Origin of the sequence: Kosakonia sp. S42 (assembly GCF_016624785.1) — a bacterium.
Taxonomy (GTDB): Bacteria; Pseudomonadota; Gammaproteobacteria; order Enterobacterales; family Enterobacteriaceae; genus Kosakonia; species Kosakonia cowanii.
Genome location: NZ_JACVTW010000009.1, coordinates 1 through 115343, shown reverse-complemented (window position 1 = coordinate 115343; position 115343 = coordinate 1). Strand labels below are relative to the sequence as shown.

Annotated in this window: 103 protein-coding genes and 3 pseudogenes (1 of these 106 running past the window's edge); 42 read left to right on the top strand and 64 right to left on the bottom strand. The window is 56.3% G+C overall.

Annotation, left to right across the window (positions count from 1 at the left end; genetic code table 11):
* Both IAE50_RS13125 and IAE50_RS13120 read right to left on the bottom strand, forming a co-directional pair.
* Positions 1 to 1127: the start of a multidrug efflux RND transporter permease subunit gene (locus tag IAE50_RS13125; RefSeq protein ID WP_200580441.1), read on the bottom strand. Its footprint begins 1972 nt before the window's first position; 1127 of the gene's 3099 nt are visible here — the first part of the coding sequence; its start codon is at positions 1125 to 1127; its stop codon lies beyond the left edge, outside the window.
* Between the two features lie 149 nt (positions 1128 to 1276).
* Positions 1277 to 1666, bottom strand: a complete 390-nt coding sequence (locus tag IAE50_RS13120; RefSeq protein WP_232045295.1) for a transporter — start codon at positions 1664 to 1666, stop codon at positions 1277 to 1279.
* 321 nt (positions 1667 to 1987) lie between these two features.
* Here IAE50_RS13120 and IAE50_RS13115 point away from each other — a divergent pair, with 321 nt between their 5' ends.
* Both IAE50_RS13115 and IAE50_RS13110 read left to right on the top strand, forming a co-directional pair.
* A complete protein-coding gene (locus tag IAE50_RS13115; protein ID WP_200134677.1) occupies positions 1988 to 2692 on the top strand; it encodes a response regulator in 705 nt (234 codons plus the stop codon).
* On the top strand, positions 2689 to 3762 hold the full coding sequence (locus IAE50_RS13110; RefSeq protein WP_200580440.1) for an ATP-binding protein: 1074 nt from the start codon (positions 2689 to 2691) through the stop codon (positions 3760 to 3762). The genes IAE50_RS13115 and IAE50_RS13110 overlap by 4 nt, the downstream gene beginning before the upstream one ends.
* On the opposite strand, the gene IAE50_RS13105 is transcribed toward IAE50_RS13110, so the two are convergent.
* Positions 3759 to 4658 carry an ATP-grasp fold amidoligase family protein gene (locus IAE50_RS13105; RefSeq protein ID WP_200134679.1) on the bottom strand — a complete coding sequence of 300 codons (900 nt, stop codon included), beginning with the start codon at positions 4656 to 4658 and terminating at the stop codon, positions 3759 to 3761. The genes IAE50_RS13110 and IAE50_RS13105 overlap by 4 nt on opposite strands.
* A gap of 80 nt (positions 4659 to 4738) precedes the next feature.
* Entirely contained in the window at positions 4739 to 4927 is a 189-nt protein-coding gene (locus IAE50_RS13100) for a hypothetical protein (RefSeq protein ID WP_094421517.1), read from the bottom strand.
* A 33-nt stretch (positions 4928 to 4960) separates the two neighbouring features.
* Here IAE50_RS13100 and IAE50_RS13095 point away from each other — a divergent pair, with 33 nt between their 5' ends.
* The 3 genes and pseudogenes from IAE50_RS13095 to IAE50_RS13085 all read left to right on the top strand — a co-directional run bounded on the left by IAE50_RS13095 (position 4961) and on the right by IAE50_RS13085 (position 6413).
* Entirely contained in the window at positions 4961 to 5392 is a 432-nt protein-coding gene (locus IAE50_RS13095; RefSeq protein WP_094421519.1) for a GNAT family N-acetyltransferase, read from the top strand.
* Positions 5379 to 5801 (top strand): annotated as a pseudogene (locus tag IAE50_RS13090) (GNAT family N-acetyltransferase); the annotation flags it as partial. The gene IAE50_RS13095 and the pseudogene IAE50_RS13090, both read left to right, overlap by 14 nt.
* Before the next feature lie 63 nt (positions 5802 to 5864).
* Entirely contained in the window at positions 5865 to 6413 is a 549-nt protein-coding gene (locus IAE50_RS13085; RefSeq protein WP_200134727.1) for a GNAT family N-acetyltransferase, read from the top strand.
* A gap of 32 nt (positions 6414 to 6445) precedes the next feature.
* Here IAE50_RS13085 and IAE50_RS13080 read toward each other — a convergent pair whose 3' ends face one another.
* The gene (locus IAE50_RS13080) at positions 6446 to 7048 is read right to left on the bottom strand and encodes a hypothetical protein (protein ID WP_094421521.1); all 603 of its coding nucleotides are present in this window, start codon (positions 7046 to 7048) and stop codon (positions 6446 to 6448) included.
* Between the two features lie 373 nt (positions 7049 to 7421).
* Here IAE50_RS13080 and IAE50_RS13075 point away from each other — a divergent pair, with 373 nt between their 5' ends.
* Both IAE50_RS13075 and IAE50_RS13070 read left to right on the top strand, forming a co-directional pair.
* Positions 7422 to 8705 carry an MFS transporter gene (locus IAE50_RS13075; protein ID WP_200134680.1) on the top strand — a complete coding sequence of 428 codons (1284 nt, stop codon included), beginning with the start codon at positions 7422 to 7424 and terminating at the stop codon, positions 8703 to 8705.
* 12 nt (positions 8706 to 8717) lie between these two features.
* On the top strand, positions 8718 to 9512 hold the full coding sequence (locus IAE50_RS13070; protein ID WP_200134681.1) for an extracellular solute-binding protein: 795 nt from the start codon (positions 8718 to 8720) through the stop codon (positions 9510 to 9512).
* Here IAE50_RS13070 and IAE50_RS13065 read toward each other — a convergent pair.
* The 3 genes from IAE50_RS13065 to IAE50_RS13055 form a co-directional block, all read right to left on the bottom strand.
* On the bottom strand, positions 9463 to 10386 hold the full coding sequence (locus IAE50_RS13065) for a LysR family transcriptional regulator (protein WP_023481259.1): 924 nt from the start codon (positions 10384 to 10386) through the stop codon (positions 9463 to 9465). The genes IAE50_RS13070 and IAE50_RS13065 overlap by 50 nt on opposite strands.
* A gap of 83 nt (positions 10387 to 10469) precedes the next feature.
* Entirely contained in the window at positions 10470 to 10835 is a 366-nt protein-coding gene (locus IAE50_RS13060; protein ID WP_094421527.1) for a DUF1304 domain-containing protein, read from the bottom strand.
* A 150-nt stretch (positions 10836 to 10985) separates the two neighbouring features.
* On the bottom strand, positions 10986 to 12065 hold the full coding sequence (locus tag IAE50_RS13055; RefSeq protein ID WP_094421529.1) for a mechanosensitive ion channel family protein: 1080 nt from the start codon (positions 12063 to 12065) through the stop codon (positions 10986 to 10988).
* A gap of 346 nt (positions 12066 to 12411) precedes the next feature.
* Between IAE50_RS13055 and IAE50_RS13050 the strand changes: the two genes are divergently transcribed.
* The 5 genes from IAE50_RS13050 to iraP all read left to right on the top strand — a co-directional run bounded on the left by IAE50_RS13050 (position 12412) and on the right by iraP (position 19049).
* Positions 12412 to 12978 (top strand): DUF4142 domain-containing protein, encoded by a 567-nt coding sequence (locus IAE50_RS13050; protein WP_200134682.1) that lies wholly within the window; start codon positions 12412 to 12414, stop codon positions 12976 to 12978.
* 240 nt (positions 12979 to 13218) lie between these two features.
* A complete protein-coding gene (locus tag IAE50_RS13045; protein ID WP_370569025.1) occupies positions 13219 to 14523 on the top strand; it encodes a methyl-accepting chemotaxis protein in 1305 nt (434 codons plus the stop codon).
* Between the two features lie 380 nt (positions 14524 to 14903).
* Entirely contained in the window at positions 14904 to 16268 is a 1365-nt protein-coding gene (locus IAE50_RS13040; protein ID WP_200134684.1) for a methyl-accepting chemotaxis protein, read from the top strand.
* 467 nt (positions 16269 to 16735) lie between these two features.
* Entirely contained in the window at positions 16736 to 18511 is a 1776-nt protein-coding gene (locus tag IAE50_RS13035; RefSeq protein ID WP_200580439.1) for a GGDEF domain-containing phosphodiesterase, read from the top strand.
* Positions 18512 to 18707: 196 nt separating this feature from the next.
* Positions 18708 to 19049 carry an anti-adapter protein IraP gene (iraP, locus tag IAE50_RS13030; RefSeq protein WP_200580438.1) on the top strand — a complete coding sequence of 114 codons (342 nt, stop codon included), beginning with the start codon at positions 18708 to 18710 and terminating at the stop codon, positions 19047 to 19049.
* Positions 19050 to 19060: 11 nt separating this feature from the next.
* Here the strand turns inward: iraP and IAE50_RS13025 are convergent, their stop codons facing one another.
* Together IAE50_RS13025 and IAE50_RS13020 are read right to left on the bottom strand one after the other, a co-directional pair.
* Positions 19061 to 19456, bottom strand: coding sequence for a VOC family protein (locus IAE50_RS13025; RefSeq protein ID WP_200580437.1), 396 nt, complete (start codon positions 19454 to 19456; stop codon positions 19061 to 19063).
* Positions 19457 to 19597: 141 nt separating this feature from the next.
* A complete protein-coding gene (locus IAE50_RS13020) occupies positions 19598 to 21217 on the bottom strand; it encodes a hypothetical protein (protein ID WP_200580436.1) in 1620 nt (539 codons plus the stop codon).
* Positions 21218 to 21397: 180 nt separating this feature from the next.
* Between IAE50_RS13020 and IAE50_RS13015 the strand changes: the two genes are divergently transcribed.
* Positions 21398 to 21967, top strand: coding sequence for a hypothetical protein (locus IAE50_RS13015; protein ID WP_200134689.1), 570 nt, complete (start codon positions 21398 to 21400; stop codon positions 21965 to 21967).
* A gap of 16 nt (positions 21968 to 21983) precedes the next feature.
* Positions 21984 to 22598, top strand: coding sequence for an SMI1/KNR4 family protein (locus tag IAE50_RS13010; RefSeq protein ID WP_200580435.1), 615 nt, complete (start codon positions 21984 to 21986; stop codon positions 22596 to 22598).
* Between the two features lie 51 nt (positions 22599 to 22649).
* On the opposite strand, the gene IAE50_RS13005 is transcribed toward IAE50_RS13010, so the two are convergent.
* Positions 22650 to 22898: a helix-turn-helix transcriptional regulator gene (locus IAE50_RS13005; protein ID WP_200580434.1), complete on the bottom strand. Its 249-nt coding sequence runs from the start codon at positions 22896 to 22898 to the stop codon at positions 22650 to 22652.
* Positions 22899 to 23003: 105 nt separating this feature from the next.
* On the opposite strand from IAE50_RS13005, the gene IAE50_RS13000 reads away from it, so the two are divergent.
* Both IAE50_RS13000 and IAE50_RS12995 read left to right on the top strand, forming a co-directional pair.
* The gene (locus IAE50_RS13000) at positions 23004 to 23234 is read left to right on the top strand and encodes a helix-turn-helix domain-containing protein (RefSeq protein WP_200580433.1); all 231 of its coding nucleotides are present in this window, start codon (positions 23004 to 23006) and stop codon (positions 23232 to 23234) included.
* A gap of 92 nt (positions 23235 to 23326) precedes the next feature.
* The gene (locus IAE50_RS12995; RefSeq protein ID WP_200580432.1) at positions 23327 to 23545 is read left to right on the top strand and encodes a helix-turn-helix domain-containing protein; all 219 of its coding nucleotides are present in this window, start codon (positions 23327 to 23329) and stop codon (positions 23543 to 23545) included.
* Between the two features lie 149 nt (positions 23546 to 23694).
* Here the strand turns inward: IAE50_RS12995 and IAE50_RS12990 are convergent, their stop codons facing one another.
* Both IAE50_RS12990 and IAE50_RS12985 read right to left on the bottom strand, forming a co-directional pair.
* Entirely contained in the window at positions 23695 to 24147 is a 453-nt protein-coding gene (locus IAE50_RS12990; RefSeq protein WP_200580431.1) for a hypothetical protein, read from the bottom strand.
* Positions 24148 to 24168: 21 nt separating this feature from the next.
* On the bottom strand, positions 24169 to 27351 hold the full coding sequence (locus tag IAE50_RS12985) for an RNA-directed DNA polymerase (protein ID WP_200580430.1): 3183 nt from the start codon (positions 27349 to 27351) through the stop codon (positions 24169 to 24171).
* A 404-nt stretch (positions 27352 to 27755) separates the two neighbouring features.
* Between IAE50_RS12985 and IAE50_RS12980 the strand changes: the two genes are divergently transcribed.
* From IAE50_RS12980 to IAE50_RS12970, 3 genes are all read left to right on the top strand, one after another.
* A protein-coding gene (locus IAE50_RS12980; RefSeq protein ID WP_200580429.1) for an IS3 family transposase occupies positions 27756 to 28906 on the top strand; the annotation gives its coding sequence in 2 pieces (ribosomal slippage) (positions 27756 to 27993 and positions 27993 to 28906; 1152 coding nt in all).
* Positions 28907 to 29038: 132 nt separating this feature from the next.
* Positions 29039 to 29227 carry a hypothetical protein gene (locus IAE50_RS12975; protein ID WP_023481154.1) on the top strand — a complete coding sequence of 63 codons (189 nt, stop codon included), beginning with the start codon at positions 29039 to 29041 and terminating at the stop codon, positions 29225 to 29227.
* 1 nt (position 29228) lies between these two features.
* A complete protein-coding gene (locus IAE50_RS12970; protein ID WP_232045292.1) occupies positions 29229 to 29564 on the top strand; it encodes a hypothetical protein in 336 nt (111 codons plus the stop codon).
* Positions 29565 to 29718: 154 nt separating this feature from the next.
* Here the strand turns inward: IAE50_RS12970 and guaA are convergent, their stop codons facing one another.
* Positions 29719 to 31296 carry a glutamine-hydrolyzing GMP synthase gene (gene guaA, locus IAE50_RS12965; RefSeq protein WP_042716372.1) on the bottom strand — a complete coding sequence of 526 codons (1578 nt, stop codon included), beginning with the start codon at positions 31294 to 31296 and terminating at the stop codon, positions 29719 to 29721.
* Between the two features lie 70 nt (positions 31297 to 31366).
* Complete coding sequence (guaB, locus tag IAE50_RS12960; RefSeq protein ID WP_023481215.1) at positions 31367 to 32833, bottom strand: IMP dehydrogenase; 1467 nt, start codon at positions 32831 to 32833, stop codon at positions 31367 to 31369.
* A gap of 158 nt (positions 32834 to 32991) precedes the next feature.
* On the opposite strand from guaB, the gene xseA reads away from it, so the two are divergent.
* The 3 genes from xseA (at position 32992) to IAE50_RS12945 (ending at position 35801) form a co-directional block, all read left to right on the top strand.
* Complete coding sequence (xseA, locus tag IAE50_RS12955; protein ID WP_200580428.1) at positions 32992 to 34365, top strand: exodeoxyribonuclease VII large subunit; 1374 nt, start codon at positions 32992 to 32994, stop codon at positions 34363 to 34365.
* 69 nt (positions 34366 to 34434) lie between these two features.
* The gene (locus IAE50_RS12950) at positions 34435 to 35460 is read left to right on the top strand and encodes a M4 family metallopeptidase (protein WP_200580427.1); all 1026 of its coding nucleotides are present in this window, start codon (positions 34435 to 34437) and stop codon (positions 35458 to 35460) included.
* On the top strand, positions 35460 to 35801 hold the full coding sequence (locus IAE50_RS12945; RefSeq protein ID WP_042713916.1) for a protealysin inhibitor emfourin: 342 nt from the start codon (positions 35460 to 35462) through the stop codon (positions 35799 to 35801). The genes IAE50_RS12950 and IAE50_RS12945 overlap by 1 nt, the downstream gene beginning before the upstream one ends.
* Here the strand turns inward: IAE50_RS12945 and IAE50_RS12940 are convergent.
* From IAE50_RS12940 to IAE50_RS12890, 11 genes are all read right to left on the bottom strand, one after another.
* The gene (locus IAE50_RS12940) at positions 35798 to 36013 is read right to left on the bottom strand and encodes a zinc ribbon domain-containing protein (protein WP_124967593.1); all 216 of its coding nucleotides are present in this window, start codon (positions 36011 to 36013) and stop codon (positions 35798 to 35800) included. The genes IAE50_RS12945 and IAE50_RS12940 overlap by 4 nt on opposite strands.
* An 86-nt stretch (positions 36014 to 36099) precedes the next feature.
* On the bottom strand, positions 36100 to 37575 hold the full coding sequence (der, locus tag IAE50_RS12935) for a ribosome biogenesis GTPase Der (protein WP_023481267.1): 1476 nt from the start codon (positions 37573 to 37575) through the stop codon (positions 36100 to 36102).
* 121 nt (positions 37576 to 37696) lie between these two features.
* Complete coding sequence (bamB, locus tag IAE50_RS12930) at positions 37697 to 38875, bottom strand: outer membrane protein assembly factor BamB (protein ID WP_042713913.1); 1179 nt, start codon at positions 38873 to 38875, stop codon at positions 37697 to 37699.
* A gap of 10 nt (positions 38876 to 38885) precedes the next feature.
* On the bottom strand, positions 38886 to 39506 hold the full coding sequence (locus IAE50_RS12925) for a YfgM family protein (RefSeq protein ID WP_023481162.1): 621 nt from the start codon (positions 39504 to 39506) through the stop codon (positions 38886 to 38888).
* Between the two features lie 36 nt (positions 39507 to 39542).
* A complete protein-coding gene (gene hisS / locus IAE50_RS12920) occupies positions 39543 to 40817 on the bottom strand; it encodes a histidine--tRNA ligase (RefSeq protein WP_023481178.1) in 1275 nt (424 codons plus the stop codon).
* Between the two features lie 105 nt (positions 40818 to 40922).
* Positions 40923 to 42041 carry a flavodoxin-dependent (E)-4-hydroxy-3-methylbut-2-enyl-diphosphate synthase gene (gene ispG, locus IAE50_RS12915; protein WP_023481201.1) on the bottom strand — a complete coding sequence of 373 codons (1119 nt, stop codon included), beginning with the start codon at positions 42039 to 42041 and terminating at the stop codon, positions 40923 to 40925.
* A 26-nt stretch (positions 42042 to 42067) separates the two neighbouring features.
* Entirely contained in the window at positions 42068 to 43060 is a 993-nt protein-coding gene (gene rodZ, locus IAE50_RS12910) for a cytoskeleton protein RodZ (protein WP_200580426.1), read from the bottom strand.
* A gap of 291 nt (positions 43061 to 43351) precedes the next feature.
* Entirely contained in the window at positions 43352 to 44518 is a 1167-nt protein-coding gene (locus IAE50_RS12905; RefSeq protein ID WP_094421564.1) for a bifunctional tRNA (adenosine(37)-C2)-methyltransferase TrmG/ribosomal RNA large subunit methyltransferase RlmN, read from the bottom strand.
* A 180-nt stretch (positions 44519 to 44698) separates the two neighbouring features.
* A complete protein-coding gene (gene ndk / locus IAE50_RS12900) occupies positions 44699 to 45130 on the bottom strand; it encodes a nucleoside-diphosphate kinase (protein WP_023481239.1) in 432 nt (143 codons plus the stop codon).
* Between the two features lie 150 nt (positions 45131 to 45280).
* The gene (pbpC, locus tag IAE50_RS12895; RefSeq protein WP_200580425.1) at positions 45281 to 47605 is read right to left on the bottom strand and encodes a peptidoglycan glycosyltransferase PbpC; all 2325 of its coding nucleotides are present in this window, start codon (positions 47603 to 47605) and stop codon (positions 45281 to 45283) included.
* Position 47606: 1 nt separating this feature from the next.
* Positions 47607 to 52571, bottom strand: a complete 4965-nt coding sequence (locus IAE50_RS12890; RefSeq protein WP_200580424.1) for an alpha-2-macroglobulin — start codon at positions 52569 to 52571, stop codon at positions 47607 to 47609.
* A 282-nt stretch (positions 52572 to 52853) separates the two neighbouring features.
* Here IAE50_RS12890 and IAE50_RS12885 point away from each other — a divergent pair, with 282 nt between their 5' ends.
* The 5 genes and pseudogenes from IAE50_RS12885 to IAE50_RS26735 form a co-directional block, all read left to right on the top strand.
* Positions 52854 to 54398: a PTS transporter subunit EIIC gene (locus IAE50_RS12885; RefSeq protein WP_200580423.1), complete on the top strand. Its 1545-nt coding sequence runs from the start codon at positions 52854 to 52856 to the stop codon at positions 54396 to 54398.
* Between the two features lie 12 nt (positions 54399 to 54410).
* Positions 54411 to 55772: a 6-phospho-alpha-glucosidase gene (locus IAE50_RS12880; RefSeq protein ID WP_200580422.1), complete on the top strand. Its 1362-nt coding sequence runs from the start codon at positions 54411 to 54413 to the stop codon at positions 55770 to 55772.
* A gap of 95 nt (positions 55773 to 55867) precedes the next feature.
* Positions 55868 to 56710, top strand: coding sequence for a 3-mercaptopyruvate sulfurtransferase (gene sseA, locus IAE50_RS12875; protein WP_200580421.1), 843 nt, complete (start codon positions 55868 to 55870; stop codon positions 56708 to 56710).
* The gene (locus IAE50_RS12870; RefSeq protein ID WP_023481216.1) at positions 56711 to 57490 is read left to right on the top strand and encodes a MurR/RpiR family transcriptional regulator; all 780 of its coding nucleotides are present in this window, start codon (positions 56711 to 56713) and stop codon (positions 57488 to 57490) included.
* A gap of 12 nt (positions 57491 to 57502) precedes the next feature.
* Positions 57503 to 57613, top strand: a pseudogene (locus tag IAE50_RS26735) (hypothetical protein); the annotation flags it as partial.
* Between the two features lie 236 nt (positions 57614 to 57849).
* Here IAE50_RS26735 and IAE50_RS12865 read toward each other — a convergent pair.
* The 12 genes from IAE50_RS12865 to trmJ form a co-directional block, all read right to left on the bottom strand.
* The gene (locus IAE50_RS12865; protein WP_200580420.1) at positions 57850 to 59847 is read right to left on the bottom strand and encodes a M48 family metallopeptidase; all 1998 of its coding nucleotides are present in this window, start codon (positions 59845 to 59847) and stop codon (positions 57850 to 57852) included.
* 109 nt (positions 59848 to 59956) lie between these two features.
* Positions 59957 to 60733, bottom strand: coding sequence for an enhanced serine sensitivity protein SseB (gene sseB / locus IAE50_RS12860; protein WP_200580419.1), 777 nt, complete (start codon positions 60731 to 60733; stop codon positions 59957 to 59959).
* A 337-nt stretch (positions 60734 to 61070) separates the two neighbouring features.
* The gene (pepB, locus tag IAE50_RS12855; RefSeq protein WP_200580418.1) at positions 61071 to 62357 is read right to left on the bottom strand and encodes an aminopeptidase PepB; all 1287 of its coding nucleotides are present in this window, start codon (positions 62355 to 62357) and stop codon (positions 61071 to 61073) included.
* A gap of 99 nt (positions 62358 to 62456) precedes the next feature.
* The gene (iscX, locus tag IAE50_RS12850; RefSeq protein WP_023481246.1) at positions 62457 to 62657 is read right to left on the bottom strand and encodes a Fe-S cluster assembly protein IscX; all 201 of its coding nucleotides are present in this window, start codon (positions 62655 to 62657) and stop codon (positions 62457 to 62459) included.
* Position 62658: 1 nt separating this feature from the next.
* Entirely contained in the window at positions 62659 to 62994 is a 336-nt protein-coding gene (fdx, locus tag IAE50_RS12845) for an ISC system 2Fe-2S type ferredoxin (RefSeq protein WP_200580417.1), read from the bottom strand.
* A gap of 1 nt (position 62995) precedes the next feature.
* A complete protein-coding gene (gene hscA, locus IAE50_RS12840; RefSeq protein ID WP_054803487.1) occupies positions 62996 to 64846 on the bottom strand; it encodes a Fe-S protein assembly chaperone HscA in 1851 nt (616 codons plus the stop codon).
* Between the two features lie 17 nt (positions 64847 to 64863).
* Positions 64864 to 65379 carry a co-chaperone HscB gene (gene hscB / locus IAE50_RS12835; RefSeq protein ID WP_124967581.1) on the bottom strand — a complete coding sequence of 172 codons (516 nt, stop codon included), beginning with the start codon at positions 65377 to 65379 and terminating at the stop codon, positions 64864 to 64866.
* A 72-nt stretch (positions 65380 to 65451) separates the two neighbouring features.
* Positions 65452 to 65775, bottom strand: coding sequence for an iron-sulfur cluster assembly protein IscA (iscA, locus tag IAE50_RS12830; protein ID WP_200580416.1), 324 nt, complete (start codon positions 65773 to 65775; stop codon positions 65452 to 65454).
* 17 nt (positions 65776 to 65792) lie between these two features.
* On the bottom strand, positions 65793 to 66179 hold the full coding sequence (gene iscU, locus IAE50_RS12825) for a Fe-S cluster assembly scaffold IscU (protein ID WP_023481244.1): 387 nt from the start codon (positions 66177 to 66179) through the stop codon (positions 65793 to 65795).
* Positions 66180 to 66209: 30 nt separating this feature from the next.
* On the bottom strand, positions 66210 to 67424 hold the full coding sequence (gene iscS, locus IAE50_RS12820) for a cysteine desulfurase (RefSeq protein WP_023481252.1): 1215 nt from the start codon (positions 67422 to 67424) through the stop codon (positions 66210 to 66212).
* Between the two features lie 119 nt (positions 67425 to 67543).
* Positions 67544 to 68035 (bottom strand): Fe-S cluster assembly transcriptional regulator IscR, encoded by a 492-nt coding sequence (gene iscR / locus IAE50_RS12815; protein ID WP_023481145.1) that lies wholly within the window; start codon positions 68033 to 68035, stop codon positions 67544 to 67546.
* 176 nt (positions 68036 to 68211) lie between these two features.
* Complete coding sequence (gene trmJ / locus IAE50_RS12810) at positions 68212 to 68943, bottom strand: tRNA (cytosine(32)/uridine(32)-2'-O)-methyltransferase TrmJ (protein WP_042711559.1); 732 nt, start codon at positions 68941 to 68943, stop codon at positions 68212 to 68214.
* 117 nt (positions 68944 to 69060) lie between these two features.
* Between trmJ and suhB the strand changes: the two genes are divergently transcribed.
* Complete coding sequence (gene suhB / locus IAE50_RS12805; protein WP_023481152.1) at positions 69061 to 69864, top strand: inositol-1-monophosphatase; 804 nt, start codon at positions 69061 to 69063, stop codon at positions 69862 to 69864.
* Positions 69865 to 70059: 195 nt separating this feature from the next.
* Here suhB and IAE50_RS12800 read toward each other — a convergent pair whose 3' ends face one another.
* Together IAE50_RS12800 and IAE50_RS12795 are read right to left on the bottom strand one after the other, a co-directional pair.
* Entirely contained in the window at positions 70060 to 71040 is a 981-nt protein-coding gene (locus tag IAE50_RS12800) for a nickel/cobalt transporter (protein ID WP_094421589.1), read from the bottom strand.
* The gene (locus IAE50_RS12795) at positions 71031 to 71669 is read right to left on the bottom strand and encodes a DUF1007 family protein (protein ID WP_094421591.1); all 639 of its coding nucleotides are present in this window, start codon (positions 71667 to 71669) and stop codon (positions 71031 to 71033) included. The genes IAE50_RS12800 and IAE50_RS12795 overlap by 10 nt, the downstream gene beginning before the upstream one ends.
* A gap of 138 nt (positions 71670 to 71807) precedes the next feature.
* On the opposite strand from IAE50_RS12795, the pseudogene csiE reads away from it, so the two are divergent.
* Positions 71808 to 73079: pseudogene (gene csiE / locus IAE50_RS12790) on the top strand (stationary phase inducible protein CsiE); the annotation flags it as partial.
* Here csiE and IAE50_RS12785 read toward each other — a convergent pair.
* Positions 73069 to 74223, bottom strand: coding sequence for a 3-phenylpropionate MFS transporter (locus IAE50_RS12785; protein WP_200580414.1), 1155 nt, complete (start codon positions 74221 to 74223; stop codon positions 73069 to 73071). The pseudogene csiE and the gene IAE50_RS12785 sit on opposite strands and share 11 nt — an antisense overlap.
* Positions 74224 to 74409: 186 nt before the next feature.
* The gene (gene glyA / locus IAE50_RS12780) at positions 74410 to 75663 is read right to left on the bottom strand and encodes a serine hydroxymethyltransferase (protein ID WP_200580413.1); all 1254 of its coding nucleotides are present in this window, start codon (positions 75661 to 75663) and stop codon (positions 74410 to 74412) included.
* 316 nt (positions 75664 to 75979) lie between these two features.
* Between glyA and hmpA the strand changes: the two genes are divergently transcribed.
* Positions 75980 to 77170: an NO-inducible flavohemoprotein gene (gene hmpA / locus IAE50_RS12775; protein WP_200580412.1), complete on the top strand. Its 1191-nt coding sequence runs from the start codon at positions 75980 to 75982 to the stop codon at positions 77168 to 77170.
* A gap of 37 nt (positions 77171 to 77207) precedes the next feature.
* Here hmpA and glnB read toward each other — a convergent pair whose 3' ends face one another.
* From glnB to purL, 5 genes are all read right to left on the bottom strand, one after another.
* Positions 77208 to 77546, bottom strand: coding sequence for a nitrogen regulatory protein P-II (glnB, locus tag IAE50_RS12770; protein WP_023481188.1), 339 nt, complete (start codon positions 77544 to 77546; stop codon positions 77208 to 77210).
* A 74-nt stretch (positions 77547 to 77620) separates the two neighbouring features.
* Entirely contained in the window at positions 77621 to 78958 is a 1338-nt protein-coding gene (gene glrR, locus IAE50_RS12765; RefSeq protein WP_023481176.1) for a two-component system response regulator GlrR, read from the bottom strand.
* Positions 78955 to 79689 carry a two-component system QseEF-associated lipoprotein QseG gene (gene qseG, locus IAE50_RS12760; protein ID WP_200134713.1) on the bottom strand — a complete coding sequence of 245 codons (735 nt, stop codon included), beginning with the start codon at positions 79687 to 79689 and terminating at the stop codon, positions 78955 to 78957. Before qseG ends, glrR begins: the two co-directional genes overlap by 4 nt.
* Positions 79686 to 81122, bottom strand: coding sequence for a two component system sensor histidine kinase QseE/GlrK (gene qseE / locus IAE50_RS12755; RefSeq protein WP_200580411.1), 1437 nt, complete (start codon positions 81120 to 81122; stop codon positions 79686 to 79688). The genes qseG and qseE overlap by 4 nt, the downstream gene beginning before the upstream one ends.
* A gap of 543 nt (positions 81123 to 81665) precedes the next feature.
* Positions 81666 to 85496 (bottom strand): phosphoribosylformylglycinamidine synthase, encoded by a 3831-nt coding sequence (purL, locus tag IAE50_RS12750; protein ID WP_375287176.1) that lies wholly within the window; start codon positions 85494 to 85496, stop codon positions 81666 to 81668.
* Between the two features lie 329 nt (positions 85497 to 85825).
* Between purL and mltF the strand changes: the two genes are divergently transcribed.
* Positions 85826 to 87376 (top strand): membrane-bound lytic murein transglycosylase MltF, encoded by a 1551-nt coding sequence (gene mltF / locus IAE50_RS12745; protein WP_232045290.1) that lies wholly within the window; start codon positions 85826 to 85828, stop codon positions 87374 to 87376.
* Between the two features lie 308 nt (positions 87377 to 87684).
* On the opposite strand, the gene tadA is transcribed toward mltF, so the two are convergent.
* Both tadA and yfhb read right to left on the bottom strand, forming a co-directional pair.
* Positions 87685 to 88179 (bottom strand): tRNA adenosine(34) deaminase TadA, encoded by a 495-nt coding sequence (tadA, locus tag IAE50_RS12740; RefSeq protein WP_042711617.1) that lies wholly within the window; start codon positions 88177 to 88179, stop codon positions 87685 to 87687.
* Between the two features lie 60 nt (positions 88180 to 88239).
* A complete protein-coding gene (gene yfhb / locus IAE50_RS12735; protein WP_034813854.1) occupies positions 88240 to 88875 on the bottom strand; it encodes a phosphatidylglycerophosphatase C in 636 nt (211 codons plus the stop codon).
* A gap of 166 nt (positions 88876 to 89041) precedes the next feature.
* On the opposite strand from yfhb, the gene IAE50_RS12730 reads away from it, so the two are divergent.
* The 3 genes from IAE50_RS12730 (at position 89042) to IAE50_RS12720 (ending at position 91599) form a co-directional block, all read left to right on the top strand.
* A complete protein-coding gene (locus tag IAE50_RS12730; RefSeq protein WP_200580408.1) occupies positions 89042 to 90298 on the top strand; it encodes an MFS transporter in 1257 nt (418 codons plus the stop codon).
* 135 nt (positions 90299 to 90433) lie between these two features.
* Complete coding sequence (locus tag IAE50_RS12725; RefSeq protein ID WP_023481181.1) at positions 90434 to 91282, top strand: MurR/RpiR family transcriptional regulator; 849 nt, start codon at positions 90434 to 90436, stop codon at positions 91280 to 91282.
* Between the two features lie 56 nt (positions 91283 to 91338).
* Positions 91339 to 91599, top strand: coding sequence for a YfhL family 4Fe-4S dicluster ferredoxin (locus IAE50_RS12720; RefSeq protein WP_042711614.1), 261 nt, complete (start codon positions 91339 to 91341; stop codon positions 91597 to 91599).
* Here IAE50_RS12720 and acpS read toward each other — a convergent pair.
* The 11 genes from acpS to rpoE all read right to left on the bottom strand — a co-directional run bounded on the left by acpS (position 91596) and on the right by rpoE (position 100908).
* The gene (gene acpS / locus IAE50_RS12715; protein WP_200580407.1) at positions 91596 to 91976 is read right to left on the bottom strand and encodes a holo-ACP synthase; all 381 of its coding nucleotides are present in this window, start codon (positions 91974 to 91976) and stop codon (positions 91596 to 91598) included. The genes IAE50_RS12720 and acpS overlap by 4 nt on opposite strands.
* Positions 91976 to 92707 carry a pyridoxine 5'-phosphate synthase gene (gene pdxJ / locus IAE50_RS12710; RefSeq protein ID WP_200580406.1) on the bottom strand — a complete coding sequence of 244 codons (732 nt, stop codon included), beginning with the start codon at positions 92705 to 92707 and terminating at the stop codon, positions 91976 to 91978. Before pdxJ ends, acpS begins: the two co-directional genes overlap by 1 nt.
* A gap of 65 nt (positions 92708 to 92772) precedes the next feature.
* Entirely contained in the window at positions 92773 to 93480 is a 708-nt protein-coding gene (gene recO, locus IAE50_RS12705) for a DNA repair protein RecO (RefSeq protein ID WP_023481189.1), read from the bottom strand.
* Positions 93481 to 93490: 10 nt separating this feature from the next.
* Positions 93491 to 94402 (bottom strand): GTPase Era, encoded by a 912-nt coding sequence (gene era, locus IAE50_RS12700; RefSeq protein ID WP_200580405.1) that lies wholly within the window; start codon positions 94400 to 94402, stop codon positions 93491 to 93493.
* Positions 94399 to 95079, bottom strand: coding sequence for a ribonuclease III (gene rnc / locus IAE50_RS12695; RefSeq protein WP_076768826.1), 681 nt, complete (start codon positions 95077 to 95079; stop codon positions 94399 to 94401). Before rnc ends, era begins: the two co-directional genes overlap by 4 nt.
* Positions 95080 to 95287: 208 nt before the next feature.
* A complete protein-coding gene (lepB, locus tag IAE50_RS12690) occupies positions 95288 to 96262 on the bottom strand; it encodes a signal peptidase I (RefSeq protein ID WP_023481224.1) in 975 nt (324 codons plus the stop codon).
* Positions 96263 to 96277: 15 nt separating this feature from the next.
* Complete coding sequence (lepA, locus tag IAE50_RS12685) at positions 96278 to 98077, bottom strand: translation elongation factor 4 (protein WP_023481268.1); 1800 nt, start codon at positions 98075 to 98077, stop codon at positions 96278 to 96280.
* Positions 98078 to 98221: 144 nt separating this feature from the next.
* Positions 98222 to 98701 carry a SoxR-reducing system protein RseC gene (rseC, locus tag IAE50_RS12680; protein WP_023481219.1) on the bottom strand — a complete coding sequence of 160 codons (480 nt, stop codon included), beginning with the start codon at positions 98699 to 98701 and terminating at the stop codon, positions 98222 to 98224.
* Positions 98698 to 99651, bottom strand: a complete 954-nt coding sequence (gene rseB, locus IAE50_RS12675; protein WP_124967567.1) for a sigma-E factor regulatory protein RseB — start codon at positions 99649 to 99651, stop codon at positions 98698 to 98700. Before rseB ends, rseC begins: the two co-directional genes overlap by 4 nt.
* Complete coding sequence (gene rseA, locus IAE50_RS12670) at positions 99651 to 100301, bottom strand: anti-sigma-E factor RseA (RefSeq protein WP_023481278.1); 651 nt, start codon at positions 100299 to 100301, stop codon at positions 99651 to 99653. The genes rseB and rseA overlap by 1 nt, the downstream gene beginning before the upstream one ends.
* A 31-nt stretch (positions 100302 to 100332) precedes the next feature.
* Complete coding sequence (gene rpoE / locus IAE50_RS12665) at positions 100333 to 100908, bottom strand: RNA polymerase sigma factor RpoE (protein ID WP_042716751.1); 576 nt, start codon at positions 100906 to 100908, stop codon at positions 100333 to 100335.
* Positions 100909 to 101324: 416 nt separating this feature from the next.
* Here rpoE and nadB point away from each other — a divergent pair, with 416 nt between their 5' ends.
* Complete coding sequence (gene nadB / locus IAE50_RS12660; RefSeq protein WP_200580404.1) at positions 101325 to 102944, top strand: L-aspartate oxidase; 1620 nt, start codon at positions 101325 to 101327, stop codon at positions 102942 to 102944.
* Here the strand turns inward: nadB and IAE50_RS12655 are convergent.
* Entirely contained in the window at positions 102929 to 103666 is a 738-nt protein-coding gene (locus tag IAE50_RS12655) for a tRNA1(Val) (adenine(37)-N6)-methyltransferase (RefSeq protein WP_042716757.1), read from the bottom strand. The genes nadB and IAE50_RS12655 overlap by 16 nt on opposite strands.
* 130 nt (positions 103667 to 103796) lie before the next feature.
* On the opposite strand from IAE50_RS12655, the gene srmB reads away from it, so the two are divergent.
* Positions 103797 to 105131: an ATP-dependent RNA helicase SrmB gene (srmB, locus tag IAE50_RS12650; RefSeq protein ID WP_042716759.1), complete on the top strand. Its 1335-nt coding sequence runs from the start codon at positions 103797 to 103799 to the stop codon at positions 105129 to 105131.
* Between the two features lie 42 nt (positions 105132 to 105173).
* Here the strand turns inward: srmB and grcA are convergent, their stop codons facing one another.
* A complete protein-coding gene (gene grcA, locus IAE50_RS12645) occupies positions 105174 to 105557 on the bottom strand; it encodes an autonomous glycyl radical cofactor GrcA (RefSeq protein WP_023481164.1) in 384 nt (127 codons plus the stop codon).
* Between the two features lie 314 nt (positions 105558 to 105871).
* On the opposite strand from grcA, the gene ung reads away from it, so the two are divergent.
* A complete protein-coding gene (gene ung / locus IAE50_RS12640; RefSeq protein WP_200580403.1) occupies positions 105872 to 106561 on the top strand; it encodes a uracil-DNA glycosylase in 690 nt (229 codons plus the stop codon).
* A gap of 175 nt (positions 106562 to 106736) precedes the next feature.
* On the opposite strand, the gene IAE50_RS12635 is transcribed toward ung, so the two are convergent.
* A complete protein-coding gene (locus tag IAE50_RS12635; protein ID WP_042714816.1) occupies positions 106737 to 107831 on the bottom strand; it encodes a tRNA/rRNA methyltransferase in 1095 nt (364 codons plus the stop codon).
* 204 nt (positions 107832 to 108035) lie between these two features.
* On the opposite strand from IAE50_RS12635, the gene trxC reads away from it, so the two are divergent.
* From trxC to IAE50_RS12610, 5 genes are all read left to right on the top strand, one after another.
* Complete coding sequence (trxC, locus tag IAE50_RS12630; RefSeq protein WP_200580402.1) at positions 108036 to 108455, top strand: thioredoxin TrxC; 420 nt, start codon at positions 108036 to 108038, stop codon at positions 108453 to 108455.
* 69 nt (positions 108456 to 108524) lie between these two features.
* Complete coding sequence (locus IAE50_RS12625) at positions 108525 to 109223, top strand: tRNA-uridine aminocarboxypropyltransferase (RefSeq protein ID WP_200580401.1); 699 nt, start codon at positions 108525 to 108527, stop codon at positions 109221 to 109223.
* Positions 109224 to 109255: 32 nt separating this feature from the next.
* Positions 109256 to 111916 carry a protein lysine acetyltransferase gene (gene pat / locus IAE50_RS12620; protein ID WP_200580400.1) on the top strand — a complete coding sequence of 887 codons (2661 nt, stop codon included), beginning with the start codon at positions 109256 to 109258 and terminating at the stop codon, positions 111914 to 111916.
* A gap of 113 nt (positions 111917 to 112029) precedes the next feature.
* Positions 112030 to 113385 carry a CDP-diacylglycerol--serine O-phosphatidyltransferase gene (gene pssA / locus IAE50_RS12615; protein WP_042714812.1) on the top strand — a complete coding sequence of 452 codons (1356 nt, stop codon included), beginning with the start codon at positions 112030 to 112032 and terminating at the stop codon, positions 113383 to 113385.
* A gap of 47 nt (positions 113386 to 113432) precedes the next feature.
* A complete protein-coding gene (locus tag IAE50_RS12610; RefSeq protein WP_200580399.1) occupies positions 113433 to 113756 on the top strand; it encodes a YfiM family lipoprotein in 324 nt (107 codons plus the stop codon).
* On the opposite strand, the gene IAE50_RS12605 is transcribed toward IAE50_RS12610, so the two are convergent.
* Entirely contained in the window at positions 113753 to 115051 is a 1299-nt protein-coding gene (locus IAE50_RS12605) for an MFS transporter (protein WP_200580398.1), read from the bottom strand. The genes IAE50_RS12610 and IAE50_RS12605 overlap by 4 nt on opposite strands.
* Positions 115052 to 115343 lie beyond the last annotated feature (292 nt).

Here is a 115343-nt window from a genome sequence, read left to right as displayed (position 1 = left end):
AGCGCAATAGGCGCGACAATCGCCGGGATCAGCGTACAGCGCACTTTATGCAGGAAGAGCAGCATCACCAGGAACACCAGCACCATCGCTTCGATAAAGGTCTGCACCACTTTGTAGATGGAGAGTTTAACGAAGGGCGCGGTATCAAAAGGCACCGTGAAGACCACTCCTTCCGGCAGCACACTTTTCAGCTCTGCCAGACGCTGATGCACCGCCGCTGCGGTATTAATGGCATTCGCCCCGGTGGAGAGCTGGATCGCCGCAGCCGTTGCCGGCACGCCATTCTCGCGAATACCAAAGGCGTAGCTCTGTAAACCGCTCTCAACGCGTGCGATATCCGCCAGCCGCAAACGCGCGCCGGTGGTGTTCGACTTCAGCGTGATATTGCGAAACTCCTCAATGGAGGAGAGCTGGCCTTTGACGGTCAGCGGATAGGTCACGCGCTGCCCCGCCAGCGCAGGCTCATCCCCCACACGTCCCGGTGAGACCAGCACGTTTTGCTGCGCAATCGCCGTGGTGACATCGCTGACCGAGAGCTGATAGCTGTGCATCTTGAGCGGATCGAGCCAGATACGCATCGCCTTCTCGCCGCCAAAGAGCTGCACCTTGCCGACGCCGGGAAGACGGCGCAGCTCATCGGTCACATTGCGGGCAAAGTAGTCGCTGAGATCCGCCTCCTGGTACTTACCGTTCGTCGATTTCAGCCCGACCATCATCAAAAAACCAGTCTCTGCCGCATCGACGCTGATCCCGTTTTGCCGCACCACCTGCGGCAGCCGTGGCTCGACAATTTTGATCTGGTTTTGCAGATCGATCTGCGCAAGCTTTACATCGGTACCCGGTTTGAAGGTGACGGTAATCGACGCCGTGCCGCTGGTATCGCTGGTGGCCTCAAAATAGAGGATGTTATCTACGCCGGAGATCTCGCGCTCAATCAGCGAAATAACCGAAGTGTTCATCATCTCCGGCGTCGCACCGGGAAAGGTGACGGAAATAATCACCCCCGGCGGAGCCACCGCCGGATATTGTGATACGGGCAGCTTTGGAATGGCGAGCAGCCCGCCGAGGATAATAAATAACGCAATAACCCAGGCAAAAACGGGGCGTGCAATAAAAAAGTGCGGCATGGTTTTATTTTGTCATGTTGTCCAGAGGATCAGGCGCGGGCATGATTATGACTCGCCATTTTTTGCGCCTGGTTAATCAATAATCGTAAGGTTTATCTGTTTAGCCTTAATGCATGGTTGATGGAGCCTGTGTGGAGAGCGGGATAAGATCAGAATCGCCGGACGAGTAAAAACAGCGGCGTCACACCAAAAAAGGCGGTCAGAAAGCACTCATAGTAGAAAGTGAGATCGTAAATCGTCGGTACGCGATAGCGTAAAACGTTAAAAATAACGATCAGGCTAATAAAGAGTGAGGCAATAATCAGAAAGATAAGCGTTAATTCCTGTAATACGCCACTTTTCTGCTGCACTACCAATAAAAACGTACAGGCGCAGAGGTTGATATAGAGCAACGGCGAGGCGAGCAGCGTTAGCGCGACTTTCTCACCAATATGGTGTATTAACAGCAGCCATATATAGAGCAGGCCCCAGCAGACCAGCAGAAAAACAGCCAGCGAGGGAAAATTCTCAGCCCTGGGTTTTATATCCAGTTTCATCATTGCTTCATTCCTGATGAATAAACACGGCCCGGCAGCCGTGATATTTACTCTGCACGTAAGGCAGCACACACCGGCTGTTTGCACCGATGGCAAAACAGTGAGCGACTATTGTTATTCCGCTGCGTGTACATTTTTTAACGTGAATGTGGAGTCTGTGTGGAAGCCGTAATGAGGGGTTAAGAAAGAGCGCATTACGGCATGCAACTTTTGCCGTCGGGTCTGGTCTGACTGTGGCAAATTGCTGGCAGGACACCACCGTGTTTCATTCAGAAAGAACTAAATTAATACGCACTGACATCGTCAACGGTAGCGGGAGAGAAGATGGACAATAAGCACCTTATTCTGGTTGCTGAAGATGATGATGAAATCGCCGATATTCTGCAAAGCTATATCCATCGCGCCGGTATGCGTACGCTGCGCGCGGCCGACGGCGAGCAGGCGATTAGCCTTTGTTATCTGCATAAACCCGATTTGGTTTTACTTGATATTCAGCTGCCCATCCATGATGGCTGGAGCGTTCTGAGCGCGGTGCGCAAAGAGAGCACGGTGCCGGTCATCATGGTCACCGCACTGGATCAGGACATCGATAAACTGATGGGGCTGCGGCTTGGCGCGGATGATTACGTGGTGAAGCCCTTCAACCCGTCGGAAGTGGTGGCGCGCATCGAAGCCGTGCTGCGCCGTACCAAAGCGGGCGGCGTGCCGCCTTGCGATAAACCGATTCGCACCCAGCATGTGACGGTCTATCCCGAGGAGTTTTATGTCGAGGTGCATGTTGATGGTCAAACGGTCACCCCGCTGCTGACCACCACCGAATTTAAGCTGCTGGCGCACCTGGCGAAAAACCCGCGCAAAGTCTGCTCCCGCGAAGAGCTGCTCAATGCCTGCCTGCCGGAGGGCGATACGCTGGATCGCACGGTCGACAGCCATATGAGTAAGCTGCGCAAAAAGCTGGAGCAGTGCGGCCTGAAGGGGATGCCGGAGAGCATTCGCGGCATGGGCTACCGTCTGGGGCAGATGAAATGAGCCGCCAGCAGACATTAGATCGGCAGATCCTGTGGTTTATGATCTCCCTGACGCTGATCGTGATTGCCATCGCTATCATTGGCTCTTATCTCTTTTATGCCTTTCTGATCGACTACATCCCTGGCGGTGCGGAGATCGGCAATGAGGAGCAGATGACGATTGTCGACTGGGCGTGGATCCTGATGGTCACCCTAGTGTCGCTCGCCATCTCGCTCTTTTTCGCCGTCAGGCTGTCATCAAAAATCCTGCGCCCGTTAACCTCTGTCGCCACCAGCCTGCGGCGGATTGCCGAGGGCGATCTCGGTGCGCGCGCCGCCTGTTCCAGTTCGCACCTTGGCGAGGTCAATAACCTCGTTAATGACTTCAATACCATGGCGGAAAAACTGCAAACCCTCGAGGCGCAGCGGAAATCGTGGAATGCGGCGATTGCCCACGAGTTGCGCACGCCGGTGACGATCCTGCGCGGCAGGCTGCAAGGGCTGGTCGATGGCGTATTCGACGCCGATCCAGCGCTTTTTGCCAACCTGCTTAAGCAGACCGAAGGGTTAACCAACCTGATTGAGGATATGCGGGTAGTAAGTTCTTCCGGCGCGGCGCAATTTTCATTAACCCTTGAGGAGGTCGATTTACAGTCGACGTTGCAGAGCGCGATTGACGCCTTCTCGCTGGAGTTCGCGCGCCATCACGTCAACGTGATCGCGGAGCTGCGCCCGCAGGCCTGCGTATGCGATCCGCTTCGCATTATTCAGTGCCTGACGGTGCTGTTCGATAACGCCATCAAATATGCCACCTCGAAAACCCTGGTGATCAAAAATGGCGTTACCGATAAAGAGGTGTACGTGCTGGTGCAGGATCATGGCCCCGGCATTCCTGAAGGGCTGCATAAATTCCTGTTTCAGCCTTTTCAGCGCGGAGCCGACGCGCGCGAGGCGCACCCGGAGGGCTGCGGGCTGGGCTTATCCGTGGTGAAAGCGATCATGCTTGCCCACGGCGGCGATGTAACCTACACCCTGACGGCCAACCGCCATTCGCTGTTCAGGCTGAGCTGGCCGTTATGCCCAACGCGCTAAGTTAAGTTGAGGTGCCACATCTCACCCAGCCGGGCATCCCACTCGGCCGGGACGATCTTCAGTTTTCCCCGGCGCGGGCTGAGGGTGATTTCACTAAAATAGATCACCTCCTCCGCCGGCATCAGATCGATGCGGCAGTAATCGATCCCTTTGGCTAACCGTTCCGACGCGCCGATCGCTCGCGGCAATAAGTCAGGTTCGGGGATCGCACCAGGCGTATTGGGATACTCCATCTGGTAGGGCTGCAACTGCCATGCGCGGTTATAGACGTTGATATAACCATTCCCCTCTTCATCGGTAAAATCTGCCTCAATCACCTCGGCGACACCGTGGAAACAGTGGAGGCGCAGCATCTCTGGCGTCTGGTTTTGATTGCCGCGGGTAAAGACGTCGATATATTTCTCGCACAGAATAACGGGCGCAATATCTTTGTACTGCCACTCGCGGGTCGAGTAATACATATTCTTTTTCAGGGCCAGCGACAGCTTATTAATGGCTGCACCAACGTTAAGCTTATCCTTATCAAGACAGACCACCGCGCTGCCGCTGTCGTGATTACACTTCAGCACAAAGCGCTCTGGCAGGCTGTTGAAGTCAATATCCTCGACTCGTCGGTAAACGCCTAATAGCGGCACGACGTGTAATTGATCTGTGCGGGCATGAACGTAGTCACGCACCGCCAGCTTATCCGCCAGCAGGGTGTAGAGCGGGTTTCGGTCATACAGCATGCGGTGGCAGATCTTTTCGCTGAGCGTCACCGGGTGGCGCAAATCATGTTCGCGTCCGGAAATTCTTTTTAGCCTGCTGGCATGAAAATGGCTGTCCGCCACGGCGCAGGCAGTCATTTTTTTCGCTAAATAAGAGATGTATCTACGGAAATAGTCGAGTTTGTTCATTGCCCCCTCCTGAGAACAATGAAGATTGTGAACAGCTTTTATTGCGCGATATTGCGCGAATTATGGAGAGAAAATGGAGGTCAATAAACGACCTGTCTTGCCGTTTTAAATAATTCAGCCCTTCTCTTTTTTCCGGTAATAAACTCTCTATCGCTAAACGCACAAAGCGGGCTACCAGAATTGGCGGCGCGGGGTGTTTGAAGGGAGAGGGAAAGTTCTTTACTCTCGAAGAGCAGACACATATCCATCCCATTGATGATAAAAATCATCTCCAGATAACTAAAAAATGATAAGGGAAAACCATGACCATTGAGATCGCCACCCAGGTGACGGAGCAGGACAAAGAGGAGCTGCTGAGCGGCTTACGGCGCTATAACCAGCAGTTTATTGATGCTTCAGGTTGGGGTCAGGTCGGTGTCTACAGCCGAAACGACGCGGGGGTAATGACCGGCGGATTAATCGGTACGCAAAAAGGGTTATGGCTGTGCATCGATTTTTTATGGGTCAGCGAAGAAGCGCGAGGTGCCAGGCTTGGCAGCACGCTTATCCGCACGGCAGAAGAGCAAGCTCAGCGTATGGGCTGCCAACACGCGCAGGTGGATACCGTCAGTTTTCAGGCGCTGCCCTTTTACCTTAAACAGGGTTACGAACTGAAATTCAGCCTGCCGGACTATCCCGAAGAGGGGATGCAGCGCCACTACCTGATCAAGTTAAACCTGAATGATCCGCGCTGAGGCCAAAATGGATATTGCCTTGCAGGAACTGGATGAGTCGCATATCGCGCCCTGCGCGCAACTTTACTGTCGCACCTACCAGCAAGCGCCGTGGAATGAGAGCTGGCCGTCACCGCAGCCGATTGTCGAGTTTATTCAGGCGCATTTGGGCAATAACTATTTCCGCGGCTATATCGCCAAATACGGCGATGAGGTAATCGCGGTGAGCATCGGCTTTAAAAAACCGTGGCCCGGCGGCATGGAGTATTACATTGATGAGTTCTTTATCGATCCGGAGTATCAAAGAAAGGGAATCGGAACCCAGCTGATGAGTTTTATCGAGGCGCGCTGCCTTGATGAAGGGCTGAATGCGATAATCCTCAACACGCAAAAAGGGTATGCTTCAGATGATTTCTACATGCGTAATGGCTTTAAAGAGCATCAGGGCTTAATTGTTCTCTCTAAATCGTTAGCCAATCACCAGGAGGCTGCCTTGCCCCTTTATACCTCACGCTTACTCCTGCGCCCCGTTGCGCAGGACGATCTCGGCGATCTGTTCGCGATTTATGGCGATCCGGCGACCAACACCTTCAACCCGGCGGGGCCCTATCCCGATATTGCATACACGAAAACAGTGCTGGATCGCTGGCTGGCGCACTGGGAAGAGCACGGGTTTGGCAGTTGGGCGATTGCGCTGCGCGATGCGCCTGAAAAGATCATCGGTTTTGGTGGCCTGAGCCTGCGCAGCTTTGCCGATATCCCGATGAATAATTTGGGTTACCGCTTTGCCACCAGCGCCTGGGGCAAGGGGCTGGCGAGTGAGTTATCGCAGCTCGCGGTGAAATATGGCTTTGAGACGCTGAACATGGGGGAGATTTGTGGCGTGGTGCGTGCTAACCATCTGGCGTCGCGAAAGGTACTGGAAAAAGCGGGACTGAAGTTTGTCCGCGAAATTGCGGATATTGAGAATGCGCCGCCGAGCCTGCTCTACGCCCTGAGCAGGGATGAGTGGCAGAAAGGCGCCTCCCATCCCTTAGCCTGAAACGCGAGGTGGATCTGCCACCTCGCCCCTCATCAGAAGCCCGGCGTGCGGGTCTGTTTGCTGTCCATAAATTTGATACGCGCCTCTCTCCAGACAGGATCGTCCAGTTCAAGAGAGGTGTTAGAGAGTTTCAGCACGGCTTGTTGCGTAGTGGAAGAGCACGCCATCCCGGCCTGTTTGCCAGGCTCTTTGCACCATACCATCGGCGTCGAATAAGGAGCATTTGATGCCGGGCCATACTTCTCGACCGCCGCTTTTTCCATCGCCTCTTTGTTGGCAGTCGACCACGGCAGCTCGTAAGTGATCATTGACGCCGCCAGCGGATGTTTCGCATCCACCGGAACGCGGCCTTCGAAATAGACCTGCAGTTTCACACCCTCTTTTTCATACCCGACAAATTTCGGCTGCTTATTACCGGTGACCGGGTTGTCTTGCGGGTATTTATCCACCTCCAGCGCAGAGGCGGGCACGTTAAAGTGGGTGGTAATAGCCTTGACGACCTCATCGTAATCCATGCCGGTTTTCACCCCGGCAACGTCAAATTTTGTCACATCAACGGCACGCAGCTCTTCCGCCTGAACCACAGAGGCACCCATCAACGATACGAAAACAATCGCGCTTAAACGCTTAAACATCCTGAACTCCTGTTCCTGAAAAAGTAAGCCATTGAGCGCTTTACATTACGTCCAATGTCGATGGGCATTAAGATAGCAGCGCGTGATGAGATGGCAACCGCACCGCCCTACCAGGGTTGATAGGTTTTTCTGCAATAGTGCGTTTATGCGCCTCGTCACAGATTAGAGAGGTCATTTTTTGCCCTGGCAAACAGAGCAACTGAAGCCTGGAATCATGTTAATAGCATGTTGCAATTGATTTAGGGTAAATGTTAACGCCGATTAATGCGCGTCACGCATCAGACGATGAGTTTAATGCGCTTATTCAGCTACTTTTCCTGATCCACTCTTCAGAGAGGCGCGTTACAAGCGTCCCTGTATAACTGGAGATGACATGCAAACATTGACCCCTATGGCACGAACCAGCGCGATACTGCGCGTTACCTCAGGCAACTTTCTCGAGCAGTTTGACTTCTTTCTCTTCGGCTTTTATGCCACCTATATTGCGCATAACTTCTTCCCGGCCAGCAGCGAGTTCGCCTCGCTGATGATGACCTTCGCGGTCTTTGGCGCGGGCTTTTTAATGCGCCCTATTGGTGCCATTGTGCTTGGGGCCTACATCGATAAAGTGGGCCGCCGCAAAGGGCTTATCGTCACGCTGTCGATCATGGCGGCAGGCACCTTTCTGATCGTGCTGATCCCCTCTTACCAGACCATCGGTATCTGGGCGCCGCTGCTGGTGCTGAGCGGGCGCTTACTGCAAGGTTTCTCCGCCGGGGCCGAGCTGGGCGGGGTCTCCGTTTACCTGGCTGAGATCGCCACGCCGGGCCGCAAAGGGTTTTACACCAGCTGGCAGTCCGGTAGCCAGCAGGTCGCCATTATGGTCGCCGCCGCGATGGGCTTCGCCCTTAACGCAGTGCTGGAAGAGTCGGCAATCCGTGAATGGGGCTGGCGGTTGCCGTTCCTGTTTGGCTGCCTGATTGTGCCGTTCATCTTTATCCTGCGCCGCAAGCTGGAAGAGACCCAGGAGTTTAACGCTCGCCATAAAAAGCTGGCGATGCGCGAGGTCTTTACCACCCTGCTGGCGAACTGGCCGGTGGTGATCGCCGGTATGTTAATGGTGGCGATGACTACAACCGCCTTTTACCTCATCACCGTTTACGCGCCGACCTTCGGCAAAAAAGTGCTGATGCTCAGCGCTTCAGATAGCCTGCTGGTGACGCTGCTGGTTGCGATCTCTAACTTTATCTGGCTGCCGATTGGCGGGGCGTTATCCGATCGCTTTGGCCGCAAAGCGGTGCTGGTGACCATGACACTGCTGGCGCTGTTCACCTCCTACCCGGCCCTCAGCCTGCTGGCGCAGAACCCCACTTTTACCATGATGCTGACGGTGCTGCTGTGGCTGTCGTTTATCTATGGCCTCTATAACGGCGCGATGATCCCGGCACTCACAGAGATTATGCCCACCGAAGTGCGTGTCGCCGGTTTCTCGCTGGCCTACAGCCTGGCAACCGCGGTATTTGGCGGCTTTACGCCGGTGATCTCCACCGCGCTGATTGAGTACTCTGGCGATAAAGCCTCCCCCGGCTACTGGATGAGTTTTGCAGCCATCTGTGCCCTGCTCGCCACGCTCTATATGTACCGCCGCAGCAGTTTAACCCTGCAAACCGCACGTTAAGGAGTGACGATAATGAAGACTATGTTGCGTTCCCTGTTCGCCACGCTGCTGCTCTGCACGCTGAGCCTGGGCGCCACGGCGAAAGAGATCACGGTAATGATTTCCGGCGGCTTTAAACCGGCGTTGCAGAAGCTGATCCCACAATTTGAAGCGAAAACCGGCGATACCATTGTGGTGGTCGCCGGGCCGTCGATGGGCAAAACGCCGCAGGCGATCCCCGCGCGGCTGGCGCGTGGCGAAGCGGCGGATGTGGTGATTATGGTCGGCGACGCGCTGACAACACTCTCAAAAGAGGGATGGATTGCGCCCGGCTCCCGCGTCGAGCTGGCGGACTCACCGATTGGGATGGTGGTGAAAGAGGGTGACGCGGTTCCCGCGATCAAAACGAACGAGGAGCTGCGCGCGACGTTGCTGAAAGCCAAATCGATTGCCTATTCGGACAGCGCCAGCGGCGTCTACGTCAGCAGCCAGTTATTCAAAAAACTCGGTATCGACGAGGCGGTGGCGCAGAAGGCGCACAAAGTGGAGCGCATTCCGGTCGCTGGCGAGGTGGCAAAAGGCCATTACGCCGTCGGCTTCCAGCAGGTGAGCGAACTGCTGCCAGAGCATGGCGTGACATTTGTGGGCGAACTGCCGGCCGATCTTCAGTACATCACCCGTTTTGCCGGGGCGGTGACGGCGAAAGCGCAACATGCGCAGGAGGGCAAAGCGCTGCTGGCGTTCCTCTCCGCCCCCGAGGCGCAATCGACCATCCACCTTACCGGGATGCACTCCGTTGCGGCGGCACCGCGTGATACTGCTCGGTGATCAGCTTCTCCAGTTCGGCGGCGATATAGGACTGCACGCGCCCGCTGCGGCGGATCAGCCCCAGCGTGCGTTTGACTACCGGGTCGGTCAGCGGCAGATGCGTCAGCACCGAATGGGCTGACGCGGGCATCGACATCGCCGGTATCGCCGCAATGCCCACCCCCGCTTCCACCATGCCAATCATGGTGGTGACATGGCGGGTTTCACAGATGCTCGGGCGCTCAGGCGTGATGTGCCCCAGCATCTGGTCAATCAAATTGCGGTTGCCAGAGGTTTTATCCAGCCCGATATAGTCATACTGATAAAACTCGCGCCAGGTGAGGCTCTTCTTGCTGGCAATCGGGTGATCGTGGCGGCAGGCCGCGACATAGGTGTCCACCACCAGCGGGCGAAACTCGATATCTGCCAGCAGGCTACCGGCAAAGCAGATGCCGAAGTCGGCCTGGCCGCTGGCAACGGTGTCGATCACGTTGCCCGCGCTGCTATCAATCAACTTCACGCGCACCCGGGGAAAGCGCGCTTTGAAAGTGCGGATCACATCAGGCATGAAGTAGCACGCGGCAGAAGGCACGGCGGCGACCGTCACCACACCGACGCGATCCTGGCTCACTTTATCGATATCCGCTAACACTGCTTCCACATTCATCAACAGCTGTTCAGAACGCTCGGCGAAGGTCTGCCCGTAGAGGGTCAGCGCAACCCGGCGCGTGGTTCTGTCGAACAGCTTAATGCCCAGCGCGTTCTCAAGCTTCTCTATGCGGCGGCTCAATGCTGACTGCGACAGGCAGATTGACTCGGCGGCAAGGCGAAAATTGCCATATTCCACCAGGGCGCGGAAAGCATAGAGATCGTTGAGATCGAAATTCACGGGCATGATGAGAGGCGATCCTTCTCGGGCGGTTAACAGAGGGATAAGAGCATAACCGCCCGACAGACAAGATCAAATATTTAACAACGTTACAACACCGGGCTGCGCGTTATCAACAACACCATTAGCGCAATCAGCGCCGGAAGCGCCTGAACATAGAGGATTTTCCGGCTGGCGGTGATCGCGCCAAAAATCCCCGCTATCAGCACGCAGACGAGGAAGAAAACCTTAACCTGAAAGCCGCTATCGCCAAGCCATAACCCCCACAGCAAACCGGCGGCTAAAAAGCCGTTATAGAGCCCCTGGTTGGCGGCCATCACACGGCTGTCGCGGGCAAAGTCGGGGCTGAGGTTAAACGCCTTGCGACCTGTCTCTGTATTCCAGAGAAACATTTCGAGCACAAGAATGTAGAGGTGAATAACGGCGACAAGCGCAATCAGGATATTTGCTGGCATAGCAAGCCTCAAAAATTAATGTGCGGGTTAAGAAACAGCTTAACCCATTTTTTGTTAATTTTGCGGCTGGCACAAGAGAGGCAGGTATTAATAAAGCGAAGCGCGGACGTGCAGCCAGATTATTGCCACTGCACGTTGCGCCCGGTAAGACTATAACTCGTTTTCGGCAGCCGCAGGCGCGGTCAGCGTTGCCCTTACCTGCGGCAGGCCGTGTGGATAGTTTTGCTGAATGAACTCAATCATTTTTTCACGCACGTAACAGCGTAAATCAAAGGCCGTTGGCGAGTTCTGTGCCGTCATCAACATCCTGATGGTCATGGTTTTTTCCGTGGTATCGGTCACCTGCAGCACCTGCGTTTCCTGATCCCAGAGCTTGGTTTCACTGAGCACTTTTTCAAAATGCTGGCGCAGCGGCTCTAAAGGCATCGAGTAATCAACGTAGAGAAAAACCGAGCCTAAAATTTGCGCATTATTACGCGTCCAGTTCTGGAACGGATTTTCGGTGAAGTAGGTGATCGGCAGCACCAGCCGACGCAGATCCCACAGACGCACCACCACATAGGTCAGGTTGATCTCCTCAATCCAGCCCCACTCTTTTTCCACCACCACCGCATCATCAATTTTAATAGGCTGCGTAAAGGCAATCTGAATACCGGCAAAGAGATTGACCAGCGATTTTTGCAAAGCAAAACCGATGATAATACCGGCAACCCCGGCACCGGCAAGAATCGTGGTACCGAATTTTCGCACGCCCGGAAAGCTGAGCAAAATCAGTGAAAGGCAGAGCGTCACGAGGATAACGATAGCGACTTTCTTCACGTACATTATCTGCGTGCGAATTTTGCGCGCACGAAGATTGTTCGAAATATTAATGTCATAGCGGATGAAAAGCATATCCTGAGCAACGTTAATTAAGCGGATCAGGACCGAGCAGAATGACAAAATAATAAATATATTAATTGTTGTGGTAATAAACCCCATCGATTCTGGCTGGATGTGGACATAATTCACACCGACGCGGATTAACAGCAGCGGAATGAAAAGAAACATCGAACCGCGCAGGTGTTTCTCAAGTGATTTAAAAAGCTTTCTGTCGCGACTCTGCCAGTAACGGATAAATTGCAGCAGGATAAATCTCGCGAGAAAACCGATCGCGAGTGAGAGCGTGACGAGCAATACCGCAGGCACCCATGCCGGAGCGCCAGATAACTCACCAAATAAAAAAGGCATGCTTTCCCCTTATTTTCTGCCAACAACCCTGCGTTGCCAGTACGGTTAAACGGATCGGTAACCCTTCCCTTGCAGATAACCCGCAGATTGCCTGATTCCCGCGCCTTATTATATGAAAAATATGAAAACAGCCTTATCCGTTGATAACAATATCAGGCAATTCTGATAACGATTTTCAGGGATGAAGCGCCCTCAAGTTAGCCCGATATATTAAGAACTCTAACGTATTAAGCTTGTAAAAAATGCGTATCCACTATACTGACCACTGCAGTTGTCATTTACCTACGAGGCTGCTGACGATTACAGAATTCATAAAACCTGTACCCATGACCATCAGGAGAACAACATGCAAAAGAGTAAAACTTTAAAAGGACTGCTGGCCGTATCGGCCGCCGTCGCGATGTTCACCACGGTTGGCGTGCAAGCCCAGACTCCGGCGAGCGCCGCGCAGAGTAGCGCGACCGCAACCAGCACCAAACTCAGCTCCGGCGATGAAAAAGCGTTAAAAGATATGGCGCAGGCCAATATCAATGAGGTCGCCGCCGCGAAAATCGCGCTGGAAAAAGCCAAAAGCAGCGAAGTGAAAGCCTATGCGCAGAAGATGGTCGATGACCATGGCGCAGCGTTGACCAAAGTTCAGGACGTCGCTAAGCAAAAAGGCGTTGAACTGCCGACCGAGCCGGATGCTAAGCACAAAACGATGGCTGCCAAGCTCGAAAAGGAGAGCGGCGACAAGTTTGACAAGCTCTATATGGAAAATGCCGGCACCAAAGATCACAAAATGGTGCTCGATAAACTGCAGAGCGACGCTAAAGAGATCAAAGATCCAGACGTTAAAACGCTGGCCGATGCCCATACCCCGGTGGTTGAGCAGCACCTGAAGTCTGCCGAGCAGATGTCTGCAAGTAAGTAACAAAGCGTAAAAAAGTACACGAGCCTGCAAGCAGAATGACGCAGACTTAACGTGTTACAGACCGGGGCCGCGCCGCTGCCAGACGCCGTGGCGCGGCCCTTCAGGTCATCTATCCCGCTTCGCTCACGGTTAACCATTGATTAAATAATATCCTGCAACTATCGCACTGATACATAATGCTGCTGGTGAGTTTGCCGATAACCAGATCAATTCTTACTCGATCCGGTAAATCTGATGCGTATGCCTTTCCTTAAACACCTTTTTTCCCTGAGCCGCCTGCGTTCATCCGCGTCTTATAACGCACTTTGCCAGAATAAACCTGTCATTGAATTCAGTCCGGAAGGGATCATCCATAGCGCCAGCCCGCAGTTTCTCTCCGCGATGGGGTATCGCGCGGATGAGATCATCGGCCAGCACCACCGCATTTTCTGCCCGCCGTCGCTGGTGAACTCAGCGGAGTACGCGCAGTTCTGGCAACGCCTTTCGCGCGGCGAAAGCTTTAGCGGCAAATATCTGCGCCTCGCTAAGGGCAATCGCCCTGTCTGGCTTGAGGCCAGCTATATCCCCGTCACCAACCGTCACGGCGCGGTGACCCGAGTGATAAAAATTGCGGCCGATATTTCTGAGCGCATCCATGTTGCGCTTGAGAAGGAGGCGATCGTTAACGCCATCGGTCGCTCAATGGCCATCATCGCCTTCAGCCCGGAAGGGATCGTGCTGGAAGCGAATGACAACTTCCTGAGCACCACCGGTTATAAACGAGAAGAGGTTATCGGTAAGCACCATCGTCTCTTCTGCTCGGAGACGCTGCATAAAAGCGACGAATACCGCCAGTTCTGGGAGAGGCTGAATCAGGGCGAGTTCTTTTCCGGTCAGTTTCCACGCCTGAACCGCCGGGGCGAGCCTTTATGGCTGCGGGCAACCTATAACCCTGTGTTTAACAGCGACGGGCAGCTCTATAAGATTGTGAAATTCGCCACCGATGTCACGGCAGATGTGCTGCGCAACCAGCGGGAGCAGGAGGCGGCTGTCCACGCATGGGATATGGCGGTGCAAACTCGTGGCAGCGCGCAGAATGGCGCGACGGTTATCGAAAACAGCATCCGCATGATTGACACCATTGCCCAGAGAATGAGCACGGTCTCCAGCGATGTCTCGCGGCTCAACGATCAATCTGACAGCATCGACGGGATGGTTGAGACCATTCGCAGCTTTGCCATGCAGACAAGATTGATTGCACTGAACGCCGCGATTGAAGCTGCGCGAGCGGGCGCGTCCGGGCGAAGTTTTGCCGTGGTTGCCGCAGAAGTGCGGACGCTTGCAGCGAGCGTCAGTAGCGCGACGGAAGAGATTGAGCGGGTTGTGGCCAGCAATAATCAGCTGGCTAAAGAGGTGCTGAGCGGCATTGAGAACAACCTGATGAGCACCCGCGAAGGTGTGACGCTGATGCGTGAAGCGGGCGAGGTAATTGCCAGCATCCAGAAAAATGCAGCCGGGGTTGAGGCCGCGGTGAAAGATGTCGCCCTTTCCGTCAAAGCTGACTGACTTCAACAAACAGAAATGCGCCACGCCGTAACCTAAATTTCCCGTCCAGACCAGGAGAGGGCAGAGCACCCAGCGCGCTGCCCTCTCCCCTCTTTCCCGGCTTTTAACCACCGTACGCACCTATTAGTATGCAAGGAACAATCAATTAAAGCCGGCGGTTAATAGCGATTATGCCTATTAAACAAGCCGTTACGCCTGAGCTTAGCCGCCCCGCTTCACGTCGACTGTTTCATCACGAAATTATTTACCTCTCTCCCCCTATCTTTCCGTAAAAATCCTGCCACAATTCACTCAATAAAATCGCGCGTAATTAGTTAATGCGCTACTTATATAACGTAACGACAACACACTTTGCCACCGCTACCAAACAGGACGCGACTATGAACACATTGAAAAACTACACTATCCGCCGCGTCGTGTTATGGATCCTCCTGACAGCGCTGGCGCTGATTACCGCCACCGGCGGTTATGCGGCCTTTGCCGTACGCGATATGAACAAGCAGGCGGATCAGAGCACAGCCCTGACTCAGCAGGCGATCTTCCTCTCCCACGCCACGCAGGTGTTGCAACAGGGAAGCGCAGCCGAAAAAGCGGCCTTGATTAATGAAATCCCGCCGGGCGCGGAGTGGGCCACAGAGGCGTTATCCGGCTCCGCCAGCGCGTGGAGAATGCAGGCCAGCGAGCATCTGGCGGCGTTAACCCGTAAGTCTCATGACAATAGCGCGCAGATTGCCGCCGATCGCACTCAACTTGATATCGTACTGATTGTTGCGCTGCTGGCGGCCGCCGGGCTGGTGCTGTTTTGCGACTGCTACCTGGTTATCCATCTGGTGAGGCCGGTTGGCGATATCCGCGCCCATTTCCGCCTGATTGCGCAGGGTGATTTAACCTACCAGGCGCAGGATATTGGCCGTAACTGTGTAGGCCAGATGATCCCGCTGGTGCGTGAGATGCAGAACAGCCTGCTGACCACCGTAAGCGCGATCAGCGAGAACAGCGATGCGCTTCACCGTGAAGCACGTGAGATTGCCGCCGGTAACAGCGATCTGGCAAACCGTACAACCCAGCAGGCGGCAGCCCTTGAACAGGCGGCATCCAGCATGGAAGAGTTGACCTCAACGGTCAGCCACAACGCCGACAATGCGCGTCAGGTTCGCGATCTGTCGGTAATGACCGCCCACACCACCGAGAAAGCCAGCAACCTGGTGGAAACCCTCGCCAGCACCATGAACCGCATTGCCGATGGTTCCGAACAGATCCGCCAGTTCACCTCCACCATCAACAGTATTGCTTTCCAGACCAATATCCTCGCGCTAAATGCCGCTGTGGAAGCAGCGCGTGCTGGCGAGCAGGGCCGCGGTTTCGCCGTGGTGGCAACAGAAGTACGCTCTCTCGCCCAGCGCAGTGCGGCGGCGGCGCGTGAAATTGAGTCGCTGATCAAATCCGCTATTACCTCGGTTCATGAGGGCAAAGATGTGGCGGAAGATGCCGGTGAGGCGATGAGCGAAGTGAAAGGTAATGTCGCCAGCGTCAATGCGCTGATCGGTGAAATCGCGCTCGCCTCCGATGAGCAGAGTAAAGGCATCTCGCTGGTGACTCACGCAGTTGCCGAGCTGGATCGCGTGACTCAGCAGAACGCCGCGCTGGTACATCAGATTACGGCTTCAGCCAGCAACCTTAATGGCAGAACGGAAACCCTGCGCGGCGTGGTGCAGCACTTTACGCTGCCGCACGCGGTGAGCTGAGCTTCCTGAAGCAACGTGTTATACGGGACGAGGCTACGCACCGGAGAAGTCGCCGGGCGTAGTAATAAAAAAGCATACGTCTTTTATCCTCTTCGTCTTATTTATAACGGGCAGTGCCGGTGTCGCGGCTGCCCGTTTTTTTTATCTCTTTTTGGCGCCCTGAAATATTCTTCTTATTTATTAATGGTGTTGTTATGAGATTTTTGCATCCCCTTCCACCTGATGCTCTTTTTCCCCTGCTGGCGGGCGCTGATGGCGTAAATCAAATTGTGAAATAAATGTGAGACCGCACCTTTTACAGGCATCAGTTGCGCTCCGTTACTGCTACTATCAATACAAATCATATTTGCATTGGGCTGACGTTGCCTGCCGGTATGCTTCCATCCCGCTGTAACAACTAAAAAGCGTTTTCAGCACCCTTTATCTCTTATTTTTACCCACCGTCCACAGCCGGTTGGGAGGCAACAATGTTACTCAATATCGGCGACGACAAAGAGCGCCATTTTCTGGCGTTACAGGCCCTGCTGAACCCGGATGACAGTCGCGATGATGTGCTGCGTAAAATTACCCAGCTCGCCGCCAGAATGTTAAAAATACCCGGCAGCTTTATTTCCGTACTCGATGATGAGAATCAGTATGTGCGGGCCGCGATTAACTTCCAGCTGGAGACCTCGTCGCGGGTTAACTCTTTCTGCCGTTATGCCGTCGACAGCGGTAATCCGTTTATTGTGCCGGACACTCTACAAGACGCCCGTTTTGTCACGCATCCGCTGACCGTTGCCAGCCCCTTTATCCGCTTCTATGCGGGGGTGCCGCTGACCACCCGCGATGGCATTACGCTCGGCACGCTCTGCGTGGTGGATACCAATCCCCATACGGTGACCAAAGAGCAGATCGATACGCTGCGGCTGCTGGGCGAACTGGCGATGTCGTTTCTGGAAGCCTGGCACTATGCTGGCCTGACGGATGCCATTACCGGGCTGCCGAACAAGCTGCATCTGCTGCGCGATATCCAGTTGCTGAACGCGGCGAATGATACCGCCGAGCGTAACCTGATTCTGATTGACTGTATCGACATGCCCCGTGCTTTCGAACTGGCGCGTACCCGCGGCATGGCTCCGGTAGAGAACCTGCTGCGCGATATGGCGATTATGCTCCCTCTGCGCCTGCGCCCGCTGAAGTGCGGCAAACTCTATATGGTGGCGACGGGCCGCTTTGCCCTGCTGACGCGTGCGTCGGACAACATTACGGCCTGCGCCATCGCCAGCCGGTTGCAGGGCGTCAGCGCCGAGCTGGAGCCAGGCATTACCGTCGAGTTCCGCGTTCACACCGCAGGCAAAAACTTTACCCCCGGCGATGTATCTGCCAGAGAGGTGCTCAATAAAGCCGTGCATGCCCTGCATGAGCGCATCCGCCAGAACACCTTCCAGTTGCCGGAAACCATTATTGATGAGGATGCAGCGGCCATGCCGGTGCTGATGAAGGAGCTGTCGCAGGCCATTGACGGCAAACTGTCAGGGCTCTACCTCGTCTACCAGCCGAAAATGTGTCTGCAAACCGATGCGCCAGTTGGCATTGAAGCGCTGATCCGCTGGCGACATCCGCAAAAAGGCGAACTCTCGCCGGGGATGTTTATTCCCTTTGCTGAGCAGGCCGGTCTGCTACAGGATCTGACAGGCTGGGTTATCGCCAATGTAATTACCCAACTGGCAGCCTGGCATGCGCTCGGGCTTGCGCTGCCGGTCTCCGTTAACGTGAGTATTCAGGATATCTCCGCGCCCGGCTTTGCCGACAGCCTCGAAGCACGCATGATCCGCGCCCGCCTGCCCACCAGCCTGCTCGGCATTGAGTGTCTGGAAACCGAGCGCATTATTGAGAGCGCGGCGGCATTGAAAGGGCTGGAGATGCTGAAACTGCGCGGCTTCCCCATTTCGCTCGATGATTTCGGCACTGGCTATAGCAACATCAGCTACCTGCGCCGTATGCCGATCGACATTATCAAACTGGATCAGAGCCTGATCTCTAAACTGTCGGAAGATACCGCTTCGCGCATTATCGCCCGCAGTATTATCGGCATGCTGAAAGAGCTCGATTACGTTGTGCTGGCGGAAGGGGTGGAAAACGCCCAGACCGGCGAAACGTTGCAGAAGTATGGCTGCGACCAGGCGCAGGGGTATCTCTATGCCCGCCCGCTTCCAGCCCAGGAGATGAGTAGTTGGCTGGAGTGGAAGATCCGTACCTAATATAGCAACGCGTTGACAGGTTACCGTCAGGCGAGGGATCGCCTCAGAAGCGATAATTTTCAACGGGTTACCGCAAACTTGTCATACATATATACATTTAATGTATACAAGATCGCGTATTCACAAATAGTGTCATTGAATTCATTGCATCCCGGAGTAATATTCGTCTGAAATAATATCTTCAGATGGGTAGGCCATGAAAAACGTCATACTGAGTATGCTAATTAAAATGTCCAGGATGGATGCGCAGATGAAAGAGCTGACCGCCCAGATTGAGGCGCAGTCGCTTATCGTTGCCGCCCTGACGCTGACCGTCGGCAAAGGCGGCGGGCTGGATGAAATGGTGGCGAGCATTAATAAGTCGATCAACTCTGTGCTGGAGACGCCCGACGCCGCGCTGCAATCCGACGCCGAGCTGCTGCTGGTGAAGTTTCATGAGCAGGTCGAATTAACGCGCGCCGTCAGCAAAGAGTCGGACGAGACGCCCGCTGTGGCCACAGGTGATGACCTGACAGCCGATCGGCCAGAGCAGAGCTAATCTGCCGCTTTTTACTCAGCGTTAACCCACGCCTGATTCTGTATCACCACCCGGTAGCCGTCGGCATCGGCAAAGGTGCGCCCGTTACGATCCCAGTAGGGGTTAAACGACGCCACCGGAATAAAACCGGCATCCAGCATCGTTGCGCAGGCCGCCTCCCACTCCGCTTTGTCGGGGTAGTAGAGCACCAGCAAATCCTCGTCCGTCTGTGAAGGCTGCACCGGATGATGGTGGCAGAGGGTTAATTCCATATGCCAGCCCAATCCTTCCCGGCCTAACATCACGCCGCTGAAACCATCATGATCGCTGAAGTCCGCAATACGCTTCAGCCCTAATCCTTTGCTGTACTGCTGATAAGCCTGCTCCAGGTTGGTCACCGGCCTGGCAATTCGCATATGAGAAAACATTCCGCGCTCCTGTCATCGCGTTGATTAATTGCCTTTAGCCTATACAGAATTTGCGGGTGGATTTGTCGGTATGAGCCTGCCGATGGCAGCCAAATAAAAAAGCCCGCCATATGGCGAGCTTCGGCATCCGTTCAACTCAAATTACTCTTCTGCCAGCATCTTCTCTAACCGCGCACGCACGTTATCATCCGGCTCCGCGTGGAAGGCGGTTTCCAGCATGCCATGCAGCTCTGCCGGAAGCTGCTCTTCCGGCCAGCCCTCCAGCGCGTTGAGCGCCATCAGGCGGTTACGCACCACCGGGCTGCGCAGGCCGGTTTTAATCAGCGACCAGCCCATACCGGGAAAACGGTTGAGATCCTGGAGGATAAAATCGAGCGCGCCGTGCTGGCGATACTCCGCGCCAAGGCCCATCAGCGTATCTGGCCCGCTGGCAATGGCAGCAAGATCAAGCTGCTGCTCAGCGAGTTGCAGAATGCGCTCCATGCGCTGCGGGCTTTCGGTCTGCATCAGTTCGTACCAGTTCGCTTCATTGGGCACCGTTTGTTGACGGGCAAAAACCTGCTCCCAGGTATCGATGCCTAATAGCTTCGCTGCGCGCAGGGCGAGGTAAAAATCGCCGTTATCGCAGGCGGTTAAATCCTGCTGCACGCGCATCAGCCACTTCTCCTGTGCGACGATCGCCTCTACATCCTCTGCAATCTGCTGACGGATCTCATCGCTCCAGCCTTCCACCTGCAGCGTCTCCCAGTTGTTATCTTCATCACCGGCAAACGCGCCAATGGCGCTGGTGTTGAGCAAGTTGCGCAGATCGTCGTTTTGACTGCGGCGCAGCAGCGTGAGGTAACGATGGCAGGCCTGCGCGCCTTCCGGGTAGTCATGAATATCGCGCGCCGGGCCGCCGGCAATCAGCGCCGCAAGAATATCGCCCGCGCCGGTCAGCACGCCATCATCCACCGCGTCGACCGAAAGCGCCGCCAGCAAGCGCCCTTTGGTGGCGCAGTCCCAGGCGGTGTACTCATCCATCACCGAATTGGAGTAGCCCTCGCGCAGCAGCCACTCTCGTGTGGCGGGCGAGACCTCATCCGGCAGGCGCTCAATAAGCTGAATACGCCCCCAGCCAGTTACGCGTTTCGCCAGCGCCGTCAGCGTTGCATCAAATGCCTCTTCCGGCAGCATGTTGCGCAGGGCGACGGCGGTAAAAAGCGTAAACTCCTCATGCAGCCCAAGCGTGGTCACCAGCGCCCGATTTTCGTCGGAGGGGAAAAAGGCCAGCAGTGCAATGGCGCATTTGACCGCGTTGCGATCCGGGCTGTTGGTCGCCAGCCATACCATCAGGTCGTGAACCTGCTGCGGCGAGAGCGAAGGCACTTCCGGCAGTTTGTCGGTCAAAATATCGATGTAATCGAGCGGCGGGCGCGCTTTCAGCAGCGCATAGAAGGTGTTCATATTGGCCGGGGAGGGTTTGCGCAGCACGGCGCTTAACGCGCTGATAATCTCATCTGCCGCCTCTTCTGCGTCTGCGCCGCCGCCGTGGTGACCGAACGCACCGTCCATGCCGCCCGCGACCCAGCGCAGCTCGCCTTCAAGGGTATCTTCATCCGGCAGGGTCTGCGCCTGCTCCGGCAACGGCGCGCTGCCGTCTGCATAAGGGGAGATAAAGTGGTAGATGCTCTGCCTGTCCCCCGGCCAGGGAAGCGGGAAAGGTGCGTCCTGCTCTGCAGCCCCTTGTTTACCGAGGATTTTTGCTAACCATCGCTGCATACTCATATTCCTTGTATTGAATTCCTGATGTTTGCCGGATGCGCAAAACGCCGACCTTTACGCCTGTTTATAGCTGATTATGCCTCTGCCGCACAGAGTCGCCCCCCTGATCAAGTAGGTGATCGTACCTTTCAGAGCAGTAACAATCCCTGTACAACGAGATAAATCTAAGGGTAACGCGTGCGCTATGAATGCAATGAAGTGCTGAACGATCTGGTGAACTACTTTCTGCTTGCCGATATCCGCCTGCTGAAAAAGTTCAAAGATGACAACGAGCTCGCTGACGACCTGGCAACGGAGTTTACCCGCAATGAGAGCGGCGATAAGGCGGTGCTGGAAGGCGTGCTGATCCCGATGACGGGCGTTGAAAACTACCCCTACACCATTATATTCACCCTGCCGCCCGAGACGCCGGAACTGCTGAAAGCGAAAAACAATCTCCAGCACCGCCGCCCAGGTTACACGCTGCGCGTCGAGCATGGGCAGGTGCAGCTCTTTACCTGGCGCATTCTCGACGACTTCAACGATAAAAGTATCAGCGCGTTATTGCAGCGCTATGAAGCGCCGAACCGCCCGCATATCACGCTCGAAAACGGCACCTATTCGGTGGAGATCCTTGCGGGTGAAGTGTTCCGCGAGGATGACTATCAGCCAGCATTTGAGTTTGTGCTGGAGAAAAACGACGATGCGAAGCCCGCAGCCGACCTTGATATCAACTATCTTTTTAGCGTCGACAGCCAGAGCTATTAATTGAGAGCGCCCAACAATGAGTAATGAGAGCGATAACTGCCCGCTTCCGCCGCTGGTTTGGCCGGAGTTTACCGATCAGCACGCCCGCCTTGCCTGGTGGCGCGACTGTGTGCACGCCTGGCGCGATCAGTGGGATAATCCTGCGCCTTCCACACCCGCCAGCGACGCGGAGATTGCTGACCTTGAGCAGCGCATCGGCTGCCCGCTGCCGTCGGTGTTGCGCACCTATCATCAGCAGATTGGTGAACTAAACCTCGCCGAAACGCTGTGCAGCGTGACGCCTGCGCAATACGCCGCCATTGAACCACTGCTGGCAGCCTACCCTGGCATTAGCGATATCCTTGAGGATGTGCCGCAGGATGACCCGCAGTGGAAGCTGGTTAACAACCTGATCGCCTTTGGCGACTATCTCGGCAACGGTAATTTGTGGTGCTTTCACCGCGAAACCGGCGAAGTGTGGTATTTCGACCACGACACTTCGCCGATGCTGACGCAGATATTCCGCGATGCCGGGCAGTATCTCGACGCGCTGATGTTTAAATGCCTGCTCGAAGCCCACGGCGAGGAGGAGAATGAGGAACTGCTGCGCGAACGGCTCGGGGATGAGGTGGTGGAGAAGTGGATGTATTAATGGAAGCGGCCTCGTATTGAGGCCACTTTTGTTTGTTAATAGCACGAGAATTTACGCGCCCTGCTCTTCCTGAATACCTTGTTCCTGTTTATCCCGTCGATAGCGCGATGGCCAGATCGCATCCGGCTGCGTATCGAGTGCCTCAGCAATTAACCGCTCCCCCTTCGGCCAGCGTCGAGTTAAGGCGTTGGCGAGAGTTGATGATGCCAACCCCGATTCACGAGATACCGCTGCCAGTGAGGTTCCTTTTTTGCGTAAGCCCGCAATGATGTCGGCCGGGTGCCAGTCTTGATGTTCCATGCTTTCTCCTTTCGTGTCGACTATAAGTCACATAGTAGCACGGGGCTTAACCATTGTGACTAATAGTCCGTGGACTTATAGTCATCAAAACGTGATGCTTCTCGCATGAAAAATTCTGAAAACATCAAAAGCCTGCTTGGGCAACAAGTAAGATCGCTGCGACTTCAGGCAGGTCTTTCTCAGGAAAACTTTGCTGAACGATGCGGCCTCGATCGCACCTACATTAGCGGCATCGAGCGCGGCACAAGAAACCCAACGTTAGAAGTGCTTTATATCCTCGCGACTGCTCTGCATACCGACCTCGCCTCACTGTTTGCATTTAGCAAAACAAACTAAGTCGTAATCTTGTCGAGGGGATCAATAATTCCACCTCATATGTGACTCATCGTCCGTGGTCTGATAAGCAACGAAGTTTGATGCTGTCGGTCATGAAAAATTCAAACAACATTACGGTCCGATTCGGACAAAGGGTCAGACAACTTCGCACAGAGCTTGGGCTTTCGCAGGAAGCTTTTGCTGATAAATGCGGGTTGGATCGTACTTATATTAGTGGGATTGAGCGTGGAGTGAGAAACCCTACGCTGGAGGTTATTGCGGTGATTGCAGATGGTTTGGGAGTAAGATTAAACGAATTATTTACTCTTTAATAGCAAGATGCATATCAATATATCCTAGAGCACACTACACGATTTAAAGTTAAGCGTTTGAAAAAAACTAAAACCGTTGACCCAAAGCCGCATCCACATTGGGTGTAGTAATCCTGCTTACTAATTTCAAGCAGGATTATATTGTAAAATTAGCTAGAAGTAGCTTCATCTATTAATTTTAATAAAGTAGCCCCCCACTCTTTCCTTGAAACAGTTCCAGAGACTTCTAAATGTGATTTATGCCTACGTAATTGATGCGAAATCGTAGTGTTCCAAGAGCTATCTGCTTTATGATTGCAAGTTTCTACAATTTGTTCAAAAGTAAAAAGCATCCGGCTTACAAACCACTTATACTCATCGTTATAGCTAGGGTCGTTTACTAAAATTCCACGTGCATAATAAGGCTTATCCATACACATTTTCAAATAATCATTGTAAACAGCAAAAGCCGTAGACCTTCGTGCTTCCTGCTTAGATATATATATTTGCCTTGCCGCATATATAACCCCAACCATGGTAATGAATGGAGTTAGTATTGTTGTCAGATCTTTCCAGTAACTTAATTTTAACAATACTACCCATCCAGTTTCCAAACATGTCATGTTTCCCTCCCATCCAAAATTTTACTTAGGGATTCTTTTCCTTAATGTTGAAATAGAATAGCCTTCAGGCACTGGCTTATATGGATCTTTTTCATTAGGCCATCTCTTGTCACGACTTTGAAAAGAACGAAGTTTTTCGATATCAATACTTGCAACTACAACATGTTCATTTTCACCTCCTCTAAGACGGCATATATCGCGGCTATAAGATTTCTTTGCAGGAGACCTAACCCTACTATCACCAAAGGCTCTATTATTGACAAGTGCTATATAAGCATGCACATCAAGACTAGCAGATTCTACAAGTGATGAAAAAGACTCAATATCCTGATTCCAAGAAAGAACCATTAAACAATCAATCTGCCCTTGTGCAGCTTGGCGATGACGTATATTTTGCAGCTCAGAGCAAACAAGAACACTGAAATGAAAACCAAAGTGGTTATAGATTATTTTTTTTATTTTCTCTACATCCTTAGCCCAATCTAGCCCAAAGAATTTTTTGAGTCTTTCCTCTTCTCCGGGGGCAGGATAGGATTTTGGCTGCCTTATTTGAACAGATGATGGGAAACCTAATCTATCGTCAATCAAGATAAGCACAGCTTCACTATATATCGTTTCATCAGTTGGTTTGAAATAATCCAGACCAGCAATCAAGCTTATCCCAGCCTCCAAAAGAAAGCTTGAGACAGTATTAATCCATCTTTTTGGTAGAGACAGCTCAGGCAATAATAAATGAGTTGGCCGCGGGTAGGCATCAATAGCCTGATTTACTATTCTTTCGATAGTTTTGTATCTCTCACGAGATATATCAGACTTACCATTAGCAGCTGCATCATAACTATACTCAGTTGTGAGGAGACTACTAATACCCAGCCTAACATCATTATTACTCCCTTTTCTTCCAATATTAGCAAAGATGAGTTTATCTTGATCACCTGTATCAAGACCATGCGGGTTTTTAATCAGGCTTACATGAGCGTTTTTAGAGAAACCATCTAGAACCCAAATACCCCTTATAGCACGTACATATGTAGACCATAAGTAGACGGCGTGATCACCATCATTCCCATATACACATTTTTCTGGAAGGTAAAGTGATATTTCTTGAGCGCTATATGGTCTTGTAGGAAAAAGATAAGGAAGTAATGATAACTCGCCTTTTATAAGATTACTTGATTTGCATTTCGGATTAACTCTGGAAATACTAAGCCCTTTTCCTGCTAAAGAAGACTTCTCAAGGAAATTAACAAGATCATTCTCATATTCATATAAACCATATAGAGAAGCTTCATCTGTAGTTATATTTCTTTGCCGTAATGCATGTCTATTGAGATGAACTTTATACGCGATTTTAGACCAATCAGACTCTCTAAGCATCAAGGCCAGTTCACTGATTTTATCAACGTCAACATCTAAGCCTACTCGCTTACAAACTTTTTTTGCCATCAATGTTAAAGGCTGCATGTGGCGAGTGCTTGAATCCCAACTCAATGAGCGAAGCAAGGCATCTTTCGCATAAAAATAGGTCGTGCTAATTAGAATATCCCAAACATGGGATATATTTTTATTAGCTAATTTCCCATTTATTTTGATTGAGGAAGTAATTTTTCTCTTTAATTCTTCAATAGAACCTATTGTTGCTATGAGCAATCTGTGTGCTGCATCCCAATCGTTAAGTGCAACAGTCAGGGAGAGAAGCCTTGGTAAATAATCCAAGTGATTAAGTATTTTATCAGGCCTTAATATATGGCTATGAGAGAATTCATAAAATTGGTAACGTTCTTTTTTCCAATCTTGCGAACGTAGATCTTTAGCCAAAATTTCAACGGATCTTAACTGAATTGACCAACTCAATCTGCGGACTGCCAAACCATCCGCACGTCTAAGCGTATCAGCTTCTTCTGAAGATTGTCCCGCTGCAGTAAGAACTTTTGCAGAAGCCATTGATTCCAATTTATCAGGAGAAGGCATAAGCCGTCTTTCGCTTGATACGCTACGGATTTGAGATTCAATATTACTTAATAGATCGAGCCCTCCTTGCCCTTGCAAGAAAAAGGCCTTCTGTTTTGTTTTATGTAATAAAAGCTTTGTTTTCTTCTGATATTCCCCAGATAATTTAAGTAAAACCTCACCGTCTTTAATCTTACTTGCTTTCGGAAAAGATTCAGTCCTTTTAGCAAAAAAATCAAACAAATCATTCGTGTTATTTAAAGTCAGCGGATCCTTAATAACTAAAAAAATATCATCAACATATCTCCCATAATAAATAGGCGTTAAGCCTTGCTCGATATCTCTATCGAATCCGATCAAAAGGGCATTTGAGAGAATACGTGATATAGATAGTCCTATTGGCAACCCGCCAGTATTTTTTCCTTTAGGACACCCGTAATTATGCATCTTCTCAGTTACCATTTCAGACCATTTTTTCAGAGCCGTATGAAAAGCGATGGTAAAATTTAGTTCCCAATCAGTTAGTCTAATATTAAATTTATTCAAAAAACTTACATCCTTCATAAAGGAAGGATCTATATTATGGTAGTAGCTTGTTAAATCCATTGATATAGCTATAACGGCATTTTCATTCTCAAGCTCTGTTCTAATGGCTTGTAATCCCCGGTTTCTCCATTTCTTGTAAGGCTCAAAATATGGCTGAAAAGAGCCTAATGCATTTAAATGGTAGTCTCCTAATGCTCCTTTTATTCCTCCCGGTTCCGGGCGATATCTTCTTAATCTCGAACCATAAGATGATTGTGAAAGAGCGGCATCAAACTTATGGCCAACCTTATTAATCCAGAGAGCTGAAAGGATATGCATTGTTACGGGAAAATTCCCTATCATTCTCATTTCAGGAACAAGATCATAATTATTGAATAAATTTTCAAAAGCTCTTTGTGATGAAGAAAAATAAATATGCCCATCAGATTTTATTTTAGAATGCTGTTGTACCTCTTTTGTTTTTTCGTTGATGGACAATTTTTTAGATACTATATGTAGATCGCCTAAATTTTCCTCAAGTAAATTTCGTAAATCATTTTCATGTAACCGATTAAGAACGTACCTTAAGTTATCAGCCAAAGTATTTTCGTACTTTGCAAACTCTTCTGATATACAAATCGAATTTTCAAAAAAACAATCAGCTTTAGCTTTTCTAAACGCATAAAAAAGATCTTTCATACCGATATCATTCCAAGAGTTAATATCCATTCTGACCCTCAAATCTACAAATATGTCTTATATAAAGATGATGGTATCAGACTTTTCCTAACTAGAGAATTATATAAAGGAGAAAAAACTAACAGCTCACTCACTGTGAGTGATTAATTGTGCAAACTTACCATAAAGAAGGTAGGGGTAGAATTTTTGAATTTTAGTTGAAAATTGAAAAAGAAGCCTAAAATTAAGCACTTAAAACAGGACGCTAAGCTATGTTTAGTCAATTAGCTTCCAAAACAAAATTCGGTATTAATATATTAAATATGATATATAAATTCTAACGTGATTAAAAAACCAGTAGCCTATTAAACACTGGTTATCAATATTTAACTGAATCGCCACGGGTTCAACACACTCCTGAGAGTCATTTAAGATGACTTAAAAGAGAGGTGCCCATGAGCGGTAAGCGTTGTCCCGAAGAGTTTAAAATTGAAGCAGTCAAACAGGTTGTTGATCGTGGTTATTCTGTTTCCAGCGTTGCAACACGTCTTGACATCACCACCCACAGCCTTTACGCCTGGATAAAGAAGTACGGTCCGGATTCTTCCACTCATAAAGAACAGTCAGATACTCAGGCCGAGATCCGCCGTCTTCAGAAAGAGCTGAAGCGGGTTACCGACGAACGGGACATATTAAAAAAAGCCGCGGCGTACTTCGCAAAGCTGTCCGACTGAGGTACGCCTTTATCCGTGACAACACACGTTGCTGGCCTGTTCGCCTGCTCTGTCGGGTGCTGGATGTTCATCCCAGTGGTTTTTACGCCTGGCTTCAGCAGCCGCATTCACAACGCCATCAGGCAGATCTGAGACTGACGGGACAGATTAAACAGTTCTGGCTGGAATCGGGATGCATCTATGGTTATCGCAAGATCCATCTGGATCTGCGGGACAGCGGGCAACAGTGCGGAGTCAACAGAGTCTGGCGACTGATGAAACGTGTCGGGATGAAGGCTCAGGTCGGCTACTGGAGTCCGCAGGCACGTAAAGGCGAGGTCAGTATCGTGTCGCCCAACAGGCTCCGGCGACAGTTCAATCCGGATGCTCCGGATGAGCGTTGGGTAACGGACATAACTTACATCAGGACCCACGAAGGCTTGCTGTATATTGCCGTGGTTGTTGATCTGTTCTCACGCAAAATTATCGGCTGGTCCATGCGATCCCGGATGACAAACGACATAGTCCTGAACGCACTGCTGATGGCTGTATGGCGGCGTAATCCCCAAAAACAGGTGCTGGTTCATTCGGACCAGGGCAGTCAGTACACAAGCCATGAGTGGCAATCATTCCTGAAATCACACAGACTTGAGGGCAGCATGAGCCGTCGCGGTAACTGCCACGATAATGCGGTTGCAGAAAGCTTTTTCCAGTTGCTGAAACGCGAACGGATAAAGAAAAAGATCTACGGAACGCGGGAAGAAGAAGCCCGCAGTGATATTTTTGATTACATCGAAATGTTTTATAACAGTAAGCGTCGGCATGGTTCGAGCGATCAGATGTCACCGACAGAATATCAAAACCAGTATTATCAACGATTCAGAAGTGTCTAGATTATCCGTGGCGATTCAGTATTGATTAATGGAAGCGGCCTCGTATTAGCTGGAAATAATTCTGTACAGATTACAGGCAGCTCCTTAGAATTCCCCCACAGATAATGCAGCCTTTGGGATATGGGAGGAAGTATGGAAATCAATGTGATTACGCTGATGAAAGCGATCATTGGTGGTGCAGGTTTAGGATTTGCCCTTCCCGGCGGCTTGTCATTTCTGATTCCAGCTTTCACCGTTACGGCAGGTATCGCATACAGCTTTGCTTTAGCAGGTGCTGTTGCCCTGCCTGCGCTCTATGCTGCAAGGAAGTCTGCTCACTAAAATGCACTTTTTTGACTGGCTTGCACCGCAGAATACACAGGAGTTAACCCGATTTTATTTCATCCTGTGTACAGGTTATCTCGCAGTGCATCTCATTTGGGATGCCTTATGCAAAGAGACTCCGCCCTTCTCGCTTGATAAACTCCAGTTCAAAATGAATGAGGTTTATTCATCCTCAACCTTTGCAACCAGCGCTTTTTTTATTGTTATCCTGTTTGATATTAAAAACCCACTCAGAACATCCGACGCCTTTATTTTCCCGTTAATCATTGCCGCATTAACAAGCTTTATGATTTCGCTATCCGCAATCGCTCCTAAAAGAGTCAAAATAGAGTAAGCCTGCTATTACAGACTTGTTTAAATTCGCGAATCCTGAATATAAAGTGCTCCACTAATATAATTCTTATAGCGCCAAATATAAAAAACCCACCGTATAAACAGTGGGTTATATTTAATTTAGTTCTCTGAAAAACTCGGAAAAAGCTATCCGATCATTCCCACTCAATCGTAGCCGGCGGCTTCCCGCTGATGTCATATACGACACGGGAAATACCGTTCACTTCGTTGATAATGCGGTTAGAGACGCGGCCCAGGAAGTCATACGGCAGGTGCGCCCAGTGGGCGGTCATAAAGTCGATGGTTTCGACCGCGCGCAGGGAGACAACCCAGTCATACTTACGGCCATCGCCCATCACGCCAACGGAACGCACTGGCAGGAAGACGGTGAACGCCTGGCTCACTTTGTTGTAGAGATCGGCTTTGCGCAGCTCTTCGATAAAGATATGGTCAGCGCGGCGCAGCAGGTCGCAGTACTCTTTCTTCACTTCGCCGAGGACGCGAACGCCGAGGCCCGGGCCCGGGAACGGATGGCGGAACAGCATGTCGTACGGCAGGCCAAGTTCGAGGCCGATTTTACGCACTTCATCTTTGAACAGCTCTTTCAGCGGCTCAACCAGACCCATCTTCATCTCTTTCGGCAGGCCGCCAACGTTATGGTGAGACTTAATAACGTGCGCTTTACCGGTTGCAGAGGCTGCGGATTCAATCACGTCCGGGTAGATAGTGCCCTGAGCCAGCCACTTCACATCCTGCAGCTTCAGCGCTTCTTCATCGAATACTTCCACAAACACGCGGCCGATGATTTTACGCTTCGCTTCCGGATCGTTCTCGCCCGCCAGCGCGCCGAGGAAGCGCTCTTCTGCCGGAACGTGAACAATGTTCAGACCAAAGTGGTCGCCGAACATATCCAGCACCTGCTCTGCTTCGTTCAGGCGCAGCAGGCCGTTATCGACGAAGACGCAGGTCAGGTTTTTGCCAATCGCGCGGTGCAGCAGCATCGCGGTGACGGAGGAGTCCACGCCGCCGGAAAGGCCGAGGATCACTTTATCGTTGCCAACCTGCTGGCGGATGCGCTCAACAGCGTCATCAATGATTTTTGCCGGTGTCCACAGTGCTTCGCACTCGCAGATATCGCGCACAAAGCGCTCCAGCATACGCAGCCCCTGGCGGGTGTGCGTCACTTCCGGGTGGAACTGCACGCCGTAGAAACGCTTCTCTTCGTTAGCCATAATGGCGAACGGGCAGGTTTCAGTGCTGGCAACGGTGACAAAGCCGGACGGGATCGCCGTCACTTTATCGCCGTGGCTCATCCACACGTCCAGCAGCGCTTTGCCGTCTGCAGTCAGGGCATCTTCAATCCCACGGATCAGCGCGCTTTCGGTCTGCACTTCAACCTGCGCGTAACCAAATTCACGCTCGTTAGAGCCTTCAACGTGGCCGCCAAGCTGCATCGCCATGGTCTGCATGCCGTAGCAGACGCCGAGCACCGGCACACCGGCGTCGAAAACGTACTGCGGCGCGCGCGGGCTGTTCTCTTCGGTGGTGCTTTCCGGGCCGCCGGAGAGGATGATGCCGCTTGGGTTGAAGTCGCGGATCTGCGCTTCAGTGACATCCCACGCCCACAGTTCGCAGTAGACGCCGAGTTCACGCACGCGGCGTGCGACTAACTGAGTGTATTGCGAGCCAAAGTCGAGGATAAGAATGCGATGTTTATGAATATTGTCCGTCATTGACGTTAGTTCCGAGGCAAAGAGCGAGATTGAAAAGTCAACGCCCGGCAAAAACCGGGCGCGAATTGCATTAAGAACCCATGCGGTAGTTCGGGGATTCCTTGGTGATGGTCACGTCGTGAACGTGGCTCTCCTGGATGCCCGCGCCGCTGATGCGCACGAACTCCGCTTTGGTGCGCAGGGCGTCGATAGTACCACAGCCGGTCAGACCCATACAGGAACGCAGGCCGCCCATCTGCTGGTGAATGATCTCTTTCAGACGGCCTTTGTACGCTACGCGGCCTTCGATACCTTCCGGCACCAGTTTGTCGGCGGCATTATCGGTCTGGAAGTAGCGGTCGGAGGAGCCTTTGGACATCGCGCCCAGCGAGCCCATCCCGCGATAGGATTTGTAAGAGCGGCCCTGGTAGAGTTCGATTTCGCCCGGGGACTCTTCGGTGCCTGCCAGCATGGAGCCGACCATTACCGCGCTTGCGCCAGCGGCGATCGCTTTAGCGATATCGCCAGAGAAGCGGATGCCGCCATCGGCGATAACCGGGATGTCCATCCCTTCCAGCGCTTCAACCGCGTCGGAAACGGCCGTGATCTGCGGAACACCCACGCCAGTCACAATACGGGTCGTACAAATAGAACCAGGACCGATACCCACTTTCACCGCGCTGACGCCAGCTTCAGCCAGCGCGCGAGCGCCTGCGCCGGTAGCGACGTTACCGCCGATGATTTGCAGATCCGGGTATTTGGCGCGCGTTTCGCGAATACGCTGCAACACGCCTTCAGAGTGGCCATGGGAGGAGTCAATCAGCAGTACGTCAACACCGGCGGCAACCAGCGCATCAACGCGCTCTTCGTTGCCCGCGCCCGCGCCGACCGCTGCGCCAACGCGCAGACGACCCTGCTCATCTTTACAGGCGTTCGGTTTACGTTCTGCTTTCTGGAAATCTTTTACGGTGATCATGCCGAGCAGATGGAAGCTGTCGTCCACCACCAGCGCTTTTTCGACGCGCTTTTCATGCATTTTGGCGAAGACGACTTCGCGCGCTTCACCTTCACGTACCGTTACCAGGCGCTCTTTCGGCGTCATATAAACGCTTACCGGCTGGTTGAGATCGGTAACAAAACGCACGTCACGACCGGTGATGATGCCAACCAGTTCGTTCTCTTCGTTAACAACCGGGTAGCCGGCGAAGCCGTTACGCTCGGTCAGCTCTTTCACTTCGCGAAGAGTTGTCGTCGGCAGCACGGTCTGCGGCTCTTTTACCACGCCAGACTCATGTTTCTTCACGCGGCGGACTTCATCTGCCTGGCGCTCGATAGACATGTTTTTATGAATAAAGCCAATGCCGCCTTCCTGTGCGAGGGCGATCGCCAGACGCGCTTCCGTTACGGTGTCCATTGCCGCAGAGAGCATAGGAATGTTCAGGCGAATGGTTTTCGTCAGCTGAGTGCTTAAATCGGCGGTATTCGGCAGAACAGTGGAGTGGGCGGGAACGAGGAGGACGTCGTCAAACGTCAAAGCTTCTTTAGCGATACGTAGCATGGGCAATATCTCTGACCTGGGTGGTTAAATATTGCCGTGGCATTATACAGAGCGTAACCGATTGCATCTACACTTTTTTGGAAAAATACTTGTAATTGGGTGGCATCAAGCTACTATCGACCGAATAACTTGCTGATTTAGAATTTGATCTGGCTCACATGTCCTCATTGCAAACTCCCTCCATTTATACTGTCAGCCGCCTTAACCAGACGGTGCGATCGCTACTGGAACGCGAGCTGGGCCAGGTATGGATCAGCGGCGAAATCTCCAACTTTACCCAGCCCGCTTCCGGTCACTGGTACTTCACCTTAAAAGATGACACCGCCCAGGTGCGCTGTGCCATGTTCCGCAACAGCAACCGCCGCGTCACCTTCCGCCCGCAGCATGGGCAGCAGGTGCTGGTGCGCGCCAACATCACGATGTATGAGCCGCGCGGTGAATACCAAATCATCGTCGAGAGCATGCAACCGGCGGGTGAAGGGCTGTTACAGCAGAAGTATGAGCAGCTGAAAGCCAAGCTGGCAGCGGAAGGGCTGTTCGATCAGCAATTTAAACATCCCCTCCCCTCACCGGCGCACTGCGTTGGGGTGATCACCTCAAAAACCGGCGCCGCGCTGCACGATATTTTGCATGTGCTGAAACGCCGCGATCCGTCGCTCCCCGTGGTGATCTACCCGACCGCCGTACAGGGCGAAGATGCACCGGCGCAAATCGTGCGCGCCATTGCCCTTGCTAACAGCCGTGACGAATGTGATGTGCTGATTGTCGGGCGCGGTGGCGGCTCGCTGGAAGATCTCTGGAGTTTCAACGACGAACGCGTCGCGCGCGCCATTTTTGCCAGCCGAATTCCTGTTGTCAGCGCCGTCGGCCATGAGACGGATGTCACCATCGCCGATTTCGTTGCCGACCTGCGCGCGCCAACCCCGTCGGCAGCGGCGGAGATTGTCAGCCGTAACCAGCTTGAACTGCTGCGCCAGGTGCAGGCGATGCAGCAGCGTCTGGAGATGGGGATGGATTACTATCTGGCAGGGCGCAACCGCCGCTTTGCCCAGCTTCATCACCGACTGCAACAGCAGCACCCGCAGCTGCGCCTGGCGCGTCAGCAGACGGTGCTCGACCGCTTGCAGCAGCGCATGCACAACGCGCTGGATACGCAGCTTAAGCGCGCGAACACGCGTCAGCAGCGCGTGCTGCAACGACTCAATCATCACAACCCGCAGCCGCGCATTCACCGGGCGCAAACGCGGGTGCAGCAGCTTGAGTATCGCCTGAGCCAGTCGATTCGCGATCGTCTTGGCAGCACGCGCGAGCGCTTCGGCACCGCCCTCACCCATCTGGAAGCCGTCAGTCCGCTGGCGACACTGGCGCGTGGCTACAGCGTCACGACCGCCACCGACGGGAAAGTGCTGAAACAGACTAAGCAGGTGAAAGCGGGCGATACGCTCACCACCCGCCTGAATGATGGCTGGGTCGAGAGCGAAGTGCGCATTGTCACACCGGTGAAACAACCGAGAAAACGAAAAACCCCGTAGTTAAAACTCTTAATGCGGTGAGGCGACCTATACTTTTGTTGTTCTTTTGATTTTATCAAGGAGATCAACATGACCACTCGCTTCCCGCACACCGTTATTCCCCCCTACATTCTCCGTCGCATCATTGACCAGGGCTCTGAAGTCCAGAAGCGCTGCGCGAAACAAACCCTGATGCATGTCCAGACGCTGATGGCGCACAGCCACGGTAAACCGAGCGCTCCGCAGGCGAATTCGCCGGGCGAACTGGTGCGCGATATCTACGATGCGCATAACAAAGAGAGCCTGCCGGGTAAGCAGGTGCGTTATGAGGGCCAGCCTTCGAATGGCGATGTCGCCGTTGATGAAGCCTACGACTACCTCGGCGTCACCCACGACTTTTTCTGGAAAGAGTGGAAACGTAACTCGCTGGATAACAAGGGTCTGGTGCTGAGCGGCACGGTGCATTACGGCCAGGAGTACCAGAACGCCTTCTGGAATGGTCAGCAGATGGTGTTTGGCGATGGCGATGGTGAAATCTTTAACCGTTTTACTATCGCTATTGATGTGGTGGCGCATGAGCTAAGCCACGGCGTCACCGAGTCGGAAGCGGCGCTGATCTACTTTGAACAATCGGGCGCGCTGAACGAATCCCTGTCGGATGTCTTCGGTTCACTGGTCAAACAGTACCACCTCAAACAAACCGCAGACCAGGCAGACTGGATTATCGGCGAAGGGCTGTTAGCCGAAGGTATCAACGGCAAAGGGCTGCGCTCGATGTCCGCGCCGGGCACCGCCTATAACGATCCGCTGCTCGGTAAAGATCCGCAGCCCGCACACATGAAGGACTTTATTAAAACCCGCGAAGATAACGGCGGCGTGCACCTCAACTCCGGTATCCCGAACCGCGCCTTTTATCTCGCGGCCACGGAGATTGGCGGTTATGCGTGGGAAAAAGCGGGCTACGCCTGGTACGATACGGTTTGCGATCGCCAGCTGGCGCAAAACGCCGATTTTGCCGCCTTCGCAAAACTGACCATTCATCACGGCGAAAAACGTTCCGGTAAAGCGGTGGCAGCGGCTATCGAACAGGCGTGGAAAGATGTCGGAGTCTTATGATGAACGAACCCGAACTGACCGACGATGCGGTTGTCGAGCTGGCCCGTGAAGGCGGCGTGGCTTATATCCCGATGCTCGCCGGGCGAAGGCGGATTGTTATCGCCCAGTTGACCGACGAGCAGCGTCAGCGGCTGATCGAGATCCTGCACCAGGCGTTACCGCTGGCGCAGCCTCCCGGTCAGGCTGACTCCCCGGGGCGCGGCGACCAGCGCTTTTACCGTTTGCAGATCACCTGGACCACGCGGCAGACGGATATGCTGCTGCTGATCCCGGAGAGCAAAGCGCCGCCGTCGTTCGTTGAGCTGTGGCGCGAAGGCGAAGGCTGTATCTGCAAGCCTTAACGCAGGGTGAATTCGACTCGTTTTTTGGAAATCAGCCCGTGGCCGTGCTGGCAGAAGTAGTCCACCGCGCCACAGGCTTTTAACACCTCAAGCGGCTGGTGACACTCCGGGCAGGCGGCATTCACCTCCATATCTTTATTGCACGTGGCGCAGTGCGCCATGGTTCCGGCGAGTTCAAGCTCACCGTGGCAAGTCGGGCAGTTCAGTTGCATCACGCACTCCTCACAATCGCTTAAGATTGACCTAATGATACACCCTCAGAAACAAAACACCCGCCAGCGGCGGGTGAAGTGAACGGTTACTTACCTTTCTTAAGGTGCTTAATCAGGCGCTTACGCTTACGTAACTGGTTCGGCGTCAGGGTGTTGCGCTTGTCAGCAAACGGGTTCTCGCCCTCTTTGAACTGGATACGGATCGGAGTACCCATCACTTCCAGCGATTTGCGGAAGTAGTTCATCAGATAGCGCTTGTAAGAGTCCGGCAGGTCTTTCACCTGGTTGCCGTGGATCACCACAATCGGCGGGTTGTAACCACCGGCGTGGGCATATTTCAGCTTCACGCGACGGCCACGCACCAGCGGCGGCTGGTGATCTTCTGCCGCCATGTTCATGATGCGGGTCAGCAGCGCAGTGCTGACGCGGCGGGTAGAGCTGTCATAGGCTTCGCGTACGGATTCGAACAGGTTTCCGACGCCGCTGCCGTGCAGGGCAGAGATAAAGTGCACGCGCGCAAAGTCGATAAAGCCGAGGCGGTAATCAAGCGTCTCTTTCACCTGCTCTCTCACTTCCTGGCTCAGGCCGTCCCACTTGTTGACGACAATCACCAGCGAGCGGCCGCTGTTGAGGATAAAGCCCAGCAGGGAGAGATCCTGGTCAGAGATGCCTTCGCGGGCATCAATCACCAGCATCACCACGTTGGCGTCTTCAATCGCCTGCAAGGTTTTGATAACCGAGAACTTCTCGACCACGTCGGTGATTTTGCCGCGCTTACGCACGCCGGCGGTGTCGATCAGGACATATTCGCGCTCATCGCGCTGCATCGGAATGTAGATGCTGTCGCGGGTGGTGCCCGGCATGTCATACACCACGACGCGGTCTTCACCGAGAATGCGGTTAGTGAGCGTTGACTTACCGACGTTAGGACGCCCGACAATCGCCAGCTTGATCGGCAGATCCTGCGGGTTGAAATCGTCTTCCGGCTCTTCGGCTTCACCGTTCGCCGCGGCTTCAAACTTCGCCCAGTACTCAGCCTCTTCATCCACCTCTTCCGGCGGGTTCAGCTCGTCCATCCACGGCATCAGCACATGCTCAAGCAGGCTGGTGACGCCGCGTCCGTGTGAAGCGGCGATGGCGTGAATTTCGCCAAGGCCAAGGGAGTAGAAGTCAGAAACCGCCTGATCCGGGTCGAGACCATCAGTTTTGTTGGCGACGAGGAAGGTAGCCTTCTCGCGCGAGCGCAGATGCTTGGCGATAGCGATATCGGCCGGCATCAGCCCGGCGCGGGCATCGACCATAAACAGCACGACGTCCGCTTCTTCAATCGCCAGCAGCGACTGCTCCGCCATGCGCGTCTCAACGCCATCTTCGGTGCCATCGATACCGCCGGTATCGATACAGATAAATTCGCGGCCTTCTACTTCAGCACGACCGTACTTACGGTCACGAGTCAGACCCGGAAAATCCGCTACAAGCGCATCACGGGTGCGAGTAAGACGGTTGAATAGCGTGGATTTCCCAACGTTAGGGCGCCCGACAAGCGCGACCACAGGTACCATGTTTAAAGCCTCATTGCAGAAAATTCATTAGCAAAACGTCACGATTTACGCGGCGTTTTAAAAACAGGAAAACGGCTCCTGCAACAGGAGCCGTCTTTCAGATACGACACTCTCAGCGCACTTAGCGCGTGAGGGCGTACAGCGTGCCGTCTTTCGCCTGGATAAGCAGTTTGCCGCCAGCCACAACCGGCTCGGTCAGGAAGCCGGAACTATCGACTTTCTGCTGGGCAACAAAACGACCATCTTCGACGTTAATCCAGTGGAGATAGCCTTCGCTATCGCCGGTCACAATATAACCATTATAGAGCGCCGGAGAGGTCAGGTTGCGGTGCAGCAGATCGCTCTGCGTCCACAGCGTTACGCCGCCATCTGTGCTCAGGGCCAGCACGCGATCGTTCTGATCGATGATGTAGATACGGTTGCCATCAATCACAAAATCGCTTACCGAGCCAAGATCGCGTTTCCACATGATCTGGCCGCTGCGCAGATCCAGCGCCGTCATATTACCGTTATACGCCAGCGCGTAAACCACACCATTCACTACTACCGGCGTGGTATCGACGTCGCTCAGGCGATCGATTTCGGTCGGGCCATTCGCCTGGGAGATGCGCTGCTGCCAGATCAACTGGCCCTGCTGCATCAGCACGGCGCTGACGCGTCCGTTATCACCGCCGACAATGGCAGCGCCAAACGCGGTAGTCGGCGCAGATTCACCGCGCAGGGAGAGCGACGGCATATCGAGGTTAACGGTCCACTTCACCGCGCCATCCGCTTCGTTCAGCGCCTGCAACTGACCGTTGCTGGTGTGAATCAGCACCAGACCATCGCTGACTACCGGGCGAGAGAGAGCTTCACCCACCACGCCGGTTTTCCAGGCAACGGAACCATCGCTGGCGTTCAGCGCATACACCTGCGCCTGCTCGGTACCGATGTAGACTTTACCGCCGGAAACGGTCACACCGCCGGAGAGCAGCGCGGCGCGGGTGGAGAACCAGCCATCTTTCTCAGCCAGGTTTACCGACCAGATTTCACGGCCATCATCAATGCTGAGCGCTTTCACCACGCCATGACGATCGGCGGCGTAAACCACGCCATCGGCAAAGGCCGGGTGCAGGGTGGAGTAGTACTTGCCGATACCGTTACCGACGGAAGTGCTCCACGACGTTGTCGGCGTGAACTGGTTTTCAACCACCGGCAGCGGCGACATTTTGACAACATCTTCTTCGCTGTTGAAGAGGGAACAGCCGCTCAATAACGTGACGGAAAGCAGCCCTGGCAGTAGTAATTTACGCAATTGCATCGGGTCCCTCTTAGATGGACAAATTATTAATTTTCATCTGCATCATTTCACTCAGCGCAGGAGAAGCATTGTTTTTAATGCCGTTTTCCCATGCGGTGCGCGCACCTTTTTTGTCGCCTTTGCTCAGCAACGCTTCGCCGCGCAGATCCGCAACGATGGCCGACCAGCTTTCACCTTTCACGGCATCCAGCGTTTTCAGCGCCGCGTCCTGCTGCTTCAGTTGTACCTGAATGCGCGCCAGACGGACATTGATCATCGACTTTAGATTCTCATCGTCGGTCGCAGCCAGACCCTGTTGCAGCTGTGCAGCGGCTTTTTGCAGATCGTTCTTCTCAACGTAACGCTGAGCCAGCTCAAGCGAAGCCAGCGCACCGTAGCTGTTTTTGTTATCAGCAGCGAATTTTTCCGCCGCGGCATAGGAGTCCTGTTTGCCGGCCTGCAGCGCGCTTACCGCGCTCTCATACGCCTGCGAGGTCTCGCGCGCATTGTCCGCCTGATGGCTGTTCCAGAAACGCCAGCCCACCAGCGCGCCGATACCCAGTACAACCCCAACGGCCAGCGCTTTGCCATTCTCGGCAAAGAAGCGCTTAATCGCGTCTACCTGGTCGTTTTCGTTTTCGTAAATTTCCACGCAGTCCTTCTCCTTAACGATAAATCACCGGGGAGATTAGCCCAGTAGTGTGCGCAAATGCGCCGCAACGCTATCCTGCGTTACCGTACTCTGCTCACCAGAGCGTAAATCCTTCACCACAACATTTCCGTCGGCAATTTCAGACTCGCCGAGCACCAGCGCGACGCGAGCGCCCCACTTATCTGCCCGGGCAAACTGCTTCTTAAAGTTGCCGCCGCCGTGGTTCATCATCAGCCGCACGCCAGGCAGCGCATCGCGCACCTGCTCACCCAGCAGCATCGCTGCGGATTGCGTGTTAGCGCCAGACGCCACCAAGTAAATATCGACAACGGATTCGGCTTTAAATTCCGGATTAACTGCCTGAACCAGCAAAACAAGTCGCTCAAGACCCATCGCGAAGCCAACCGCTGGCGTCGCGCGACCGCCGAGTTGCTCAACCAGGCCATCGTAACGGCCACCGGCGCAGACGGTGCCCTGCGCGCCGAGGCTGCTGGTCACCCACTCAAACACGGTGCGGTTGTAGTAATCGAGACCGCGCACCAGGCGCTGGTTAACGGTGTAGGCGATGCCCGCTGCGTCAAGGAAAGCGCAGAGACCGGCAAAGTGCTCGCGTGACTCATCGTCAAGATAATCGCCCAGCTTCGGCGCATCGTTCAGCAGCGCCTGAATATCCGGGTTTTTGGTGTCCAGCACGCGCAGCGGATTGCTGTACATGCGGCGCAGGCAATCTTCGTCGAGCTTATCTTTATGCTGCTCCAGGAACGCCACCAGCGCGTCGCGATAGGTCGCGCGGGCTTCCAGCGAGCCGATGGAGTTAAGCTCAAGCGCAACGTGAGAAGCGATGCCCAGCTCGCGCCACCAGCGCGCGGTGAGCATAATCAGCTCGGCGTCGATATCCGGCCCCTGCAGGCCAAACACTTCCACACCCAGCTGATGGAACTGACGGTAGCGCCCTTTCTGCGGACGCTCGTAGCGGAACATCGGCCCGACGTACCACAAGCGCTGTTCCTGATTGTACAGAAGACCATGTTCGATGCCGGCGCGTACGCAGCCCGCGGTACCTTCCGGACGCAGCGTCAGGCTGTCGCCATTGCGGTCGTCGAAGGTATACATCTCTTTTTCAACCACGTCGGTCACTTCGCCGATCGCGCGTTTGAATAACGGGGTCTGCTCTACAATCGGCAAACGGATTTCACTGTAACCGTAGCTGCCGAGCACGTTCTTCAGGCTGCTTTCAATGCGCTGCCAGATGGCGGTCTCGCCAGGCAGATAATCGTTCATGCCGCGAATGGCTTGAATATTTTTTGCCACGTTTATTCTCTTTATTAATACAAAAAATGAACCCTCAGGGCGGCGACAAAAGCGGTCGCGCCGGGCGGGCTCATGATACACGGGATGCCAGCCTTGGCGGCACCCTTATTTTTCTACCTGCATGACGTCGATACGGCGCGTCTCATCCAGCATCGCGGCTTTCGCACGAATACGCGCCTCAAGCTGGCTGATCATATCGCCGTTATCGAGGCGATCTTTACGCACGCCATCTTCATACAGGCCGCTTTTCTTATTCCCGCCGGTCACGCCAAGGGTTGAGACCAGCGCTTCGCCCGGCCCGTTCACCACGCAGCCGATAATCGAAACATCCATCGGGGTGATGATATCTTCCAGCCGCTGCTCCAGCGCGTTGACCGTACCAATCACGTCAAACTCCTGACGGGAGCAGGTCGGGCAGGCGATAAAGTTGATGCCGCGCGCGCGGATGCGCAGGGATTTGAGGATATCGAAACCGACTTTGATCTCTTCAACCGGATCCGCCGCCAGCGAAATACGCAGCGTATCGCCGATCCCTTCCGAGAGCAGCAGGCCTAAGCCAATCGCCGATTTCACTGAGCCTGCGCGTGCGCCGCCCGCTTCGGTGATCCCCAGATGCAGCGGCTGATCGATCTGCTTCGCCAGCAGACGATAGGACTCAACGGCAAGGAAGACGTCAGAGGCTTTCACGCTCACTTTGAACTGGTCGAAGTTGAGGCGATCGAGATGATCCACATGGCGCATGGCCGATTCGAGCAGCGCCTGCGGCGTCGGCTCGCCATACTTCTCTTGCAGATCTTTTTCCAGCGAACCGGCGTTGACGCCGATGCGGATCGGGATGTTTTTATCGCGCGCGCAGTCGACAACGCTGCGAATACGCTCTTCGTTACCGATATTGCCGGGGTTGATGCGCAGGCAATCGACGCCGTACTCGGCGACTTTCAGCGCAATGCGATAGTCAAAGTGGATGTCCGCCACCAGCGGGACACTCACCTGCTGTTTGATAAGCCTGAACGCTTCTGCCGCGTCCATCGTCGGCACCGAGACACGCACGATGTCTGCGCCGACGCGCTCTAATGCTTTGATTTGGTTGACCGTTGCTTCAACATCCGTGGTGCGGGTGTTTGTCATAGACTGCACGGCGATGGGAGCCCCATCGCCGATCGGCACATTACCAACATAAATCCGTTTTGATTTCCGCCGTTGGATCGGCGACTGGTTATGCATGAATGATCTCCCGCGTTGCCCGTCTGTTACTGTGCTGCTGATTGTTCGGCATTGAGGGTCAGACGCGCAACCTGGTTAGTTCTGATAAAACGACTCAGATCGACAGGTTTCCCCTGGAACTGGATCTGCACAGCCGACGGCGCGCCAATTTTCAGTTTATAGGGTGCCTGGCCGGTGAGATTCAGGGTGGCATCTTTACGCTGCATACCGCTAAAGAGTTTTTTACCGGTCGCGTCGCTCACTTCCAGCCAGCAGTCGGCATTAAAGTTCATCACCAGCGCGTTCGCGTCGGCAGATGCACCCGCTACGCCCGCCTGATCGATTGGCAGCTGAGAGGCGTTATTGGCGGTAGCAGCAGGCTGCTGGGAAGAAGGTTCAACGTTCGCCTGCGAAGGCGGAACCACGCTGTTCTGGTTAGCGGTGGTGGCAGGCGAGGTGGTTGAAGGTGCCTGCGTGCTGTTGGTCGGAGCCGGGGTTTCAACCGGGGTGGAACCGTTGTCCACCGGGGTAGAGGCAGCCTGGTTATCCAGCGGCACGCTCTGGCCGTTGCTGGCATTAAGCTCGGCGGAGGATTGATCGGCCATGGTGCTGATCTCTTCCTGCTGCGCTTTGTGGTTTTGCCACCACCAGGCGCCCGTCAGGCCGACGACTACAAACAGCACCAGCCAGGTGACGCTCATCAGCCAGCCGTCGCGTTTTTTGCGCGGTTTACCCAGCGCAAAGCCCTGCATCGGTGCGACTTTAGCCGCGCGAATCGGCGCTTGTTTCTCAAGGATCGGCAGCAGCTCTTCTTCGGGAATGTGCACCAGGCGAGCATAGGAGCGGATATAACCGCGCACAAAGGTGGATGCCAGATCGGCAGGCGACCTGTCCTCTTCGATATCGCGTACCGTGGAGACCTTCAGGCACAAGCGTTCGGCAACCGCTTGCTGGCTGAGTCCAAGTTGCTCACGAGCATTGCGCAGACGAACGCCCGTGGATTGTGCTTCGTTTTGGTCTTGAGTGGCTTCAGTATTCATTCGCTACAACTACTGGTACGTGAAAAGTAAACACACAGGCGCGCGTAACCGCATAACCTACACACGCCGCGAAAAATCCGGGTCAGTTAAACGTAGACCCACAGTATAAGACTGTCAGGTTCGTGATAACAGGACGGCTTTCAGCACTATTTGCTAAGCCGTTGTTCCAGCATTACATACTGCCTCAAAGTAAGAGGAAACGCACCGTAATTATTAACGGCCTCTATATAAGCAGGCCAAATATTCAACATATTCCAAACCTGCGGCACCAACTTCGCGCCGCAGTCACGCTTACAGCGCTTTAACCGCGATCGGCTCGCCCTGCAGACGTTTACGCATCGTGCGCTTGGTACGGTCGATGACCTCGCCCGCCAGCTGACCACAAGCGGCGTCGATATCGTCGCCACGGGTTTTACGCACAATGGTGGTGAAACCGTAGCTCATCAGCACTTTGCAGAAACGGTCGATACGGCTGTTTGAGCTGCGGCCATACGGCGCGCCCGGGAAGGGGTTCCACGGGATCAGGTTGATCTTGCACGGCGTATCTTTCAGCAGCTCGGCCAGCTCATGGGCGTGTTCGGTGCCGTCATTGACGTGATCCAGCATCACATACTCAATGGTCACGCGGCCCTGGTTGGCGTTGGACTTCTCCAGGTAGCGGCGCACCGACCCGAGGAAGGTTTCGATATTGTACTTTTTGTTGATCGGCACAATTTCATCGCGAATGGCGTCATTCGGCGCATGCAGTGAGATCGCCAGCGCAACGTCAATCATATCGCCGAGTTTATCGAGCGCTGGAACAACGCCGGAGGTCGAAAGCGTCACGCGACGTTTAGAGAGACCAAAGCCGAAGTCATCCAGCATGATCTCCATCGCTGGCACCACGTTGGTGAGGTTCAGCAGCGGTTCGCCCATGCCCATCATCACCACGTTGGTGATCGGGCGGTTGCCGGTCACACGGGCAGCGCCAATGATTTTCGCCGCGCGCCACACCTGGCCAATGATTTCCGATACGCGCAGGTTGCGGTTAAAGCCCTGCTGCGCCGTGGAGCAGAATTTGCACTCCAGCGCACAACCGACCTGGGAGGAGACGCAGAGCGTCGCGCGATCTTCTTCCGGGATATAGACGGTTTCAACGCGCTGATCGCCGACGGCGATAGCCCATTTGATGGTGCCATCAGAAGAGCGTTGCTCTTCGACGACTTCAGGGGCGCGGATCTCCGCAACCTCTTTTAACTTGCCGCGCAGCACTTTGTTGATGTCGGTCATCTCATCAAAGTCGTCGCAGCAGTAGTGATACATCCACTTCATCACCTGATCGGCGCGAAACGGTTTTTCGCCTAAGTTTTTGAAAAACTCACGCATCTGCTGACGGTTAAGATCCAGCAGGTTAATTTTTGCATCTTTATTTGGAACCGTGAGAGCGTCGCTCTCAGACATGGCAATTTGTTCAGACATATTTTATTCCGGCCTCGTTATTACACGTTGTGGCCCGTGGAGGGTTAAAAAGAAGCGCCCCAGGCAAGCTTCAGCTCATCCTGGGGCGCAACATTGTACAAATTCTGTCGCACAGATACCACGCCTGGACGCGGCATTTACCAATTAAAGTGTAAATCTCGTTACACAGTTAACCGGAAATTAACGGGTGCGCGGGCAAACTTCGCCTTCAGCGAAGAAGTAAGCGATTTCGCGAGCAGCAGATTCAACGGAGTCGGAACCGTGGGTACCGTTCTCGGTGAAGCTGTCTGCGTAATCTGCGCGCAGGGTACCGGCCAGTGCGTTGTCCGGGTTGGTTGCGCCCAGCAGGTCGCGGTGACGCTGAACGGCGTTTTCGCCTTCCAGTACGGAAACCACGATCGGGCCGGAGGTCATGAACTCAACCAGACCATCAAAGAACGGGCGACCTTCGTGCTCAGCGTAGAAGCCGCGCGCCTGCTCAACGGTCAGGTGCAGCATTTTGGTGCCAACGATTTTAAAACCTGCCGCTTCAAAGCGAGAGAAGATGTTACCAATAACGTTTTTTGCCACCGCGTTCGGCTTGATGATGGAAAAAGTACGTTCAATAGCCATGATTACCTCAGTAAGTTGTTCTGTTGCCCTGAATAGGTGTGGCGCGGATTATAAAGAGCAACACCGGTCTTGCCTATGGATTAAGGTAACATTTTTTTAAAATAAGACGAGTTTGAGCAACACCAACACCTGAAGGTGCCCTTTCTCGCCCTATTGCACCGTAAACTGCACGGCAGCGACCTGCCCCGCCTCATCCATTACCACCAGTTGATAGTCACCGGCTTTATCAAGCTTCAGGCTCAGTAGAGTGCCGCGCGCCGTTAACGGTTCACCGTTCAAAAACCACCAGCGTCCCCCTTCCCCGCCGCTGCTTTGCAGAGGAAGAATCGCAAAATCCTGACCGGGTACGCGCTTGATCACCGCCCCTTCGCGCACGCCATTTAACAACAGCGGCGGCGGGGCGTTCTCATCCCGCGGCGGGCAAACATGGTCCGCAGGCGGTAAGCGCGCGGCGCGGCGCTCGCCGGGCGGCAGCCACGGCTCAAGCGGCAGCGGCCAGACGATCCAGTTTTTCTGCTGCGCATCCGGGCAATCCGCCGCCACACGCCGCCCCTGATGGTTCAGCCACAGCGGAAAACTGATGCCGTGCAGCCCTTCCTGCTCCGGCATTAACAGCGTCGGCGGCTGGCTGCCATCAAGTAACCAGGTAGCAAGGCGGCGGCGGCAGTTGCTGTCTCCGGCAGGCAGGCTCTGCCCGCCCGGCCAGCAGATCACCCCGCTGCTCACCGATGCCGGGCGCGGGTCGCGTGGCAAACGCGCCTGGTCCAGCGCAGAGCGCGGTTGCAGCAGGTTGTTCACCTGGTTGAGTAGCGGCACAGCGCTGGCAAAACCAAACTGCCCGGCAACCGGCGTGCCGTCCGGGCGACCGGTCCAGATACCGATCACATACCGGGAGTTGAGGCCGATGGCCCAGGCATCGCGGTAGCCGTAGCTGGTGCCGGTTTTCCACGCCAGCGGCACCACCTGCGGCAGTGCGCTATCCGGCACCGGCTGCGCTTCATTCGCCAGAATCCGGCGGATAATCCACGCCGCGCCCGGCGACATCAGGCGGCGTTCAGTCAGCGGCTCATCGGGCGTCAGCCTTAACTTGCCCGCTTTACCTTCGCGGGCAAAAGCGCTGTAGGCGGCAGCGATATCCTCCAGCCGCGCGCCCGCGCCGCCGAGGATCAGCGAGAGGTTTGGCTCAGCCCCGGCGGGCAGCATCAGCGGCAGCCCGATATTACGCAGGTTACCGGCAAACTTTTTCGGCCCGTAGGCCTCCAGCACCTGAACCGCAGGCAGATTGAGCGAGCGTACCAGCGCCTCGTTCATGCTCACCGGGCCATGAAAACCGCTGTCAAAGTTACCGGGGCGATAATCCCCGACACGCCGCGGCACATCCTGCAACAACGATGCGGGGTGAATCAGCCCTTCGTCCAGCGCCAGGCCGTAGATAAAGGGTTTCAGCACCGAGCCCGGTGAGCGTACGGCGCTGACCATATCGACATGGCTGAAACGGCTGTCGTCGTTGATATCCACCGACCCCACCCAGCCGCGCACTTTCATATCCGTATGGTCGACCACGATGATTGCCAGCGAACTGCGCATCGGCAGCCGGGATTTGACGCTCAGCGCCAGCTCCTCCAGCTGTCGTTGCAGGCTGGCGTCCAGCGTGGTGGTCACCTTCAGCTTTTTGTTGGCACCCAGCATGCGGCGGGCAAAGAGCGGGGCCAACTGCGGCATCTGCCGCGGCGCTAACCACACCGGCTCTTCGCGCGACTCTTTCACCTGCGCCACCGGCCACACCTGCTGCGTCACCATGCGATCCAGCACTTTATCGCGCGCCGCCTGCGCCCGCTGCGGCCAGCGATCCGGCCGTAAACGGCTCGGTGCTTGTGGCAGCACAGCGAGCAGCACCGCTTCCGCATAGCTCAGCTTTGAGGGCGGTTTACCGAGATAGGCCCAGCTCGCCGCACCTACCCCCTGCAGAGTGCCACCAAAGGGCGCGCGGTTGAGGTAAATGGTCAAAATGTCGCGCTTGGAGAGATGCCACTCCAGCTGCATCGCCCGCCACAGCTGGCGAACTTTGCCACCAAAGGTACGCGGATGCGGGTCAAGCAGACGCGCCACCTGCATGGTAAGCGTACTGCCGCCGGAAACCACGCGTCCGTAGCGCAGATCCTGCCAGGCCGCGCGCGCAATAGAGAAGGGGTTAACGCCGGGATGGTCCCAGAACCAGCGATCTTCATACTGGATAAGCGCCTGTAAATAGCGCGGCGAGACCTCTTCGATAGTGACCGGATAGCGCCAGATACCGTCGGCATCAGCAAAACGCCACAGCGGCGTGCCATCTTCGGCCACCACCACCCGCGCGGGTGACACCTCATTCAGGGGCAGTGGCCAGATTTTATCGGCGGCGATAACCAGCAGCACAAAGAGAAGAGGCACACCCGCCAGCCAGCGCCAGCGGGTGCGTATCAGAGAGACGATCTTCACGTTATGGCGTGATGATCAACGGGCCGCTGGCCGCGCCGGTTGCCCGCCACTGCGGCACATACATTGATTCCACCTGCGGAGCCGGAACCTGGTAGGTGCCCGGCGTCACCGCACGTGCCAGATAGACCAGCGTGACCGGCTGCCCTTCGCTCACCGGTACGGCGGCGACAAAGCGATCGTCACGGAACTCCATATGCTGAATATCGGCCTGCTGCATGCGGTTGAGCAGCTCCTGCACTTCGCTGCCGCTCTCCTGCAGGCTGGCGCTGCTGCTGGCCAGGTTCTGGTTTTCCAGCTCCAGACCCGCAGGCAACAGATCGACCACCAGCGCGTCCGGGACGTTCTGGCTGGCCGTCACTTCCAGCCACACCAGCACCAGCTCACCGCTCTTCAGGGAAGAGAGCGGTTTGCTGCGCCCGTCGGTGCCGAGCACATTGCGCTCGATATGCAGCACTTTGCCGGAAGGTGCCGGAGCCTGCTCTGGATAACCTGTCGTGTCGAGACGCAGCCACAGCGGTGTGGTGCCGCTGTTGGTCACTTGCAGTGCACCAAGCTGATCCGCCTCAAGGTTACGGCTCTGCGCGGTGTTACCGGCCAGCATCGCGGTATCAAGCGAGGTTTGCGCCTGCCAGTTACCGGTGCTGTTTTGCAGATTGCGGCCTGCCATAAACAGCGCGTTGCTCTCCTGGGTTGAGAGCCAGCGCTGGCTGTAGGCCTGCTCGGAGAGCGTAGCCAGCAGGTGCGCCTGCGCATCCGGCAGCAGCTTGTTGTCTTCCAGCAGCGCCAGCATCAGCGCGTTATCACGCAGGTTGCTGCCGTAATCCGCCAGCCAGCGGTTTTCCGCAATGCGATCGGTTTTCAGCGCCAGCGCGATAGCCTGATCGCCGCGCTGGGCATCGCCCATCAACTTCAGCGCAACGCCAAGCTGCATTAACGGCAGCCCCGCTTTCGCCTGCTCGTGGCGCTGCCAGATTTCACGCAGCGCGCCCAGCGGCGCTTTCTGCTGACGTGCCAGCACCAGCCCGGCGTAGCTCTGCACGGCAAATTTCGTCGCTGGCAAGTCGTCGCTGTAGCGCACTGCCATCGCCGCCGGATCCTGCAAATAGCGCAGCAAGCGGTTGTTGGCGTTGTTCAGTGCTTCAGCCGGAACGCTGTAGCCCTGCGCCGAGGCGCTGACGAGGAAATCGGTCACGTAGGCGGTCAGCCAGTACTCTTCCGAGCCGCTCTTATCCCACAGGGAGAAGCCGCCGTCGTCACGCTGCATCTGCAACAGGCGGGAGATGCCGATATCCACCGCGGCGCGGCGCTGCTCATCGCTCTCGCCTTTGATGCCGAGCGCTTTAAGCTGTGCAGCGTTGGTGTAGAGCGACGGGAAGAGCCCGCTGGCGGTCTGCTCCAGGCAGCCGTACGGGTAGGCGCGCAGCTCCTGAATGTAACGGGCGATATTGAGCGGCGGTTTACCGCTCAGCAGCAAGCGACCCTGCAGGGTAGCAGGCGAGATGCCCGCCAGATGCTGGCCCGGCACCTGCCAGCTTTCGCCCGGATTGAGCATCGCACCGGTGTTGATGGTCTGCGCGGCGAAAGGTGGGCGTACGCCAATCTTCCACTGCTTCTGCTGCGGCGCGAAGGTTTCGCCCGGCAGCGCAAGGCCGCTGATTTGCGCGGCAATCTCGCCGTCACCGAAGCCATCCAGCGCGCGCACCGGAATAAAGAGCGTGGTGCGTTTACCGGCCGCGAGCGTCACGCTCTGGGTAGCAGCACCCTCAAGTGAGAGCAGACCGCTTGCCGTCAGATCGACATTCAGGGTTTGCGGTTTGTCCGTCAGGTTGCTGAGATCCAGCGTCAGGCGTGAGGTGTCACCGCTGCCAAGGAAGCGCGGCGTGTTCAGCTCGGCAATCACCGGGGCTGCGACTATCACTTTGCTTTCGCTGCTGCCAAAATCGTCTGCCGTCCAGGCCTGCGCCATCACGCGCAGTTCCCCGTTGAAGTCACCAATCGGCATCGTTACGGTGCCTTCGCCGTTTTCATCCAGCGTCACCGGCTGCGCCTGCTGGGCAATGATGGTGACGTGGTTAACCGGCGGTTTGCCGCCGCGGTTCAGCTCATCGCCATCACCACCGAAGCGCAGCGCCGCAAGACGGCCCTGGCCTTCAATCACCTGGCCGTAGATATCATAGATATCGGCACCATAGCGTTTCTGGCCGAAGAAGGCCTGCCACGGATCCGGCGTTACGTAATCAGTAATGTTCAGCACCCCGCTGTCGACGGCAGAGAGCAGGACGTTAACCTGTTTCGGCGTCGCGCCATCTTTCATTGAGGCTTTGACTTTGACCTTCAGCGGCTGGTTAGGACGCATTTTCTGCGGTGCGTCGAGGGCAATCTCCAGGCGGCGGTTCTCATCGCCCATCGGCAGATGCAGCAGACCGACCGCGCGTTTCGGCGTGGCGGACTTCGACTTATCGCCAGGGCGCACCACCAGCGTGCTGATATAGAGATCGTGGCGCTGCCACTTCTGATCGACCGGGATCGAGAGATCCAGCCCGTCAGCAGGCACGTCAATCTCCTGCCACCAGAGCGGGCCTTCGCTGGATTCGATCATCGCATAGCCTTTACCGGCGGCTGGGGCGGTGATGTGCAGCTTAACGGTATCGCCTGCTTTGTAAGAGGGTTTATCGAGCTTCATGGTGACGCGATCCGGGCGTGCCGCACCGGCGCCGTCGCTGTTATCCTGCCAGCTGTAGCCAGCCCAGAAACGCACGCTGCTGACCGTCTCATCCGGGCCTTTGACCTCCAGACGATAGGAGCCCCAGTCCACCGGGAAGGTGACTTTGCCGGTCTCATCGGCCTTCAGCGTCAGGCTCTGCTCGCCTTCCACCAGATCTTTCTGGTTGAACTGCGACTGCCAGCCATCGTTTTCTGACCAGTTCCAGAAGTAGTCGCGACGCTCGCGGATCAGGCGCACCTGCAGATCGCTGACCGCTTTTTTGTTGCCCTGCGCGTCGGCATAGACAATATCGAACGCGGCGTTACCGCCCTCATCGACAATCGGCTGATTGACGGTGGTGTCGGTGCGGTAGTCATAGACCGCTTTTGAGGCGAACTGCGGGCGAATCCCCGGCAGAGCGGGCGCAGGCCAGATCGCCTGCTCCGCGCGGCGGGTCACTGGACGACCGCCCGACTCCAGCAGGCTGGCCTGCAGGATCACTTCCAGCGGCGAGTGGGAATCCTGCCACTGGCTTGGCGTAGTCACTTCGCCTTTGCCCTCATCATCAAGGGTCAGATGGGTTTCATCGAGGCTGCGGCTCAGGTTCTCTTCGGCGATATCGCCAAACTGGAAGCCCGGTAGCGCGGCAACTGCTTCACGCAGCGGGCGCAGGAACAGCTGACCCTGCAGGGCGTTGCCGCTGGCAGGCGCGCCGTAGAGATAGTGGCCTTCAATGCTAAACACCACGTCTGCTGCGGGAGCCAGCGGCGTCGGCTGCGGCGTGACATTCAGCGCCATGCGCTCCGGCATAAAGTCTTCGACGTGGAAGCTCCACTCACGCGACAGGTTGTCGCCGGTATTGGCGCGAACATGCCACATACCGGTCTGCGCGCTGGCGTCCAGCGCATAAGTGAAGTGATAGAGGCCGTTCTGCGGCTGGCTCACCACCGAGCGAACCACCTGCCCGTCCGGTTTTACCACTTCCAGCTTCACCGGCTGTTCGGCAATCGGCTTGCCGTCGCTGTCGCGCAGCAGGCCGTTGAGGATCACCGTTTCGCCAGGGCGATAGAGATCGCGCGGGCCAAACATAAAGAACTGTTTGCTGTAGCCGGGATCGCCGGTAATGGCGAACTCGGCGAGATCCAGCGCCGGGAGGTTAAGGTCGAGCAGCGTAGTCTCGCCCTCTTTACGCGCCAGCAGCAGCGCGCCCTCTTTATCGGTGCTTAAGGTGGCGTGACCATCGCTGTCGGTCTTCGCCTGCGCCAGGCTCTGCCCCTTATCATTGAGCAGCATCACGTCGATACCGCCAAGCGCTGCGCCACTTTCCAGCCCCTGGGTGAAGATATCCAGGCGGTTATGGTAACGGTGCGCAGAGAGGCCAATGTTGCTGAGCGTGAAGAGCGTCGCGGCATTGCTGTAGTTGTAGTGCCCCGCCTGGTTCATCACGGCGATATAGACGCCCGCCTGCTGCAGCGGTTTGATGCTGCTCAGCGGCAGCATCAGTTTTTCGCGGGTGTTGCGCGCCGGGTTAAGATCAAAACGCCCGGTATAGACCAGATCCGCCATCTTCAGCAGCGTATCGGACTCCCAGTTGGAGAGCGAACTGCGGTACTCCCACTGGCTAATGAATGAGGCCAGCGATTCCGGCTTTACGCGGTAGAAGTTGATGTCGACATTTTCGACGTTGAGCGCCATCACCGGCAACCCTTCAACCACTTTGCCCGGCAGCAGCGAGCCGCGGCTGGCAAAGCCTACGCTCGGCTGAATATCCTGGGTGGTGATCGACTTCTCGAAACTCTTGCCGAAGGTGGCTTTATTAAGCGCTACCAGCCCGCTCTCCACCGACACCAGCAGTTCGCGGTTCGGCTCAAGGTGGCGCAGGCGCAGCTCTTTCAGGTTCGGAGCCAGTTCCCAGGCACCGTCGACCTTGCCGCTCTTCTTATCGACCAGATGCACCACCTGGGCGAAGTTCTGATCCGGATCGAGCGGCACCGAGAAGGTCAGCACCAGCGTGGCGCTGCCGTCGAGCTGCACTTCGGACGCATCCAGCAAGTTTAAGGGTTTGCCTTCGCTACGCGCGGCAAGTTCATCGCGTTTGGCTTTATCCGGCATGGCTGCTGCCGCAGGCGTTTGCGCGGCGGATGAGGCGGACGCGGGTTCAGGCGCGCTGGCGCTCTTCGGTTTATCGTTATTGTCACAGCCTGCAAGCGTGAAGGCGGTGAGGAGCGCGAAAGTCAGCGCCGCGTAACGTAGCGGTTTCATTCTGTATCCCTGAGTGATTGACCCGTTGTGAGAGGCGTCGTCATTATCATTCGCAACGGTTAGAAATACAAAATATCTGATGGATTCTGGAAAGCATCTCGCAAAGCGCATTTTTTGCGCGACGCCCGTGATGTTAGGCCGATCACACCCCGTGACGTAACATGTAACGTTGCGCGTCATTTGTTTTTAAAACAATAAGATAGATAGCGACAACACCCGACCGACTGCTAACGTTATGCGGTCTGTGTCCCTTACTACGCGGTGCTAATAAGCGAGAACACTATGTCCAGAGCCGTGAATGCCCTACAAAATTTTGGTAAGTCCCTTTTTGGCCCGGTGCTCATTTTGCCGATCGTTGGCCTGTTTATTGCTTTCGGTAATATCTTCGGCAATGGCAATCTGGCCGAATACCTCCCCTTTCTTGGCCACCCTCTTATTCAGCATACGGGTCAGTTGATCGCCAAATCCGCCGTTTCGGTGCTCGCCAACCTTGCGCTGGTGTTTGCCGTCGGGATCCCGGTCGGGCTGGCTTCGCGTGATAAAGGCTATGCCGCGCTGATTGGCCTGGTGACCTTTATCGTTTTCATTAATGCCATGAATGTCACGCTGCAATTGCAGGGCGCGCTGGCACCGGCCGATCAGATGAAAGCCGCAGGCCAGGGGATGGTGCTGGGCGTGCAGGTGCTGGAGATGGGCGTTTTCGCCGGGATCCTCACCGGCGCGCTGTCGGGTTATCTCTACGACCGCTACTCCCGCGTGCAGTTTTCCGGTGCGATGGCGATCTACTCCGGGCACTGCTTTGTCGCGATTATTATGTTGCCGGTCTCAATGGTGCTTGGCGTAGTAATGAGCGAGCTGTGGCCCTTCGCCCAGCACGGCATCAGCGCGCTGGCGCTGGCGATTAAAGGCGCAGGCCCGTTCGGCGTGGCGATTTACGGTTTCCTGGAGCGCATTCTGGTGCCGACCGGGCTGCATCATCTGGTCTATACGCCGTTTTTGTATACCGAACTCGGCGGCACGGCTGAGGTGTGCGGCAGCAGCTATCAGGGCGCGCGCAACATCTACTTTGCCGAAATGGCCTGCCCGGGTGTGACCAAACTGAGCAGCACCGTGGTGTGGGATGCGCGCGGCATCAGCAAGATGTTTGGCCTGCCCGCAGCGGCGCTGGCGATGTATGTGACGGCGAAACCGGAACGCAAAGCCGCAGCAAAAGCGATTTTGATCCCCGCCGCGCTCACCTCGCTGCTGGTTGGCGTCACCGAGCCGATTGAGTTCTCTTTCCTCTTTATCGCCCCGCTGCTGTTCGTGGTGCATGCGGTGCTGACCGGCATCGGCATGATGCTCTTCTCACTCTTCGGCGTTCATGCCATCGGCGCGAACGGCATTATCGACTTCATTCTCTACAACCTGCCGCTCGGCACCGAAAAGTCCAACTGGCCGATGTATCTGCTGGTCGGGCTGATTATGTTCGTCCTCTACTTCATCACCTTCCGCTTCCTCATTCTGCGCTTCAACATGAAAACGCCGGGGCGCGAAGAGGAGAGCGAAGAGACGCGCCTCTACAGCAAGCAGGAGTACCAGGCGAAGGGGAATAACGACGCGGTGGGCGAAGCGATTATTAATGGCCTCGGCGGGCGCGAAAATATCGAGGTGGTGGACAACTGCTACACCCGCCTGCGCGTAACGGTGAAAGATGTGGCGGCTATCAATGAGCCGCAGCTGAAAGCTACCGGCGCGAAAGGCGTGATTAAACAAGGTAATAACGTTCAGGTGGTCTACGGGCTGCATGTCAAAAAAATGCGAGAAGCTGTTGAGATGTTTCTCTGAAGGAGTCCAGAAATGGTTAAACCCCCGTTTATCTTATCCATTGCCGGTGGTGGCAGCACGTATACGCCGGGCATCGTCAAAAGCCTGATGGTGCGGCTGGAGGATTTCCCGCTGGCGGAAATTCGCCTCTATGACATTGATGCCGAGCGGCAGAACACCATTGCGCCGGTGGTCGAGAAGGTGATTCGCGACCACAGCGAGAGCATCAAATTTACCGTCACCAATGATGCCGAAACCGCCTTTAGCGGCGCGCACTTTGTCTTCGCCCAGATGCGCGTCGGCCAGTACAAGATGCGCGAGCAGGACGAGAAGATCCCGCTGCGCCACGGCGTGGTCGGCCAGGAGACCTGCGGGCCAGGCGGGCTGGCCTACGGCCTGCGCACCATTTTGCCGATGGTCGAGCTGATCGACCTGGTCGAGCGTTACGCGGATAAAAAAGCCTGGATCGTTAACTATTCCAACCCGGCAGCGATTGTCGCTGAAGGGGTACGCCGTCTGCGCCCGCACGCGCGGGTGCTCAATATTTGCGATATGCCGGTGGCGGCGATGCGCAATATGGGCGCGATCCTCGGGGTCGATCGCCACCAGCTTGAGGTCGACTATTTTGGCCTTAACCACTTCGGCTGGTTTACCCAGGTGCGCGTCGATGGCGAAGATCGCCTCCCCGCCCTGCGCGAGCACGTCGCGCGCTTTGGCCTGCTGACGGAAGATGCCGCCCAGACCGATCCGCAGCATGCCGATCCGTCATGGGTGAAAACCTGGCGCAACATTAAGCCGATCATGGATCACTTCCCGGAGTATCTGCCGAACCCCTATTTGCAGTACTACCTGATGCCGAACGAGATTGTCGATCATCAGGATCCGAACTACACCCGCGCCAATGAGGTGATGGACGGGCGTGAGAAAAAACTCTTTGCCGCGGCGGCTGAGTATAAGCAGACCGGCATTCTGCCTGATGCGTTCCACGTCGGCGTTCACGGCGCGTTTATTGTCGATGTCGCCTGCTCGCTGGCCTTCAACCTGCGCCAGCGTCACCTGGTGATTGTTGAAAACAAGGGCGCGATTGCCAACCTGCCTTACGACGCGATGGTGGAAGTGCCTGCTTACATCACCAGTAACGGGCCGGAGCCGGTGCGTATGGGCGCGGTGCCGCTGTTCCACCAGACGCTGTTAATGCAGCAGCTGGCCTCGGAGCAGTTGCTGGTGGAAGCGACGATGGAGGGGAGTTACGAGAAGGCATTGCAGGCCTTTACCCTTAACCGCACCGTGCCGACCATGCAGCATGCGAAGGCGATCCTCGATGAGATGATTACCGCCAACCAGGATTACTGGCCGGCGCTGCAAAAAGCCTGGGAAAACGGCAAAGCGGTGTAATTTTCCGAGGTGGCTCGCGGCGCGAGAGATGGTAGCTTGTCGGGTAGTGAAAAAACGTTAACAATTCAGATAACTGTTGATGACCCGGAGGCACCATGTCCACCTCTTTTTTTGTCGCGGCCGACTGGCTGATAGAGCACAGCGATGATCCTGAAATCCAATTGATTGACGCCAGAATGGCGCCGGTTGGCCAGGAGCATCGCGATATGAAAGCGGAGTACCGCGCCGGACACCTGCCCGGTGCGGTCTTTTTTGATATTGAAGCCCTCTCCGATCACACCTCTCCCCTGCCCCATATGCTCTCTCGCCCGGAGACCTTTGCCGTCGCCATGCGCGAGTTAGGCGTCTGCCAGGATAAACACCTGGTGGTGTATGACGAAGGCAACCTCTTCTCCGCGCCGCGCGCCTGGTGGATGCTGCGCAAGGTTGGCGTTGAGAAGGTCTCTATTCTGGCCGGTGGGCTGGCGGGCTGGCAGCGTGATGCCCTGCCGTTACAGCAGGGCGATGTTGCGCTGCCGGAGTCTGATTTCACCGCCAATTTCGATCCCTCCGTGGTGAAAAAAGTGACCGATGTGCTGCTGGCGAGCCACGAAGGCACCGCGCAGCTGGTCGATGCCCGCCCGGCGCCGCGTTTCAGTGGCGAAGTGGACGAGCCGCGCCCTGGACTTAAGCGCGGCCATATTCCCGGCGCGCTGAATGTGCCGTGGGTCGATCTGGTGGCGGATGGTGAGCTGAAAACCACCGATGAGTTGCTGCGCATTTTCCAGCAACAGGGTGTTGATCTGCATAAGCCGATTATCGCCAGCTGCGGCTCCGGCGTGACCGCCGCAGTGGTGCTGCTGGCGCTGGAGACGCTCGGTGTCAATACGGCAACGCTCTATGACGGCTCGTGGAGTGAATGGGGCGCGCGCGACGACCTGCCTGTCGAAAGCGTGTAGATGGATAACCGACTTGCGCCTCTGCTGACGCGCGGGGAGTCACTCTCCCGCGCTGAATACCGCGTGCTGGCTCATCTTACGGAGCACCCGCTGCTGGTGGGCAACATTACCGTGCGCGCGCTGGCGCAGGCGACCTATGTCTCGACAGCGACGATTATTCGTCTCTGTCAGAAGCTGGGGTTTAGCGGTTTTAGCGAGTTTATCTGGCACTGCAAGCAACTGCTGGCGGATACGCCGCACCTGGCGGAGCAGCACCATGACGGCGTCGGCGAGCTGCCCGCTCTGTTCCAGCAGTTTATGGTCAATTATCAGCACACCTTTCAGTGGGTGACCGAGGAGAAGCGGCGGCAGTTTGCCAGCCTGCTGCGCGAGCGGGAGAGCTTTTTTCTCTACGGCGCGGGGTTCTCCTATCTGTTTGCCGAGTACCTGACCAAAAAGTTACAGGTGCTGGGCAAAACGGCGTTTATCTCCGGCCCCGGCGACAGCCGCAATATCTTTCTCAGCAACGCCGCGCGTTATCAGGTGTTTATTGCCGTTTCGCGCAGCGGAGAGACCGAGCAGGTGCTGGATAAAGCGCGGATTGCGCGCACGGTGGGGATGACGGTGGTGGCCTTTACCCGCGCGTCGGCCAATTCGCTGGCGGCGCTGGCGGATGTGCATTTCGCCCTTTACGACGAGGCGGTGCATTTCGCCGCCGAAGCGGCGGGGATCACCTCGTTTGAGTCCAACCTGGTGCTGCTGATGGATCTGCTGCTGCTGGAAGCAACGCAGGCCGGGTGACGGTGCGGTGAAATGCCTGATGGCGCTGCGCTTATCAGGCCTACAAAGGCAGCCCATGCGATCCCTGGGCCGGATAAGGCATTTACGCCGCCATCCGGCATTCACACGGCACCAAAAACGTAGGCCGGATAAGGCGTTTATGCCGCCATCCGGCATTAACACGGCACCGAAACCGTAGGCCGGATAAGGCGTTTATGCCGCCATCCGGCATTCACACGATACCGAAAATGTAGGCCGGATAAGGCGTTTATGCCGCCATCCGGCATTCACACGGCACCGAAACCGTAGGCCGGATAAGGCATTTATGCCGCCATCCGGCATTCACACGGCGCCGAAACCGTAAATCGCCATCGGCAATATCACGCCGAATGTTTCGACAACTCCCGGCGCGCCCACGCGCTTTCCACATACTCATTGAGCGCAACGTAAAACTCCTCGATGGACAACTTCTCGCGCTGCTCGCCTTTCAACAGACCGCCGGGCAGGCTCAGCACCACTTTGCGGTTTTTCGGCTCGAAGATGAAGTTGCGCACCAGCCGGCTGACAAGCAGCTTCGGTGGCTGATACCCCTCGCGCCAGAAGAGATCGATAAATACCCAATCATTAATGCTGCGAATGCCAATATTCTCGATGGCGTCGAGCATAAACGGCGCGCTGAGCTGATAGCTCTCAATCCCCTGCGCCGTCAACGTAAAGAGCGGCTGGCGCACGCGGGTGTACATCGTCCAGCTTGCCAGCGCAAAGAGCAGTGAACCAGCCACAAGGCCGAAGGTAATCATATCCATCGGACTGTTGGCCGAAGAGTTCCACTGAATGCTCAGCGTAAACACCATCACCGCGGCCGCCGCACAGAGCATCGTCAGCCCAACGAAGATCCACAAATTTTTCTTGCGCAGTGAGACCACCAGCGTATCGGTGGCGCGGGAAGCGAGATCCTTAAGCTCAGAGTGATAAGCCTCGTAATGGGCGTCAACTTCGCTGGCCATGCCGCTGGTCAGCGCCTTAGAGAGCGCAGAGGCATCGCGAAACAGGCTACGCATCCAGAGATAATCCGCTTCCCCGACCGGGCGCGACGCTTGCGCCATCAGCGCATCATCCAGCGGAACGTTAAGCTGTTCAATACGCGCACGGGTTGGCGGATGGCTGTCGGTCGGGTGCGCCAGCGCCTCTTCCAGTGATGCGGAGAGATCAAACCGTTCGCCGCTGCGCAGTTCAGTAAAGAGGCTATGCACCAGATCGTCAGTCTCCAGTTTGCGCTGGAAGAACTGCTCCATCGGCCCCTGAAAACGCTCATTGAGGGCGGAGAAACGCAGCAGCGACGCGGCAAGCGCCATTGATGAGCTGGTGCGCGCTCCTGCCGCATCCGCTGCGAGTTCACGCACGCGGCTCCAGCCACTCACCGTTTCGTGGAACTGGCGGAAAAACCACATGCCAAGATGGATGGTCGGGTTAAGCGCCAGACGCTCCAGCCAACCGCTGCCGCCAACATCACGGTAGAAGTAGTTGAGGCTGTTCTCCATCCCGGCGTAAAGCCCGGCAAAGTGCAGCGTATAGAGCGTGTCATTACCGGAGAAGTGCCCCAGTTCGTGACCGATGACCGCTGCAACTTCCTCTTTATTCATAAACGCCGCATAGCTGAGCGGGAAGTAGAGGGTGTTGCCGGTAAGCCGTTCGCCCTTCTCGATCTGCACCGGGCTTGCGGTGACGTAGAAGCCCTCGAACAGGCCCACCACAATATTATCCGGGACGATCGCCTGCCCGCGCTGCGCAAGCTCCCTGACCCAGCGCCACAGTTCCGGCGCATCGTTTTCGCGCACGGCGGTGCCGTGCACCTCCATATCCTGCGGCTCAAACAGGGTGAAACATTTTTTCAGCAGGAAGAGGCTCTTCAACACCATAATCAGCAGGGAGCCAATCACCAGCAGAATGAACAGCACCAGCTTGATGTTTAACGCGCTAGCAGGCCCCAGGGTGTAGAGCCAGCAGATTTCATACAGGAAGACCGCGATCAGCGCAAAACCGATGCAGGACATTACGGTGACCATGATAAAAGGCAGCAGTTTACGACAGAGGTTAAAGGCGACAATCAGGTGATCGGCAGAGAGGCGCGCCCTGCGCACGCTATAGAAACAGAGCGCCACCGCGCTGGTGCTGGCAAGCAGTGCCATCAGTGACAGAAAGATACCGGCTTTCGACAGAAAGTGGCGCAGCAGATCGGCCGCCGCGCTGTGCCCGACGGTGCCATATCGCGTGACCTGGTAGACATAGCCATCATCGATACGAATGTTTTGCCAGCAGGCATAAACAAGCAATAAGAGGGGCACGCCGAAGCAGTAGAGCAGAGTTTTTCTGTCCATAACCTTAACCGTAAAGAAACGTAAAAGCGCACCCTACCACAGGGATGGGCTGAATACATTCCCCACGAATTTAGGGGGGTAAGCGGTACGGGGCGTACCGCCTGAGACGTTAGATAATGCGGTTGGTTTTGAAATCGCGCAGGAAGCTACCCCAGCGGCGCTCGTAGAACGGGGTGATGTGCGCCAGCATAAAGTGGCTGATGCCCTTCTCGCCTTCGGCGACCTGGCAGATATCGATTGGCTCATCGCCCGGCAGCGTATCGGTCGCCACGCTGCCCGCGGCATGAATGATCTCTTCGATATCGCCTTCGGCTTCAATGCCAATTAACAGGTTCGCCTGCGCGTCGGCCTGCTCTTTGATGGAGCAGATAAAGGCGCGTTTGACGGTTTTGATGCTTTTGAACAGCGTGGTCAGGGAGTCAACCATCTGCGCGGGCGGCTCGGCAACTTCCGAGAGCAGCAGCGCGGTACCGCCTTCAAGCACCTCTTGCTGGCTGAGCGGGCTGCCCTCTTCGCCAACCAGATGGCTGATTTCTCGCGGGGTGAACTCTTTCCCGGTTGGCAGCTTAGCGTTAAGGAACAGAGTTTCGCCGAGCGTCATTTCAAACAGCGTGCGCGCAGGCATCACCACAAAGGCCTGCTCGTCGTCGATTGCCTGTTGCAGGGCGGCAAGGGAGGTGAAAAAGGGGATCACCGAGGTGCCGTCATCTTTTTCCCAGTGCTGGATATCGAGCGCGCTCTCTTCCACCACCGCTTCGCCTTCTGCGGCATTGCCTGGCACCCAGACGGTAGAGTCGAGCAGCGTGCGGAAAAAAGCCGGACGGTAAGCGGGTTCGGTCGCCGCCTGCTCAAGCAGGGTTTCTAATTCGTTTTTCGTTTCGGACATAGGATCTCTGGTTCGTTTTCGTGCGTCATCGCGCCCGGGTTTTGCGCATTGCCGGATGGCGGCATTGCCTTATCCGGCCTACGGGTTCAGTGCCGCTTTATTGCCGGATGGCGGCGAAACGCCTTATCCGGCCTACGTTTACGAGCGCAACCCGTGGCTACGGGGCGCTTTATTGCCGGATGGCGGCGAAACGCCTTATCCGGCCTGGGTTTCGGGCGCAACCCGTGGCTACGGAGCCGCTTTATTGCCGGATGGCGGCGTTTCCTTATCCGGCCTACATTTTGCAGCGGGTTGCTTTTGTAGGCCTGATAAGCGTAAGCGCCATCAGGCACACCGCTTACTCGGCGGTCAACAGATTAGCAACGGTGCGCACACCCAACCCTGTCGCACCGGCGGCCCACTGCTCAACCGCCGATTTACGGTAGGTCGCCGAGCAGTCGATATGCAGCCAGCCCTGCTGATAGTTTTCAACAAAGTGCGAGAGGAAACCGGCGGCGGTGCTCGCCCCTGCCGGGAAGGCCGCGCTGGCGGTGTTATTCAGCTCGGCAAAGTTGGACGGCAGCTGGTGACGGTGGAACTCCGCCAGCGGCAGACGCCAGAACGGCTCGTTTTCCGCCGCTGCGCTGTTTAGCAGGCGGCCCGCCAGCCCGTCATCGAAGCTGAACAGCGCATGGTAGTCATTGCCCAGCGCGGTTTTCGCCGCACCGGTCAGCGTCGCGGCATCGATAATCAGCTGCGGTTTTTGCGCAGAGGCGTCAATCAGGCCATCTGCCAGCACCAGACGCCCTTCCGCGTCGGTGTTCATCACCTCAACTTTTTTGCCGTTGCGGTAGTGAATAATATCGCCCAGCTTGAAGGCGTTGCCACTGACCATATTGTCAGCGCAGCAGAGCCACAGCTTCACGCGCTTGTTCAGGCCACGGTTGATGGCAAACGCCAGCGCACCGGTCACCAGCGCCGCGCCGCCCATATCGGATTTCATCGAATCCATAAATGCGCTCTGCTTCAGGCTGTAACCGCCGGTATCAAAGGTGATGCCTTTGCCCACCAGCGCGGCGTAGACCGGCGCATCCGGATTACCGGTCGGGTTGTAATCGAGCGCCAGCAGCACCGGCGGACGCTCGGAGCCGCGCCCTACGGTATGCAGCCCCATATAATTCTGCTCGCGCAGATCTTCGCCTTTGGTGATGCGGTAAGAGACATTGTCGCCGCCAACGCTGAAGAGCAGATCGACCGCGCGCTGTGCCAGCTGCTCCGGCCCTAGCTCTTCCGCCGAAGCATTGATGGTGTCACGCACCCAGTCGATCACTTTCAGGCGGCTATCCAGCTCTTTCTGCTCTGCTTCATCAAGCTGCGCCCACTCGACTTTACGCGTCCCTTTTGGCCCTTTATAGCCAGACCAGAACGCCCAACTGCGATCCGCATCCCACCCTTCGCCGCTCAGGGCGACATGTTTGATGCCGAGGCCGTCGATTTTGCGCGCCGCGCGCTGAATAAGACCGAGATCGTCGTTGCCGGTTAAGTGCAGTGCGATGCCGTCGTTGTTGATGCTGTAGGCTGCTTTTTCACCCCAGCGCGCGTCGGCGGGTTGCGTGGTGAGGGTGACTTTCATAGCTTCTGTCATTCTTTTTATCCTTTTCACAATCGCCGGAGGGCAAATGCCTGCTCCGGCCAACGGTTGTGTCCATAAAAACGGGCCACCCTAAGGCAGCCCGTTTGATGATTATGCTGCTTCGTCTAACCAGACTAGCAGAATCGCTTCAAGAATTTTTTCATTCGATGCAGCCGGATCGTCATCAAACTCTTCCAGCTCGCAGATCCACTGATGCATATCGGTGAAACGTACGGTGGTCGGGTCAACGTCCGGGCGGCTGTCATACAGCGCTTCGCCGATTTCACGGCTGTCGGTCCACTTCAGCCCCATCTTAGTGCTCCCGCGCGTGGTTGATGGTGTAACGCGGGATCTCGACCACCAGATCTTCATCGGTGACGCGCGCCTGGCAGCCTAAACGGCTCTCCGGCTCCAGACCCCAGGCTTTATCCAGCATGTCATCTTCGTCTTCGCTGCTTTCCGGCAGCGAGTTAAACCCTTCACGCACCACGCAGTGGCAGGTGGTGCAGGCGCAGGATTTTTCACAGGCGTGTTCAATCTCAATGCCGCCGCGCAGGGCGACATCCAGAATCGTTTCACCGCTCTTTGCTTCCAGAACTGCGCCATCCGGACAGAGGTCCTGATGAGGCAGAAAAACAATTTTAGGCATATTAAACCTCGTCGACGGAATGGCCTTTTAATGCGCTGCGTACGGACTGATCCATACGACGCGCGGCGAATTCCTGGGTTTGTTTATCTACATTTTTAATGGCGTGTTCGATGGCGTCGGTATCATCGGTTTCGGCAACCGCGCGCAACTGCGCAACCGCCTCGTCGATCTCCGCCCGCTCTGCGGCGCTTAGCAGCGCGGCATCCGCGGCGATCGCGCTGGTGACACTCTCCAGCACGCGCGCGGCTTCCACTTTCTGCTCCGCCAGCATGCGCGCTTTCACGTCCTGCTCGGCGAAACTCATGGAGTCTTTAATCATGTCGGCGATTTCGCCGTCGGTCAGCCCGTACGAGGGTTTCACCTGGATGGAGGCTTCCACGCCGGTCGATTTTTCCATCGCCGTGACGCTCAGCAGACCGTCGGCATCCACCTGGAAGGTGACGCGAATATGCGCCCCGCCAGCCGGCATTGCCGGAATGCCGCGCAGGGAGAAACGCGCCAGCGAACGGCAGTCGCTCACCAGTTCACGCTCGCCCTGCATCACATGGATCGACATCGCGGTCTGCCCATCTTTGAAGGTGGTGAACTCCTGCGCACGCGCCACCGGAATGGTGGTATTACGCGGGATCACCTTCTCAACCAGGCCACCCATGGTCTCCAGCCCTAACGACAGCGGGATGACGTCCAGCAGCAGCATTTCGCTGTCCGGCTTGTTGCCGACCAGAATATCGGCCTGGATAGCCGCGCCAATGGCGACCACTTTATCCGGGTCGATGGAGGTCAGCGGCGTGCGGCCAAAAAACTCGCCCACGCGTTCGCGCACCAGCGGCACGCGGGTCGAACCGCCGACCATTACCACTTCCAGCACCTCGTCAGCTTCAACGCCCGCATCTTTCAGGGCGCGGCGGCAGGAGAGCAGCGTGCGTTTTACCAGCGGCGCGATTAATGCGTCGAACTGTTCACGGGTGATTTCACCCTGCCAGCCCGCCACATTGACCGCCACGCGGTCGGCATCGCTCAGGGCGATTTTGGCGGCAATCGCCGCATCCAGCAGTTCGCGCTGCTGGCGGGCATCGCTGCGTTCGGAGATGCCCGCCTGCTCGCAGATAAAGTCCGCCAGCAGGTGGTCGAAATCGTCGCCGCCGAGAGCGGAATCACCGCCGGTGGCCAGCACTTCAAACACCCCGCGGCTCAGGCGCAGGATCGAGATATCGAAGGTGCCGCCGCCGAGATCGTAGACGGCAATGACGCCCTCTTTACCGGAGTCGAGACCGTAGGCGATCGCCGCCGCCGTCGGTTCGTTCAGCAGGCGCAGCACATGCAGGCCCGCCAGACGCGCGGCGTCTTTGGTGCCCTGGCGCTGAGCATCATCGAAATAGGCAGGCACGGTGATCACTACGCCATCCAGCTCGCCCGCCAGCGATTCTTGCGCGCGGGCGGCAAGGGCTTTGAGGATATCGGCAGAGACGCGGATCGGGTTAACCAGACCGGCGCGGGTGACAATCATCGGCAGGCCGTTTTCGCTCGCCTGGAACTGCCACGGCAGGTGCGGATAGCGCGCCTGGATATCCGCAAGGCTGCGGCCCATCAGGCGTTTTACCGAGCTAATGGTGTTGACCGAATCGAGCGCGGCGTTGTTGCGCGCATCAAAGCCCACCACGTGGCTTTCGGCCTGATAGTGGACGACAGAGGGGAGCAGATGGCGCCCGGCGCTGTCGGCCAGCGTTTCCGCCTGGCCGCTACGTACCGTCGCCACCAGCGAGTTGGTGGTCCCGAGGTCGATGCCTGCCGCCAGCCGACGCTGGTGCGGTGCGGCGCTCAGACCCGGTTCACTGATTTGTAATAAGGCCATGATGTGCTTCCAGAAATTTAAAAACCGAGCAGTTTTTCTTCGAGTTGTTCTGTTGAGCTGCGCAGTTTATCGAGAAAACGTAGTTTACGCACGGTATCCGCCGCCGTCTCCCACGCTTGTGCATCAAGTTGTTCAACCATCTGCTGATGACGGGCGTCATACATGCCTTTGATGCGCGCCTGAAAAGCTTCCAGACGGGCGGCGTCTTCAGCCTGGGCAATCTCATCCAGCTCTTCTCGCAGCTCCAGCTGTTCCATCAGGAAAGCGGTGTCGCGCACGGTGTGCTGTTCAGAGGCCAGATCGAAGCCGTGCAGCGAGAGCAGATACTCTGCGCGCAGCAGCGGATGGCGCAACGTTTGCCATGCCTGGTTGATGGTCGCGGATTGCTGTACGGCGGCCAGTTGCTCAGACTGCGGCTGGCTGGCGAAGCGATCGGGGTGGAACTGCCGTTGCAGATCCTGGAAACGCGTGGCCAGCGCCTGGGTGTCGAGTGGGTACTGGGCCGGCAACCCAAAGAGGGTGAAGTAATCCATAACAATTCCGGGTATGCAATCGTAACAAACCCCACGCGCAGGCGACTGCGGTGGGGTCATCGTCAGAGGCGATTAGACGTGGAAGCTTTCGCCGCAACCGCACTCATCTTTCACGTTCGGGTTGGTGAACTTAAACCCTTCGTTGAGGCCTTCTTTTACGAAGTCCAGCTGAGTGCCGTCGAGGAACTGCAGACTTTTGCCGTCAACCACTACCTTCACGCCTTTGTCTTCGAACACCGTATCTTCTTCGTTCGGTGCGTCGACAAATTCCAGCACGTAAGCCATACCAGAACAACCGGAGGTTCTCACCCCCAGGCGCAGGCCAAACCCTTTACCACGGTTGGCCAGGAAGGCATTTACTCGCGCGGCGGCACTGTCGCTGAGGCTAATGGACATGACAACAACCTCCTGCCTTATTTCGCGTCTTGTTTACTTTTGTAATCCGCAATCGCGGCTTTAATCGCATCTTCTGCCAGGATAGAGCAGTGGATTTTAACCGGCGGCAGTTCCAGCTCTTCGGCGATATCGGTGTTCTTGATCGCCTGCGCTTCGTCCAGAGACTTGCCCTTCACCCACTCGGTGACCAGCGAGCTGGACGCGATGGCAGAGCCACAGCCGTAAGTTTTGAAACGCGCGTCTTCGATAATGCCTTTATCGTTAACTTTGATCTGCAGTTTCATCACGTCGCCACACGCCGGTGCGCCAACCATGCCGCTACCGATGCTGTTGTCGCCGTTGTCGAACGAGCCAACGTTGCGCGGGTTTTCGTAGTGATCGATTACTTTTTCGCTATAAGCCATTTTTTATTCTCCTGTTTGCGCAACCTAAAATTAATGATGAGCCCATTCGATGGATTCGAGATCCACGCCCTGCTTGAACATCTCCCACAGCGGAGAGAGATCGCGCAGACGGCCGATGGATTTGCGGACCAGCTCGATGGTGTAGTCAATCTCTTCTTCAGTGGTGAAACGCCCTAAAGAGAAACGGATGGAGCTGTGCGCCAGTTCATCATTCATGCCCAACGCGCGCAGCACGTAGGACGGTTCCAGGCTTGCAGAGGTACAGGCTGAACCAGAAGAGACAGCCAGATCTTTCAGCGCCATGATCAGCGACTCGCCTTCAACGTAGTTAAAGCTGACGTTGAGGATGTTCGGTGCGCCGTGCTCAAGATCGCCGTTCAGATAGACTTCTTCGATATCGTTGATGCCGTTCCACAGACGGTTGCGCAGCACGCGCAGACGCGCCATTTCGCTCTCCATCTCTTCTTTCGCGATACGGTAAGCTTCGCCCATGCCAACGATCTGGTGAACAGGCAGCGTGCCGGAACGCATGCCGCGTTCATGACCGCCGCCGTGCATCTGCGCTTCGATACGGATACGCGGTTTACGCTGTACGTAGAGTGCGCCGATACCTTTCGGGCCGTAGATTTTGTGGCCGGAGAAGGACATCAGATCGACTTTCAGCTGGCTCAGATCGATCGGCAGTTTGCCGACGCTCTGGGTAGCGTCAACGTGGTAGATAATGCCGCGCGCACGGCACATTTCGCCGATAGCCGCGATATCCTGCACCACGCCGATTTCGTTATTCACGTGCATGATAGAGACGATGATGGTGTCGTCACGCATCGCCGCTTCGAGTTCTTTCAGATCGATAATGCCGTTGCGCTGCGGGGCGAGGTAAGTCACTTCAAACCCTTCGCGCTCAAGCTGGCGACAGGTGTCCAGCACGGCTTTGTGTTCGGTTTTGCTGGTGATGATGTGCTTGCCTTTTTTCTGGTAGAAATTGGCAGCACCTTTAATCGCCAGGTTGTCGGATTCGGTTGCACCGGAGGTGAAGACGATTTCGCGCGGGTCAGCGCCGACCAGTTCAGCAATCTGGTTGCGGGCGATATCTACCGCCTCTTCAGCCTGCCAGCCGAAGCGGTGCGAACGGGAAGCAGGGTTACCAAAGGTCCCGTCCAGGGTGAGAAACTGCATCATTTTCTCGGCAACACGCGGATCCACCGGCGTGGTTGCGGAGTAGTCGAGATAGATCGGTAATTTCATTGCTCTTTAAACTCCGTACATCGCTCTAATGCAAGGAATCAGGCAACCGGCTGGATGTACGACCGTGTTAACAGGGCATCAGACGATGCCCTGGCCCGATTCTGAATTCAGTTTAATTATTATGCGCGCAGCTTAACGTCGATCGCGTCCTGGCCACGGGTGTTACGATGGGATTCGTTGCTGTGCTGACGGTCAGAGACGTCGAGGATTTCCTGATTATTCACCAGCTCACCGAGGGTGATGTTGTTCAGGAAACCGGTCAGGCGATCGCTCAGATCGCGCCACAGCGCGTGGGTCAGGCACTTATCGCCGCCCTGGCAGCCACCTTTACCCTGGCAACGGGTCGCATCGACAGATTCGTCAACGGCGCTAATCACTTCGCCGACGGCGATGCTGTTCGCATCTTTACCCAGCAGATAACCGCCGCCGGGACCACGTACGCTGGAAACCAGTCCGTTTTTACGCAGGCGGGAAAAGAGCTGCTCCAGGTAGGAGAGGGAAATTCCCTGACGCTCGGAAATATCAGCCAACGGCACCGGGCCCGATTCGGAGTTGAGCGCAACGTCCAGCATTGCGGTCACGGCATAACGCCCTTTAGATGTCAGTCTCATGTCTTACAAGCCTCAAACTCGCCCCTGCCCGGGGTTTATTATTAAAATGTTAACGTTGCATAGCAGACGCAAGTCTGACATTCCTGACTAAAATGGTCAACTATTTAGTTGACTGTTTTAGTCAAGTATTCACCGCTTCGCTTAACCGCCCGCCAGGACAGGGTTTGTTGCCTGAATTACCCTTTTTGCTTCTGCTCAATCGACGCCAGAATGCCGCGCAGGATGTTCAATTCCTGGCTCTCCGGACGGGCGCGAGTGAAGAGGCGGCGCAGTTTATTCATCACCTGGCCGGGGTGGCTTTCACGGATAAAACCGGTGGAGAGCAGCGTCTGCTCCAGGTGACCGTAGAAGCGCTCAAGATCGTCGACCAGCGGGTAAGGCGTCTCTTCCTGCTCAGCGGTCGGCGCATCGCTCTCCTGCTTTGCCAGCCACGCCATGCGCACTTCATAGGCGATCACCTGCACCGCCATCGCCAGGTTCAGCGAGCTGTACTCCGGGTTGGCGGCAATCGCCACGTGATAGTGGCACTTCTGCAACTCTTCATTGGTAAGCCCAACGCGCTCGCGGCCAAACACTAACGCTACCGGTGCATGTTCCGCTTCGCCGATGCTCTTCAGACCGCATTCGCGCGGGTCGAGCATCGGCCACGGCAGCGTGCGTGAACGCGCGCTGGTGCCAACCACCAGGCTACAACCGGCTAAGGCTTCATCTAATGTGTCGACGATCTGCGCATTGCCGATCACATCGCTGGCACCTGCGGCGAGCGCAATAGCCTGTGAATCGGGTTTGACCAGTGGGTTAACCAGCCAGAGATTGGTTAAGCCCATGGTTTTCATGGCACGGGCAACGGAGCCCATGTTGCCGGTATGGGAGGTTTCAACTAAGACAATACGGATATTTTGCAGCATAGGTTTTCTACGGCTAAAGAATATTGCCGGATACTATCATAAAGCTGAGACATAATTCGAATTCGCTGGTATGATACGCGCCGTTTTCCGTTCTTTAACATCCAGTGAGAGATATCGATGCATCCGATGCTGAATATCGCCGTGCGTGCTGCGCGCAAGGCGGGTAATTTAATTGCCAAAAACTACGAAACACCTGACACCGTAGAGACCAGCCAGAAAGGCAGCAATGATTTCGTGACCAACGTTGATAAAGCTGCTGAAGCGGTAATTATCGACACCATCCGCAAATCTTACCCGCAACACACCATCATCACCGAAGAGAGTGGCGAGCACGAAGGCACCGACCCGGATGTACAATGGGTTATCGATCCTCTGGATGGCACTACTAACTTCATCAAACGCCTGCCGCACTTCGCGGTATCAATCGCCGTTCGTATTAAAGGTCGCACCGAAGTGGCGGTCGTTTACGATCCGATGCGTAACGAACTCTTCACTGCCACTCGTGGCCAGGGCGCACAGCTCAACGGTTACCGCCTGCGCGGCAGCACCGCTCGCGATCTGGATGGCACCATTCTGGCGACCGGCTTCCCGTTCAAGGCGAAGCAGCACGCAACCACCTATATCAACATCATTGGCAAACTCTTTACCGAATGCGCGGACTTCCGCCGCACCGGTTCTGCCGCGCTGGATCTGGCCTATGTTGCCGCCGGTCGCGTTGATGGTTTCTTTGAGATTGGCCTGAAGCCGTGGGATTTCGCCGCAGGTGAACTGCTGGTTCGCGAAGCGGGCGGTCTGGTGTGCGATTTCACCGGCGGTCATAACTATATGATGACCGGTAACCTCGTCGCCGGTAACCCGCGCGTGGTGAAAGCGATGCTGGCAAATATGCGTGAAGAGCTGAGCGACGCGCTGAAGCGTTAATCCTCTCGCTGGCCGGGTTTTGTGAATTGCCTGATGGCGCTGCGCTTATCAGGCCTACAAAAGCATGCTCATCAGGCCGGATAAGGCGTTTACGCCGCCATCCGGCAACAAAAGCAGAACCCCGCAGTTCGCAGGCCGGATAAGGCGTTTTCGCCGCATCCGGCAACTAATGCCGCACTTCGTATCCGTCCTCGATTAAAAGGGGCGTAATCCGCCGCCCGGCGGGAGCGCGCTCATCCACATCACCACCGCCGCACTCACCAGCACCACGCCACCCGCTAAGGCTAATGTCGTCCAGCCAATCTGCCGCCACAGCACCGGCGCACGCTTACCGCTTATTTTCACCGCCAGCTGGCGAAAGCCGTGCACCAGCAACGCCAGCCCGCTGATGGTCAGCGAGGTCCCGGCAGCCATCGCCAGCGCAGAGGCCACACCCCAGGCGAAAACGCCAATCACTTTACTGAACAGCAGCACCATAATGGCGCCGGAACAGGGCCGCATACCCATCGATAAAACAATCACCAGCCGTGCGCGCCAGTCACCGCCGTTTTGCAGCTGCGACTGCGTCGGCAAATGCTGATGACCACATCCGCAGTTGTCGTGATGAACATGATGTGGCGTAAACGCGCGAAACTTCGGCGCATGCAGCAGCTGACGCAGGCGCTTAAGCGCGCGCCAGCAGAGCAGCAGCCCCAGCACGCCGACCAGCAGATAACTCCCCTTCTCCAGCCAGTAGCCGCTAAGGTGCAACTGTCGGGCGGGCAGCGCCAGCAGGCTCAGCACCACAACCACCAGTAAAATCGCCACCAGCCCCTGTAGCAGAGAGGATGCCAGCGTCAGGCCGATAGCGGGTTTTAATTTTGAGGGATGAGTCGCAAGCCAGGTGGTGATCACCACTTTGCCATGACCTGGCCCCAGCGCATGCAGCACGCCATAGACGAAGCTGAACAGCAACAGCGTGCCACCCGCTTTGGTCGGGTTTTCGGCCACCGCTTTCAGCAGCGTGCTCATCTGGATATTCACTTCGCGCTGCCAGAGCGCGCTTCTCATCACCACCTGCGGCCACGCCTGCCAGAGCCAGAGTGCGCCGAACAGGGCAACCACCATAAACAGCAGCAGCGGCCACCACTGCAATACGCGCCGTTTGCGCGCCATCTGTTGGCTGATTACTGACATAGCAGCGTCACCGTTTGAGCAAACTGTTTACCCAGTTCCATATCCTCCTCCGGGGCGTCGGTCTTATCCAGCGACTGCGCGTAGCTCAGCACCTCTTCGCCGGGTTTCGGTGTATGTAGCGTGGTTTTACAGCTCGATTGCAGCGCCGCGGGCAGCGTGACATCGCTCTCTTTGTCGTAGCGCATATCCACGTAATAGGTGGGATCGAAGGTCGAGAAGGTATATTTCTGCCCCTTCAGCGGCTGCGGCTCCGCCAGCGGCAGCACAAAGGTGAGCACCGCCTGGTGCGCCTCACGCGCGAGTCCATACTCGCTCGGGCGGTTGAGGAACTTCACCTTCTGCCCGTTATGCCACACTTCGGTAAAGTAGTGCTGGCCGAGCACGTTTGCCATCACCTCCGCCGCCAGCTTTTTCCAGATCTCTTCGCCAGGCTTTGCGTTACCAGCGTCATAGAGCAGGTCTGCGGAGGTGATCTCATCCATCGTCCAGCGCATTTTCAGGCCGGTAAACTGACCGTTTGCGCTAACCAGTTGCGTCTTCATCACGATAAAGCTGTGCGGGTGCGCCATAAGAGAAAACGATAAAAGCGCGAGAAAAAGCCCCAATACCCACTGTTTAACTAATTGCATCTCTTCCTCACGTGAAAAATTCTGTGATGCTCCCCGGCATTCCTGGTCGAAAATGCGGCGGCTGCGCTGTCGCTCAAGATACCTTTAACTACGCTTATCAAATAGCCCTTTTTCCCAACCCTAACTGGACCCTGACAGATGACCATGACGCTGACCCCACCATCTGTGCTCTCCAGCCCGCAGCGTCGCTGCCAGGTGCTACTGCTGCTTGCCCTGCCGGGACAAGGTATCACCATGAAAAACATCAGCGCCATTAATGGCGTGGATGATACCGTAGCCCTGCAGGATATCGCGGAGACGCAAAGCGAGATCCAACTTTACCACCGGCTTTCCATCGTTCCCTACGGTGAAGGCGGTTACCGCATCGAAGGCACGCCGCTCGATCAGCGCCTGTGCCTGCTGCACTGGCTGCGCCGCGCCCTGCGCCTCTGCCCGCAATTTATTACTGAACACTTTACGCCCGCATTAAAAACGGCGCTTAAACAGCAGGGCATTGCGCGCACACTCTATGACGATATTAATCTGCATGCGTTGATCAACCTCTGCTCGCGCCGCCTGAAACGCTCGTTTGAGTGTCGCGATCGCCAGTTTTTGGGTCTCTATTTGCAGTACTGCCTGTTGCAGCATCATAGCGGCCACTCGCCGGAATTTAACCCCGTGCAGCAAGCATGGGCGCAGATGCGCGCCGAGTATCTGGTGGCGCAGGATATCGTTCGCCACTGGCAGCGCCGCGTCGCCGCTACTGCCCATGAGAATGAGCACCTCTTTTTAACCCTGCTGTTTATGCTGGTGCGTACGCCCGATCCGAGCCAGGACGATCATCAGCAGGATCACCGCCTGCGCCTGGCCATCAGCCAGATGATTGCCCACTTCCACCAGCTCTCCGGCATGCATTTCAGCGACGAGCAGGGTCTGACCAATCAGCTCTATATTCACCTCGCCCAGGCACTGGATCGCAGTTTGTTCGGTATCGGCATCGATAACACGTTGCCGGCAGAGATTAATCAGCTCTACCCGCGCCTGATGCGCACCACTCGCACGGTATTAGAGGGGCTGGAGACGGAGTATGGACTGCGCTTTAGCGATGAGGAAGCGGGTCTGGTGGCGGTGATTTTCGGTGCCTGGCTAATGCAGGAGAGCGATCTGCATGAGAAGCAGCTAATGCTGATTACCGGCGACGACAGCGCCAGAGAGCAGGAGATTGAGCAGCAGCTGCGCGAGTTAACGCTGCTGCCGCTCACCATTCGTTACTTGCCGCTGGAGAGCTTCCGCGAAGAGGGCGCGCCGAAAGATGTGACGCTTATCATCACCCCTTACACCACGCCGCTGCCGCTCTTCTCTGCGCCGCTGATCCACACCGACGGGCTGCTGAGCGAGCAGCAGCAGGAGCATATTCGCATTATGCTTGAGGGCTCCCCTTCTGCGCGGCGACCGTTGGACGCAGGACCAGCGCTGGCAGTGCCAGCAACGCCATAATAAAGAACAGCCCCTGATGCAGGTGTTCGAAGAGGAAACCGGCGATCATCGTCATCAGGGCAATACTTCCGCCCATCGCCACGGCGGAGTAGACCGCCTGTAACCGGATCACCTCACTGCCCTGCCGGGCGGAGATGTAGCGCATGGCCGCCAGGTGGCAAACGGTGAAGGTGCCGCAGTGCAGGATCTGCGCGACAACCAGCCACGGCAGCGCAATGGTCCAGCCCATCAGACTCCAGCGAACCAGCCCGCACACCGCGGAGAGCAGCAGCAGATCGCGCGCGCTGAAGCGGCGGAACAGACGGTTGCTGAGCGTAAAAATCACCACTTCCGCCACCACGCCCAGTGACCACAAATAACCCACCGTTGAGGCGGAGTAGCCCACCGACTGCCAGTAAATCGCGCTGAAGCCGTAATAGGCCGCGTGCGCACCCTGTAACAACGAAACGCAGGCGAGAAAGCGCCAGTTCTGCACAATCAACGTGCGCCAGGCGGGCCAGCCTGCGCCATCCTGCTGGCGATTTTCACCCTGCGGCAGGATCGTCGGGCGCAGCAGCATGCCGAGCAGCATTGAGGCCGTGCCCAGCGACAGCATCACCAGAATCGCCCGGTAGTCGTAAAGGCTAACCAGTTTGCCGGTCAGCGCCGAGCCAATCACGAAGGCGATCGATCCCCACACCCTGACGCGGCCATAATCCATCGGAAACTGTTTTTGCCACGTTCCCGCCAGCGCATCCGTCAGCGGCACCAGCGGCGAGAAGAAGAGGTTAAAGCCGACAATCACCACCGCCAGCCAGGCGACATGGCTTCCGGCGTAGAATGCCATCGCAAAGATAAGCGTAGCCAGCGCCAGCACGCGCAGGGCGGTAATTAATCGGGAGGGGTCGCTTACGCGCGGGGCAATCAACAGGCTACCGAGAAAACGGGCAACGAGACCGGCGCCAAGCAGCATACCGATAATTTCCGGGGTTAATCCGACGCCTTTGAGCCAGACGCCCCAGAAGGGTAAGAAGATGCCGTAACTGAAAAAGTAGGTGAAATAAGCGAGCGCCAGCCAGCGCGTTGACTGCAGAACCATGATTTCCTCCTGAATCGAAGCGTTAGTCTGGCGGCAAACGCCTGGCCTGGCAAGCAACAATCAGGTAACAAATTTGCCTAAGCGCAGGTTTTGCAACATTAAAACGCGCCGGGCGGAATGCATCGCTGGCAAGCAGGCAAAAAAAAGCCCGCTTCACAGGAAGCGGGCTTTTTTGATGTCGGAAACTTATGCGTAAACCGGGAAACGGGCGCAGATATCCAGCACTTTCTGTTTGGTGCGCTCGATTACCGCTTCGTCATTGATGCTGTCCAGCACGTCACACATCCAGCCTGCCAGCTCTTTGACTTCCGCTTCTTTGAAGCCGCGACGGGTCACAGCCGGCGTACCGACGCGGATACCGGAGGTGACAAACGGGCTCTTCGGATCGTTCGGCACGCTGTTTTTGTTAACCGTGATGTTGGCACGGCCCAGCGCGGCGTCCGCTTCTTTACCGGTCAGGTTTTTATCAACCAGATCCAGCAGGAACAGGTGGTTATCAGTACCGCCGGAAACGACTTTGTAGCCGCGTGCAAGGAACACTTCCACCATCGCTTTGGCGTTTTTCGCAACCTGCTGCTGGTAGGTTTTGAACTCTGGCTCCATCGCCTCTTTCAGCGCCACCGCTTTACCGGCGATAACGTGCATCAGCGGGCCGCCCTGGCCGCCAGGGAAGACGGCAGAGTTCAGTTTTTTATACAGCTCTTCGCTGCCGCCCTTCGCCAGGATCAGGCCGCCGCGCGGACCCGCCAGGGTTTTGTGGGTGGTAGTAGTAACAACGTGAGCATGCGGAACCGGGTTCGGATAGACACCAGCGGCAATCAGACCGGCAACGTGTGCCATATCGACAAACAGGTACGCGCCGATGCTGTCGGCGATTTCGCGCATTTTGGCCCAGTCAACCACGCCGGAGTAAGCAGAGAAGCCGCCGATGATCATTTTCGGCTTATGTTTTTGCGCCTGCTCATTGAGTTCGTTGTAATCAATGTGGCCCGTTTCATCGATGCCGTAAGGGACGATGTTGTAGAGTTTGCCGGAGAAGTTAACCGGGGAGCCGTGAGTCAGGTGGCCGCCGTGCGCCAGGTTCATACCGAGAACGGTATCGCCCGGCTCCAGCAGCGTGGTGTAGACGGCGAAGTTAGCCTGTGAGCCAGAGTGCGGCTGAACGTTGGCATAATCCGCGCCAAACAGCTCTTTCGCGCGGTCAATCGCCAGCTGTTCAACGATATCGACATACTCACAGCCGCCATAGTAACGCTTGCCCGGGTAACCCTCGGCATATTTGTTCGTCAGCTGAGATCCCTGCGCCTGCATAACGCGCGGGCTGGTGTAGTTTTCGGAGGCGATCAGTTCAATGTGCTCTTCCTGACGTACTTTCTCCTGCTCCATAGCCTGCCACAATTCGGCATCATAATCGGCAATGTTCATTTCACGCTTTAACATCCGCATCTCCTGACTCAGCTAACAAAACAACTCTCAATGAGGGCCCGAATTCGGGAACGGCTGACAGTATAACTGATTAAAATTCTGAGAACAGGTCTTGACAAAGGTTTTTGCGCAAACGATTGGCTGCCCGTCACACAAGGCTTTGAGCAATAACGGGCTTCGGTCGGGAAAGGGATTTCTTTTCAGCTTTGTGATGCAACTTCCTCATGTCAGATAACCCCTCTTTCATTGCGCCCTTTACAATCTTAGGCTGGCGGTTATAAGATGCATATAAAATACAACTTTAAAAATGCACGTTTAGAAGGAAGCCATCATGCTCGACGCTCAGACCATCGCCACCGTTAAATCCACCCTCCCGTTGCTCGCTGCTACCGGCCCGAAACTGACCGCTCACTTCTACGATCGGATGTTTCAGCACAACCCCGAGTTGAAAGAGATCTTCAACATGAGCAACCAGCGCAACGGCGATCAGCGTGAAGCGCTGTTCAATGCCATTGCCGCTTACGCCGCAAATATCGACAATCTCCCCGCCCTGCTGCCAGCGGTGGAAAAAATCGCCCAGAAGCACACCAGCTTCCAGATCCAACCACAGCAATATGACATCGTCGGCGAACATCTGCTGGCGACCATTGATGAGATGTTCCAGCCGGGGCAAGAGGTGCTGGACGCGTGGGGCAAAGCTTACGGCGTGCTGGCGGGTGTATTTATCAATCGTGAAGCGGAGATTTACCGCGAGCACGCCGATAAAAAAGGCGGCTGGGAGGGGACGCGCGCGTTCCGCCTGGTGGAGCGAGTGCCGCGCAGCGCGCTGATCACCAGTTTTGAGTTTGAGCCTGTCGACGGCCAGCCGATCGCCGATTACCGGCCGGGTCAGTACCTTGCCGTATGGCTGAAGCCGGAAGGGTTTCCCCATCAGGAGATCCGCCAGTACTCTCTCACCCGCGAGCCAAACGGCAAAAGCTACCGAATTGCGGTGAAGCGTGAAAACGGCGGCCAGGTTTCAAACTGGCTGCACGATAAAGCAAAGCCTGGCGATGTTGTCTATCTTGCTGCGCCAGCCGGTGATTTCTTCCTCGATGTTAGCCCGCAAACGCCGGTATCGCTCATCTCCGCCGGCGTGGGTCAGACGCCGATGCTGGCGATGCTGCACCATCTGACGTACAGACATCACCGCGCGCAGGTTAACTGGTTCCATGCGGCGGAAAACGGCGAGGTACATGCCTTTACCGATGAGGTAAGCGAGCTGGGCGCCAACCTGCCGCACTTTTATCAACATGTCTGGTATCGCAAGCCAAACGCAGCGGATGAGCAGGCAGAGCTGTTTAACAGCACCGGGCTGATGGCGCTTACGGAGATGAAAGATCGCGTGAGTGACGGGGAGATGCAGTTTTATCTCTGCGGGCCGGTGGCGTTTATGCAGTTTGCGGCTGAGCAGTTGGTGACGCTGGGCGTTGAGCGCGATCGCATTCACTATGAGTGCTTCGGCCCGCACAAGGTGCTGTAAGCAGGATGCCCTCACCGTGCGCGGTGAGGGCGAAAGATCAGATGGCGGCGTCGTCTTCTTCGCCGGTACGAATACGCACTACGCGAGCAACGTCAAAGACGAAGATTTTGCCGTCGCCGATTTTACCGGTCTGCGCGGTACGGATAATGGTATCGACGCAGGTGTCGACAATGTCGTCGCCCACCACGATCTCAATCTTCACCTTCGGCAGAAAATCCACCATATACTCTGCGCCACGGTAGAGTTCGGTGTGGCCTTTCTGGCGACCAAAACCCTTCACTTCCGTTACCGTCATCCCGGTGATGCCGACTTCAGCCAGCGCTTCACGCACATCATCCAGTTTGAAAGGTTTAATAATCGCATCAATCTTTTTCATGGTCGTTCCTTACACGCTCTTGCCAGTCTGCTGCATCGTAATCGGTTGCTCACAGTACCATAATCATTTCGCCTTTACTCTTTAAAGTCATTGGCATCCAGTTCATGGCGGGAGAGGAGTTTGTAAAACTCGGTACGGTTGCGCCCCGCCATCCGCGCGGCGTGCGTCACGTTGCCTTTAGTGATTTGCAGTAGCTTGCGCAGGTAGTTGAGTTCAAACTGGTTACGCGCTTCGACAAAGGTCGGCAGCGCGGTGTTCTCCCCTTCCAGCGCCTGCTCGACCAGCGCATCGCTGATTACTGGCGACGAGGTGAGCGCCACGCACTGCTCAATCACGTTCACCAGCTGACGCACGTTACCAGGCCAGCTGGCGGTCATCAGCCGCTTCATCGCATCGGTGGAAAAGGCGCGCACAAACGGCTTATGGCGGTCCGCAGACTGGCGCAGCAGGTGGTTGGCAAGCAGCGGAATATCCTCCGCGCGCTCCGCCAGCGCCGGGATCTTCAGGCTGACCACGTTCAGGCGATAGTAGAGATCTTCACGAAACTCGCCGCGCGCCATCGCTTTTGGCAGATCGCGGTGCGTCGCCGAAATAATGCGCACATTGATATCGATATCGCGGTTGCTGCCGAGCGGGCGCACCTTGCGCTCCTGTAATACACGCAGCAATTTAACTTGTAGCGGGATCGGCATATCGCCAATCTCATCAAGAAACAGTGTCCCGCCCTCTGCCGCCTGGAACAGCCCTTCCCGGCTGCTTACCGCGCCGGTAAAAGCCCCGCGCGCGTGACCGAAGAGTTCTGATTCCAGCAGCTGCTCCGGCAGCGCGCCGCAGTTGATGGCGATAAAGGCGTTTTTACTGCGCGGGCTGGCGTTGTGGATCGCCTGCGCCAGCACCTCTTTACCGGTGCCGCTCTGGCCGTTAATCAGCACGCTGACGTCGGACTGCGCCACCATCCGCGCCTGTTCAAGCAGGCGCAACATCAATGGGCTGCGGGTAACAATGGTTTCACGCCACTGATCGTCGCTGGCGGAGCCGCTGTGCTCCAGCGCATCGTCGATGGCTTTATAGAGCGCGTCTTTATCCACCGGCTTGGTGAGAAAGCTGAAGACGCCCTGCTGCGTGGCGGCAACGGCATCGGGGATCGAGCCGTGCGCGGTGAGAATAATTACCGGCATGCCCGGCTGCAGGCGCTGGATCTCGGCAAAAAGCTGCATGCCATCCATCTCATCCATGCGCAGGTCGCTTATCACCAGATCGACCTTCTCACGCGCGAGAATGCGTAACCCCTCCTGCCCGCTTTCGGCGGTGACAATGCTGTAGCCTTCGCTAGTCAGGCGCAGCCCGAGCAGCTTCAGCAGGCCGGGATCGTCATCTACCAGCAGCAGATGCGCCGGTTTGCGATTGGTCATGGTTTCGCCTCCTGCTGATCGCTATCGCTTTTCGCCGGATGTGCGCTGTCCGGCATATCGGCAGGCGCCGGTTTGCGAATGGAGAGACGCCGTTCAATGTCGGTGAGGTTTTCCAGCTTGCGGGTGGTGGTATCAAGCTGCTCATGCAGGAATTGCTGCTGGGCACGCAGTTTGTCGAGTTCGCTGTCGGCGGACTGCTGCAATTTCGCGTAGCGGCTGCGCTCTTCGGCTAACTGCAACTGTGCTTTTTCGCCATCGCGCCAGAGCTCAAACAGCGGGCGCACCTGCGCCGGGATCGACGGGCTTAAGGCATCGAGACGATCGGTATAGTCACGGCGTTCAAGGGGCGAGATTTTGGCATTCGAGAGCAAAATACCGCGGCGGAATGTCGCCTGCCAGGTGTTATCCGACCATGCACGCGCTTCCGCGCGCGCCGCTGCGGGCGACAAGCGCTGGGCGCAATCCATGCCGCGCAGCCAGAACAGCGGGTTGCTGTCGACACTCTGCCCCGACAGGGTCCAGATATCGTTGCATTCCGTTAATAAAAAGTCGGCCAGTTGGCGATCGGGAAGCTGCGGTTTTTTATTGTCATGAATGGCGCTTGGCGGCGTTTGCGTCACGCAGCCTGCCAGTAGCAGGCAAGGAAGCGCGCGCAGCCAGCCCGATTGCTGTGTCATCGCGTTGACCACGCGGGAAAAGAGATGCGACATACTCACCAGATTTATATTCATTGCGTTGATTTTTCCGGCGCGACAAGCGGTAGCTCAATACGGAAACAGACATCGTCCTTGCAGTCCGTTACCAGATGCAGTTCACCCTGCATTCTGCGGATACAGTCTCTGGCGATGCTCAACCCCAGCCCGCTGCCTTTCACCGCGCCTTTGCGTTGGTGGCTTCCCTGAAAGAAGGGCTCAAAAATCATCTCGCGCTCCGCCTCGGGGATTGGGGTGCCGGTATTCGCTACGTCAATGCGCAACCGTGCGCCGGTACTATAACTGTGGAGACGAATGGTACCGGATTCAGCCCCATAGTGCACCGCGTTGGAGTAAAGATTATCCAGCACGCTCATCAGCAGCATCGGCTCTGCCTGGCAGGTCGTCGCATCGAGAGCGATTTCGGTATGCATCATTTTAGCTCGCGCTGGCAGGCTGTGCGCGGAGAGCACCATCTCCACCAGCGGTGCCAGCTCTACCGCTTCCAGCTCGACCGATCCGCCGGCCAGCTTGCGGTTGTAATCCAGCAGCTGCTCAATCAATTTTTGCAGGTTGCGGCTGCTGGCATCGAGGATCTCAACCACCTCTTTCTGCTCCGGCGAAAGCGGCCCGACCACCTGGTCGGCAAGCAGCTCTGTGCCTTCGCGCATGCTGGCGAGCGGCGTTTTCAGCTCATGGGAGATATGGCGTAAAAACTGGTGGCGCTGCGACTCAAGCCACGCCAGCCGTTCGCTCAGCCAGATAATGCGCTCGCCGACGTAGCGCAGCTCGCGCGGGCCGCTAAACACCACGCTTTGCGCCAGTGGACGCCCCTCCCCCAGCCGGTTAATCATCCGCTCGATACCCTTCACCGGGCCGATAATCATGCGGGTAAAGAGCAGCATCAGCGCCAGGCTGACTAAAAAGAGCACCAGCGCCTGCCAGCCGAAGAACTGACCGCGCTCGGCGATCTCCAGCTGGAGCTGCTGCCCGCGCGAGAAGACCACGGCGCGGGTCGACTGCACCATCTCGGTATTTGCCGCCGCAAACGCCTCCAGTTGCGCAGAGGCGGCAGGTGACGGGCCGCTGTTGGCGCACTGCAACTGGGCGAGATCGTTCAGATCCTGGCGCAGCGCCTGGTAGAGTCTGTCATCGGGTAAAACACCGGCATGGGCCTCCAGCATCTCGCTGTAGCGCTTGCGCTGATTCTGATAGACCCGCTCAAGGGTAGCGTCATCCAGCACGCAGTACTGGCGGTAGCTGCGCTCCATCTCCAGCGCGGCGTTGGTCATCGCTTCACTGCGGCGGGCGTCAATCAGCGTCGTGCGGTTAGTTAACAGGGCCTGGGCGCTGAGCGCATTGAGGCTCTGCCAGGCTTGCCAGGCTAACACCAGCAGCGGCAGTAAAATAAGCAGGAACGCCATCATAACCAGTTGGCGTAAGGAGCGGGGAAAAGCGGGCCAGCGTTTCAAGGCGGTACTCTCGCAGGATAAGGTACAGAGATGCTAGCTGAGTGACGGGGTAAAGAACAACAAAGCCGGGCAAAAGCCCGGCTTTGTTATGTAATTAGGCGGTGCCTAACTCGACGTTTCGCCCGAGGTCTGATAAAGCTACGCAATTATCAGCAGGTGGACGGCAGGCACCTTTAAGTGCGTCATTCGAAGGTTTATGTAGCGCGTCCCGAAGGGGCTGACATAAGAGGGTGAATGAGCCACTGGCTATAATTATGCACGTATTATGCCAGGTTACCACGAAATATTTTAATCTGTTGATTATCATGGTATTTATCAATATTTATCGATTTTGCGAAGTGCGCAACATTTCATCGCTCTGTCGCTATTTAGCAACACTCCATCAGCCCATAAATTATCACCATTAAAATCAAACAGATAAATGTCTCCTTTTAGAGACAGTGATAATCCTCTGATGTCGGGAAAAGCCGACACATTTAGCACCCGATCAAAAAAGCCCCCTTCCCGGTTAAGGAAGAGGGCCTGTTTTACTGCCGCGTCGGTTTAGCCGAGCTGCTTACGGGCATTGCGGAAGATACGCATCCACGGGCTGTCTTCGCCCCAGTTTTCCGGGTGCCAGGAGTTGGCAACGGTGCGGAAAACACGCTCCGGGTGCGGCATCATGATGGTGACGCGCCCGCTTTCGCTGGTCACGGCGGTAATACCGTTCGGCGAGCCGTTCGGGTTTGCCGGGTAGCGCTCAGTCACGCTGCCGCTGTTATCGACATAGCGCAGCGCCACCAGCCCTTTACTTTCGAGCTGTGCCAGATGGGCGGCGTCACGCACTTCGACACGCCCTTCACCGTGCGAGACGGCGATAGGCATATGCGACCCGACCATGCCATTGAGCAGCAGTGACGGGCTCTGCGTCACTTCCACCAGGCTGAAACGCGCCTCGAAGCGATCGGAGTGGTTACGCACAAAGCGCGGCCACAATTCGCTGCCCGGAATCAGCTCACGCAGGTTCGACATCATCTGGCAGCCGTTACAGACACCCAGCGCCAGGGTTTGCGGACGGTGGAAGAAGGTTTCGAACTCGTCACGCACACGCTCATTAAAGAGAATTGATTTCGCCCAGCCTTCGCCCGCGCCCAGCACGTCGCCATAGGAGAAGCCGCCGCAGGCGACCAGCGCGTGGACGTTCTCCAGCCCGCTGCGCCCGGCCAGCAGATCGCTCATGTGGACGTCAACCGCGTCAAACCCGGCGCGGTGGAACGCCGCCGCCATCTCCACGTGGGAGTTGACGCCCTGCTCACGCAGCACGGCGACTTTCGGTCGCGCGCCGGTGGCAATAAACGGTGCCGCGATATCGTCGTTGATATCAAACGTCAGTTTGACGTTGAGGCCCGGATCGTTGTCGTTGGCTTTCGCCTCGTGCTCCTGATCCGCGCACTCCGGGTTATCGCGCAGGCGCTGCATCTGCCAGGTGGTTTCCGCCCACCACATACGCAGCGTGGTGCGGCTTTCGCTGAACACCGGCTGACCGTCCGCTTCGATCACAAAGCGATCGCCTTCGACAGCGCGGCCAAGATAGTGCACAACGTCGCTTAAACCGTAGGCCGCCAGCACGCTCTCCACTGCTTCGCGGTCGGCTGCGCGCACCTGAATCACCGCGCCCAGCTCTTCATTAAACAGCGCCGCCAGACGATCGTTGCCCAGCGCAGCGATATCGACATTCACGCCGCAGTGGCCGGTAAAGGCCATCTCTGCCAGCGTCACCAGCAGACCGCCATCAGAACGGTCGTGATAGGCCAGCAGTTTTCTCTCTGCCACCAGCGCCTGAATCGCGTCATAGAAGCCTTTCAGCTGCTCGACGTTACGCACATCCGCCGGTTTGTCGCCCAGCTGGCGGTAGACCTGCGCCAGTGCCGTTGCGCCAAGCGCGTTGCTGCCCTTGCCGAGATCGATTAACAGCAGGGCGTTGTCGTCGGTGGAGAGCTGCGGCGTCACGGTGTGGCGCACATCTTCAACGCGGGCAAAGGCGGTGATCACCAGCGACAGCGGCGACGTCATTTCGCGCTGCTCGCTCCCCTCCTGCCAGCGGGTCTTCATCGACATCGAGTCTTTACCCACCGGGATGGTCAGACCGAGCGCCGGACACAGCTCTTCGCCCACCGCTTTCACCGCCGCATAGAGACCGGCATCTTCACCCGGGTGACCAGCTGCGGCCATCCAGTTGGCGGAGAGTTTGATGCGCTTGATATCGCCGATGTGCGTCGCCGCGATGTTGGTCAACGCTTCGCCGACCGCCAGCCGCGCCGAGGCGGCAAAGTCGAGCAGCGCCACCGGAGCGCGTTCGCCGAGCGCCATTGCTTCGCCGTAGTAGCTGTCCAGGCTGGCGGTAGTCACCGCGCAGTTAGCAACCGGGATCTGCCACGGGCCGACCATCTGGTCACGCGCCACCATGCCGGTAACCGTACGGTCGCCAATGGTGACAAGGAAGGTTTTCTCCGCCACGGTCGGCAGGTGCAGCACGCGGTTTACCGCGTCAGCCACGGTAATACCGTGAGTGTTGAAGCTGTCGCCGGTCGCCTGGCGCGTCGCGACATCGCGCGTCATCTTCGGCGTCTTGCCAAGCAGCACATCCAGCGGCATATCGATTGGCTGGTTGTCGAAGTGGCTGTCGTTCAGCGTTAAGTGCTGCTCTTCGGTCGCGTCACCAATCACCGCGTAGGGTGCGCGCTCGCGGCGGCAAAGTTCGTCAAACAGCGGCAGTTGATCCGCCGCCACCGCCAGCACATAACGCTCCTGGGATTCGTTACACCAGATCTCCAGCGGGCTCATGCCTGGTTCGTCGCTCAGAATATCGCGCAGCTCAAAGCGGCCGCCGCGACCGCCATCGCTCACCAGCTCTGGCATGGCGTTAGAGAGACCGCCCGCGCCGACATCGTGAATAAAGAGGATCGGGTTGGCTTCGCCCAGCTGCCAGCAGCGGTCAATCACCTCCTGGCAACGACGCTCCATCTCCGGGTTATCGCGCTGCACCGAGGCGAAGTCGAGATCGGCATCGGACTGACCGGATGCCATTGACGAGGCCGCGCCGCCGCCCAGGCCGATATTCATCGCCGGGCCGCCGAGCACGATCAGCTTGGCGCCAACCACGATCTCGCCTTTCTGCACATGATCTTCACGAATGTTGCCGATCCCGCCTGCCAGCATGATCGGCTTGTGGTAGCCGCGCAGCTCTTCGCCGTTGTGGCTGTTGACCTTCTCTTCATAGGTACGGAAGTAGCCGTTCAGCGCCGGACGGCCAAATTCGTTGTTGAATGCCGCGCCGCCCAGCGGGCCGTCGGTCATGATATCGAGCGCGGTAACGATGCGCTCCGGCTTGCCGAAATCCTCTTCCCACGGCTGCTCGAAGCCGGGAATACGCAGGTTGGAGACGGAGAAACCGACCAGACCCGCTTTCGGCTTCGCGCCGCGCCCGGTTGCGCCCTCATCGCGGATCTCGCCGCCGGAGCCGGTTGCTGCGCCCGGCCACGGTGAAATGGCGGTCGGGTGGTTGTGCGTCTCCACCTTCATCAAAATATGGGTCGGCTCCTGGTGGAAATCGTAGCGACCTTCAGCGCGATCGGCATAGAAACGACCAACCGCGGAACCTTCCATCACCGCCGCGTTATCTTTGTAGGCAGAGAGCACAAAGTCCGGCGTCTTCTCAAAGGTGTTTTTAATCATTTTGAACAGCGACTTCGGCTGCGGCTGCCCGTCAATCACCCAGTCGGCGTTGAAGATTTTGTGACGGCAGTGCTCCGAGTTCGCCTGGGCGAACATATAGAGTTCGATATCGTTCGGGTTGCGCCCCAGGCGCGTAAAGGCGTCGTGCAGGTAATCGATCTCATCTTCCGCCAGCGCCAGGCCGAGACGCAGGTTGGCGTCAATCAGCGCCTGGCGGCCTTCGCCCAGCAGATCCACGCTCTGTACCGGCGCGGGCTGGTGGTGCTCAAACAGACGCGCGGCGTCCGCTTCAGCGTTAAATACGCTCTCCATCATGCGGTCATGCAGCTGCGCCGCGACCTCTTGCCACTGGGCGTCGGTCAGGCTGGCGGCTTCAACGTAGTACGCCACGCCGCGCTCAAGGCGGTTGATCTTTTCCAGACCGCAGTTGTGGGCGATGTCGGTAGCTTTCGATGACCAGGGAGAGATGGTGCCGGGACGAGGAGTGACGAGCAGTAATTTTCCGGTTGGGGTGTGGCTGCTAAGGCTTGGACCATATTTCAGCAGGCGCTGGAGCCGGGCGTACTCTTCTTCGGTGAGCGCCGCGTTAAGGTCGGCAAAGTGAGTATATTCGGCATAAATATTGCTCACCGGCAGGTTGGTGGCCTGAAACCGCGCCAGCAGTTTGTTAATACGGAATGCGGACAGGGCAGGCGAACCACGCAGAATTTCCATCATAAGTCTCTCGTCTTCGATTACGAAGCGTCGGGGACGCTTAAAGTGTGCACCAGGGGAAAACGGGCGTCATTATAGAGAATCCTGAGGCGCGACGAAACCGTTTGCGTGGAAATAAAAAGCGCTGGCGATTTTTAGCAATAGCTGTGGCCGAATGCTGTAATTTGTTGCCAACTGCCGTTTAGTTACGCAGAATGCCGCTAAATCAGCAGCAATCCCCTTGCTGTGATTGCGAAAACCTTTTGAGGCAAAGTACGGCGCAGAGAATTAACTCCTTGAAAAGATTTCAGATTAATTATCTGCTCATCGGCATTGTCACCCTGCTGCTGGCAGCGGCGCTGTGGCCATCAGTCCCCTGGTTTGGCAAAGCCGATAACCGCATCGCGGCTATCCAGGCGCGCGGGGAGCTGCGCATCAGTACCATTTCGACGCCGCTTACTTACACCTCCATCAACGGCAAAAATTACGGCCTCGATTACGAGCTGGCGCAGCAGTTTGCCGACTACCTCGGCGTGAAACTCAAAATCACCGTGCGCCAGAACATCAGCCAGCTGTTTGACGACCTCGATCACGATAACGCCGATATGCTCGCCGCCGGGCTGGTCTATAACAATGAGCGCGTCAAAAGCTACCAGACCGGGCCGGTCTACTACTCCGTTTCTCAACAACTTGTCTATCGCGTCGGCAGCTATCGCCCGCGTACGCTGGCGGAAGTGAATGAGAGCCAGTTGACCATTGCCCCCGGGCATGTCGCGCTGGACGATCTGCGCGAGATAAAAGAGAAGAAGTACCCCAATCTCAGCTGGAAGGTGGATGAAAAACTCGGCACTACCTCCCTGCTTCAGCAAGTGGTCGACGGCAAACTGAGTTATACCGTCGCCGATTCGGTGGCGATCAGCCTCTTCCAGCGCGTTCACCCGGAGCTGGCGGTGGCGCTCGATATCTCTGATGAACAACCCGTAACCTGGTTTAGCAAGCGCGACGACGACAACACGCTTTCGGCGGCGATGCTCGATTTCTTCAACACCATTAATGGCGAGGGGATCCTTGCGAGGCTCGAAGAGAAGTATCTCGGGCATGGCGATGGCTTTGATTATGTTGATACCCGCGCCTTTTTACGCGCCGTTGATAGCGTGCTGCCAGAGTTGCAGCCGCTGTTTGAGAAGTATGCGCAGCAGATCGACTGGAAGCTGTTAGCGGCAATTTCCTATCAGGAGTCCCACTGGGACACGCAGGCCACCTCGCCGACGGGCGTGCGCGGGCTGATGATGTTGACCCGCAATACGGCGCAGAGTCTCGGGCTGAGCGACAGAACCGATGCCGAGCAGAGCATCAGCGGCGGCGCGCGCTATCTGCAGGATATGATGAGCAAAGTGCCGGACAGCGTGCCGCAGGATGAGAAGATCTGGTATGCGCTGGCGGCCTACAACATGGGTTATGCGCATATGCTTGATGCCCGCGCGCTGACGGTGAAGACCAAAGGCAACCCGGATAGCTGGGCCGATGTGAAACAGCGCCTGCCGCTGTTAAGCCAGAAGGCCTACTACAGCAAATTACGCTACGGCTATGCCCGCGGGTATCAGGCGTATGCCTACGTGGAGAATATCCGTAAATATGAGATTAGCCTGGTGGGTTATCTGTTGGAGAAAGAGAAGGCGCTCGCCGCAACGCTCAAGCTGGCGCAGAGCTACCCGGCGGTGTCGAGCGCCGAGCTTGATCAGCCGACCTATGGCGTCTTGCCCTTCAGCGCGCTGACCGTCGACGAGGCGTTTGGGCACCATTCGGTTTTACCGCAGGATACGCTGCAACTGAAGGTTAACCGCTGATTAAGTTTCCGGATGGCGCTACGCTTATCCGGCCTACAAAACCCGACCAACTGTAACCGCTCCTGTAGGCGTGATAAGGCGGAGCCGCCATCAGGCATTGCCCGCCGGATGGCGCTGCGCTTATCCGGCCTACAAAACCCCGACCCACTTTAACCCCTCCCGTAGGCCTGATAAGGCGAAGCCGCCATCAGGCACTGCCCGCCGGATGGCGCTGCGCTTATCCGGCCTACAAAACCTCGACCCACTGTAACCGCTCCCGTAGGCCTGATAAGGCGAAGCCGCCATCAGGCATTGCCCGCAAGGGCTGATCAGGCGTTGCCGCTTTTCAGGGCTTTCTTCTCCAGCCGACGCTGGCGGAAGAAATCGCTTAACATCGCGGCGCACTCATCGCGCAGCACGCCTTCGGTAAACTCGACCCGGTGATTCATCCCCGGGTGATGGAGCACATCCATCAACGACCCTGCCGCGCCGGTTTTCGCATCCCGCGCGCCAAACACCAGTTGCCCGATGCGGCTATGTACCATGGCGCCCGCGCACATCACGCAGGGCTCCAGCGTCACGTAAAGCGTGGTGTCGATCAGCCGGTAGTTTTGCAGCACCAGCCCGCCCTGGCGCAGCGCCATAATCTCCGCGTGCGCGGTGGGATCGTGACGGCCAATCGGGCGGTTCCACCCTTCGCCAATCACCTGGTTGTTATGCACCAGCACCGCGCCCACGGGCACTTCGCCCTCTTCCCAGGCGCGCTTCGCCAGCGTCAGCGCATAACGCATCCAGTGTTCGTGAGTCAGTTCGGGATTGGACAAAGGTATAAACTCCAGTAATTCAGGCGGGGCGCATTATACACACCCCTAATACGTTCGACACTACTCAAGCTGTTGCAGTTCGCCACGGCGCGTAACGCGCCAGCGGTGCTGGCAGAAGTAGAGCAACGGGTTGTCCTGTTTACTGTCGCTGTAGCCGCTGTAAAGACGCAGCGGCGTACCGATTTTGCGCTCTAATTGCGCGACTTTCTCATGCCCGAGGCAGCGCAGAGTCAGCACCCAACCGCCGTAGCCGCGGGTCATCTGGCTGGCGATGACATTGACGCGCGGCAGCCAGGGCGTATCGAAATAGACCTGCTCAACCAGCGACTGCGGCGACCCGGTGATGAGCCAGATATCCGCATCCGAGGCGGCCAGATAGTTGGTTAACCGCGTCTGCACCACCGGAAAAGCCGTGACGTGCCCGCGGAACCAGTCGGCGAATTTCTGCTGCAGGGCGTTGAGATGGCGCTCGCTGTGACCAAAGGTGCAGCCCCATAACAGCAGGCTCATCGGCCAGCGCGCGGCGCGGCCCTTTATCAGCAGCCCGGCACCAATCACCGGTAACAGCGGCAGCACAAGCAGCGCATTGAGCGGATGATGTCGCAGCAGATACCGCAAAAAGGTGCCGAACATATCCTGCTGATGTAATGTTCCATCAAGGTCAAAAAATACAACGCGGCGTTCACTGGTAGCCAAAAGATATTCCTCTGTGGGTTAACGCTCCATCGCCGGGACGCTCCGTTTGGCGATTACACTACAACTAGCCTAACAGATAGATCCTCACTTTTCCGGTAACAGCCTGTTATCAATACCTGCAATAATACGCGCCACACGTTTTCTCCCCTACTTAATACAGGTGACAATGACTCCAGCACCCCGCACAACGCCGCGACGCGCCTTACAGATCCCAGCCTTTCGCTACCTCTTTTCCGCCCGCCTGCTTACCGTGCTGGGCAACGGTATCGCGCCGATCGCGCTGGCTTTCGCGGTGCTCGATATTGGCGGCTCGGCGGCCGATCTTGGCTTGGTGGTGGCGGCACGCTCGCTGTTTAACGTCGCGTTTTTATTGATTGGCGGCGTGCTGGCGGATCGCTACTCCCGCAGCCGCGTGATGGTGCTCTCCTCTCTTGTCGCCGCTCTTTCGCAGGGTGCGGTCGCCTGGCTGGTGCTTGATGGCTCAGCCAGCGTCATGTTGCTTGCCCTGCTTGGCACGCTTAATGGTGCAGCAGCGGGCATTGCCCTTCCCGCCTCCTCGGCGCTGGTGCCGCAAACCGTGCCCGTTCACCTGCGCCGCGAAGCGAACGCGCTGCTACAGCTTGGGATTTACAGCGGGACGGTCATCGGTGCCTCGCTCGGCGGTATCCTGACCAGCGCGGTCGGCCCCGGCTGGGGGCTGGCCATTGATGCGCTCGGCTTTGCTGCCTCGGCACCGCTCTATTACGCGATTCGCGTCGGTACTATCAAAGCCGCAGAGGCGACCAGCAATATCCTGCAGGATCTGCGCGACGGCTGGAAAGAGTTCGCCAGCCGTCCCTGGGTCTGGTCGGTGGTGGTGCAGTTCACCCTGATTAACGCCGCTTTCAGCGGAATTGTGATGGTGCTCGGCCCGGTGATTGCCGACAGCGCTTTTGGGCGAACACAGTGGGGGCTGATTATCGCCGCGCAGAGCGTGGGTCTGATTGTCGGCTCGTTCCTGGCGCTGCGCTGGCGGCCTAAACGCGATCTCTTTATCGGCGTGGTGCTGATGGCGTTCTGCGCCGTGCCTACCTGGCTGCTCGGCCAGGCGGCACCGGCATCCTGGCTGATGGCGGCATTCTTTTGCGCCGGGATCGTCTTCGGCCTTTTCGGCGTGGCGTGGGCGCAGTCGCTGCAAACGCACATTCCGGCGGAGAAGCTGGCGCGGGTCTACGCCTGGGATGCGATGGGATCGTTTATTGCCATTCCGGTGGGCGAACTGGCAGCCGGGCCGCTGGCGATGCATTTTGGCAGCGAAACGGTGTTAACCACCTCGGCGCTGGTGGTGATTTTGGCCTGTATCGGCGCGGGTCTGGTACCCGCAATCCGCCGTCTTGAGAGCGCGCCACAGGTGAAAGCGAGTGGGTCTGGCCTTCCCAGTTGATCGCTATCAAACGCTACGCGGAGAAACTTTGTGCTGCCAGAATTTTTAATTCATAATCACCGCCCATGGATGGAATAGTTAATTCATCCGCGTAATGCACCAGGCAGTGAATTACGTGAACACCCCGGAGATCGTATGAACTGTTTGATCCGCATTCGCCAGCGCTATCCCGGCCTTGCGCAGAGTGATAAAAAGCTGGCGGAATTTCTGCTCGAAAACCCCGATCGCGCCCGCCATTTAAGCTCGCAGCAGCTGGCGGCGGAAGCGGGTGTCAGCCAGTCGAGCGTAGTGAAATTCGCGCAGAAGATGGAATTCAAAGGCTTCCCGGCAATGAAGCTGGCGATCAGCGAAGCGCTGGCCAGCAACCCTAACCCCTACTCCGTACCGGTGCATAATAAAATTCGCGGCGATGATGCCCTGCGCGTGGTCGGCGAGAAACTGATTAAAGAGTACCAGAGCGCGATGCACGCCTCGCTGGATGTGAACAGCGAAGAGAAGCTGCTGGAGAGCGTGCGCCTGCTGCGCGAATCGCGGCGCATCGTGCTGACCGGTATCGGCGCGTCGGGCCTGGTGGCGCGTAATTTTGGCTGGAAGCTGATGAAGATTGGCCTGAACGCCATTGTTGAACAGGATATGCACGCGCTGCTGGCAGCGGTGCAGGCGCTGGAGCCGGGCGATCTGCTGCTGCCGGTCTCCTACTCAGGCGAACGCCGCGAGATCAATCTGGCGGCTGACGAAGCGTTACGCGTGGGAGCAAAGATCCTCGCGATCACCGGTTTTACCCCCAATGCATTACAGCAGCGCGCGACCCACTCGCTCTATACCATTGCGGAAGAGCAGGCGACGCGCAGCGCGGCCATCTCCTCCACCAGCGCCCAGATGATGCTGACGGATCTGCTTTTTATGGCGCTGGTTCAGCAGGATCTGGAGCATGCCCCGGAGCGTATTCGCCACAGCGAGGAGTTGGTAAAAAAACTGGTTTGAGCAGGCAATCATCGTATAATGCCCGCCCTGTTTGTGTTGTTTCTGAGAATTTCCTGATGGCGCTGTTAATTACCAAAAAATGCATCAACTGCGATATGTGCGAGCCGGAGTGCCCGAATGAGGCGATTTCGCTCGGCGAGAGCATTTATGAGATTAACAGCGACCGCTGCACCGAGTGCGTGGGCCATTACGATACGCCGACCTGCCAGAAAGTGTGCCCGATCCCCAATACCATCCTGAAAGATCCGGCACATCAAGAGAGTGAAGAGCAGCTGTGGGATAAATTTGTGCTGCTGCACCACTCTGACAAAATCTAACTCTCGATAATCACCGTCGCACAAGCGTAGTGGCGCTCATCCGCCAGCGTGACGTGCACAGAACGCACGCCCATCCGCTCTGCCAGCCTTTCGGCTTCACCCCACAGGCGCAGGCTCGGTTTCCCCAGCTCATCGTTAAAGACTTCGAACTGATTGAACGCCAGGCCGTTGCGAATGCCGGTGCCGAGTGCCTTTGCCGCCGCCTCTTTTACCGCAAAGCGTTTGGCGAGAAAGCGCACCGGCTGCTGGTGCGCCTCGTAGAGCGCCCATTCATTAGGGCTGAGCACGCGCTTCGCCAGCCGGTCGCCGCTGCGGGCAACCACGGCTTCAATGCGTGCCATCTCAACGATATCGGTGCCCAGTCCTAAGATAGCCATTATGCGCGTGCTTCCAGCATCAAACGTTTCATCTCTGCCACCGCCTCTTTCAGGCCGCTCATTACCGCACGGCCAATAATTGCGTGCCCAATATTCAGCTCGTGCATCTCTGGCAGCGCGGCGATCGCTTTAACATTGTGGTAAGTCAGACCATGACCGGCGTTCACTTTCAGCCCGAGGCTGGCAGCATAGGTCGCGGCGTTGGCAATGCGCTCCAGCTCTTTCGCCTGCGCGGCCTCGTTTTCAGCATCGGCGTAACAGCCGGTGTGGATTTCGATCCAGGGCGCGCCCACTTCCGCCGCGGCTTTGATCTGCGCGTTATCGGCATCGATAAACAGCGACACCTGAATCCCCGCCTGCGCCAGGCGCTGGCAGGCATCGCGCATTTTGTCGCGCTGGCCGGCCACGTCCAGCCCGCCTTCGGTGGTCACTTCCTGGCGCTTTTCCGGCACCAGGCAGCAGAAGTGCGGCTTCGTTTCGCAGGCAATCGCCAGCATCTCGTCGGTAACAGCCATTTCAAGGTTCATGCGCGTGTGCAGCGTCTGGCGCAGGATACGCACATCTCTGTCGGTGATATGGCGACGATCTTCACGCAGATGGACGGTAATCCCATCGGCACCTGCCTGCTCGGCAATAAACGCCGCCTGCACCGGATCCGGGTAAGCGGTGCCGCGCGCGTTGCGCAGAGTGGCAATATGATCGATGTTTACGCCCAACAGTAATTCAGCCATGACAATCCTCAGTTTCGCAAAATTTCCGGCGCGGTCTTCGCCCCGCCTGGTCTGTGATCCTGCCGCTAGCGCTTAGGCACAAACTGCCGGAATAACTCCCGGCTTTTGAGCGGCTTGCCTCCAAGATACGGCTTCAGGGCGATGCGGGTAAAGCGCTTTGCGGCACGCAACGTGTCGCTGTCCGGAAACTCCCGCTCGGAGAGCGCGCGTAAGTGTCGCCCGGTGAAGGTGGTGTTGTCGACCACGACGCTGGCGATAAAGCCCTTCTCTTCGCGGTAGCGATAGGTCATGCCATCTTCCACCGCCTCGCCGCTCCCCGCACAGTGCAGAAAATCGACGCCGTAACCGAGATGACCGAGCAGCGCCAGCTCAAAGCGGCGCAGCACCGGCTCCGGCGAGCCACTGACGCCGGCCAACGCCTGGATACAGTGCAGATAATCAAAAAAGAGTTCGGAGAAGCGCGTCTCATGCTCCAGCACGCGGGAGATGAGTTCATTGACGTAGAGACCGCTGTAGAGGGTGATGCCGCTTAACGGCAGCGCCAGCGAGACCGCTTCGGCACTGCGCAGGGTTTTGACTTCACCGCGCCCGCCAAAGCGCACCAGCAGAGGGGTAAAGGGCTGCAAAGCGCCTTTGAGGTTGGAACGTTTAGAGCGTGCGCCTTTGGCAACCAGGCGCACACGACCGGACTCTTCCGTGAATACGTCCAGCATTAAGCTGGTTTCGCTCCAGGGACGGCTATGAAGAACGAAGGCACGCTGCCATCCCTCCATCCGGTGTTACTCAGAGATCGTCGACATAACCGAGACTGCGCAGCGCGCGCTCGTCATCGGCCCAGCCCGATTTCACTTTGACCCACAGTTCAAGGTGAACTTTGGCTTCGAACATCTCTTCCATATCTTTACGGGCTTCGATGCCGATGGTTTTGATTTTGGCGCCTTTGTTGCCAATCACCATCTTCTTCTGCCCTTCGCGCTCAACGAGGATCAGGCCGTTGATGTCATACCCGCCGCGCTCGTTGGTAATAAAGCGTTCGATCTCGACGGTGACCGAGTACGGCAGCTCTGCGCCAAGGAAACGCATCAGCTTTTCGCGGATGATTTCAGAGGCCATAAAGCGCTGCGAGCGGTCAGTGACGTAATCTTCCGGGAAGTGGTGAATCGCTTCTGGCAGATGCTTGCGCACGACGCTGGCGATGGTATCAACGTTCATGCCGGTTTCCGCAGAGAGCGGCACGATGTCGAGGAAGTTCATCTGGCTTGCCAGGAACTGCAGGTGCGGCAACAGATCGGCTTTCTCCTGCACGTTATCCACTTTGTTCACCGCAAGGATCACCGGTGCACGGGCGTCATGCAGCTTGTTCAGCACCATTTCGTCATCTGCCGTCCAGCGCGTGCCTTCAACGACGAAGATCACCAGCTCAACGTCGCCGATAGAGCTGCTGGCCGCTTTGTTCATCAGGCGGTTGATGGCGCGCTTCTCTTCCATATGCAGACCGGGGGTATCGACGTAGACCGCCTGATAAGCCCCTTCGGTATGGATGCCGACGATACGGTGGCGCGTGGTTTGCGCTTTACGGGAGGTGATCGAGATCTTCTGCCCGAGCAGCTTGTTCAGCAGTGTGGATTTGCCGACGTTGGGACGTCCAACGATGGCGATAAATCCGCAGTAGGTGTTTTCAGTTTCAGTGCTCATTCCAACTCCAGTTTTTTCAGCGCCTGTTCGGCGGCAGCCTGCTCCGCCTTGCGACGGCTGGAACCCGTGCCAACCACCGGTTCGCTCAGGCCGCTGACCTGGCAGTGGATAGTAAATTCCTGATCGTGCGCTTCGCCACGCACCTGCACCACCAGATAGGAGGGCAGCGGCAGATGGCGACCCTGCAAGAACTCCTGCAGGCGCGTTTTCGGATCTTTTTGTTTATCGCCAGGACTGATTTCGTCGAGGCGCGTCTGATACCAGCTGAGGATCAATTGCTCAACGGTCTGGATGTCGCTATCCAGGAACACGCCGCCGATCAATGCCTCTACGGTATCCGCTAAAATCGATTCACGGCGAAAGCCGCCGCTTTTCAACTCACCCGGCCCGAGGCGCAGGCACTCGCCCAGCTCAAATTCGCGGGCGATTTCCGCCAGCGTATTACCGCGTACCAGCGTCGCGCGCATGCGGCTCATATCCCCTTCATCCACACGTGGAAAACGGTGATAGAGGGCATTGGCGATCACAAAACTTAAAATCGAGTCGCCGAGAAATTCGAGACGCTCGTTATGTTTGCTACTGGCGCTGCGGTGAGTTAAAGCCTGCTGCAACAGATCGTGATGTTGAAAAGTGTAGCCCAGCTTCCGCTGAAGCCGATTAATTACGATGGGGTTCATGCGTTACCAATAAATAAATGCGTCAACAATGCAGCACACGAAACCGACCTGAAGAACCAACGCGGTTTCGTGTGCTGTGGCACCCGGAGGGCCAGCCTTAAACTTCGGGGGAATATTCTATACGCAACGAGGAGGGATGTCGTTAGTAAGAAGGGAATAATCCTGGAAATAATTCGGGGCGCAACAAGAATAATTACGCCCCGCTGAATCAATGAATTCCGCCGATACGATTCAGGCGCACGCCTGTCGGCCATTCACCTTCCTGTTTCTCGAAACTCATCCAGATTGCCGTCGCGCGGCCAACCAGATTCGCTTCCGGCACAAAGCCCCAGTAGCGGCTGTCTGCGCTGTTATCGCGGTTGTCACCCATCATGAAGTAGTGACCCGGCGGCACAATCCAGGTGGCCAGCGGCTGGTTCTGCTGACGGTAGTAAATACCGAGCTGATCCTGCGCGATGGGCACGTTGAGAATACGGTGCGTGACGTCGCCCAGCGTCTCTTTACGCTCGGTAAGACGCACGCCGTCTGCCATGCTCTGCCCTTTTGCCATCTGGAAGAAGCCGCTGCTCGCTTCGCCGCCGTTACGACGGCCAAAGGTCTGCACAAAATCGCTCTCTTCCACATTGCTGTAGGTGACAGGCAGCGCGTTGCCGCACGCCTGGCCGGAACTGCAATTTGGCTGCACGGTAACCTGTTTCGTCACCGGATCGTAGCTCACTTTATCGCCCGGCAGGCCGACCACGCGCTTGATGTAATCGAGGCGTGGATCGTCCGGGTACTTAAACACCGCGATGTCGCCACGTTTCGGATGACCGGTTTCGATCAGCGTTTTCTGGTAGATAGGATCTTTAATGCCGTAGGCAAACTTCTCCACCAGAATAAAATCGCCGATCAAAAGCGTTGGCATCATCGAGCCTGACGGGATCTGGAAGGGTTCATAGATAAATGAACGCACCACCAGCACAATCGCCAGCACCGGGAAAACCGAAGCCCCCGTCTCCAGCCAGCCCGGTTTCGGGCCAACTTTTTTCAGCGTCTTCGCATCAAGCGCATCGCCCGTCGCTGCCTGCGCAGCGGCCTGACGCTCCCGGCGTTTCGGTGCAAAAATAAACTTATCCAGGCACCATAAAAAACCTGTCACCAGCGTCGCGATCACCAGGATCAGGGCAAACATGTTCGCCATGCCAACTCCTTTAGGTTATTTGCTCTCTTTGCCAACATGGAGAATGGCGAGGAACGCTTCCTGCGGCAGCTCAACGTTACCAACCTGCTTCATGCGTTTCTTACCGTCTTTCTGTTTCTGCAACAGCTTCTTCTTACGGCTGACGTCGCCGCCGTAGCACTTCGCCAGAACGTTTTTACGCAGCTGTTTCACGGTTGAGCGGGCAATGATGTGGTTGCCAATCGCCGCCTGAATCGCGATATCAAACTGCTGACGCGGGATCAGCTCTTTCATCTTCTCGACCAGCTCGCGACCGCGATACGGCGCGTTATCGTTGTGGGTGATCAGCGCCAGCGCATCGACGCGATCGCCGTTGATCAGCACGTCAACGCGCACCATGTTGGAGGCCTGGAAGCGTTTGAAGTTGTAATCCAGCGAAGCATAACCGCGCGAGGTGGACTTCAGACGGTCGAAGAAGTCGAGCACCACTTCCGCCATCGGGATTTCGTAGGTCAGCGCCACCTGTTTACCGTGGTAAACCATGTTGGTCTGCACGCCGCGTTTCTCGATGCAGAGGGTAATGACGTTACCGAGGAACTCCTGCGGCAGCAGCATATGACACTCGGCGATCGGCTCGCGCAGCTCTTCGATGTTGTTCAGCGGCGGCAGCTTGGAAGGGCTGTCGACGTAGATCACCTCTTTGTTGGTGGTCTGCACTTCATACACTACGGTTGGTGCCGTGGTGATGAGGTCAAGATCGTATTCACGCTCCAGACGCTCCTGGATGATCTCCATATGCAGCAGGCCGAGGAAGCCGCAGCGGAAACCGAAGCCGAGCGCGGTGGAGCTTTCCGGTTCGTAGAACAGGGAGGCATCGTTAAGGCTCAGCTTGCCGAGGGCGTCACGGAAGTTCTCGTAGTCGTCGGAGCTAACCGGGAAGAGACCGGCGTAAACCTGCGGTTTCACCTTTTTAAAGCCGGGCAGCGCTTTGTCTGCCGGGTTACGGGCAGCGGTCAGGGTATCCCCTACCGGCGCGCCGAGAATGTCTTTGATGGCGCAGACTAACCAGCCTACTTCGCCGCACTTCAGTTCGGTACGATCGATCTGCTTCGGCGTGAAGATACCAAGACGGTCAGCGTTATAGACCTGGCCGGTGCTCATCACTTTGATCTTGTCGCCTTTGCGCATGGTGCCGTTTTTGATACGCACTAGCGAGACTACGCCGAGGTAGTTATCGAACCAGGAGTCGATGATCAGCGCCTGCAGCGGAGCGTCAGGATCGCCCTCCGGCGGCGGAATGTCGCGCACCAGGCGCTCAAGAACATCCGGTACGCCAACGCCGGTTTTCGCCGAGCAGCGCACCGCATCGGTAGCGTCGATGCCGACGATATCTTCAATCTCTTCCGCTACGCGCTCAGGATCGGCCGCCGGCAGGTCGATTTTGTTCAAGACCGGCACCACTTCCAGATCCATCTCCATCGCGGTGTAGCAGTTCGCCAGCGTCTGCGCTTCCACGCCCTGGCCTGCGTCAACCACCAGCAGCGCACCTTCACAGGCGGCCAGCGAGCGGGAAACTTCGTAGGAGAAGTCAACGTGGCCCGGGGTGTCGATAAAGTTCAGCTGATAGGTTTCGCCATCGGTGGCTTTGTAATCCAGCGTCACGCTCTGGGCTTTAATGGTAATGCCGCGTTCGCGCTCGAGATCCATGGAGTCCAGCACCTGGGCTGCCATTTCGCGATCGGAGAGACCACCGCAAATCTGAATAATACGGTCAGACAGCGTCGATTTACCGTGGTCGATGTGAGCGATGATCGAAAAGTTACGAATATTCTTCATAGAGTGAGATTTTATGCCTTACGAGTAACTAAGAGGCCTGTTCGCGCCTGACGTCAATGTACTGAAACGCCGCATTCTACACTACAACCACAACGCGGGGAAATGCTCAAACCGCCCACACTTTGTAAGCGGTAACAGGCAGGATCAGGGGCGACTTTCAGCGGATGCGTCATCGACGCGAATAAGGTTCGGCGGCAGGCCGACGCTAAGGATTATTGGCTGCCATTCGCTACGGGTGGCAAGCTTTGGCGAGAGACCGCGCGCCAGCAGAAAACCGCCGATACCGCCCAGCACGGCGCCGCTAAAGGCCGCCATATCGTTGCCGAACAGCGTCTGGAACAGCGCGCCCATTACAAACAGGCCAAGCAGCGGCGTCATGTAGACCAGCACCGCAGAGCCAAGCAGGCTGCTCTCCGCAATACCCAGCTCCACTTTCTGCCCCGGCTCCAGCGGCTCAGCGCAGGGTACGGCGATGGTATGGGTGGTTTGCGGGCCAAGCTTGTTGAGTACGCGGCTACCGCAGCCGGCGCGCGAGGCGCAGCTGCTGCAGGAGGCTTTCACGTCACACTCGACCAGCGCCTGGCCATGCTGCCAGGAGACGACGGTTGCCCACTCTTTGATCATTGTGCGGCCCTGAATTTGACGTTATCCGCAATGCGTTTTGCCGTTTGCGGCGGCAACTCGCCCACGATAGTAATTTCGGCGTTGTCACGCACGGTTGTGCTGACAGTGCGTCGACCGGTGCGCAGCATCTGGTCGCTGCTGTTCTGATTTGCACGGTTGATGTTAACCGAGAAGCTGAACAATCCATCGGAGTAGAGGCGTGATTCGACGGGCACATCGACGGTCGGCAGCTGACGGCGGCTGCTGGCAACTTCGGTGAAGCCCTGCGGCAGCCATGACGGCACCCAGTTAAAGTTCACTTTGTCGCCCGTCGGCACCGAAAGCAGCGGCGGCAGGCTCGCTTTCGCCAGCGTTTGCATGCTGTCGCTTACCTGAGGATTGACGTTAAACGCAATCACACGGAACTGCTCAAGAGTTTCACCATCGCGATCGAGCAGATCGACGCGCATCGGCAGCCGGCTCTCTTCGTCCATCCAGACAATGTAGCTGTAGCGCGTACCGTCACGCGCCACGACGCGGATCACTTCACACAGCCTGTCGGCAATGCGCGTGCGCCCGACAGAGATAAAGTCGTAGTACGGCGAAAGACGTTTGAAGTCGGTATAGACCAGCGACGGCAGCGAATCGACGATGTAGTTACCGTTGAGGGTGAAGGGCTCAAGGCCTGGCTCGAAGTAGCTGATCTCATTGCCACGCTGCACCACTTCGCGGCGCGGGCCATCCATCTGCAGCAGCTGCGCAAGCGCCTGGTTGTCGAGACGCGCATGACGATAGCGCAGCGATTCGACACCCTGTTTGTTGATGCTGATAAAGGAGAGTTCGTAATTGAGAGACTGGCTCGCTACATTCATCTGCTGTAACAACGCCCCGGATGAAACATCAGCCGAGGCGTTAGTTGAGCAAAGTAGACCAGCAGCCACAAAAGAGAGGGCACACCAAAGTTGCTTCATTACTGCGATTGCGTTCCTAAGGTTTGATTTCCTGGCACCTGGACAGCGGCCTGCTGAGTCTGCGCCTGTTCAAACTGAAGCTGCTCAGCGTGCAAACGGCGTTGCAGTTCGTAATCCTGCAGCATCGCATTGATGCGACGACGCTGTTCCTGAACCTGCTGCTGTTGACCGGCACTTGCCGTCGCATCAGCCGGAACACCCAGGCTCACCGGGCTCGCTTTGCCCATCATCGGCAGTGTGTTAAACACTGGCGCTTCGGGCTGTTGGGTGGATTCAGCCTGGCCATTATAGTGCTGAACGCCAACAATGACAGCTAACGATACGCATGCCGCAACGCCCATCTGGGTGAGCTGGCTCGCCCACGGACGTACTTTGTGCCAGAACGGCATCTTCTGCCATTGCTGTGGTGCCGGCTGCGCTTCAGGGATAAGCGGCGTCGCAGGCTGCACGGCGTCACTCTCAATCGCGGCCATAACCCGATCGGAGATATCGAAATGCAGCAGGTCGGCAGTATCACCACGCATTGAATCACGGATGAGGTGGTAACTCGCCCAGGTTCGCTGCATTTCTGGATCACGGGACAGCTCGCTGAGCAGTTCGTTATCCAGGGTCTCACCATCCATTAAAGCGGAAAGTTTTTCTTTCTGCATGCCTAATACCTTTTCCAGTATCCCGCTATCGTCAACGCCTGATAAGCGGTTGAACTTTATTATCAATGGCTTCCCGCGCACGGAAGATACGAGAACGAACTGTACCCACCGGGCAATCCATGATGACCGCTATCTCTTCATAGCTTAGGCCATCCAGCTCCCGTAACGTAATTGCCATACGTAAATCTTCCGGGAGAGACTCAATAGTGCGGAAAACGATTTGTCGCAGTTCTTCTGACAACATTAAGTTCTCAGGGTTCGAAATTTCTTTCAGCGCGCCGCCGCTTTCGAAGTTTTCCGCTTCATTCGCATCCACATCGCTGGATGGCGGCCTGCGCCCCTGAGCAACCAGGTAATTTTTCGCTGTATTCACAGCAATACGGTAGAGCCAGGTATAAAAAGCGCTATCACCCCTGAAAGAATCAAGCGCGCGATAGGCTTTAATAAAGGACTCTTGTGCTACGTCAGGCACATCGCCTGAAGGGACATAACGAGAGACCAGACTCGCCACTTTATGCTGATAGCGCACCACCAGTAAGTTAAAGGCTTTCTGATCTCCCTTCTGGACCCTTTCAACAAGAATCTGATCCGTTAACTGCTCGCTCATCCGAGGTAAAGTCTCCCCAAAACCCATTTCCACGCGTAGCCAGAACGCCACTCCAAAACTGCATTATGAGCAAGCAGCCAATTAGAGAGCAGACCGGTAAGAAAGTTCCGTCACGCCTTTGTTTTTGTGCAGAGTTACGCAGAACTTTCGTTATCACTCATTATAAGTCTGCCGACAACTGCACCCTGTTCTCAAAGAAAAGACCTTAAGATCGCCAGAGATTACCGCACTAATGCTTTTTTTTCATCCTTAATACACCTTAGTAAACAAACAGCCTTTTCTTAGATTTTATCCTCTCTCTTCAGCCACCAGCGCCCGTCATGTTTAGTGCTTAATACACAAAACAAAAAAATGTGCATTTGCTGTGCGGGTGGTGCTATTCTCGGGCAACACTTGTTTAGTAAATTAAACACACAATGCAAACAACTCCTGAACTCTCCTGTGATGTGCTGGTGATTGGCAGCGGTGCGGCGGGCCTCTCCGTTGCGTTACGTCTGGCTGAGCACCATTCCGTTATCGTTTTAAGCAAAGGGCCGGTCAGCGAAGGGTCAACACTCTACGCGCAGGGCGGTATTGCGGCGGTGTTTGATAAAACTGACAGCATCGCCTCGCATGTCGAAGACACCCTGATTGCCGGTGCCGGTATTGTCGATCGCCACGCGGCGGAGTTTGTCGCCAGCCATGCGCGTCACTGCGTGCAGTGGCTTATCGACCAGGGCGTGATGTTTGATACCGAGCTGAGTGAAAGCGGCGATGCCAGCTATCACCTCACCCGCGAAGGCGGGCATAGCCATCGACGAATTCTTCATGCCGCTGATGCCACCGGCAAAGCGGTGGAGAACACGCTGGTGAGCCAGGCGATGAGCCACCCCAATATTCGCTTGCTTGAGCGCACCAATGCGGTTGACCTGATTATCTCCGACAAGATTGGCCTGCCCGGTGCGCGCCGGGTGGTGGGTGCATGGGTGTGGAATCGCAATAAAGAGCAGGTTGAGACCTGTCGCGCAAAAGCGGTGGTGCTGGCCACCGGCGGCGCATCGAAGGTTTATCAGTACACCACCAATCCTGACATCGCTTCCGGCGATGGTATCGCCATGGCCTGGCGTGCGGGTTGTCGGGTGGCGAATCTGGAGTTTAATCAGTTTCACCCCACCGCGCTGTTTCACCCGCAGGCGCGCAATTTCCTGCTGACGGAAGCGCTACGCGGCGAAGGTGCACACCTCAAACGCCCGGACGGCACGCGTTTTATGCCGGACTTCGACCCGCGCGGCGAACTCGCTCCGCGCGATGTGGTGGCGCGCGCCATCGACCATGAAATGAAACGCCTCGGCGTCGAGTGCATGTACCTGGATATCAGCCACAAACCGCCTGAGTTTGTGCGCCACCACTTCCCGATGATTTACGAGAAACTGCTTGGCCTCGGCATCGATCTGACTAAAGAGCCAGTGCCGATTGTGCCAGCGGCACACTACACCTGTGGCGGGGTGATGATTGACGATTGCGGCCGTACCGATGTTAATGGCCTCTATGCGGTTGGCGAAGTGAGCTACAGCGGGCTGCATGGCGCTAATCGCATGGCCTCTAACTCACTGCTGGAGTGTCTGGTCTATGGCTGGTCGGCCGCTGAAGATATTGCGCACCGTATGCCGGGCGTCGAAAGCGTGCCTGCGTTACCGGCGTGGGATGAGAGCCGGGTTGACGATGCCGATGAGCGGGTGATTCTGCAACATAACTGGCATGAGCTGCGGCTGTTTATGTGGGATTACGTCGGGATTGTAAGGACCACCAAACGCCTTGAGCGGGCGTTGCGGCGCATTAACTTGTTGCAGCAGGAAATTGACGAGTATTACGCGCACTTCCGCGTGTCAAATAACCTGCTTGAAGTGCGCAACCTGGTGCAGGTAGCGGAGCTGATTGTGCGCTGCGCAATGATGCGCAAAGAGAGCCGTGGCCTGCACTACACGCTGGATTACCCGCATCAGTTGCCGGAATCCGGGCCAACGGTGCTCTCGCCGCAGAGTTACATAAAAAGATAGAAGGCCTGGGTCAGCGCACTATAGCTTTCTGAATAGCGCTGATCCGCGCCGCGGATCACCAGCCTGTCGGCAAAAAGCTCGCCCTGCCGCGGCGAGAAGGCCAGCAGCACACGGTGCGGCAGGCGCCCTTCCGTTTCCGCGACATCGGTACGCAGCCGCAAATGCCAGCCGAGCTGTCGCGCTTTCTCGCTAAAGCCTTCGCAGGTTTCAACCGGCAGCACCACACAGAAAAAGCCCTCTTCGGTGATAAGCGTCGCGGCGATCTCCAGCAGCGTCTGGTGATCGAGGGTGGTGGTGTAACGCGCAAGGTCGCGCTCAGGCGTGGCGCACTTGACGCCCTCTTCAAAATAGGGCGGATTGCTGACAATAAGATCAAAACGCGCGGTGTTCTGCTGGCTCCAGGCGAGAATATCGGCGCAGTGGACGCGAATGCGATCGGCCCACACAGAAGCCTGCACGTTCTCCTGCGCCTGCCCTGCCGCCTGCTCATCAAGCTCAACCGCATCGACGGTTACATCATCTGCGGTACGCTGCGCCAGCATTAGCGCCAGTAAGCCGCTGCCGCTACCAATATCGAGAATATGACGGGCGCGGGAGACCGGTGCCCAGGCGCCTAACATTACACCATCGGTACCGACTTTCATGGCACAGCGGTCATGCGCGACGAAAAATGATTTAAACGTGAAGCCATCGCGGCGAAGCTGAGCCTTTGGCTGAGACATCTTTACAACCTCAAAACGGAAAACCGCTGTAGCATAGGGGAAAGCGTAGCGTCAGAAAAGCGATAAGCAGACAACAGATGAAGATTGCAGCCGTAACGTCTATAATCAGCGCCCCACACAGAGGTAGAACATGACTGTAACGACTTTTTCCGAACTCGAACTTGACGACAGCCTTCTGGACGCGCTCCAGAATAAAGGCTTTACACGCCCAACCGCTATCCAGGCCGCTGTCATTCCGCCTGCGCTTGAAGGGCGTGATGTCCTCGGTTCTGCGCCCACCGGGACAGGTAAAACCGCAGCCTTTTTGCTGCCGGCGTTGCAACACCTTCTGGACTTTCCGCGTAAGAAATCCGGCCCGCCGCGTATCCTGATCCTGACACCAACCCGTGAACTGGCGATGCAGGTTGCCGACCACGCGCGTGAACTGGCGGCAAACACCCATCTTGATATCGCCACCATTACTGGCGGCGTGGCGTATATGAACCACGCCGAAGTGTTCAGCGAAAACCAGGATATCGTGGTCGCCACCACCGGCCGCCTGCTGCAGTATATAAAAGAAGAGAACTTCGACTGCCGCGCGGTAGAAACATTGATTCTTGATGAAGCGGACCGCATGCTGGACATGGGCTTCGCGCAGGATATCGAGACCATTGCGGCTGAAACGCGCTGGCGCAAGCAGACCATGCTCTTCTCCGCCACGCTGGAAGGCGACGCGATCAAAGATTTTGCCGAGCGCCTGCTGGAAGAGCCGGTTGAGGTCTCTGCCACGCCGTCGACCCGCGAGCGTAAAAAAATTCATCAGTGGTATTACCGTGCCGATGATGTGCAGCACAAAACCGCGCTGCTGGTGCACCTGCTGAAACAGCCGGACGCCACCCGCACCATCGTCTTTGTACGTAAGCGCGAGCGTGTGCATGAGCTGGCGACCTGGCTGCGTGAAGCGGGCATTAACAACTGCTATCTCGAAGGCGAGATGGTACAGATCAAGCGTAACGAAGCGATCAAGCGCCTGACCGAAGGCCGCGTCAATGTTCTGGTGGCAACCGACGTTGCCGCACGCGGGATTGATATTCCCGATGTCAGCCACGTGATTAACTTTGATATGCCGCGCAGCGGTGATACTTACCTGCACCGTATCGGCCGTACCGGTCGCGCGGGACGTAAGGGCATCGCCATTTCACTGGTTGAAGCGCACGATCACCTGCTGCTGGGCAAAGTTGGCCGCTACGTTGAAGAGCCGCTGAAAGCGCGTGTCATTGATGAGCTGCGCCCGACAAGCCGTCCGCCAAGTGAAAAACTGAACGGCAAACCGTCGAAAAAAGCGTTAGCGAAGCGCGATGAGAAGAAAAAAGAGAAAGATAAAGAGAAGCCGCGCGTTAAGCAGCGCCATCGCGATACCAAGAATATTGGTAAGCGCCGCAAGCCGAGCACGGCGGGCAGCGAACAGCAGAAGAGCGAAAAGTAAAAAAACGCCGGGGAAACCCGGCGTTTTTATTAGTGCCTGCGATTACAGGCTTTCAGTAAAGGTACGAGCGATAACGTCGCGCTGCTGTTCCGGTGTCAGCGAGTTGAAACGTACAGCGTAACCGGAAACACGAATTGTCAGCTGCGGGTATTTTTCCGGATGCTCAACGGCGTCCATCAGCGTTTCACGACGCAGCACGTTAACGTTCAGATGCTGGCCCCCTTCAACGCGCACTTCCGGCTGCACTTCCATCGGGATTTCGCGGTATTCGATATCGCCAAGTTTGCTTACTGCAACAACATCATCTTCAGCGAAACCGGCTTTCGCACAGACGCAGCGTGCTTCGCCCTTTTCGCTATCAAGCAGCCAGAATGAGTTCAACAGATCGTCATTAGCCGCTTTTGTAATCTGGATACCTGTAATCATGGATAGCCTCCCTAGGCAGATTAGGTGATTGACCGAACGCAGGTCGGCCAATTGGTAAAACCATTGTTGTCTGGTTGTTTATATACCAGCCCGCACCGGGCCATTCTTTGATTTTAGTCAATAAAAACCATACAGGAAAAATGGCTATTAGGGTTTGTTCTTGTTTTATATCAATTTATGCTTCTCGGGCGCACAAAAAATTTACGTAAATTTTCAACTATTTTTTAGCGGGTGTGCGATTTTGCGAGCGGCTGATTTTGTTCTGGAGAAAGAAGCAGTTAAGCTACGGCAAACCAACTTTGCAGGAGATCGGGATGACGACTTCATTGACATGGCATGACGTACTGGCAGAAGAGAAACAGCAGCCCTACTTTGTGAATACCCTGAATACCGTGGCCGCTGAACGCCAGTCCGGCGCGACGATCTATCCACCGCAGAAAGATGTCTTCAACGCCTTTCGTTTTACCGAGCTTGGCGATGTGAAAGTCGTGATCCTGGGACAGGATCCCTATCATGGCCCCGGCCAGGCGCATGGGCTGGCCTTTTCCGTGCGGCCCGGTGTCACCGTTCCCCCCTCTTTATTGAATATGTACAAAGAGTTAGAGAAAACCGTGCCGGGCTTTAGCCGCCCTACTCACGGTTACCTTGAGAGCTGGGCGCGCCAGGGCGTGTTGTTGCTTAATACGGTGCTTACCGTGCGCGCCGGGCAAGCGCACTCCCACGCCAGCCTCGGTTGGGAAACCTTTACCGATAAAGTGATCGGCCTGATTAATGAGCACCGTGAAGGCGTGGTCTTTTTACTGTGGGGATCGCATGCGCAGAAGAAGGGGGCGATTATCGACAGGAAACGCCATCATGTGTTGACCGCGCCGCACCCGTCGCCGCTTTCGGCTCATCGCGGCTTTTTTGGCTGTAACCATTTTGTGCTGGCGAATGAGTGGCTGGAGCAGCATGGCGAAAAGCCAATTAACTGGATGCCGGAATTGCCGGCGGAAAGCGAATAGGGTATCCGGGAGATGTGCCGGATGGCGGCGTTGCCTTATCCGGCCTACGAAACAGCCAGCGGAACGCGAACAGGATATGCGGGAAATATGCCGGATGGCGGCGTTGCCTTATCCGGCCTACAGAAGTGCAGCGGGTAAGGCCGGGTAGACGCATGCGCCGCCCGACCTTGATACCTTATGCCTTATTCTGACGCCACCACTCGGCGAGCAATACGCCGGTTGCGACCGAAACGTTGAGGCTTTCAACGTTGCCGGTGCCTTCAATGGAGACGCTCAGATCGGCGCGCGACAGCGTTTCATCGGAAATACCATCCCGCTCCTGGCCTAACACCAGCACCATCTTCTTCGGCAGTTCGGCTTTGAACAGCGGCGTGCCGTTATGGCTGGATGTTGTCACCAGTGCGTAACCCGCCTGACGAAATGCTTCCAGCGCGCCGACAAAACTTTCGCCGGTGATCGCCTGAACGTGCTCTGCCCCGCCCTCTGCGGTACGTACCGCAGCACCGGATTCGATCACGCCCGCATCCTGCAACACTACGCCTTTTACGCCAAAGTGCGCGCAGCTACGCATAATCGCGCCGAGGTTGTGCGGGTTACCCACATCTTCCAGCGCCAGTACGCAATCTTCTTCACCTGCGCTTGCCACCCACTTCTCAACGCTCAGACCGTTGCGTTTTTTGATCAGGAAGCAGACGCCGCCGTGGTGCTCGGTGCCGGACGCTTTTGCCAGCTCCTGCTCATCGACCACGTGGTACGCTTTGCGGTTAGCCGCCATCCAGCGCAGCGCTTCTTTAAAGCGCGGCGTGACGCTCTGCACAAACCAGGCGCGCACGATGCAATCCGGGCGGCTGCTGAACAGCGCCTGGCAGGCGTTTTCGCCATACACGCGCGTCTCTTCTGCGCGCTGACGGCGCAGTACTTCAGGATCGATATAGCTTTTACCGCTAATACCGCCGTGGTCCGGCTTCTCCGGCGTTTCCTCGCCGGGTGCGCGTGACACGGTGCGCCACGGTGAATCACCCCGTGCGCTGTAATCATCACGCGGTGCGCGACTTCTCTCATCGCGTTGCGGACGACCACCTCTGTCATCACGTGCAGAACGACCTTTGTCGTCACGGCCCGGGCGACTTCTGTCATTGCGGGAAGCGTTTCCGGTACGAGCAGGCCCTTTCCCGGTACGCGGGTTATGACCTCGTTTATCGGAATCATCATCACTGCGGACATACATCACTTTGACCTTGCCGCTCTTGTTCTTTAACTCATCGTTCATGCTTTTCTCCACCAGCGCTGCGCGAAGCGCGCAGATTACCTGATGTGCCGACGCTTCGCCATTAATTCATTCAAAAGCCAGCGACTATTGTACTCATTGAATAAACCACGTTGTTGTTTAAAACCTGTACATCAATAATACGTAACATTGTAGAAACATAACGGCATCATGCCGCTGTGTACCACCGCTTCCCTGAGGTTAGTTATGAATACCGTATGTGCAAGCTGCCAGGCGTTGAACCGTATCCCACAAGAACGCATGCAAGATGCAGCGAAATGTGGGCGTTGCGGGCACGAGCTGTTCGACGGCGACGTGATCAACGCCACCGGCGACACGCTCGATAAACTCCTGAAAGACGATCTGCCGGTGGTCGTCGATTTCTGGGCGCCGTGGTGCGGCCCGTGCCGTAGCTTTGCGCCGATCTTTGAAGATGTGGCGGAAGAGCGCAGTGGCCAGGTACGCTTTGTGAAAGTGAACACCGAAGCAGAGCGTGAACTGAGCGCGCGTTTTCGCATTCGCAGCATTCCGACCATCATGCTGTTCAAAAATGGCGAAGTGGTGGACATGCTGAGCGGCGCGGTACCGAAAGCCCCGTTCGACAGCTGGCTGAACGAATCTCTTTGATCCTGTCGGGGCGCATCTTGTGCCCCGTTTTTACCTCTGCGACAATGGCGTTTTTCCTGTGCGACCGCCATGACTGATAACGCCGTTCTCAAACTCCGCGCTGAGCGCCTTGCCCGCTCGACCCGCCCTTTTCTTGCGCGTGGTAATCGCATCCGACGCTGTCAGCGCTGTCTGCTGCCGCTGCGTAACTGCCTGTGCGACACCTTAAAGCCAACCGCTGCCGCCAGCCGCTTCTGCCTGGTGATGTTCGATACCGAACCGATGAAGCCGAGCAATACCGGGCGTTTAATTGCCGATGTGCTGCCTGATACGCTGGCGTTTCAGTGGTCGCGCACCGAACCGCCGCAGGAGCTCATCGATTTATGCACCAGCGATGCCTATCAACCGATGGTGGTGTTTCCTGCTTCTTATGCTGGCAGTGAACGACAGGTGCTGAGCGCGCCGCCCGCAGGAAAACCGCCGCTGTTTATTATGCTCGACGGTACCTGGACCGAAGCGCGCAAGATGTTCCGCAAAAGCCCCTATCTTGATGCCCTGCCGATTATCTCCGTCGATCTGTCGCGGGTTTCGGCCTATCGCCTGAGAGAAGCGCATGCCGAGGATCAATACTGCACGGCGGAAGTAGCCATTGCCCTGCTCGATCTGGCCGGTGATAACGCCGCGGCGCAGGCATTAGGCGATCATTTCACGCTGTTTCGTAAGCGCTATCTGGCCGGGAAACCGCATCATTCGTCCACCGTCACAGCAAAAGCGGAAGAAAGCGTTTAAAATCATCGGGTCACTTATTTGTGGAGACCGGTATGAGCCAGCGAGGGTTGGAAGCGTTATTACGTCCCCGTTCGATTGCGGTTATTGGCGCATCCATGAAACCGGATCGCGCCGGTTTTCTGATGATGCGTAATCTTCTCGCCGGCGGCTTTGCCGGGCCGGTGCTGCCGGTCACGCCCGCCTATAAAGCCGTGCAGGGCGTGCTCGCCTGGCCAAATATCGCCAGCCTCCCCTTTACTCCCGATCTCGCGGTGCTCTGCACCCATGCGAAACGCAATCTGGCGCTGCTGGAGGCGCTTGGCGAAAAAGGGTGTAAAACCTGCATTATTCTCTCTGCCCCGCCGGAACAGCATGCTGAATTACTCGCCTGCGCAGGCCGCTATCAGATGCGCCTGCTCGGGCCAAACAGCTTAGGGCTGCTCGCGCCGTGGCAGGGTCTGAACGCCAGTTTCTCACCGGTGCCGATTACGCGCGGCAAGCTGGCATTTATTTCCCAGTCCGCCGCCGTCTCCAATACCATTCTCGACTGGGCGCAGCAGCGCGAGATGGGTTTCTCCTACTTTATTGCGCTTGGCGACAGCCTGGATATCGACGTTGATGAGCTGCTCGATTTCCTGGCCCGCGACAGCAAGACCAGCGCCATTCTGCTCTATCTTGAGCACCTCAGCGATGCGCGCCGTTTTGTCTCCGCCGCCCGCAGCGCATCGCGCAATAAACCGATTCTGGTGATCAAAAGTGGCCGTAGCCCCGAAGCGCAGCGCTTGCTGCATGCCCATTCAGGGCTCGATCCCGCCTGGGACGCGGCAATCCAGCGCGCTGGTTTACTGCGCGTACAGGATACCCACGAACTCTTCTCCGCTGTTGAGACCTTAAGCCATATGCGCCCGCTGCGCGGCGAGCGGCTAATGATTATCAGCAACGGTGCGGCACCCGCAGCGCTGGCACTGGATCAGCTCTGGTTACGCAATGGCAAGCTGGCGACGTTAAGCGAAGAGACGCTGGCGCAACTCTCTGCTGTGCTGCCGGAGTCTGTCGCCGCCAGCAACCCGCTAGATCTGCGCGATGATGCCAGTTGCGAACGCTACGCCGCCGCGCTAAACATCCTGCTCGACAGCCATGATTATGATGCGCTGATGGTGATCCACGCGCCGAGCGCCGCGGCACCGGGCAGCGAAAGCGCGTTGGCGTTAATCGATGTGTTGAAAAAACACCCGCGCGGCAAATATGTCACCGTGCTGACTAACTGGTGCGGCGAGTTCTCGTCGCAGGAGGCGCGTCGGCTCTTTAGCGAAGCGGGCCTGCCGACTTACCGTACGCCGGAAGGGACCATTACCGCCTTTATGCATATGGTTGAGTATCGCCGTAACCAGAAGCAGCTGCGTGAAACCCCGGCGCTCTCCCAACGCCTGACGGCAGATACCGCCGATGCGCGGAAACTGCTGCAACAGGCGCTGGCCGAGGGCGCAACGACGCTCGACACCCATGAGGTGCAGCCAATTTTGCGTGCCTGGGGGCTGCAAACGCTGCCCACCTGGATTGCGGGCGACAGTGCCGAAGCGGTACATATTGCCGAGCAAATTGGCTACCCCGTCGCGCTGAAGCTGCGCTCGCCCGATATTCCGCATAAATCTGAGGTACAGGGGGTGATGCTCTATCTGCGTACCGCCAAAGAGGTGCAGCAGGCGGCGGATGCCATTATTGAGCGCGTTAAGCTCAACTGGCCGCAGGCGCGTATTCAGGGTTTGCAGGTGCAGAGCATGGCGAACCGCGCAGGCGCTCAGGAGTTGCGGGTGGTGGTAGAGCACGATCCGGTGTTCGGCCCGCTGATTATGCTGGGCGAAGGCGGCGTCGAGTGGCGCGCGGAGGATCAGGCCGCGGTGGCGTTACCGCCGCTCAATATGAACCTCGCCCGCTATCTGGTGATTCAGGCAATTAAGCGTAAAAAGATCCGTGGGCGCAGCGCTTTACGCTCACTCGATATTGCCGGGCTGAGTCAGTTTCTGGTGCAGGTCTCCAATCTGATTATTGATTGCCCGGAGATTGCGCGGCTCGATATTCACCCTCTGCTGGCGTCCGGCAGCGAATTCACGGCGCTGGATGTCTCGATAACGTTAGCGGCGGCCAGCGAAAATGGCGAAGCGCGGCTGGCAATCCGCCCCTACCCGCAATATCTCGAAGAGCAGGTGACGATGAAAAACGGTGAGCACTGCCTGTTCCGCCCGATCCTGCCGGAAGATGAGCCTCTGCTGCAGCAATTTATCTCGCAGGTAACGAAAGAGGATCTCTATTACCGTTACTTTAGCGAGATCAACGAATTTACCCATGATGATTTAGCGAATATGACGCAAATCGACTACGATCGGGAAATGGCATTTGTCGCAGTACGCCGCACGGAGCAGGGTGAAGAGATCCTCGGCGTAACCCGTGCGATATCGGATCCGGATAACATTGATGCCGAATTTTCCGTGTTGGTGCGTTCTGATTTAAAAGGTCTTGGGCTTGGGCGGCGTCTGCTGGAAAAACTTATTGCCTATACCCGGGATCACGGACTTAAGCGTTTGAATGGTATTACTATGCCCAACAATCGCGGTATGGTGACGCTGGCGCGTAAACTGGGATTTGATGTCGATATCCAGATGGAAGACGGGATTGTAGGACTTTCACTTCCTCTGGCAGAGACGGCGCAATCCTGAGTAAGGTACTGGAAATGTTGACCACTTTAGTGGACACGGTGTTATTATTGCCCGCTTATGTCGTCTGCATGGTACAGAAGACCCTTCAATAAACAGAGAAGAAACGCACTGTGATGTTGTCAAAATTTAAGCGTAATAAACATCAACAACACCTTGCCCAACTCCCCAAGCTTTCTCAGTCAGTTGATGAGGTAGAGTTCTTCTACTCACCGGCCGATTTCAGGGAGACGTTGCTTGCCCGGATAGCGAGCGCGACACGCCAAATCTATATCATCGCCCTTTATCTGGAACAGGACGATGGCGGCAAAGGCGTAATGAACGCGCTGTATGAAGCAAAACGTCAGCGTCCGGAGCTGGACGTGCGCGTACTGGTTGACTGGCATCGCGCCCAGCGTGGCCGCATTGGTGCGGCGGCGTCCAACACCAACGCTGACTGGTACTGCCGTTTAGCGCAGGAGAATCCCGGCGTTGATGTTCCTGTTTATGGCGTGCCGGTCAATACGCGCGAAGCTCTCGGCGTTCTCCATTTCAAAGGCTTTATTATCGATGACGCGGTGCTTTACAGCGGCGCGAGCCTCAATGATGTTTACCTCCATCAACATGATAAATATCGCTATGACCGCTATCAGCTTATCCGCAATCCGCAGATGGCGGAAGTGATGCGCGGCTGGCTGGAGTCAAACCTGATTCACGGGCGCGGCGTTAATCGTCTTGACGATCCAGCGCGGCCAAAAAGCCCGGAAATTAAAAACGATATTCGCCAGTTCCGCCAGGCGTTGCGCGATGCCTCGTTCCATTTTGAGGGCAACGCCAGCAATGACGAACTGGCGGTTACGCCGCTGGTTGGCCTCGGAAAATCGAGCCTGCTGAATAAAACCATCTTTCATCTGATGCCGTGTGCGGAACAGAAACTGACTATCTGTACTCCGTACTTCAACCTGCCGGCAGTGCTGGTTCGCAACATTATTCAGCTGCTGCGCGATGGGAAAAAGGTGGAGATTATCGTTGGCGATAAAACGGCGAATGACTTTTTTATCCCGGAAGATGAGCCGTTCAAAATCATCGGCGCGCTGCCCTATCTCTATGAGATTAACCTGCGCCGCTTCCTGAGCCGCCTGCAGTACTACGTTAATACCGACCAGCTTGTGGTTCGCCTGTGGAAAGATGGCGATAACAGTTATCACCTGAAAGGGATGTGGGTCGACGATGAGTGGATGCTGCTGACGGGTAATAATCTTAACCCGCGCGCCTGGCGTCTGGATCTGGAAAACGCGGTGTTGATCCACGATCCGAAACAGCAGTTGGCGGCGCAGCGCGATAAAGAGCTGGAACTTATCCGCACCCACACAACGGTAGTGAATCACTATCGCGATCTGCAAAGCATCGCCGAGTACCCGGTGAAAGTGCGTAAGCTTATTCGTCGCTTGCGCCGTATCCGTATCGATAAACTGATCAGCCGCATCCTCTAATATCGAAGCCCTGTCTTATGACGGGGCTTTTTTTCAGGTCTCTGCGTATGAACAAAGCCTTTCTGTTAAGCACCCTCTTATTAACCGGCTGCAGCCACATGGCGAACGATAGCTGGAGCGGCCAGGATAAAGCGCAGCACTTTCTGGCCTCGGCCATGCTCTCTGCCGCAGGTAATGAGTATGCCCAACATCAGGGTATCAGCCGCGATCGCAGCGCCCTTATCGGTGTGATGTTTTCAGTAAGTCTTGGTGCGTCGAAGGAGCTGTGGGACAGCCGCCCGGCGGGGAGCGGCTGGAGCTGGAAAGATTTCGCCTGGGATGTCGCCGGTGCCACAACGGGCTATGCCGTGTGGCAACTGGCTGAACATTAAAGGCGTATGCCCTTCCCTTTGCGGTGCAGCGTCAGCGATACCAGAAATGCCACTGCGCCCATTGCGGTGACGTACCAGAAGAAAGCCGTTTCGAAACCGACTGATTTTAATGACAGCGCCACATATTCAGCCGATCCGCCAAACAGTGCATTCGCCACGGCATAAGATAAGCCAACGCCCAGAGCACGCACCTGCGCCGGGAACATCTCCGCTTTTAATATCCCACTGATTGAGGTGTAGAAACTGGCGATTACCAGCGCCAGCATGACGAGCGCGAAAGCGGCATAGGGTGAAGTTACGCTGTGCAGCGCCGTGAGGATTGGCACCGTACAAACGGTCGCCAGCCCGCCAAACAGCAGCATGGAGGTGCGCCGCCCGATGCGGTCGGATAACGCACCGATAATCGGCTGGATCAGCATAAAGAGGAACAGCGCTGCGGTCATGATGACGCTGGCAACATTCGCATGCATACCGGCAGTATTGACCAGGTATTTCTGCATATAGGTGGTAAAGGTGTAGAAGGTGAGTGAGCCGCCGGCGGTAAAGCCAAGCACCATCAAAAATGCTTTGCGGTTGCGCCACAGCCCTTTCATAGAGCCAGCTTCTTTCAGGGATCGCACTTCCTGCTGGGAGGTTTCATCCAGCTGGCGACGTAACCAGAGCGCGACAATGGCCAGCGCTGCGCCCAGCGCGAAAGGTATACGCCATCCCCAGGCCCTGAGTTCTGAGTCTTCCATCACTTGCTGCAGGATCACCACAACCAGCAATGCCAGCAGTTGCCCGCCGATCAGGGTGACATACTGAAATGAGGCATAAAACCCTTTGCGCCCCTCTACTGCCACTTCGCTCATGTAGGTCGCGCTTGTGCCATATTCGCCGCCAACCGACAGCCCCTGAAAGAGACGTGCCAACAGCAGTAATGCCGGAGCCCAGGTACCGATGGTTTCATACCCCGGTAAGCACGCGATCACTAACGAGCCTAAACACATCATGCAGACCGAGATCAGCATCGATCTTTTACGCCCATGACGATCGGCAATACGACCAAATAACCACCCGCCGATGGGGCGCATCAGGAAACCTGCGGCAAAAACACCGGCAGTTTGAAGCAGTTGAGTGGTGGGGTTACCTTGCGGGAAAAAGATGTGCGCAAAATAGAGGGAGCAAAAAGAGTAGACGTAAAAATCGAACCACTCTACCAGGTTACCCGATGAGGCCCCGACGATGGCCCATACCCGGCGACGCGTATCGCTGCTGGTGAGAGAGGCATTATTTTTCATGCTGTTTTCAGCCATTCGTATGTAACTCCTGCTTACAATAGGTATTATTTTTAGAGCGAACGTCCCTGCTCAATGTGGACAAAAGAGGGAGATGTTACATGTTTGTTATGGTTAAAAGGTGACGAAGATCCCATTTCGACTTAGGTAGGTTAGTAATTAAGATTATGACCCGGCGGGTACGTGTGTCATGTCTGGTAACGGCGGCAAGATTATACGTGTTGAGGTTAAATGATCTTTTCCAGCAAGGCAGGCTATGGTGGAAAAAGAATAGCAAAAAGCCTCATGCTTTCGCATGAGGCTTTCGGCT

What these genes read in the sequence shown, in the direction of transcription:
- glyA (WP_200580413.1), bottom strand. Translation starts at nt 75,663, where the DNA reads ATGTTAAAGCGTGAAATGAACATTGCCGATTATGATGCCGAATTGTGG.
- rseB (WP_124967567.1), bottom strand. Translation starts at nt 99,651, where the DNA reads ATGAAGCAACTTTGGTGTGCCCTCTCTTTTGTGGCTGCTGGTCTACTT.
- IAE50_RS12990 (WP_200580431.1), bottom strand. Translation starts at nt 24,147, where the DNA reads ATGACATGTTTGGAAACTGGATGGGTAGTATTGTTAAAATTAAGTTAC.
- IAE50_RS13120 (WP_232045295.1), bottom strand. Translation starts at nt 1,666, where the DNA reads ATGATGAAACTGGATATAAAACCCAGGGCTGAGAATTTTCCCTCGCTG.
- IAE50_RS12635 (WP_042714816.1), bottom strand. Translation starts at nt 107,831, where the DNA reads ATGAACGATGAGTTAAAGAACAAGAGCGGCAAGGTCAAAGTGATGTAT.
- trmJ (WP_042711559.1), bottom strand. Translation starts at nt 68,943, where the DNA reads ATGCTGCAAAATATCCGTATTGTCTTAGTTGAAACCTCCCATACCGGC.
- IAE50_RS12940 (WP_124967593.1), bottom strand. Translation starts at nt 36,013, where the DNA reads ATGCAACTGAACTGCCCGACTTGCCACGGTGAGCTTGAACTCGCCGGA.
- IAE50_RS12985 (WP_200580430.1), bottom strand. Translation starts at nt 27,351, where the DNA reads ATGGATATTAACTCTTGGAATGATATCGGTATGAAAGATCTTTTTTAT.
- IAE50_RS12870 (WP_023481216.1), top strand. Translation starts at nt 56,711, where the DNA reads ATGGATAACCGACTTGCGCCTCTGCTGACGCGCGGGGAGTCACTCTCC.
- lepA (WP_023481268.1), bottom strand. Translation starts at nt 98,077, where the DNA reads ATGAAGAATATTCGTAACTTTTCGATCATCGCTCACATCGACCACGGT.
- qseG (WP_200134713.1), bottom strand. Translation starts at nt 79,689, where the DNA reads ATGAATATAAATCTGGTGAGTATGTCGCATCTCTTTTCCCGCGTGGTC.
- iscS (WP_023481252.1), bottom strand. Translation starts at nt 67,424, where the DNA reads ATGAAATTACCGATCTATCTCGACTACTCCGCAACCACGCCGGTGGAT.
- IAE50_RS12610 (WP_200580399.1), top strand. Translation starts at nt 113,433, where the DNA reads ATGAACAAAGCCTTTCTGTTAAGCACCCTCTTATTAACCGGCTGCAGC.
- IAE50_RS12885 (WP_200580423.1), top strand. Translation starts at nt 52,854, where the DNA reads ATGTCCAGAGCCGTGAATGCCCTACAAAATTTTGGTAAGTCCCTTTTT.
- der (WP_023481267.1), bottom strand. Translation starts at nt 37,575, where the DNA reads ATGGTACCTGTGGTCGCGCTTGTCGGGCGCCCTAACGTTGGGAAATCC.
- IAE50_RS12890 (WP_200580424.1), bottom strand. Translation starts at nt 52,571, where the DNA reads ATGAAACCGCTACGTTACGCGGCGCTGACTTTCGCGCTCCTCACCGCC.
- IAE50_RS13105 (WP_200134679.1), bottom strand. Translation starts at nt 4,658, where the DNA reads ATGAACAAACTCGACTATTTCCGTAGATACATCTCTTATTTAGCGAAA.
- iscR (WP_023481145.1), bottom strand. Translation starts at nt 68,035, where the DNA reads ATGAGACTGACATCTAAAGGGCGTTATGCCGTGACCGCAATGCTGGAC.
- IAE50_RS13000 (WP_200580433.1), top strand. Translation starts at nt 23,004, where the DNA reads ATGAAAAATTCTGAAAACATCAAAAGCCTGCTTGGGCAACAAGTAAGA.
- suhB (WP_023481152.1), top strand. Translation starts at nt 69,061, where the DNA reads ATGCATCCGATGCTGAATATCGCCGTGCGTGCTGCGCGCAAGGCGGGT.
- IAE50_RS13100 (WP_094421517.1), bottom strand. Translation starts at nt 4,927, where the DNA reads ATGATTTTTATCATCAATGGGATGGATATGTGTCTGCTCTTCGAGAGT.
- pepB (WP_200580418.1), bottom strand. Translation starts at nt 62,357, where the DNA reads ATGACAGAAGCTATGAAAGTCACCCTCACCACGCAACCCGCCGACGCG.
- IAE50_RS13045 (WP_370569025.1), top strand. Translation starts at nt 13,219, where the DNA reads ATGCCTTTCCTTAAACACCTTTTTTCCCTGAGCCGCCTGCGTTCATCC.
- IAE50_RS12785 (WP_200580414.1), bottom strand. Translation starts at nt 74,223, where the DNA reads ATGGTTCTGCAGTCAACGCGCTGGCTGGCGCTCGCTTATTTCACCTAC.
- IAE50_RS13110 (WP_200580440.1), top strand. Translation starts at nt 2,689, where the DNA reads ATGAGCCGCCAGCAGACATTAGATCGGCAGATCCTGTGGTTTATGATC.
- IAE50_RS13070 (WP_200134681.1), top strand. Translation starts at nt 8,718, where the DNA reads ATGAAGACTATGTTGCGTTCCCTGTTCGCCACGCTGCTGCTCTGCACG.
- recO (WP_023481189.1), bottom strand. Translation starts at nt 93,480, where the DNA reads ATGGAGGGATGGCAGCGTGCCTTCGTTCTTCATAGCCGTCCCTGGAGC.
- pdxJ (WP_200580406.1), bottom strand. Translation starts at nt 92,707, where the DNA reads ATGGCTGAATTACTGTTGGGCGTAAACATCGATCATATTGCCACTCTG.
- IAE50_RS13010 (WP_200580435.1), top strand. Translation starts at nt 21,984, where the DNA reads ATGAGTAATGAGAGCGATAACTGCCCGCTTCCGCCGCTGGTTTGGCCG.
- iscA (WP_200580416.1), bottom strand. Translation starts at nt 65,775, where the DNA reads ATGTCCATTAGCCTCAGCGACAGTGCCGCCGCGCGAGTAAATGCCTTC.
- iscU (WP_023481244.1), bottom strand. Translation starts at nt 66,179, where the DNA reads ATGGCTTATAGCGAAAAAGTAATCGATCACTACGAAAACCCGCGCAAC.
- IAE50_RS12950 (WP_200580427.1), top strand. Translation starts at nt 34,435, where the DNA reads ATGACCACTCGCTTCCCGCACACCGTTATTCCCCCCTACATTCTCCGT.
- hmpA (WP_200580412.1), top strand. Translation starts at nt 75,980, where the DNA reads ATGCTCGACGCTCAGACCATCGCCACCGTTAAATCCACCCTCCCGTTG.
- grcA (WP_023481164.1), bottom strand. Translation starts at nt 105,557, where the DNA reads ATGATTACAGGTATCCAGATTACAAAAGCGGCTAATGACGATCTGTTG.
- guaB (WP_023481215.1), bottom strand. Translation starts at nt 32,833, where the DNA reads ATGCTACGTATCGCTAAAGAAGCTTTGACGTTTGACGACGTCCTCCTC.
- IAE50_RS12970 (WP_232045292.1), top strand. Translation starts at nt 29,229, where the DNA reads ATGCACTTTTTTGACTGGCTTGCACCGCAGAATACACAGGAGTTAACC.
- IAE50_RS13055 (WP_094421529.1), bottom strand. Translation starts at nt 12,065, where the DNA reads ATGCCTTTTTTATTTGGTGAGTTATCTGGCGCTCCGGCATGGGTGCCT.
- IAE50_RS12795 (WP_094421591.1), bottom strand. Translation starts at nt 71,669, where the DNA reads ATGCAATTAGTTAAACAGTGGGTATTGGGGCTTTTTCTCGCGCTTTTA.
- ndk (WP_023481239.1), bottom strand. Translation starts at nt 45,130, where the DNA reads ATGGCTATTGAACGTACTTTTTCCATCATCAAGCCGAACGCGGTGGCA.
- trxC (WP_200580402.1), top strand. Translation starts at nt 108,036, where the DNA reads ATGAATACCGTATGTGCAAGCTGCCAGGCGTTGAACCGTATCCCACAA.
- era (WP_200580405.1), bottom strand. Translation starts at nt 94,402, where the DNA reads ATGAGCACTGAAACTGAAAACACCTACTGCGGATTTATCGCCATCGTT.
- IAE50_RS13040 (WP_200134684.1), top strand. Translation starts at nt 14,904, where the DNA reads ATGAACACATTGAAAAACTACACTATCCGCCGCGTCGTGTTATGGATC.
- IAE50_RS12880 (WP_200580422.1), top strand. Translation starts at nt 54,411, where the DNA reads ATGGTTAAACCCCCGTTTATCTTATCCATTGCCGGTGGTGGCAGCACG.
- rseC (WP_023481219.1), bottom strand. Translation starts at nt 98,701, where the DNA reads ATGATCAAAGAGTGGGCAACCGTCGTCTCCTGGCAGCATGGCCAGGCG.
- lepB (WP_023481224.1), bottom strand. Translation starts at nt 96,262, where the DNA reads ATGGCGAACATGTTTGCCCTGATCCTGGTGATCGCGACGCTGGTGACA.
- sseA (WP_200580421.1), top strand. Translation starts at nt 55,868, where the DNA reads ATGTCCACCTCTTTTTTTGTCGCGGCCGACTGGCTGATAGAGCACAGC.
- guaA (WP_042716372.1), bottom strand. Translation starts at nt 31,296, where the DNA reads ATGACGGACAATATTCATAAACATCGCATTCTTATCCTCGACTTTGGC.
- glnB (WP_023481188.1), bottom strand. Translation starts at nt 77,546, where the DNA reads ATGAAAAAGATTGATGCGATTATTAAACCTTTCAAACTGGATGATGTG.
- IAE50_RS12945 (WP_042713916.1), top strand. Translation starts at nt 35,460, where the DNA reads ATGAACGAACCCGAACTGACCGACGATGCGGTTGTCGAGCTGGCCCGT.
- pssA (WP_042714812.1), top strand. Translation starts at nt 112,030, where the DNA reads ATGTTGTCAAAATTTAAGCGTAATAAACATCAACAACACCTTGCCCAA.
- xseA (WP_200580428.1), top strand. Translation starts at nt 32,992, where the DNA reads ATGTCCTCATTGCAAACTCCCTCCATTTATACTGTCAGCCGCCTTAAC.
- IAE50_RS12725 (WP_023481181.1), top strand. Translation starts at nt 90,434, where the DNA reads ATGAACTGTTTGATCCGCATTCGCCAGCGCTATCCCGGCCTTGCGCAG.
- IAE50_RS13035 (WP_200580439.1), top strand. Translation starts at nt 16,736, where the DNA reads ATGTTACTCAATATCGGCGACGACAAAGAGCGCCATTTTCTGGCGTTA.
- IAE50_RS12800 (WP_094421589.1), bottom strand. Translation starts at nt 71,040, where the DNA reads ATGTCAGTAATCAGCCAACAGATGGCGCGCAAACGGCGCGTATTGCAG.
- IAE50_RS13020 (WP_200580436.1), bottom strand. Translation starts at nt 21,217, where the DNA reads ATGCAGCGATGGTTAGCAAAAATCCTCGGTAAACAAGGGGCTGCAGAG.
- IAE50_RS13115 (WP_200134677.1), top strand. Translation starts at nt 1,988, where the DNA reads ATGGACAATAAGCACCTTATTCTGGTTGCTGAAGATGATGATGAAATC.
- IAE50_RS13095 (WP_094421519.1), top strand. Translation starts at nt 4,961, where the DNA reads ATGACCATTGAGATCGCCACCCAGGTGACGGAGCAGGACAAAGAGGAG.
- iscX (WP_023481246.1), bottom strand. Translation starts at nt 62,657, where the DNA reads ATGGGGCTGAAGTGGACCGACAGCCGTGAAATCGGCGAAGCGCTGTAT.
- fdx (WP_200580417.1), bottom strand. Translation starts at nt 62,994, where the DNA reads ATGCCTAAAATTGTTTTTCTGCCTCATCAGGACCTCTGTCCGGATGGC.
- IAE50_RS13060 (WP_094421527.1), bottom strand. Translation starts at nt 10,835, where the DNA reads ATGCCAGCAAATATCCTGATTGCGCTTGTCGCCGTTATTCACCTCTAC.
- IAE50_RS12975 (WP_023481154.1), top strand. Translation starts at nt 29,039, where the DNA reads ATGGAAATCAATGTGATTACGCTGATGAAAGCGATCATTGGTGGTGCA.
- IAE50_RS13080 (WP_094421521.1), bottom strand. Translation starts at nt 7,048, where the DNA reads ATGTTTAAGCGTTTAAGCGCGATTGTTTTCGTATCGTTGATGGGTGCC.
- nadB (WP_200580404.1), top strand. Translation starts at nt 101,325, where the DNA reads ATGCAAACAACTCCTGAACTCTCCTGTGATGTGCTGGTGATTGGCAGC.
- sseB (WP_200580419.1), bottom strand. Translation starts at nt 60,733, where the DNA reads ATGTCCGAAACGAAAAACGAATTAGAAACCCTGCTTGAGCAGGCGGCG.
- iraP (WP_200580438.1), top strand. Translation starts at nt 18,708, where the DNA reads ATGAAAAACGTCATACTGAGTATGCTAATTAAAATGTCCAGGATGGAT.
- IAE50_RS12730 (WP_200580408.1), top strand. Translation starts at nt 89,042, where the DNA reads ATGACTCCAGCACCCCGCACAACGCCGCGACGCGCCTTACAGATCCCA.
- IAE50_RS13065 (WP_023481259.1), bottom strand. Translation starts at nt 10,386, where the DNA reads ATGCCCGTGAATTTCGATCTCAACGATCTCTATGCTTTCCGCGCCCTG.
- IAE50_RS13005 (WP_200580434.1), bottom strand. Translation starts at nt 22,898, where the DNA reads ATGGAACATCAAGACTGGCACCCGGCCGACATCATTGCGGGCTTACGC.
- pat (WP_200580400.1), top strand. Translation starts at nt 109,256, where the DNA reads ATGAGCCAGCGAGGGTTGGAAGCGTTATTACGTCCCCGTTCGATTGCG.
- IAE50_RS13025 (WP_200580437.1), bottom strand. Translation starts at nt 19,456, where the DNA reads ATGTTTTCTCATATGCGAATTGCCAGGCCGGTGACCAACCTGGAGCAG.
- rodZ (WP_200580426.1), bottom strand. Translation starts at nt 43,060, where the DNA reads ATGAATACTGAAGCCACTCAAGACCAAAACGAAGCACAATCCACGGGC.
- srmB (WP_042716759.1), top strand. Translation starts at nt 103,797, where the DNA reads ATGACTGTAACGACTTTTTCCGAACTCGAACTTGACGACAGCCTTCTG.
- bamB (WP_042713913.1), bottom strand. Translation starts at nt 38,875, where the DNA reads ATGCAATTGCGTAAATTACTACTGCCAGGGCTGCTTTCCGTCACGTTA.
- ispG (WP_023481201.1), bottom strand. Translation starts at nt 42,041, where the DNA reads ATGCATAACCAGTCGCCGATCCAACGGCGGAAATCAAAACGGATTTAT.
- rseA (WP_023481278.1), bottom strand. Translation starts at nt 100,301, where the DNA reads ATGCAGAAAGAAAAACTTTCCGCTTTAATGGATGGTGAGACCCTGGAT.
- rnc (WP_076768826.1), bottom strand. Translation starts at nt 95,079, where the DNA reads ATGAACCCCATCGTAATTAATCGGCTTCAGCGGAAGCTGGGCTACACT.
- IAE50_RS12995 (WP_200580432.1), top strand. Translation starts at nt 23,327, where the DNA reads ATGAAAAATTCAAACAACATTACGGTCCGATTCGGACAAAGGGTCAGA.
- IAE50_RS12905 (WP_094421564.1), bottom strand. Translation starts at nt 44,518, where the DNA reads ATGTCTGAACAAATTGCCATGTCTGAGAGCGACGCTCTCACGGTTCCA.
- ung (WP_200580403.1), top strand. Translation starts at nt 105,872, where the DNA reads ATGACGACTTCATTGACATGGCATGACGTACTGGCAGAAGAGAAACAG.
- hscB (WP_124967581.1), bottom strand. Translation starts at nt 65,379, where the DNA reads ATGGATTACTTCACCCTCTTTGGGTTGCCGGCCCAGTACCCACTCGAC.
- IAE50_RS12605 (WP_200580398.1), bottom strand. Translation starts at nt 115,051, where the DNA reads ATGGCTGAAAACAGCATGAAAAATAATGCCTCTCTCACCAGCAGCGAT.
- IAE50_RS12655 (WP_042716757.1), bottom strand. Translation starts at nt 103,666, where the DNA reads ATGTCTCAGCCAAAGGCTCAGCTTCGCCGCGATGGCTTCACGTTTAAA.
- IAE50_RS12625 (WP_200580401.1), top strand. Translation starts at nt 108,525, where the DNA reads ATGACTGATAACGCCGTTCTCAAACTCCGCGCTGAGCGCCTTGCCCGC.
- glrR (WP_023481176.1), bottom strand. Translation starts at nt 78,958, where the DNA reads ATGACCAATCGCAAACCGGCGCATCTGCTGCTGGTAGATGACGATCCC.
- IAE50_RS13075 (WP_200134680.1), top strand. Translation starts at nt 7,422, where the DNA reads ATGCAAACATTGACCCCTATGGCACGAACCAGCGCGATACTGCGCGTT.
- IAE50_RS12865 (WP_200580420.1), bottom strand. Translation starts at nt 59,847, where the DNA reads ATGGACAGAAAAACTCTGCTCTACTGCTTCGGCGTGCCCCTCTTATTG.
- hscA (WP_054803487.1), bottom strand. Translation starts at nt 64,846, where the DNA reads ATGGCCTTATTACAAATCAGTGAACCGGGTCTGAGCGCCGCACCGCAC.
- IAE50_RS13050 (WP_200134682.1), top strand. Translation starts at nt 12,412, where the DNA reads ATGCAAAAGAGTAAAACTTTAAAAGGACTGCTGGCCGTATCGGCCGCC.
- rpoE (WP_042716751.1), bottom strand. Translation starts at nt 100,908, where the DNA reads ATGAGCGAGCAGTTAACGGATCAGATTCTTGTTGAAAGGGTCCAGAAG.
- IAE50_RS12720 (WP_042711614.1), top strand. Translation starts at nt 91,339, where the DNA reads ATGGCGCTGTTAATTACCAAAAAATGCATCAACTGCGATATGTGCGAG.
- acpS (WP_200580407.1), bottom strand. Translation starts at nt 91,976, where the DNA reads ATGGCTATCTTAGGACTGGGCACCGATATCGTTGAGATGGCACGCATT.